General features: G+C 68.0%; 101 protein-coding genes, 2 tRNA genes, 1 pseudogene and 1 riboswitch (1 of these 105 running past the window's edge). Of the genes and pseudogenes, 57 read left to right on the top strand and 47 right to left on the bottom strand.

Annotated features, from left to right (window positions below; translation table 11 throughout):
- The 3 genes and pseudogenes from ACSQ9A_RS11830 to ACSQ9A_RS11820 form a co-directional block, all read right to left on the bottom strand.
- A pseudogene (locus tag ACSQ9A_RS11830) lies at positions 1-248 on the bottom strand (ABC transporter permease); its annotated part reaches 271 nt to the left of the window's first position; the annotation flags it as partial.
- 55 nt (positions 249-303) lie between these two features.
- The gene (locus tag ACSQ9A_RS11825) at positions 304-912 is read right to left on the bottom strand and encodes an ABC transporter ATP-binding protein (RefSeq protein ID WP_436303787.1); all 609 of its coding nucleotides are present in this window, start codon (positions 910-912) and stop codon (positions 304-306) included.
- Between the two features lie 87 nt (positions 913-999).
- Positions 1,000-1,596, bottom strand: a complete 597-nt coding sequence (locus tag ACSQ9A_RS11820) for a phosphatase PAP2 family protein (RefSeq protein WP_436303786.1) — start codon at positions 1,594-1,596, stop codon at positions 1,000-1,002.
- 267 nt (positions 1,597-1,863) lie between these two features.
- On the opposite strand from ACSQ9A_RS11820, the gene ACSQ9A_RS11815 reads away from it, so the two are divergent.
- Complete coding sequence (locus tag ACSQ9A_RS11815; RefSeq protein ID WP_436303785.1) at positions 1,864-2,067, top strand: hypothetical protein; 204 nt, start codon at positions 1,864-1,866, stop codon at positions 2,065-2,067.
- A gap of 902 nt (positions 2,068-2,969) precedes the next feature.
- On the opposite strand, the gene ACSQ9A_RS11810 is transcribed toward ACSQ9A_RS11815, so the two are convergent.
- From ACSQ9A_RS11810 to cysS, 6 genes are all read right to left on the bottom strand, one after another.
- Positions 2,970-3,062, bottom strand: a tRNA-Ser gene (locus ACSQ9A_RS11810).
- Positions 3,063-3,084: 22 nt separating this feature from the next.
- A complete protein-coding gene (locus ACSQ9A_RS11805) occupies positions 3,085-4,353 on the bottom strand; it encodes an aspartate kinase (protein WP_093109140.1) in 1,269 nt (422 codons plus the stop codon).
- An 85-nt stretch (positions 4,354-4,438) separates the two neighbouring features.
- Positions 4,439-5,389 (bottom strand): tRNA lysidine(34) synthetase TilS, encoded by a 951-nt coding sequence (tilS, locus tag ACSQ9A_RS11800; protein ID WP_436303784.1) that lies wholly within the window; start codon positions 5,387-5,389, stop codon positions 4,439-4,441.
- Positions 5,390-5,424: 35 nt separating this feature from the next.
- Positions 5,425-6,405 (bottom strand): acetyl-CoA carboxylase carboxyltransferase subunit alpha, encoded by a 981-nt coding sequence (locus tag ACSQ9A_RS11795; RefSeq protein ID WP_093109138.1) that lies wholly within the window; start codon positions 6,403-6,405, stop codon positions 5,425-5,427.
- Between the two features lie 15 nt (positions 6,406-6,420).
- On the bottom strand, positions 6,421-7,071 hold the full coding sequence (locus tag ACSQ9A_RS11790; protein ID WP_093109137.1) for a DNA-3-methyladenine glycosylase family protein: 651 nt from the start codon (positions 7,069-7,071) through the stop codon (positions 6,421-6,423).
- A gap of 17 nt (positions 7,072-7,088) precedes the next feature.
- Complete coding sequence (gene cysS / locus ACSQ9A_RS11785) at positions 7,089-8,465, bottom strand: cysteine--tRNA ligase (RefSeq protein ID WP_436303783.1); 1,377 nt, start codon at positions 8,463-8,465, stop codon at positions 7,089-7,091.
- Positions 8,466-8,682: 217 nt separating this feature from the next.
- On the opposite strand from cysS, the gene ACSQ9A_RS11780 reads away from it, so the two are divergent.
- The 5 genes from ACSQ9A_RS11780 to ACSQ9A_RS11760 all read left to right on the top strand — a co-directional run bounded on the left by ACSQ9A_RS11780 (position 8,683) and on the right by ACSQ9A_RS11760 (position 11,961).
- Complete coding sequence (locus tag ACSQ9A_RS11780; RefSeq protein WP_436303782.1) at positions 8,683-9,237, top strand: tetratricopeptide repeat protein; 555 nt, start codon at positions 8,683-8,685, stop codon at positions 9,235-9,237.
- Positions 9,238-9,308: 71 nt separating this feature from the next.
- Positions 9,309-9,881 (top strand): peptidylprolyl isomerase, encoded by a 573-nt coding sequence (locus ACSQ9A_RS11775; protein ID WP_093109135.1) that lies wholly within the window; start codon positions 9,309-9,311, stop codon positions 9,879-9,881.
- 16 nt (positions 9,882-9,897) lie between these two features.
- Positions 9,898-10,407 carry a peptidylprolyl isomerase gene (locus ACSQ9A_RS11770; RefSeq protein ID WP_436303781.1) on the top strand — a complete coding sequence of 170 codons (510 nt, stop codon included), beginning with the start codon at positions 9,898-9,900 and terminating at the stop codon, positions 10,405-10,407.
- A 7-nt stretch (positions 10,408-10,414) separates the two neighbouring features.
- Positions 10,415-11,176, top strand: coding sequence for a UDP-2,3-diacylglucosamine diphosphatase (locus ACSQ9A_RS11765; protein ID WP_436303780.1), 762 nt, complete (start codon positions 10,415-10,417; stop codon positions 11,174-11,176).
- The gene (locus tag ACSQ9A_RS11760; protein WP_436303779.1) at positions 11,176-11,961 is read left to right on the top strand and encodes a zinc-dependent peptidase; all 786 of its coding nucleotides are present in this window, start codon (positions 11,176-11,178) and stop codon (positions 11,959-11,961) included. The genes ACSQ9A_RS11765 and ACSQ9A_RS11760 overlap by 1 nt, the downstream gene beginning before the upstream one ends.
- A gap of 12 nt (positions 11,962-11,973) precedes the next feature.
- On the opposite strand, the gene ACSQ9A_RS11755 is transcribed toward ACSQ9A_RS11760, so the two are convergent.
- Positions 11,974-14,781 carry a DUF349 domain-containing protein gene (locus ACSQ9A_RS11755; protein WP_436303778.1) on the bottom strand — a complete coding sequence of 936 codons (2,808 nt, stop codon included), beginning with the start codon at positions 14,779-14,781 and terminating at the stop codon, positions 11,974-11,976.
- Between the two features lie 89 nt (positions 14,782-14,870).
- Complete coding sequence (locus tag ACSQ9A_RS11750; RefSeq protein ID WP_436303777.1) at positions 14,871-18,677, bottom strand: DUF748 domain-containing protein; 3,807 nt, start codon at positions 18,675-18,677, stop codon at positions 14,871-14,873.
- Positions 18,678-19,270: 593 nt separating this feature from the next.
- On the opposite strand from ACSQ9A_RS11750, the gene ACSQ9A_RS11745 reads away from it, so the two are divergent.
- The 13 genes from ACSQ9A_RS11745 to tolA all read left to right on the top strand — a co-directional run bounded on the left by ACSQ9A_RS11745 (position 19,271) and on the right by tolA (position 30,235).
- Positions 19,271-20,104 (top strand): transglycosylase SLT domain-containing protein, encoded by an 834-nt coding sequence (locus ACSQ9A_RS11745; protein WP_436292487.1) that lies wholly within the window; start codon positions 19,271-19,273, stop codon positions 20,102-20,104.
- Between the two features lie 39 nt (positions 20,105-20,143).
- A riboswitch (ZMP/ZTP riboswitch) is annotated at positions 20,144-20,270 on the top strand.
- Positions 20,271-20,311: 41 nt separating this feature from the next.
- Entirely contained in the window at positions 20,312-21,556 is a 1,245-nt protein-coding gene (gene glyA / locus ACSQ9A_RS11740) for a serine hydroxymethyltransferase (protein ID WP_436292486.1), read from the top strand.
- Positions 21,557-21,571: 15 nt separating this feature from the next.
- Positions 21,572-22,015: a transcriptional regulator NrdR gene (gene nrdR, locus ACSQ9A_RS11735; protein ID WP_093109128.1), complete on the top strand. Its 444-nt coding sequence runs from the start codon at positions 21,572-21,574 to the stop codon at positions 22,013-22,015.
- Positions 22,016-22,445: 430 nt separating this feature from the next.
- Positions 22,446-23,564: a bifunctional diaminohydroxyphosphoribosylaminopyrimidine deaminase/5-amino-6-(5-phosphoribosylamino)uracil reductase RibD gene (gene ribD, locus ACSQ9A_RS11730; protein WP_436303776.1), complete on the top strand. Its 1,119-nt coding sequence runs from the start codon at positions 22,446-22,448 to the stop codon at positions 23,562-23,564.
- A 42-nt stretch (positions 23,565-23,606) separates the two neighbouring features.
- Positions 23,607-24,260, top strand: a complete 654-nt coding sequence (locus tag ACSQ9A_RS11725; protein ID WP_436303775.1) for a riboflavin synthase — start codon at positions 23,607-23,609, stop codon at positions 24,258-24,260.
- Entirely contained in the window at positions 24,257-25,417 is a 1,161-nt protein-coding gene (ribBA, locus tag ACSQ9A_RS11720; protein WP_436303774.1) for a bifunctional 3,4-dihydroxy-2-butanone-4-phosphate synthase/GTP cyclohydrolase II, read from the top strand. The genes ACSQ9A_RS11725 and ribBA overlap by 4 nt, the downstream gene beginning before the upstream one ends.
- A gap of 31 nt (positions 25,418-25,448) precedes the next feature.
- Positions 25,449-25,913: a 6,7-dimethyl-8-ribityllumazine synthase gene (ribH, locus tag ACSQ9A_RS11715; protein ID WP_436303773.1), complete on the top strand. Its 465-nt coding sequence runs from the start codon at positions 25,449-25,451 to the stop codon at positions 25,911-25,913.
- On the top strand, positions 25,910-26,443 hold the full coding sequence (gene nusB / locus ACSQ9A_RS11710; protein ID WP_436303772.1) for a transcription antitermination factor NusB: 534 nt from the start codon (positions 25,910-25,912) through the stop codon (positions 26,441-26,443). The genes ribH and nusB overlap by 4 nt, the downstream gene beginning before the upstream one ends.
- Positions 26,440-27,639, top strand: a complete 1,200-nt coding sequence (locus tag ACSQ9A_RS11705) for a pyridoxal phosphate-dependent aminotransferase (protein ID WP_436303771.1) — start codon at positions 26,440-26,442, stop codon at positions 27,637-27,639. The genes nusB and ACSQ9A_RS11705 overlap by 4 nt, the downstream gene beginning before the upstream one ends.
- Entirely contained in the window at positions 27,636-28,100 is a 465-nt protein-coding gene (gene ybgC, locus ACSQ9A_RS11700; protein ID WP_093109122.1) for a tol-pal system-associated acyl-CoA thioesterase, read from the top strand. Before ACSQ9A_RS11705 ends, ybgC begins: the two co-directional genes overlap by 4 nt.
- Entirely contained in the window at positions 28,097-28,810 is a 714-nt protein-coding gene (gene tolQ, locus ACSQ9A_RS11695; RefSeq protein WP_093109121.1) for a protein TolQ, read from the top strand. Before ybgC ends, tolQ begins: the two co-directional genes overlap by 4 nt.
- A gap of 16 nt (positions 28,811-28,826) precedes the next feature.
- Positions 28,827-29,264 carry an ExbD/TolR family protein gene (locus ACSQ9A_RS11690; RefSeq protein ID WP_093109120.1) on the top strand — a complete coding sequence of 146 codons (438 nt, stop codon included), beginning with the start codon at positions 28,827-28,829 and terminating at the stop codon, positions 29,262-29,264.
- Positions 29,265-29,284: 20 nt separating this feature from the next.
- Positions 29,285-30,235, top strand: coding sequence for a cell envelope integrity protein TolA (gene tolA, locus ACSQ9A_RS11685; protein ID WP_093109256.1), 951 nt, complete (start codon positions 29,285-29,287; stop codon positions 30,233-30,235).
- A 9-nt stretch (positions 30,236-30,244) separates the two neighbouring features.
- Here tolA and dnaE read toward each other — a convergent pair whose 3' ends face one another.
- The gene (gene dnaE / locus ACSQ9A_RS11680) at positions 30,245-33,745 is read right to left on the bottom strand and encodes a DNA polymerase III subunit alpha (protein ID WP_436303770.1); all 3,501 of its coding nucleotides are present in this window, start codon (positions 33,743-33,745) and stop codon (positions 30,245-30,247) included.
- Positions 33,746-33,808: 63 nt separating this feature from the next.
- On the opposite strand from dnaE, the gene ACSQ9A_RS11675 reads away from it, so the two are divergent.
- On the top strand, positions 33,809-34,594 hold the full coding sequence (locus ACSQ9A_RS11675; RefSeq protein ID WP_436303769.1) for a sulfurtransferase: 786 nt from the start codon (positions 33,809-33,811) through the stop codon (positions 34,592-34,594).
- Here ACSQ9A_RS11675 and ACSQ9A_RS11670 read toward each other — a convergent pair.
- The 4 genes from ACSQ9A_RS11670 to ACSQ9A_RS11655 are packed head-to-tail and all read right to left on the bottom strand — an operon-like array spanning position 34,591 to position 37,276.
- A complete protein-coding gene (locus ACSQ9A_RS11670; protein WP_436303768.1) occupies positions 34,591-35,508 on the bottom strand; it encodes a pirin family protein in 918 nt (305 codons plus the stop codon). The genes ACSQ9A_RS11675 and ACSQ9A_RS11670 overlap by 4 nt on opposite strands.
- Positions 35,505-36,074 carry a flavodoxin family protein gene (locus ACSQ9A_RS11665; RefSeq protein ID WP_436292479.1) on the bottom strand — a complete coding sequence of 190 codons (570 nt, stop codon included), beginning with the start codon at positions 36,072-36,074 and terminating at the stop codon, positions 35,505-35,507. Before ACSQ9A_RS11665 ends, ACSQ9A_RS11670 begins: the two co-directional genes overlap by 4 nt.
- A gap of 17 nt (positions 36,075-36,091) precedes the next feature.
- Complete coding sequence (locus ACSQ9A_RS11660; RefSeq protein ID WP_093109115.1) at positions 36,092-36,535, bottom strand: DoxX family protein; 444 nt, start codon at positions 36,533-36,535, stop codon at positions 36,092-36,094.
- 39 nt (positions 36,536-36,574) lie between these two features.
- Positions 36,575-37,276, bottom strand: a complete 702-nt coding sequence (locus tag ACSQ9A_RS11655) for a pirin family protein (RefSeq protein WP_436303767.1) — start codon at positions 37,274-37,276, stop codon at positions 36,575-36,577.
- Between the two features lie 143 nt (positions 37,277-37,419).
- Here ACSQ9A_RS11655 and ACSQ9A_RS11650 point away from each other — a divergent pair, with 143 nt between their 5' ends.
- The 4 genes from ACSQ9A_RS11650 to trmB are packed head-to-tail and all read left to right on the top strand — an operon-like array spanning position 37,420 to position 41,156.
- A complete protein-coding gene (locus ACSQ9A_RS11650) occupies positions 37,420-38,373 on the top strand; it encodes a LysR family transcriptional regulator (RefSeq protein ID WP_093109113.1) in 954 nt (317 codons plus the stop codon).
- A 58-nt stretch (positions 38,374-38,431) separates the two neighbouring features.
- On the top strand, positions 38,432-39,505 hold the full coding sequence (locus ACSQ9A_RS11645; RefSeq protein ID WP_139191722.1) for an NAD(P)/FAD-dependent oxidoreductase: 1,074 nt from the start codon (positions 38,432-38,434) through the stop codon (positions 39,503-39,505).
- Positions 39,502-40,416, top strand: a complete 915-nt coding sequence (gene gluQRS, locus ACSQ9A_RS11640) for a tRNA glutamyl-Q(34) synthetase GluQRS (protein WP_436303766.1) — start codon at positions 39,502-39,504, stop codon at positions 40,414-40,416. Before ACSQ9A_RS11645 ends, gluQRS begins: the two co-directional genes overlap by 4 nt.
- Complete coding sequence (gene trmB, locus ACSQ9A_RS11635) at positions 40,416-41,156, top strand: tRNA (guanosine(46)-N7)-methyltransferase TrmB (protein ID WP_436292477.1); 741 nt, start codon at positions 40,416-40,418, stop codon at positions 41,154-41,156. The genes gluQRS and trmB overlap by 1 nt, the downstream gene beginning before the upstream one ends.
- A gap of 3 nt (positions 41,157-41,159) precedes the next feature.
- Here the strand turns inward: trmB and ACSQ9A_RS11630 are convergent, their stop codons facing one another.
- From ACSQ9A_RS11630 to ACSQ9A_RS11610, 5 genes are all read right to left on the bottom strand, one after another.
- Positions 41,160-41,591 carry a hypothetical protein gene (locus ACSQ9A_RS11630; protein ID WP_093109110.1) on the bottom strand — a complete coding sequence of 144 codons (432 nt, stop codon included), beginning with the start codon at positions 41,589-41,591 and terminating at the stop codon, positions 41,160-41,162.
- A 122-nt stretch (positions 41,592-41,713) separates the two neighbouring features.
- On the bottom strand, positions 41,714-42,859 hold the full coding sequence (locus ACSQ9A_RS11625) for a HupE/UreJ family protein (protein ID WP_436303765.1): 1,146 nt from the start codon (positions 42,857-42,859) through the stop codon (positions 41,714-41,716).
- Complete coding sequence (locus tag ACSQ9A_RS11620) at positions 42,846-44,027, bottom strand: hypothetical protein (protein ID WP_436303764.1); 1,182 nt, start codon at positions 44,025-44,027, stop codon at positions 42,846-42,848. Before ACSQ9A_RS11620 ends, ACSQ9A_RS11625 begins: the two co-directional genes overlap by 14 nt.
- On the bottom strand, positions 44,027-44,305 hold the full coding sequence (locus ACSQ9A_RS11615; protein ID WP_093109107.1) for a hypothetical protein: 279 nt from the start codon (positions 44,303-44,305) through the stop codon (positions 44,027-44,029). The genes ACSQ9A_RS11620 and ACSQ9A_RS11615 overlap by 1 nt, the downstream gene beginning before the upstream one ends.
- Before the next feature lie 10 nt (positions 44,306-44,315).
- Complete coding sequence (locus ACSQ9A_RS11610) at positions 44,316-45,797, bottom strand: DUF4331 domain-containing protein (protein ID WP_436303763.1); 1,482 nt, start codon at positions 45,795-45,797, stop codon at positions 44,316-44,318.
- Between the two features lie 234 nt (positions 45,798-46,031).
- Between ACSQ9A_RS11610 and ACSQ9A_RS11605 the strand changes: the two genes are divergently transcribed.
- On the top strand, positions 46,032-47,210 hold the full coding sequence (locus tag ACSQ9A_RS11605) for an ABC transporter substrate-binding protein (RefSeq protein WP_093109105.1): 1,179 nt from the start codon (positions 46,032-46,034) through the stop codon (positions 47,208-47,210).
- Here the strand turns inward: ACSQ9A_RS11605 and ACSQ9A_RS11600 are convergent.
- The gene (locus ACSQ9A_RS11600; RefSeq protein WP_436303762.1) at positions 47,207-47,929 is read right to left on the bottom strand and encodes a Crp/Fnr family transcriptional regulator; all 723 of its coding nucleotides are present in this window, start codon (positions 47,927-47,929) and stop codon (positions 47,207-47,209) included. The genes ACSQ9A_RS11605 and ACSQ9A_RS11600 overlap by 4 nt on opposite strands.
- A 97-nt stretch (positions 47,930-48,026) precedes the next feature.
- Between ACSQ9A_RS11600 and ACSQ9A_RS11595 the strand changes: the two genes are divergently transcribed.
- From ACSQ9A_RS11595 to ACSQ9A_RS11575, 5 genes are all read left to right on the top strand, one after another.
- A complete protein-coding gene (locus ACSQ9A_RS11595; protein WP_436303761.1) occupies positions 48,027-48,617 on the top strand; it encodes an HD domain-containing protein in 591 nt (196 codons plus the stop codon).
- Positions 48,618-48,640: 23 nt separating this feature from the next.
- On the top strand, positions 48,641-49,408 hold the full coding sequence (locus tag ACSQ9A_RS11590) for a class II aldolase/adducin family protein (RefSeq protein ID WP_093109102.1): 768 nt from the start codon (positions 48,641-48,643) through the stop codon (positions 49,406-49,408).
- A gap of 124 nt (positions 49,409-49,532) precedes the next feature.
- Positions 49,533-50,828 carry an ATP citrate lyase citrate-binding domain-containing protein gene (locus ACSQ9A_RS11585; protein WP_436303760.1) on the top strand — a complete coding sequence of 432 codons (1,296 nt, stop codon included), beginning with the start codon at positions 49,533-49,535 and terminating at the stop codon, positions 50,826-50,828.
- A 16-nt stretch (positions 50,829-50,844) separates the two neighbouring features.
- Positions 50,845-53,568, top strand: a complete 2,724-nt coding sequence (locus tag ACSQ9A_RS11580) for a CoA-binding protein (RefSeq protein WP_436303759.1) — start codon at positions 50,845-50,847, stop codon at positions 53,566-53,568.
- Positions 53,569-53,617: 49 nt separating this feature from the next.
- Positions 53,618-54,928, top strand: coding sequence for an MFS transporter (locus ACSQ9A_RS11575; protein ID WP_436303758.1), 1,311 nt, complete (start codon positions 53,618-53,620; stop codon positions 54,926-54,928).
- Here ACSQ9A_RS11575 and ACSQ9A_RS11570 read toward each other — a convergent pair.
- Together ACSQ9A_RS11570 and ACSQ9A_RS11565 are read right to left on the bottom strand one after the other, a co-directional pair.
- Positions 54,925-55,239 (bottom strand): hypothetical protein, encoded by a 315-nt coding sequence (locus tag ACSQ9A_RS11570; protein WP_436303757.1) that lies wholly within the window; start codon positions 55,237-55,239, stop codon positions 54,925-54,927. The two genes, ACSQ9A_RS11575 and ACSQ9A_RS11570, sit on opposite strands and share 4 nt — an antisense overlap.
- Positions 55,240-56,297: 1,058 nt before the next feature.
- A complete protein-coding gene (locus ACSQ9A_RS11565) occupies positions 56,298-56,633 on the bottom strand; it encodes a hypothetical protein (protein WP_436303756.1) in 336 nt (111 codons plus the stop codon).
- A gap of 526 nt (positions 56,634-57,159) precedes the next feature.
- On the opposite strand from ACSQ9A_RS11565, the gene ACSQ9A_RS11560 reads away from it, so the two are divergent.
- From ACSQ9A_RS11560 to ACSQ9A_RS11540, 5 genes are read left to right on the top strand one after another with little or no spacing between them, the layout of a single operon-like run.
- A complete protein-coding gene (locus tag ACSQ9A_RS11560) occupies positions 57,160-58,035 on the top strand; it encodes a DUF6502 family protein (RefSeq protein WP_436303755.1) in 876 nt (291 codons plus the stop codon).
- Entirely contained in the window at positions 58,032-59,372 is a 1,341-nt protein-coding gene (locus ACSQ9A_RS11555; RefSeq protein ID WP_436303754.1) for a DUF5666 domain-containing protein, read from the top strand. Before ACSQ9A_RS11560 ends, ACSQ9A_RS11555 begins: the two co-directional genes overlap by 4 nt.
- A gap of 4 nt (positions 59,373-59,376) precedes the next feature.
- Complete coding sequence (locus ACSQ9A_RS11550) at positions 59,377-59,562, top strand: hypothetical protein (RefSeq protein ID WP_436303753.1); 186 nt, start codon at positions 59,377-59,379, stop codon at positions 59,560-59,562.
- 46 nt (positions 59,563-59,608) lie between these two features.
- The gene (locus tag ACSQ9A_RS11545) at positions 59,609-60,421 is read left to right on the top strand and encodes a substrate-binding domain-containing protein (RefSeq protein WP_436303752.1); all 813 of its coding nucleotides are present in this window, start codon (positions 59,609-59,611) and stop codon (positions 60,419-60,421) included.
- Between the two features lie 41 nt (positions 60,422-60,462).
- On the top strand, positions 60,463-61,212 hold the full coding sequence (locus ACSQ9A_RS11540; RefSeq protein WP_436303751.1) for a transporter substrate-binding domain-containing protein: 750 nt from the start codon (positions 60,463-60,465) through the stop codon (positions 61,210-61,212).
- On the opposite strand, the gene ACSQ9A_RS11535 is transcribed toward ACSQ9A_RS11540, so the two are convergent.
- The 3 genes from ACSQ9A_RS11535 to alaS are packed head-to-tail and all read right to left on the bottom strand — an operon-like array spanning position 61,203 to position 66,133.
- Positions 61,203-62,456, bottom strand: coding sequence for a D-amino acid dehydrogenase (locus ACSQ9A_RS11535; RefSeq protein ID WP_093109270.1), 1,254 nt, complete (start codon positions 62,454-62,456; stop codon positions 61,203-61,205). The genes ACSQ9A_RS11540 and ACSQ9A_RS11535 overlap by 10 nt on opposite strands.
- Before the next feature lie 15 nt (positions 62,457-62,471).
- Positions 62,472-63,503, bottom strand: a complete 1,032-nt coding sequence (locus ACSQ9A_RS11530; protein WP_436303750.1) for a 2-dehydropantoate 2-reductase — start codon at positions 63,501-63,503, stop codon at positions 62,472-62,474.
- 5 nt (positions 63,504-63,508) lie between these two features.
- Entirely contained in the window at positions 63,509-66,133 is a 2,625-nt protein-coding gene (gene alaS, locus ACSQ9A_RS11525) for an alanine--tRNA ligase (RefSeq protein ID WP_436303749.1), read from the bottom strand.
- 150 nt (positions 66,134-66,283) lie between these two features.
- Here alaS and ACSQ9A_RS11520 point away from each other — a divergent pair, with 150 nt between their 5' ends.
- Positions 66,284-66,655: a DUF2784 domain-containing protein gene (locus tag ACSQ9A_RS11520; protein ID WP_436303748.1), complete on the top strand. Its 372-nt coding sequence runs from the start codon at positions 66,284-66,286 to the stop codon at positions 66,653-66,655.
- Positions 66,656-66,762: 107 nt separating this feature from the next.
- Positions 66,763-67,719: a cupin-like domain-containing protein gene (locus tag ACSQ9A_RS11515; protein ID WP_093109272.1), complete on the top strand. Its 957-nt coding sequence runs from the start codon at positions 66,763-66,765 to the stop codon at positions 67,717-67,719.
- Between the two features lie 16 nt (positions 67,720-67,735).
- On the opposite strand, the gene ACSQ9A_RS11510 is transcribed toward ACSQ9A_RS11515, so the two are convergent.
- The gene (locus tag ACSQ9A_RS11510; RefSeq protein ID WP_436303747.1) at positions 67,736-69,160 is read right to left on the bottom strand and encodes an FAD-binding oxidoreductase; all 1,425 of its coding nucleotides are present in this window, start codon (positions 69,158-69,160) and stop codon (positions 67,736-67,738) included.
- A gap of 210 nt (positions 69,161-69,370) precedes the next feature.
- On the opposite strand from ACSQ9A_RS11510, the gene ACSQ9A_RS11505 reads away from it, so the two are divergent.
- From ACSQ9A_RS11505 to ACSQ9A_RS11480, 6 genes are all read left to right on the top strand, one after another.
- A complete protein-coding gene (locus ACSQ9A_RS11505) occupies positions 69,371-69,796 on the top strand; it encodes an ester cyclase (protein WP_093109274.1) in 426 nt (141 codons plus the stop codon).
- Positions 69,797-69,798: 2 nt separating this feature from the next.
- Positions 69,799-70,482 (top strand): TetR/AcrR family transcriptional regulator, encoded by a 684-nt coding sequence (locus ACSQ9A_RS11500; protein WP_436303746.1) that lies wholly within the window; start codon positions 69,799-69,801, stop codon positions 70,480-70,482.
- Positions 70,479-70,955, top strand: coding sequence for a c-type cytochrome (locus ACSQ9A_RS11495; protein WP_436303745.1), 477 nt, complete (start codon positions 70,479-70,481; stop codon positions 70,953-70,955). The genes ACSQ9A_RS11500 and ACSQ9A_RS11495 overlap by 4 nt, the downstream gene beginning before the upstream one ends.
- A gap of 61 nt (positions 70,956-71,016) precedes the next feature.
- Positions 71,017-71,090, top strand: a tRNA-Gly gene (locus ACSQ9A_RS11490).
- A 311-nt stretch (positions 71,091-71,401) separates the two neighbouring features.
- Positions 71,402-71,791: an FHA domain-containing protein gene (locus ACSQ9A_RS11485; protein ID WP_436303744.1), complete on the top strand. Its 390-nt coding sequence runs from the start codon at positions 71,402-71,404 to the stop codon at positions 71,789-71,791.
- A gap of 322 nt (positions 71,792-72,113) precedes the next feature.
- The gene (locus ACSQ9A_RS11480; protein ID WP_093109278.1) at positions 72,114-72,521 is read left to right on the top strand and encodes a GreA/GreB family elongation factor; all 408 of its coding nucleotides are present in this window, start codon (positions 72,114-72,116) and stop codon (positions 72,519-72,521) included.
- Between the two features lie 18 nt (positions 72,522-72,539).
- Here ACSQ9A_RS11480 and ACSQ9A_RS11475 read toward each other — a convergent pair whose 3' ends face one another.
- Together ACSQ9A_RS11475 and ACSQ9A_RS11470 are read right to left on the bottom strand one after the other, a co-directional pair.
- The gene (locus tag ACSQ9A_RS11475) at positions 72,540-73,463 is read right to left on the bottom strand and encodes a hypothetical protein (RefSeq protein WP_436303743.1); all 924 of its coding nucleotides are present in this window, start codon (positions 73,461-73,463) and stop codon (positions 72,540-72,542) included.
- 47 nt (positions 73,464-73,510) lie between these two features.
- The gene (locus ACSQ9A_RS11470) at positions 73,511-74,077 is read right to left on the bottom strand and encodes a helix-turn-helix domain-containing protein (protein ID WP_436303742.1); all 567 of its coding nucleotides are present in this window, start codon (positions 74,075-74,077) and stop codon (positions 73,511-73,513) included.
- 186 nt (positions 74,078-74,263) lie between these two features.
- Here ACSQ9A_RS11470 and ACSQ9A_RS11465 point away from each other — a divergent pair, with 186 nt between their 5' ends.
- The 3 genes from ACSQ9A_RS11465 to ACSQ9A_RS11455 all read left to right on the top strand — a co-directional run bounded on the left by ACSQ9A_RS11465 (position 74,264) and on the right by ACSQ9A_RS11455 (position 78,057).
- On the top strand, positions 74,264-75,400 hold the full coding sequence (locus ACSQ9A_RS11465; RefSeq protein ID WP_436303741.1) for an NAD(P)/FAD-dependent oxidoreductase: 1,137 nt from the start codon (positions 74,264-74,266) through the stop codon (positions 75,398-75,400).
- Positions 75,401-75,512: 112 nt separating this feature from the next.
- Positions 75,513-76,496 (top strand): Bug family tripartite tricarboxylate transporter substrate binding protein, encoded by a 984-nt coding sequence (locus tag ACSQ9A_RS11460; RefSeq protein ID WP_436303740.1) that lies wholly within the window; start codon positions 75,513-75,515, stop codon positions 76,494-76,496.
- Positions 76,497-76,524: 28 nt separating this feature from the next.
- The gene (locus tag ACSQ9A_RS11455) at positions 76,525-78,057 is read left to right on the top strand and encodes an amidase (RefSeq protein ID WP_436303739.1); all 1,533 of its coding nucleotides are present in this window, start codon (positions 76,525-76,527) and stop codon (positions 78,055-78,057) included.
- A gap of 32 nt (positions 78,058-78,089) precedes the next feature.
- Here ACSQ9A_RS11455 and fusA read toward each other — a convergent pair whose 3' ends face one another.
- Positions 78,090-80,150 (bottom strand): elongation factor G, encoded by a 2,061-nt coding sequence (gene fusA / locus ACSQ9A_RS11450; RefSeq protein WP_436303738.1) that lies wholly within the window; start codon positions 80,148-80,150, stop codon positions 78,090-78,092.
- 108 nt (positions 80,151-80,258) lie between these two features.
- The gene (locus ACSQ9A_RS11445) at positions 80,259-81,092 is read right to left on the bottom strand and encodes a hypothetical protein (RefSeq protein WP_436303737.1); all 834 of its coding nucleotides are present in this window, start codon (positions 81,090-81,092) and stop codon (positions 80,259-80,261) included.
- Between the two features lie 108 nt (positions 81,093-81,200).
- Here ACSQ9A_RS11445 and ACSQ9A_RS11440 point away from each other — a divergent pair, with 108 nt between their 5' ends.
- Positions 81,201-81,686 carry a SixA phosphatase family protein gene (locus tag ACSQ9A_RS11440; RefSeq protein ID WP_436303736.1) on the top strand — a complete coding sequence of 162 codons (486 nt, stop codon included), beginning with the start codon at positions 81,201-81,203 and terminating at the stop codon, positions 81,684-81,686.
- On the opposite strand, the gene ACSQ9A_RS11435 is transcribed toward ACSQ9A_RS11440, so the two are convergent.
- The 5 genes from ACSQ9A_RS11435 to ACSQ9A_RS11415 form a co-directional block, all read right to left on the bottom strand.
- Entirely contained in the window at positions 81,687-82,262 is a 576-nt protein-coding gene (locus tag ACSQ9A_RS11435) for an NnrU family protein (RefSeq protein WP_436303735.1), read from the bottom strand.
- Positions 82,263-82,313: 51 nt separating this feature from the next.
- On the bottom strand, positions 82,314-85,634 hold the full coding sequence (locus ACSQ9A_RS11430) for an error-prone DNA polymerase (RefSeq protein ID WP_436303734.1): 3,321 nt from the start codon (positions 85,632-85,634) through the stop codon (positions 82,314-82,316).
- Positions 85,627-86,940, bottom strand: coding sequence for a Y-family DNA polymerase (locus tag ACSQ9A_RS11425; RefSeq protein WP_436303733.1), 1,314 nt, complete (start codon positions 86,938-86,940; stop codon positions 85,627-85,629). Before ACSQ9A_RS11425 ends, ACSQ9A_RS11430 begins: the two co-directional genes overlap by 8 nt.
- On the bottom strand, positions 86,909-87,709 hold the full coding sequence (gene imuA, locus ACSQ9A_RS11420; protein WP_436303732.1) for a translesion DNA synthesis-associated protein ImuA: 801 nt from the start codon (positions 87,707-87,709) through the stop codon (positions 86,909-86,911). Before imuA ends, ACSQ9A_RS11425 begins: the two co-directional genes overlap by 32 nt.
- Positions 87,710-87,791: 82 nt before the next feature.
- On the bottom strand, positions 87,792-88,790 hold the full coding sequence (locus tag ACSQ9A_RS11415; protein ID WP_436303730.1) for an IS1595 family transposase: 999 nt from the start codon (positions 88,788-88,790) through the stop codon (positions 87,792-87,794).
- A gap of 133 nt (positions 88,791-88,923) precedes the next feature.
- Here ACSQ9A_RS11415 and ACSQ9A_RS11410 point away from each other — a divergent pair, with 133 nt between their 5' ends.
- From ACSQ9A_RS11410 to ACSQ9A_RS11400, 3 genes are read left to right on the top strand one after another with little or no spacing between them, the layout of a single operon-like run.
- Entirely contained in the window at positions 88,924-89,262 is a 339-nt protein-coding gene (locus tag ACSQ9A_RS11410) for a type II toxin-antitoxin system RelE/ParE family toxin (protein ID WP_436303729.1), read from the top strand.
- Positions 89,259-89,597 carry a helix-turn-helix domain-containing protein gene (locus tag ACSQ9A_RS11405; RefSeq protein WP_436303728.1) on the top strand — a complete coding sequence of 113 codons (339 nt, stop codon included), beginning with the start codon at positions 89,259-89,261 and terminating at the stop codon, positions 89,595-89,597. The genes ACSQ9A_RS11410 and ACSQ9A_RS11405 overlap by 4 nt, the downstream gene beginning before the upstream one ends.
- Before the next feature lie 3 nt (positions 89,598-89,600).
- The gene (locus tag ACSQ9A_RS11400) at positions 89,601-90,422 is read left to right on the top strand and encodes an aldo/keto reductase (RefSeq protein ID WP_436303727.1); all 822 of its coding nucleotides are present in this window, start codon (positions 89,601-89,603) and stop codon (positions 90,420-90,422) included.
- Positions 90,423-90,426: 4 nt separating this feature from the next.
- On the opposite strand, the gene ACSQ9A_RS11395 is transcribed toward ACSQ9A_RS11400, so the two are convergent.
- From ACSQ9A_RS11395 to ACSQ9A_RS11365, 7 genes are all read right to left on the bottom strand, one after another.
- Positions 90,427-91,386, bottom strand: coding sequence for a Bug family tripartite tricarboxylate transporter substrate binding protein (locus ACSQ9A_RS11395; protein WP_093109293.1), 960 nt, complete (start codon positions 91,384-91,386; stop codon positions 90,427-90,429).
- A 284-nt stretch (positions 91,387-91,670) separates the two neighbouring features.
- Positions 91,671-92,795 carry a porin gene (locus ACSQ9A_RS11390; RefSeq protein WP_436303726.1) on the bottom strand — a complete coding sequence of 375 codons (1,125 nt, stop codon included), beginning with the start codon at positions 92,793-92,795 and terminating at the stop codon, positions 91,671-91,673.
- Between the two features lie 116 nt (positions 92,796-92,911).
- Positions 92,912-94,612, bottom strand: coding sequence for a dihydroxy-acid dehydratase (locus tag ACSQ9A_RS11385; protein WP_436303725.1), 1,701 nt, complete (start codon positions 94,610-94,612; stop codon positions 92,912-92,914).
- Positions 94,609-95,064: an aconitase X swivel domain-containing protein gene (locus tag ACSQ9A_RS11380; protein ID WP_093109296.1), complete on the bottom strand. Its 456-nt coding sequence runs from the start codon at positions 95,062-95,064 to the stop codon at positions 94,609-94,611. The genes ACSQ9A_RS11385 and ACSQ9A_RS11380 overlap by 4 nt, the downstream gene beginning before the upstream one ends.
- The gene (locus ACSQ9A_RS11375) at positions 95,061-96,356 is read right to left on the bottom strand and encodes an aconitase X (RefSeq protein WP_436303724.1); all 1,296 of its coding nucleotides are present in this window, start codon (positions 96,354-96,356) and stop codon (positions 95,061-95,063) included. Before ACSQ9A_RS11375 ends, ACSQ9A_RS11380 begins: the two co-directional genes overlap by 4 nt.
- A 12-nt stretch (positions 96,357-96,368) precedes the next feature.
- Positions 96,369-97,199, bottom strand: a complete 831-nt coding sequence (locus ACSQ9A_RS11370) for an IclR family transcriptional regulator (RefSeq protein WP_093109298.1) — start codon at positions 97,197-97,199, stop codon at positions 96,369-96,371.
- A 59-nt stretch (positions 97,200-97,258) separates the two neighbouring features.
- Complete coding sequence (locus ACSQ9A_RS11365; RefSeq protein ID WP_436303723.1) at positions 97,259-98,710, bottom strand: FAD-dependent oxidoreductase; 1,452 nt, start codon at positions 98,708-98,710, stop codon at positions 97,259-97,261.
- Between the two features lie 151 nt (positions 98,711-98,861).
- Here ACSQ9A_RS11365 and ACSQ9A_RS11360 point away from each other — a divergent pair, with 151 nt between their 5' ends.
- Positions 98,862-99,854, top strand: coding sequence for a Bug family tripartite tricarboxylate transporter substrate binding protein (locus tag ACSQ9A_RS11360; RefSeq protein WP_436303722.1), 993 nt, complete (start codon positions 98,862-98,864; stop codon positions 99,852-99,854).
- Positions 99,855-99,892: 38 nt separating this feature from the next.
- Positions 99,893-100,912, top strand: a complete 1,020-nt coding sequence (locus tag ACSQ9A_RS11355; RefSeq protein WP_436303721.1) for a Bug family tripartite tricarboxylate transporter substrate binding protein — start codon at positions 99,893-99,895, stop codon at positions 100,910-100,912.
- A gap of 1 nt (position 100,913) precedes the next feature.
- Here ACSQ9A_RS11355 and ACSQ9A_RS11350 read toward each other — a convergent pair whose 3' ends face one another.
- The 3 genes from ACSQ9A_RS11350 to ltrA form a co-directional block, all read right to left on the bottom strand.
- Positions 100,914-101,789 (bottom strand): alpha/beta fold hydrolase, encoded by an 876-nt coding sequence (locus ACSQ9A_RS11350; protein ID WP_436303720.1) that lies wholly within the window; start codon positions 101,787-101,789, stop codon positions 100,914-100,916.
- A 16-nt stretch (positions 101,790-101,805) separates the two neighbouring features.
- Positions 101,806-102,630 (bottom strand): DODA-type extradiol aromatic ring-opening family dioxygenase, encoded by an 825-nt coding sequence (locus tag ACSQ9A_RS11345; protein ID WP_093109302.1) that lies wholly within the window; start codon positions 102,628-102,630, stop codon positions 101,806-101,808.
- Between the two features lie 111 nt (positions 102,631-102,741).
- Positions 102,742-104,112 (bottom strand): group II intron reverse transcriptase/maturase, encoded by a 1,371-nt coding sequence (gene ltrA / locus ACSQ9A_RS11340; protein WP_436302363.1) that lies wholly within the window; start codon positions 104,110-104,112, stop codon positions 102,742-102,744.
- Between the two features lie 667 nt (positions 104,113-104,779).
- Here ltrA and ACSQ9A_RS11335 point away from each other — a divergent pair.
- The 5 genes from ACSQ9A_RS11335 to ACSQ9A_RS11315 all read left to right on the top strand — a co-directional run bounded on the left by ACSQ9A_RS11335 (position 104,780) and on the right by ACSQ9A_RS11315 (position 111,616).
- Positions 104,780-105,667, top strand: a complete 888-nt coding sequence (locus tag ACSQ9A_RS11335; protein WP_436303718.1) for a LysR family transcriptional regulator — start codon at positions 104,780-104,782, stop codon at positions 105,665-105,667.
- A 170-nt stretch (positions 105,668-105,837) separates the two neighbouring features.
- A complete protein-coding gene (locus tag ACSQ9A_RS11330) occupies positions 105,838-107,676 on the top strand; it encodes an ABC transporter ATP-binding protein (protein ID WP_436303717.1) in 1,839 nt (612 codons plus the stop codon).
- Between the two features lie 315 nt (positions 107,677-107,991).
- The gene (locus tag ACSQ9A_RS11325) at positions 107,992-109,371 is read left to right on the top strand and encodes a DUF2868 domain-containing protein (protein ID WP_436303716.1); all 1,380 of its coding nucleotides are present in this window, start codon (positions 107,992-107,994) and stop codon (positions 109,369-109,371) included.
- Positions 109,368-110,792, top strand: coding sequence for a GTPase/DUF3482 domain-containing protein (locus ACSQ9A_RS11320; RefSeq protein WP_436303715.1), 1,425 nt, complete (start codon positions 109,368-109,370; stop codon positions 110,790-110,792). The genes ACSQ9A_RS11325 and ACSQ9A_RS11320 overlap by 4 nt, the downstream gene beginning before the upstream one ends.
- An 8-nt stretch (positions 110,793-110,800) precedes the next feature.
- Positions 110,801-111,616, top strand: coding sequence for a glutamine amidotransferase (locus tag ACSQ9A_RS11315; protein ID WP_436303713.1), 816 nt, complete (start codon positions 110,801-110,803; stop codon positions 111,614-111,616).
- Positions 111,617-111,634 lie beyond the last annotated feature (18 nt).

The raw sequence follows: 111,634 nt of genomic DNA, 5'->3' as shown, positions 1-111,634 counted from the left end.
ACGGCCACCTCGCGCGCCGCGGCCAGGATCATCAGCACGACGATCGCCAGCGTGGCGGCGGCCGATGCCGCGCCGAACACGAGCCGCAGCACCAGGCCCACGAGCAGCAGCTGAACCATCATCCGCAGCGCCGCCCACAGCATGGGCCAGTGCAGCCGCAAGCGCAGCACGAGCGATGCGCCTGCATTGACGAGTACGAGCAGCGCGGCCAGCGCGACGTCCACGATATCGAGGTGGACGACGCTCATTGGATAACCTCCGCGCTGCGCGCTACGGTATTCGCCTTGGGAACGGCCCGGCGGCTCATAGTGGATGCAGCTTCCCCTCGATCATCTCGAAGGCACGCCGGCTCATTCGCCCGGCCTGCTCGCGCGAATGCGTGACCAGGAGAATGGCCAGGCCGGCATCGAGGCGGTTGCGAAGCAGGGCCTCCATGGCCGAGGCCGAGGCGGGATCGAGCGAGGCGGTGGGCTCGTCGAGCAGCAGCACCCGGGGCGCGCGGGCCAGCGAACGCACGAGCGCCAGCCGCTGGCGCTCGCCGGTCGACAGCCTTGCGATGTCGACGCGAAGCACGTCGAGCGCGAGATCCAGCGTTGGCAGCAGCGCATGGATCAGCGCCGCATCGCCCGAACGGAAATGCGCCGCGGCGTCCGGCGCCCACCAGGCCGGCTCGGCCGCCTGGTAGACCACGCGCCGCCGCCATTCGGGCGCGGGCCAGCTGTCGCGGCTGCGCCCTTCGAGCTCGACCTCGCCGGTGCCCGGGTCCATGTCGGCAATCAGGCGCAGCAGCACGCTCTTCCCGGAGCCCGACTTGCCGAGGACGGCCACGCATTCGCCATGGCCGATCTCCATATCGAAGGGGCCGCCGAAGGCGGAGTGCAGCCCGCGGATGGAGAGCAAGGGGGAACTCATGTCTCCTCGATCATCCATCCACAGACGTCGTTGCGCAGCATGTGGGTCCCTCCGCCGATACCCAGCCAGGCCATGGCTGGTCAAGCATCATGCGCGTCGTTGAGGGTCGGCGTCGAAGGCTGGCGCCCGCGCGTGCAGGTCGTCGCGGGTAATCCTCGGTGCGACATGGCGCCGATACCAACGCCGCACCCCGAGAAAGATGCCCGCCATCACGACGGCCAGCAAGAGCCCGGCCACGATGTCGGCCGGGAAATGAACCCCGACGTAGACACGTGCCCAGCCGGTGATCGCGGCCACGGCCGCCACGCCGATGCCCAGATCCCAAAGCCGGGGACGCAGCAGAAACACCAGCGCAACCGTGAACATCACCGCAGCGTGCGCACTCGGCAGCGATCCGCGCGCGCCATGGGCAATGTAGGCCGGGCTCAATCCCAGCATGAAAGGACGCGGTAGATTCAGCGCCGTGGCGATGGCATGCGCGATCACCGCGGTGGCCACCGCAAAGGCCAGCGTCGCCATCACGTAGCCGCGTTCCGACGGCCGCCGCCAGGCGGCCCATCCCATGAGGGCCATGCCGGCCCAGGCCCCGCCCAGCGCGATGGCCGACGCCACGGGCAGAAGCCACGGGCTGGGCTCGTAGCCCGCCGCAATCCATTGAAGCAGGGCAAGATTCAGCGCCTTCATACGAGCATGAAGCCGCGAAGGCGCGTGGTCGGCATGGCGCCACTCTAGGTGGCGCTTGTGAAGGCAAGCTGAATACCGGATTCAGCTTTGGCATGTCTGCTAGTGCCAATGGAGTGGGCCGCCCAAGTCCTCGCGGGAGGACCGCCTGCAATCCACCAGCGGCGTGCACCCCTGCATCGTCGCGGGATGCGGTAGCGGAGCACCCGGGAAGGCCACCTGTACGAAGCATGCACGGGCGTGCGACAGTTGACCAAAAGCGAGGCTCCGATGAAAGAGATCCGACTACGCTGTTCCGATGGGATCGCTAAAGACGATGAGCAGCTCACCGTTGAAGGCGTGCCGGTTCACCCGGGCGGAGGGCTGTGGCACCCCGATACGCCCGGCAACCGATGGACCCTTGAACAGGTCATGGCGGCCGGCAACGAGACCTACGGCGCCGGCACTCACTGGATCGAGGAACGCGAGGCCTGACGCCCTCTTACCCTCTTATCATCTCGCCCGTTCTCTTTCCCTCGCCCTGACATGGGCCGCTTTTCCCAGTGCTCCGCGCTCTCCTCTGCCTGCTTCTTGCCCTTCCCTTTGCCGGTCAAGCCCAGCCCCGAACCTGCCCAGTCGTCGGCACAAGTGACGGCGACACCCTCACGGCCCGCTGTGGATCGCTTGGCTCGTATGAGCAGGTGAAGGTCCGCCTCGCCGCGATCGACGCGCCTGTCACACCAGCCCTACGGCCAGCGCATCTCGCCGCGCGACGCCAATCGGTACGGCCGCCATGACGCCAAGATCAGCGCTTGAACTCGCGTCTCGGCAGAACGTCGCCGCTGCCCAATGCGCCCACTGACCCGATGGCCATTTCCCGAGAGTCAGGTCTGATATCGCCGAACCATCAGCCGCCTCCTCAACTGGATGGAGAAACGAGGCGCAACCAAAAACAGCAAAGCCCGCAGTCAGCGGGCTTTGAAGACACCTTCCCCATCGCGGTCGGCTCGTCAGGCTTTCACCTGGCCGGTGCCGACTTACGCGTATATGCGGTGACCGCATGCTCGGCACTCAACGCTATCGAGGCTAGAGACGGGCGCCGTCCCATGTCTTCACCATCCATCGATCGTGTGCATGGTCAAGTACATGGGATCGCAACAGACGCCGGCCGTTCTTCGGTGGCTTGAGGGTTTGGGGGTGAGGAACGAGGCGGCGTCGGATAACACTACCCGAACAGAAACGGTGCGCGCGCCCGAGCGGCTTCCGCCCCAGCTTCCAAAGATGTCGCCGAAGAAGTAGTGCCCTATTCTTCGGGGGATCCCCCGCCAGCGGAGAGGCGGGTATGAAGGGCGTACAAAAGCAAAACGGCCCGCGAAGGGCCGTCTTTACTAGCTATCTGGCGGAACCGGAGGGATTCGAACCCTCGATGAGGCTCTACACCCCATACTCCCTTAGCAGGGGAGCACCTTCGGCCACTCGGTCACAGTTCCTGGAAGCCGCAATTATGCCAGCTTAGGCGGCCGGTTGATCGAGATCGAAGGCCTTGTGGAGCGCGCGCACTGCGAGCTCCATGTACTTTTCGTCGATCACCACCGAGGTCTTGATCTCGCTGGTCGAGATCATCTGGATGTTGATGCCCTCCTCGCTCAGCACGCGGAACATCTTGCTCGCCACGCCGACGTGGCTGCGCATGCCGATGCCGACGATGCTGACCTTGCAGATCTTGGTGTCGCCGACGATGTCGGCGGCGCCCAGGGTCGGCAGCACCTTGGCCCTGAGCAGATCGACCGCCTTCGCATAGTCGTTGCGGTGCACGGTGAAGCTGAAGTCGGTGCGTCCGTCCTTGCTCAGGTTCTGGATGATGACGTCGACCTCGATGTTCGCATCGGCGATGGCGCCGAGGATGTGGTACGCGATGCCCGGCTTGTCGGGCACGCCGAGCACGGAGATCTTGGCTTCGTCGCGGTTGAAAGCGATGCCGGATACGACGGCTTGTTCCATGTTTTCGTCTTCCTCGAATGTGATCAGGGTGCCGGAGCGAGCTTCTTCCTTGATGTCGATGTCCCACGGCGTGAAGCTCGACAGCACGCGCAGCGGCACCTGGTACTTGCCGGCAAACTCGACCGAGCGGATCTGCAGCACCTTGGAGCCCAGGCTCGCCATCTCGAGCATTTCTTCGAAGCTCACGGTGGTCAGCCGGCGCGCGTCGGGTTCGACGCGCGGGTCGGTGGTGTAGACGCCGTCGACATCGGTGTAGATCAGGCACTCGTGCGCCTTCATCGCCGCCGCGATCGCGACCGCCGAGGTGTCGCTGCCGCCGCGCCCCAGCGTGGTGATGTTGCCCGCCTCGTCGACGCCCTGGAAGCCGGTGACGACAACCACCTTGCCGGCGTCGAGGTCGGCGCGCACGCGCTCGTCGTCGATGCTTTCGATGCGGGCCTTGGTGAAGGCGCTGTCGGTCTTGACCTGAACCTGCCAGCCGGCGTAGCTGACCGCCTGCATGCCCTCGGCCTGCAGCGCGATCGCCAGCAGCGCCGACGAAGCCTGCTCGCCGGTGGAAGCCAGCATGTCGAGCTCGCGGTTGTGGTCGTCGCCGGGTTTGGGCGGGGCCAGCTCTTTGGCGAGGCCGAGCAGGCGGTTGGTTTCGCCGCTCATCGCGCTCGGCACCACCACCATCTGGTGGCCGGCGCGTGCCCACTTGGCGACGCGCTTGGCGACATTCCGGATGCGCTCGGTCGAGCCCATCGACGTGCCGCCGTATTTGTGAACGATCAATGCCATGGGTGAAGTCAGGACAGAAGGATTCGGATACCGCGATGACGGCATCCGTGTCCCGCCGCGGGCCATTCAGCGCGAGGGCTGCGGGCTACGGCAGGGGACGGGCATTGTACCAACGCAGAGACTCGCCTTCGCGCAGGACGTAACCGTCGGCAACCTTGAGGCGGATGCGGTGGCCGCGCGTGCTGCAGGCCTCGATCTGGTCGAGCAGCTGCTCGAGCTGGGCCTCGCTGGGCACCGCGCCGTGATCGCGCTTGAGCCAGTGGCGCAGGGCGTTGGCGAGACGTTCGCGCGGCAATGCACGCAAGGCGGCCAGCGCAGGCGGCGAGCCCGCGGCCGCGATGTCCCCGGCGGCGACCTCGGTCAGCAGGCCCGACGCCTTGGCCGCGTTGCGTGCCGAGCGCGCGAATGTTTCGTGAAATTGCGGCAGCGCCGCGGCAAGCGCCGGCAGCACCTGCAGCCGGATGCGGTTGCGCGTGTAGCGCAGGTCGGCGTTGCTCGGGTCGTCGATGTGCGCGACGCCGCTGGCGGCGATCCACTCGCGCAGCGCGCTCGCATGCACATCGAGCAGCGGTCGGTGGAAGTCGACGCCATGCCGCTCGATCTGCCGCGGCATGCCGGCCAACCCGTCGAGGCCGGCACCTCGGCTGAGCGCGATGAGCATCGTCTCGACCTGGTCGTCGGCATGCTGGGCCAGCGCGACATGCCGCAGGCCATGGGCCTGGGCCAGCGCCGCCAGCGTCGCGTAGCGCGCCCGGCGCGCCGCGTCTTCAGGGCTCTCGCCGGGCGCATGCCGGGCATCGACACGGCCCACGTGCAGCGGCACGCCCAGCGCGCTGCACGTGGCGGCACAATGGTCCTCGAAGTCGTCGGCCGCCTGCTGCAGGCCGTGATGCACGTGCAGCGCCTGGATCTGTCCGGGCCAGCGCTGCGCCGCGGCATGCAGCAGCGCCGTGGAATCGGCGCCGCCGCTGTAAGCGATGCCCAGCGGCAAGGGCGCCACCCAGGACGCGAGCGCTGGGGCGGCAGGATTCTCCATGGGGTGCGGCAGGCGGGCAATTGCCCGCGCGATGCCTACTTGGCGCTTTCGGCCTTGGTGTCGGCGAAGCGGCCGTAGCTCTGCAAGCGCTCGTAGCGGCGGTCGAGCAGTTCCTTCGGCTTCAGGTCGCTGACCTGGCGGAAGGCGTCGTTGAGGGCACGCTTGAGGAAGGCCGCCATCTGCCGATGGTCGCGATGCGCGCCGCCGACCGGCTCGTTGACGATCTTGTCGACCAGGCCCAGGGCCTTGAGCCGGTGCGCGGTGATGCCGAGCGCATCGGCCGCTTCCTGTGCCTTGTCGCTGGTCTTCCAGAGGATCGAGGCGCAGCCTTCGGGGCTGATCACCGAGTAGATGGAGTACTGCAGCATCAGGAGCTGATCGCCGACCGAGATGGCGAGCGCACCGCCGGAACCGCCCTCGCCGATGATGGTCACGATGACCGGCACCTCGAGCTGCGCCATCTCGAAGATGTTGCGGCCGATGGCTTCGGACTGGCCGCGCTCCTCGGCATCGATGCCCGGGTAAGCGCCCGGCGTGTCGACGAAGGTGAACACCGGCAGCTTGAATTTTTCGGCGGTCTTCATGAGCCTGAGCGCCTTGCGGTAGCCCTCGGGCTTGCTCATGCCGAAGTTGCGCGCGGTCCGCTCCTTGGTGTCGCGGCCCTTCTGGTGGCCCAACACCATGCAGGGCGTGCCGTTGAAGCGCGCCAGGCCGCCGACGATCGAAAGATCGTCCGCAAAGTGGCGGTCGCCGTGCAGTTCGACGAAGTCGGTGAAGATCTCGCCCACGTAGTCGAGCGTGTAGGGCCGTTCCGGATGCCGCGCGATCTTGGTGATCTGCCAGGGCGTCAGGTCGCTGTAGATTTCCTTGGTGAGCTGCAGGCTCTTCTTGCCGAGCTGATCGATCTCTTCCGAAATGTCGACCGCCGATTCGGTCTGTACATAGCGCAGTTCTTCGATCTTGGATTCGAGCTCCGCAACGGGTTGCTCGAAGTCGAGGAAGGTTCGTTTCGCCAACGTCTTCTCCTGTTGTCAGTATGCGACCGGTAGCGGGTCGAGCGATCGCCAAATATACCAAGTCGCGACGCTGCAATACGGTGCCCAGGCCACAGCGACCTCGCGGGCATCGCTGCGGCTCACCGGGTCGCCCGAGAAATAGCTCTGGCTGATGCCGTTGATCAGCCCGATGTCGTCCAGCGGCAGCACGTTGGGTCGCATCAGGTGGAAGATGAGGAACATCTCGGCGGTCCAGCGTCCGATCCCGCGGATCGCGACCAGCTCGGCGACGATCATCTCGTCGGACATGTCTTCCCAGGCGTCGACGTGCACCACGCCCGCATCGAAGTGCAAGGCCAGGTCGACCAGGTACTCGATCTTGCGCGCCGACAAGCCGGCGGCACGCATGTCGTCGACCTTGAGTTTCAGCACGTTGGCCGGCGTCATCCTGCGCGGCAGCTCGGCGAAGCGGTCCCAGACGGACTGCGCCGCCTTCACCGAGATCTGCTGGCCGACGATGCTGCGCGCCAGCGTGGTGAAGGCGTCGCCGCGCGACTCCAGGCAGGCGTCGCCGAACTGCGGGATCAGCCGCTTCATGACGCGGTCTTTCTTGGCCAGGTGCTTGCAGGCTTCTTCCCAGTAGTCGGGGGTGAAGACCTCGATGGTCGGTTTCTTGGCGGCAGGCATTTTTTCTTCTCGACCCCTTACTTGGACACGGTCCACGTCGTACCGGTCGGCGAGTCCTTCAGCACGATGCCCTGGGCGAGCAGATCGTTGCGGATGCGGTCGGCCTGCGCGAAGTTCTTTGCCGCCTTGGCTTCGGCGCGCTGTGCGATCAGGACCTGGATCGAGGCATCGTCGAGCGTGCTGCCGGCCTGCAGGAATTGCTGCGGATCGGCCTGCAGCAGGCCGATGCAGCCGCCCAGCGCCTTCAGCAGCCCGGCAGCCTCGGCCGAGCGCGTGCGGTTCACCTCGCCGGCCAGGTCGAAAAGAACGGCCACCGCTTCGGGCGTGCCGAAGTCCTCGTCCATCGCTGCCTTGAAGCGCGCGGCGTAGGACTCCAGCCAGTCGATCGCGACCGCTGCCGGCGCCACCAGGTGCAGCGCCGTGTAGAGCCGCTTGAGCGAGGCGCGCGCATCGTCGAGGTGCACGTCGCTGTAGTTGAGCGGGCTGCGGTAGTGCGCGCGCACGACGAAGAAGCGCACGGTCTCGGCGTCGTACTGCTTGAGCACGTCGCGGATCAGGAAGAAGTTGCCCAGGCTCTTGGACATCTTCTCGTCGTCGATGTTGATGAAGCCGTTGTGCATCCAGACGCGGGCCAATGGCTTGCCGCTTGCGCCCTCGCTCTGCGCGATTTCATTTTCGTGATGGGGGAACTGCAGGTCCATGCCGCCGCCGTGGATGTCGACCGTCTCGCCGAGCAATTGGCAGGCCATGGCCGAGCACTCGATGTGCCAGCCGGGACGGCCCGCGCCGTAGTCGCTGGACCACTTGACCTCGTCGGGCTCGGCGGGCTTGGCGCTCTTCCACAGGACGGGGTCGAGCGGGTCTTCCTTGCCGTCCAGCACGGCCACGCGCTCGCCGGCATGGAGCTCGTCCAGCGTCTTCCCGCTCAGCTTGCCGTAGCCGGGGAACTTGCGCACCGCATAGTTGACGTCGCCGTTGGTCGAGCGATAGGCCAGGCCTTTCTTCTCGAGCGTGGCGATCATCGACAGCATCTGCGGAATGAATTCCGTGGCGCGCGGTTCGTGCGTGGGCCGCTCGATGCCCAGGGCGTCGGCATCCTCGTGCAGCGCATCGATCATGCGGTCAGTGAGCGCCCGGATGCTCTCGCCGTTCTCCACCGCGCGACGAATGATCTTGTCGTCGATGTCGGTGATGTTGCGCACGTAGTCGACCTCGAACCCCGACTGCTTCAGCCAGCGCTGCACCACGTCGAAGGCGATCATCGAGCGCGCATGGCCCAGGTGGCAGTAGTCGTAGACCGTCATTCCGCACACGTACATGCGCACCCGGCCGGGTTGCAAAGGAGAAAATTCCTCCAGCTCACGCGAGAGCGTGTTGTAGATGCGAAGACTCATGAGGCTCGGAACGCGTCGCTTCGCACCCATGCGATACAGGCGGGCGACAGGGGTTTTTCAGGGGTGTGGATGCTGTGGCAGCGAGGGGTTGAACGCGGCCCCTCGGCTACAATCCACCCCAGTATAAACGGCCGCCGCCGGATATTTTCCGGATGTTTTCGAGGCCCGCGCCCCCATCTCTCGAGGCTTCATGAAGCACGCCGCTCTCCCCTTCCCCATGGTTCTACGCATTCTTTCGGCCCTCCTGTTCGTGCTCGCCGCCGGTGCGGCGCAAGCCGACGACTATGCCGACGTCAACGCATTGCTGCGTCAGGGCAAGTCCCAAGAAGCGCTGGCAAAAGCCGATGCCTACATCGCAGGCAAGCCGCGCGATCCGCAAATGCGCTTCCTGCGCGGCGTGATCCTGACCGAGCAGGGCAAGCAGGCCGACGCGACCGCGGTCTTCACCCAGCTCACGCAGGATTTCCCCGAGCTGCCCGAGCCCTACAACAACCTCGCGGCCCTGTACGCAGCCCAGAGCCAGTTCGACAAGGCCCGTGCCGCGCTCGAAATGGCGATCAAGCTCAACCCGAGCTATGCCACCGCGCACGAAAACCTGGGCGACGTCTACGCCCGCCTCGCCGGCCAGTCCTATGGCCGCGCGCAACAGCTCGAAGCCGGCAACACCACCGTGGCGCCGAAGCTCGCGCTGATCCGCCAGCTCTTCACGACGCCGACCTCCGGCGCGCTGCCGCCCGCGACCAGCGTCATCCGCAAGCCCGTTCGTCAATAAATAGGCCCTCGCTGCCTCCCGTGCAGCGGCACGGCGCAGCGCTCTTCATTCGAAAGCGAGTCCTCTTGAACATGCACGTCCTTTCACGCCGCACGGCACTCGTCCTGGCCGCGAGCCTGGCCATCGCGAGCCCCAGCTGGGCGCAGAGCGCGCCGCGCGTCAAGCTCAGCACCTCGGCCGGCGACATCGTGGTCGAACTCGCGGCGGACAAAGCGCCGAAGACGGTCGAGAACTTTCTGCAGTACGTCAAGGACAAGCACTACGACGGCACGGTGTTCCATCGCGTGATCGACGGCTTCATGATCCAGGGCGGCGGCTTCACGGCCGACCTGCAGCAGAAAGCCACGCGCGCGCCGATCCCGCTCGAGGCCGGCAACGGCCTCAAGAACGACAAGTACACGATCGCGATGGCGCGCACCGGCAACCCCAACTCCGCCACCTCGCAGTTCTTCATCAACGTGAAGGACAACGCGATGCTCAACGCACCCAACCCCGACGGCTACGGCTACACCGTGTTCGGCAAGGTGGTGGCGGGCACCGAGGTGGTCGACAAAATCCGCGCCGCGCGCACGGGCAACAAGAACGGCATGCAGGACGTGCCGGTCGAAACCATCACCATCCAGTCCGCCACCGTGGCGAAGTAACCCAAGGAGCAACCCAATGAGCAATCCCCAAGTCGAACTGCACATCAAGGACCAGGGCGTGATCACGCTCGAACTCGACCAGGACAAGGCGCCGAAGACGGTCGAGAACTTCCTCGCCTACGTGACCAAGGGCCACTACGACAACACCGTGTTCCACCGCGTCATCCCCGGCTTCATGGTGCAGGGCGGCGGCTTCGAGCCGGGCATGACGCAGAAGCCGACCGGCGCCGAGGTCCAGAACGAGGCCAACAACGGCCTCAAGAACGACAACTACACCGTCGCCATGGCCCGCACCAGTGCACCGCATTCGGCGACCGCCCAGTTCTTCATCAACGTGGCCGACAACGGCTTCCTGAACCACACGGCGCCGTCGGCGCAGGGCTGGGGCTACGCGGTGTTCGGCAAGGTCGTCGGCGGCAAGGAAGTGGTCGACAAGATCAAGGCCGTGAAGACCGGCCGCAAGGGCTTCCACGACGATGTGCCGCTCGAAGACGTGGTGATCGAGAAGGCCGTCGTCAAAGACTGATCCATCGATGACGGCTTTCGCCGAGCTCGTGGCCCCTGCGGCGTGGCACACGGTCGACCTCCTCTCCGACCTCCACCTGCAGGCCTCGGATGCGGCCACTTTCGACGCCTGGCGCGGCTATCTGCAAACCACGCCGGCCGATGCGATCTTCATCCTCGGCGACCTGTTCGAGGTCTGGGTCGGCGACGATGCCGCGGCCGAACCCGGCTTCGAAGCGCAATGCGCCGAGTTGCTGCGCACGGCGGCCGAGCGCCGGCCGGTTTTCTTCATGCACGGCAACCGCGACTTCCTGGTCGGCGCAGCATTCGCGGCGCAGTGCAAGCTGACGCTGCTCGACGATCCGACCGTGCTGGTCCTGCATGAGCGGCGCTGGCTGCTGAGCCACGGCGACCTCCTCTGCCTGGAAGACACCGAGTACTTGCAATTCCGCGCCCAGGTGCGAACGCCTGCCTGGCGGAGCGCCTTTCTGGCACGGCCGCTGGCCGAGCGTCGCGCATTGGCCCGCTCGATGCGCACGCAGAGCGAAGACCGCAAGCGCAGTCCCGGCATGGTCTGGGCCGATGTCGATGCGGATGCCGCGCGCGCATGGCTCGCGCAGGCCGGCGCGGCGACGCTGGTCCACGGCCACACGCACCGGCCCGCGACACATGCACTCGGCGATGGGCTCGAGCGCATCGTACTGAGCGACTGGGACCTGACAGCCCACCCGGCGCGCGCCCAATTGCTCTGTCTTTCGAGCGCCGGCGCGCAACGCGTCGATCTGCGCTGATGTTCGGCTGGCTGCGCAACCTGCGCGCCCCGCCCCCGATTCCCGAGCCTGCCTGGCAGGCCACGCTGGCACGCTACCCCTTCCTCGCCGAGCGGCCGGCGGCCGACCTGGAGCGCCTGCGCCGCCTCGCGGCGGAATTCCTGCGCGACAAGGAATTCCACGGCGCGCACGGCTTCGTCATCACCGACGAAGTCGCGCTCGCGGTGGCGGCGCAGGCGGTGCTGCCGGTGCTGCACCTGAGAGGCGGCCTCACCTGGTACGACGATTTCGTCGGCATCGTGGTGCATCCCTCCGAAGCCGTGGCGCGCCGCAAGACGACCGACGAGACCGGCGTGGTGCATGAATACGAAGAGGTGCTGGCCGGCGAGGCCATGGACCGCGGCCCGGTGATGCTGAGCTGGCAGGACGTGCTCGCGAGCAGCGTCACGCGCGACGCGGGCTACAACGTCGTGATCCACGAGTTCGCCCACAAGATCGACATGCGCGGCGGCGCCGCCGATGGCTGCCCGCCGCTGCAGGCCGGCTTCGCAGGCACTTCGTCGGCGCGCGATGCACGCGCCGCCTGGTTCGCTGTGCTGCAGCCGGCCTACGACGCCTTCCGCGAGAAAACCATCGTGGCCGAGCGCTTCGGCGGCGAGCCGCCGTGGCTCGATGCCTACGCCGCCGAATCGCCCGGCGAGTTCTTTGCCGTGGCCTGCGAGGCCTACTTCGTGAACCGCACGCAGCTGGCCGCGGAATTCGCCGAACTGGTGGCCCTGTTCGACGAATTCTTCATCAAGCGCTAGGCGCCCTGCCCCTTATTTGCGCAGCAAGGCCTTGAGCGCGTTCTGCAGCCGGCGCGCCGATGCCGCGTCGTGCGCAGCGGCCAGCACCTTGCCGGCATCCTGCCCCCAGGTCTGGACCGGCGCCGGATCGCCGCGCTTGGTCAGCAGCTTCAGCTGCAGCGCACGGCGTGCATCGAGCTGCTCGGCCGGCGTTGGCACTTCGGCCGCCATCTCGAGGCGCAGCAAGGCCTCGGCCGCATCGTCGGCCGCGGCCGTCGGGCCTGCGGCCAGGGCCTGCGACCACTGGCCGCGCACCGCCGGCGTGACGGCGCGGCCCAGTTCCTGAGCGCTGGGCAGCTTCGACGCGTCGCGCTGCTCCCAGGCGCCGAGCACCTGCGTGAGCGCCTCGCCGTGCGCCTGAGCCGCGAGCTTGCGCAGCGCCAACTCGGCGCGTTCAAGCGCCTCGCGCTGCGCGCGGAAGGCGGCGTCGCCGAGGCGCGGACCGCGGTCCTCGAAGCGCGGCGGGCGGTCGCCGAAGCGGCCTCCGCCGGCGGGCGCGCCGCGATCGTTGGCGCGGGGCGCCCGGTCATTGGGACGGCCGCCCGGCGCGCCGCGGCTGTCGCGGCGATCGCCGAACTTGCCGCCACGTCCAGCCGGCAAGGCCTCGGCCTTCTTGTTGCCGGGACGGTCATCCCCGCGCACGGCGATCACCGGCTTCGGCGCGGGCTTGGGCGGCGCAGCGGGTGCCGGGCTGGCTTCGGCCTCCGCGGCATCGGTGCGCGCGGAGGGGTCGGCACCGTCGGCCGGCGCCACCAGATCGGGCGCCGATGCAGCGGATTCGGCGGGCGCCACGGGCGACGCCTCGGCGTCGCCGGGCGCGGGGGCCTGCTCGGCGCTCTCGCCGAACTCGGCCGCGGCCTGGCCCGGTGCCACCACTTCGGTGGCACCCACCGCGGGACCGTTGGACGTTGCCGTGGACGCAGGCGCAGGCGCTTCGCCGCGCAGCGCGGCTTCGAGCTGCGCGACGGCGGCGCGGATCTTCTGCGCATCGCCGGTGCTGTTGGCGGCATCCAGCGCCTTCGAGGCATTGAGCACGTTGCGGTCGTGCTCGCTCACGGCGGCAGCCGCCTTTTCGCGCTCGGCGCTCTTGCGATTGAAGGCCTCGTCGATCGGCGCGCGGAAGGCGTCCCACAGTTTCTGTTCCTGGCGGCGATCCAGCGGCACGCTCTGGGCCTCGGCCTGCCAGCGCTGCTGCAGCGCCTTGACCGCATCGATGCGCAGCATCGGCGCGGCGCCGAGTTCGGCGGCCTCGGCAATCATCGCCTGGCGCCGTTCGATGCTGGCCTTCTGCTGCGCTTCGAAGGGCGCGCGTGCAGAGCCAAAGGCCTCGTTCCATTGCGGCTGGAGTTCGGCGAACACCTTCTCGCCCACATGGCCGGCATCGCGCCAGCGATCAGCGAACTGGTGCAGCGCGCGGTTGTGCGCCTTGAGATCGGACGCATCCGCGTGCTCCGCGGCCCAGGCCTTCACTTCCTCGATCAGCGCCAGGCGCTGGGCGCGATGCTCGGCCGCGTCGGCGCGCACCTTCTCGAGCCAGGCCTCGACCACCTTGTGGGCTTCGTTGCAGGCTTCGTCGAAGCGCTTCCAGAGCGCGTGATTCGGCACGCCGCCCTGGTCGGCCTGCTTCCATTGCTCGCGCAGGGTGCGCAAGGTTTCCTGCATCTTGCGACCGCCCAGGGCCTGGCCTTCGGGGCGCTTGAGCAGGGCTTCGGCCTTGGCCACCAGTTCTTCACGCACCTTGTCGGCGCTCCAGCGCTGCCAGCCTTCGAGTTCGCCGGCGGCGACCAGGGCCGCATGCACGCGGGCTTCGAGCGGCGGCTCGACCAGCTTGCCGTGCTCCTTGAGCACGGCGCGCAGTGCGGCGGCTGCACCGGCACTGGCCTTGCCATGGCCTTCGGCGGTTTCCTTTTCGAGCTTGGCGAGCGCGGCCTCCACGGCAGCCTGCGCGGCGGCCCGCTTCTCGGGATCGACCTTCGGCACGGGAGGCTTCTGCGCCGCGGGCGCAGCCGCCTCGGCCACGCCGCCACGCGCAACGCGCAGCTCGTCGGCCCAGACCGGCACGGGCGGCAGCGGCGCGGCCGCATCCTCGGCCGCCGCGATGGTCTGCGCCAGCGCCTGGTGGAAAGCATCGGACACCACCAGCAACTGCGCCTTGGAGGACTCCAGCTGCGGCGCGAACTTGGCGTCGAGGCTGTTCCAGTTGCCGTCGGCCGTGATCTCCGCGGCCTGCTGCTGCCAGTGCGCGACGTCGGCGCGCAAGGCTTCTTCGGCGGCCTGCGCATCGCGCCAGCTCTTGGTCGACAGCACTTCGAAGCGCTGCGCCAGCAGCACGGCGGCCTCGCGATGGACCTGAGCGCGATGCTGCAGGTCCTCGATGCCCTTCACGCGTTCGGCCAACCGGGCCTTGAAGCCGGCCAGCGGCTCGCGCGACAGGGGCGCACCCGCCTTGGCCGCGTCGCGCTGCCAGGCCAGCGCGTCGGCGATGTTGAGCTTGGGCTGGGCCAGCAGCGCCTCGGCCTTGTGCGCCCATTCGGCGGCAATGGCTTCCTGGCCCTTGGCGCGCTTGAGCTCGTCGAGCTTCTCGCGCAGCAGGCGCGCGGCGCCCTTGTCGCGGCCGCTCAATTCCTTGAAGACCTCCTGCATCTGCTCGGGCGCCGGATTGCCCGCGAGCCAATCGCGGATGCGCTGGGCACGCTCACCCGAGGTCGGTGCAGTGAAGGCGCCGCCGGTCATCGTGTCGAGGGACTGGAGGTCGTTGGGCTTGGTGGAAGTTGAAGTCACTGCGCGAATGTCGTTATCTGAAGAAGAAAAGCGAAGGCGCCGGCATTTGCCGGCGCACTCCGCCATTTTCACCGACTTGTGCCCTGCTTTCAGCGGGTCGCCAGATTCAGTTCGGCACCTGGTTTCCAATCGTTGCCGGCAGCCTTCGTACGCACGGCACCGAGGAACAGCCGCTCGCTGGGAAGCTTCTGGGCCAGCAGGTAGTCGCGCACCACGGCGCCGCGCTCCACGGCGAGTTGCCGCATCGAATCCTCGTCGACCGGGATGCTGGCCATGAGCAGGTCTTCCATCTCCTTGGTCGGAAGATCCTTCGCCAGCCCGATCATGTTGCGCGGCTTGGTGATCTCGGAGCGCTTGTACACCGCGGCCAGCAACTCCGGGTATTCGGCATCGGTGAGGGGCGTGACTTCGGCTGCATTCTGGCTGCCGCTGCGCGCCGCGGCGCGGCGTTTCTCGGTCTGGGCGAGTGCGCGCAGGCGCTGGCGCTGGTAGGACTCGCGCTCCTGCTCGAGGCTGGCGGTGCCGACCACGGTCATCTGCAGCCCGGGTCGGTCCGTGAGCGCCTTCACCACCTTGTCGAGGCTTTCCTTGGCGGCCGGCGAAAGATCCGAACTGCCGGGCGCGAAAGTGATCGCGCTCGACTCGCCGCTGCCGCCGCCCAGTCCGCCCGTGAGCAGGCTGAACGGCGAGGTGGCGGCCTTGACGATCAGGTTCACGATCGCTTTGAAGATCAGCGGGCCGAGGCTGAACTGCGGATCGTTGAGTGAGCCGCTGACGGGAAAGTCGATGTCGATCACGCCATTGCGGTCGGCCAGCAGGGCGACGGCCAGGCGCACCGGCAGGCTGTTCGGCGCGCCCTGCACTTCGTCGCCGAACTGCAGCTGGTTGAGCACCAGCTTGTTGGTGGCGGTGAGCTGGCCGTCGGGCGTGATCTTGTAGGTGACGTTCATGCTGAGCTTGCCGCGCTCGATGCCGTGCCCGGCGTAGCGCACCGAGTACGGCGACAGCGGCGGCAGATCGAGCTCGCGCATCTTGGCCGTGATGTCGAGTTCGAGCGGCTTGGCCAGCGGATTGAGCTTGCCGGTGATCTCGAGCTGGGCGGTTTGCTGCGCCTTGCCGCGCAATTCGAGATCGGCCAGCGCTGGCTTGTCGCCTTGCGGCTTCGACGAGAAGGCGCTGAGCTTGCCGGTCAGCTCGCTGAGGTCGGCGGAATAATTGGGCTTGACGAACAGATCGGTGAAATCGATGCGTCCGTTGACCATGCTCATCGGACCGAAATTGATGACCGGCGCCGGGCCGCCGCTGTCGGGCGCAGGCGCTTTGGCCACAGCCGCCGGGGCCGGTGCGGCGGTCTCGGTTGCGCCGCCGACCATGGCTTCCGCCGAGACGGGGGCGCCTCCCGAGCGTGCGGCGGGCTTGGCGGTGGTCGTGGTGGTCGTGCCGCCGAGGCTGCGGCGCGTGGTGGGTTCGCCTGCCGGCGCTACGGCGGCGGTCGTCTGGCCGGGCTTCTTGGTGAGGTCCTGCAGGTTGAGGCGACCGGCCGGATCGACGATCACGCGGGCGAAGAAGTCGGTCAGGGTGGTTTCGCGCACGTCCACGGCCAGCGGCGCGCTGGGCGCCATGTTGACTTGCAGGCCACGCAGGCTCAGTGTCTTCCAGCTCAGGATCTGGTTGCTGCGGGTCGCCAAGCCCGGCGACTGGGTCAGCGCTGCGCTGTTGGCGCGGAAGTCGTCCAGCGCCGTATCGCCGGCCAGCTTGAGACTCATGCCCGCGGGTGCCGTCGCGAACTTGACCGTGCCGCGGTAGTTGGCGAACGCGCGCCGGATGTCGATGTTCAGTGCATCGGCGTAGTAGGCCTTGAAGGCATGGGCCGGAATGGCGGCCACCTCCAGCCGACCCTCGGCCGCCACCGGCTTGAGCACGACCGAACCCTTGTAATCGAAGCGCCCGGCTTCCGCGCGGCCGGCACCGATGCGCCCCGAAAGCTGCAAGGGCGAAGCGGTGGCGCTGTTGGGAGCGATCTTCTGCGCGTTGAGTTTCAGCGCGCTGATCTCGAAGGCCACCGGTGTGGCGCCGGCCTTGTCCGAATAAGAGAGCGCGCCATTGTCGACCGCCACCGTGCCGATGGAAAGCTCCCACGGCTTGGTGTTGGCGCCCGGCGCAGCGGCCGCCCCGGCGGGCTTGGGAGCCGCGACCTTGGCAGCCGCGCCGTTGCTCTGGCTGCCGCCCGCCGGGGTTTTCAGCCAGCGTTCGAACATCCAGCGCTTTTCGTTGTCGCGCTCGACGACGACCTTGGGACTGGTGGCCGTGAACGAAGCGATCGCGAGCGTGTGCTTCGTCATGTCGACTTCGGCATCCACGAGCTCGAAGCGCCCGACGCTCGCCAGCGCGGTCTTGGCCTGCGTCAGCGCGAGCCCGTCGGCCGCGACGCGGCGCGCCTTGAGCTTCAGATCGGGCTGGGCCCAGGCCACGTCGATCTGGCCGCTGAGCTTGCCGTCGAGCGTGGGCTCCAGGCTCTGCGCGAGGTACGGGGCCGCCAGCGACAACGGCAAGCCCTCAACCTCGGTCTGGACCTTGGCCACCTTGTCGGTCGCCTCGCCGCTGAACTTGAGGGGGGCCCCGCCGACCGAGGTGGAACCGCTGAAAGGCGCCGGCTTGTCCATCGGCCAGGTCAGGGCGCTGGCTTCGATGTTGAGCTGCTTCACGTCGATGGCCGCGGCCGGCTGGGTGGTCTGGTCGCGCCAGCCGATCTCGCCGCCGGAAAGCGCCAGCTTGTCGACCCGAACCCGCCAGGCCGGCTGCTCGGCCGGCTTCGGTACAGGTTCGCCGTTCGTGTTGGGTGCCGCGGCGGGTGTCACTTTTTCGGTTGCGCCGGTGGCCCGGTCGGTGGCCAGCAGGTTGAGCTGCCCGGCTGCATCGCGCGCCACGACCAGCTGCGGCGCGGCCAGCGCCACCTCGCCCAGATGCACCACGCGCTCCAGCGGCCGGACGTCGGCCAGCGCAACCTTGAGCGAATCGAAGCCGAGCAGATCGCGCCCCTTCGAATCCGCCAGCTTGATGCTGTGCGCCGCGACCGTGCCGGAGAGCTTGAGGCCCGCGGTGGCGGTGCGTTCGAAGTCGATCTTGAGGTCCGCGTCGAGCTTGCCGGCGCGCAGGGCGACCGGCAGGCCGCCGGGGATGTAGCCCAGGTAAGGCACCAGGTCCAGATCCTTGAAGTGCACCTGCGCGTCGGTCTTGCGGCTTTCCGCGAAGGGCGTGGCGAAAGCGGCCGAATCGAATCCGCTGCCGTTCAGGACGAAGGCCAGCTTGGGCTCGGTCTTGATTTCGCGCTGCGAAGGCAGATTGCTGAGAAAGGGTACCTTGAGCACGAGGTCGCGCAGCTCGTGCCTGCGCTTGACGGTCTGGTCGTCGAAATCGACCGCGCCGCCGGTGATGGCGATGTTGTAGATCGCGAAGCGCGGCGGCTCGCTCTTGGGCGCGTCGGGCGCGCTGGCGAGCTTGGCCAGGATGTCGTCGATGTCGTACTTGCCGTCCGCCAGGTGCGTCAGCAGGATGGCCGGCGCGTCGATGGCAATGGCATCGATCACCGGCGCCAGACGCAGGATCGATTGCAGCTCCGCATCGGCATAGATGCGCGCCACCGCCACCTGGGGCTGGCTGCCGTCGGCCGTGGCGATGCGCAGGTCCTTCAGCGTCAGCTCGAGCGTCCAGGGCTTGAAGTCGATCTTGCCGACCGTAACCTGGCGACCCAGCTTTTCGCTCGCGACCTTCTGGATCTGGCTCTTGGCGATCGGCGGCACCGCCAACCAGGCAAGCAGCCAGAGACCGAGCAGTACCAGCAACGCCAGCACTCCCCGTCGCACCCATTTGTTCTGTTTCAGCGAAGCAGCATTCATCATCGGGGGCGAGTGTGCCGCAAAAGTGCGAGCACCTTCCCAGAAAGAAGAAAGCCCGGTGGCTCGACGCGAAGTCTGGCCTCCGGGCTCGATGGCGGGCGCAACGCCCATGCCATCTTTTCGCTCGACCGGAAGTGAATTTGTTCCGACCGTGCTGGCAGCAAGAGATTGCCACCGTTGGGCCTCGGCCGCTGAACCGTTCGATTGCTCTTCCGGTTGCTGGACCTTGGTTTAACGCCTGAAAGCTCAGGCCTCCTCAGGGTAGGCGCGCGCTCCAAGGATTGCAAATGAGCTTTTCAATGGATCGGCGGCCGGCGATTCGCCCCCCTTTTCAAGCCTTGTTAGCATAAAAACTCAAATCCTTATTCTTGACCGTGTATTTAGCCCCTCCTAGAATCCGCGTAGCCCCCGCCGCCACTTGGCAGCCGGGACTCCACCAATATCCGCTGCTGAATTCTTTCGGCTTAGTCAGGTGGCCGCGCTCCACTCCCCCTCCTTGCGCGGAACCTGATTCGTACCAATCCAAGCGCCGCTGCCTTCGACCATCGCCCTTCTGGCGCTGCGACTCAGGTGCCGCACAGAAAGGAAGAGCGATGAAACAGGCGTTTGAAGCCACGGCCCGCGGGCTGCGGACCGTCGTGTCCGATGTGGCCGACGGTTTTTTCGAGATCACCCACAACGGCTTTGCCCTGGTCGGCTTGGCCATCGTGTTCGCTGCGCTGGCGCTGGCCGCGCGCCCGGACCTGCGCCAGTCCGGCGAAGAACAGCTCATGGGCTGGCTCCAGTCGCGCAAGCCGCCGCCGGAGGCAACCGATCTCGAGCCGACGGCCATCGACCGCACCACGGCGGCGAGCCCGCACGAGCTGCCCAAGCAGCAGGCCGCCGTCGCCTACTGGCTGAGCAAGAAGTACCGCGTGGCCGTCGAGCCGTTGAGCGTGCTGGTGGCCGAAGCCTTCGAACTCGGCAAGCGCACCAAGCTCGACCCGACCCTGATCCTGGCCATCATGGCGGTCGAATCCAGCTTCAACCCCTTTGCCCAGAGCCAGGTCGGCGCCCAGGGCCTGATGCAGGTGATGACCCGCGTGCACGGCGAGAAGTACGAACGCGCGGGCGGCACCCTGACCGCCTTCGATCCGGTGACCAACATGCGCGTGGGCGTCAAGGTGCTGCAGGAATGCATCGCGCGCGCAGGTTCGCTCGAGGGCGGCCTCAAGTTCTATGTCGGCGCCGCCAATCTGCCCGACGACGGCGGCTATGCCGGCAAGGTGCTGGCCGAACATGCGCGCCTGCAGCAGGTGGTCGGCGGACGCACGCCGCCCACCACCACGCCGACACCGCCCGGCATGCGGGCGCAGCCGCTGCCCGTGGTGGCACCCGCCAAGCCGGAAGCGAACACGCAGAGCGTGGCGTTGCTGTCCGATCTGTAGGCCCTTTCGAAGACGGCGGCCATCGCCGTCAGCTACACTCGACCGGCACGCGACTGGCGATAGGCGCAACCCTTTTCAGGTGCATTGCGCTGACGTGGAACACCACTGGGAAGCGTGCCGCCCGCGGTCTTGAGCAGGCGTTCAGCCGTTCGCCTGGGCAGCCCTTGTTTGGTTGAAGAACAAGGACCATCGTCTTAAAGGACTGCCATGTACAACCGCAATATCCTGGTCGAACAGACCGATCCCGAAATCTGGGCCGCCATCCAGGCCGAGCATGCCCGGCAGGAACAGCACATCGAGCTGATCGCGAGCGAGAACTACGCGTCGCCTGCCGTGATGGCCGCGCAAGGCACGCAGCTCACCAACAAGTACGCCGAAGGCTATCCCGGCAAGCGCTATTACGGCGGCTGCGAACATGTCGACGTGGCCGAGCAGCTGGCGATCGACCGCGTCAAGCAGCTCTTCGGCGCCGACGCGGCCAACGTGCAGGCGCATTGCGGCGCCTCAGCCAACGAGGCCGTCATGCTGGCCTTCCTGAAGCCTGGCGACACCATCATGGGCATGAGCCTGGCCGAAGGCGGCCACCTGACCCACGGCATGCCGCTCAACATGAGTGGCAAGTGGTTCAACGTCGTGAGCTACGGCCTGAACGACAAGGAAGAGATCGACTACGACGCGATGGAGCGCAAGGCGCACGAATCGATGCCCAAGTTGATCATCGCGGGCGCCTCGGCCTACTCGCTGCGCATCGATTTCGAGCGCTTCGCCAAGGTGGCCAAGGACGTCGGCGCCATCTTCATGGTCGACATCGCCCACTACGCGGGTCTGGTCGCCGCCGGCGTCTACCCGAACCCCGTGCCGCACGCGGACGTGGTGACCTCCACCACCCACAAGAGCCTGCGCGGACCGCGCGGCGGCATCATCCTGATGAAGTCGCAGCACGAGAAGGCGATCAACAGCGCCATCTTCCCGGGCCTGCAGGGCGGACCGCTGATGCACGTGATCGCGGCCAAGGCGGTGGCCTTCAAGGAGGCGCTCTCGCCCGAGTTCAAGGCCTACCAGCAGCAGGTGGTCAAGAACGCGCAGATCGTTGCCGAAACGCTCACCGGGCGCGGCCTGCGCATCGTGAGCGGCCGCACCGAGAGCCATGTGATGCTGGTCGACCTGCGCGCCAAGGGCATCACCGGCAAGGAAGCCGAGGCCGTGCTGGGCAGCGCCCACATGACGATCAACAAGAACGCGATCCCGAACGATCCGGAAAAGCCGATGGTCACGAGCGGCGTGCGCATCGGCACCCCGGCGCTGACCACGCGCGGTTTCAAGGACGAGGAGGCGCGCGCCACCGCGAACCTGATCGCCGACGTGCTGGACAACCCGCGCGATGCCGCCACCATCGAAGCGGTGCGTGCGAAGGTGCATGCACTGACCAGCCGCTTTCCCGTCTACGGTTGAACCGAAAGTGACCGCATGAAGTGCCCCTTTTGCGGTCACCTCGAAACGCAGGTCGTCGAGACCCGCGTTTCGGAAGACGGCGACTTCGTGCGGCGCCGCCGGCAGTGCGGCGCCTGCGACAAGCGCTTCACCACCTACGAACGGCCGGACGTCAATTTCCCGGTCGTGGTCAAGAAGGACGGCAGCCGCGCCGACTTCGATCCCAAGAAGGTCCGCGCCTCGATGATGCTGGCGCTGCGCAAGCGGCCGGTGAGCATCGAGCAGATCGACCATGCGCTGCTGCGCATCGAGCAGAAGCTCCTGTCCAGCGGCTTGCGGGAAATCGAATCGACCAAGGTGGGCGAACTGGTGATGCGGGAGCTCAAGCGCATGGACAAGGTGGCGTACGTGCGCTTTGCTTCGGTTTACAGAAGCTTTGAGGATGTGGACGAGTTCCGGCAGTTGCTGCGGGATATCTGAGACGCACCGGAAGCGGCACCTCTGACGCCGGTATTCGTGATCGTCAGAGCACCGCAGGCGTCGGAGGCCATCTGCCGTGGCGTCTACGGCACGCCGTGCGAGGAATGAGTTGAAGCTCGGCACAGCCAACGACGCCAGGGTCGCCAAGAGCGCAACCACGACCAACAGTTCGAGTAAAACCGCAAATCCCTGCAGGTCGCCGGCGAGACCCGTCCCGGCCCGAGCAAAATGGTCGCTTCATACATTCAATCCGCGCCGACAGGCCGGCGCGAACTTCCTCCCCTGGCTCAATCAATTCGGCGCGAAGTCTAAATTCCGGAAGCGATGCATGAACAAATCTTTCGACAAACGGACTGAATTGAAGGATCAGCGGAAATCTCGCTAAATCTGAATCAAATCTGAATTTGAAGAATTGCGAATTGACGCCCCCATGAATAGAGATATCCAGGCCATGGCGCAGGCGCTCGATCTCGCCCGTCAGGCGAGCGTCGAGGCGGAGCCGAATCCCCGTGTCGGTTGCGTTTTGCTCGACGAAGAAGGCGCGGTGATCGGTCAAGGCTCCACGCAAACGGTGGGCGGCCCTCATGCGGAAATCATGGCCTTGCGCGACGCCGCCGCCCGCAATTGCCCGATCAAAGGCGCCACGGCCTATGTGACGCTCGAGCCCTGCTCGCACCATGGCCGCACCGGCCCCTGCTGCGACGCATTGATCGCGGCCGGCATCAAGAAAGTCGTGGCGTCCATCGCCGATCCCAATCCGCTGGTCGCCGGCCAGGGTTTCGAGCGCCTGCGCGCCGCCGGCGTCGAATTGGAGGTCGGCGCGGGCGCTGATGAATCGCGTGAACTCAACCTCGGCTTTTTCAGCCGCATGGTCCGCAAGACGCCCTGGGTGCGGCTCAAGGTCGCCGCTTCGCTCGACGGCAAGACGGCGCTGGCCAACGGCACCAGCCAATGGATCACTTCGGAAGCAGCGCGCACAGACGGCCACGCCTGGCGCGCGCGCGCAAGTGCGGTACTGACGGGTGTCGGCACCGTACTCGAAGACGATCCGCGCCTCGATGTGCGGCTGGTCCCAACGCCGCGGCAGCCCCATCTCGTGGTGGTCGACAGCCATTTGCAGACGCCGCCGGAGGCAAAGATCTTCGGCGCGGCCCGGCCCGTCTGGATCTATGCCGCCAACCGGAACGACGCCAGGCAGGCCGCGCTGGAGGCCAAGGGCGCGACGGTCAGCTACCTCGCCAACCCCCAGGGCAAGGTCGACCTCGCGGCCATGCTGCGCGATCTCGCCGTGCGCGAGGTCAATGAACTCCATGTCGAGGCTGGCCACAAGCTCAACGGCTCGCTGATCCGCGAAGGGCTGGTCGACGAACTGCTGGTTTACTTGGCGCCAAAGTTCATCGGAGACGGGCTCGGCATGGCCAGCCAGCCGCATGCATCGGGCCCCCTGACCGTGCTTGGCGATGCATTGGCGCTCGAATTCAAGTCCTTCGAGCCGGTCGGCCCGGACCTGCGAATCGTCGCCCGGGTCGCTGGTCGAGACCGCTTTTAGGGTTTGGCCGAGCGGCCTTCGCATCTCTGCGAAAATGCCGCGATGTTCACCGGAATCATTACCGGCGTGGGGCGCATCGCCGCCGTCCGCGACCTCGGCAGCTCTTCATCCCACGGCAAGCGGCTCAGCATCGCGGTGCCCGACGGCTATCTGGCCGACGTGGGTCTCGGTGACAGCATCGCGCTCAACGGCGCCTGCATGACCGTCACCTCCCTCGACCCGGCGAAGCAGCTCTTCACCATCGACATCTCGGCCGAATCGCTGGACAAGACGGCCGGCCTCGCCGAAGAAGCGGGCCGCGTCAACCTCGAGAAGGCACTGCGCGCCAGCGACCGGCTCGGCGGCCACATCGTGTCGGGCCACGTGGATGGCATCGGCACGGTCAGCCACTTCGCGCCGGTGGGCGAAAGCTGGGAGCTGCGTGTGCTGGCGCCGCCCGCGCTCGCCCGCTTCCTGGCCTACAAGGGCTCGATCACCGTCAACGGCGTGAGCCTCACGGTCAACAGCGTGAGCGACGGCGCTGACGGCAGCGAGATCAGCATCAACCTGATTCCGCACACGGTCGAAAACACCGCGCTCGGCAGCCTGAAGCAAGGCAGCCGCGTCAACCTCGAGATCGACACCGTCGCCCGCTACGTGGAGCGCATGCTCCAGGCCGGCGCCCTGCCCGTCCCACAGAAAGACAAGACCCCATGAACGCCTCCGTCACGCCGATCACCGCCCCGCGCAGCGGCCGGGCGCCCGCGCCGATTTCGTCGGTCGAAGAGATCGTGGCCGAGCTCGCCGCGGGCCGCATGGTGATCCTGGTCGACGAGGAAGACCGCGAGAACGAGGGCGACATCGTGCTCGCGGCCGACCACGTGACGCCCGAGGCCATCAACTTCATGGCACGCCATGCGCGCGGCCTGATCTGCCTCACGCTCTCCCGCGAGATGTGCGAGCGGCTGCAGCTGCCGCCGATGGTGGCGCGCAACGGCGCCAAGCACTCGACCGCCTTCACCGTGTCAATCGAGGCGGCCGAGGGCGTGACCACCGGCATTTCCGCCGCCGACCGCGCGCGCACCGTGCAGGCCGCCGTCGCACCGAATGCCGTCGCGGCCGACCTGGTGCAGCCCGGCCATATCTTTCCGCTGCAGGCTGTCGACGGCGGCGTGCTGATGCGCGCAGGCCACACCGAGGCCGGCTGCGACCTCGCCGCCATGGCCGGTTGCTCACCCGCGTCCGTGATCTGCGAGGTGATGAACGAGGACGGCACCATGGCGCGGCTGCCCGACCTGCAGCTCTTCGCCGCCGAGCACGGCATCAAGATCGGCACCATCGCCGCACTGATCGAGCACCGCAGCCGCACCGAGTCGCTGGTCGAAAAGGTCGGCTGCCGCGAAATCCACACCGCCTGGGGCTGGTTCACCGCCCATGCCTTCCGCGACAAGCCCAGCCACGGCGTGCACCTGGCGCTGGTGCGCGGCAACTGGAATCCGGGCGACACGGTGGACGTGCGCGTGCACGAGCCGCTCTCGGTGCTCGACGCGCTGGAAGTCAACCGTTCGCTGCACTCGTGGAGCCTCGATGCCAGCCTGGCCCACATCGCGGCCGAAGGCAAGGGCGTGGCCGTGCTGCTCAACTGCGGCGAGACCGGCGCCGAGCTGCTGTCGCAGTTCGACGGCACTGCACGGCCCGCGCAGGCGCCGGAACGTGGGCGCATGGACCTGCGCAGCTACGGCATCGGCGCGCAGATCCTGCGCGAGTGCGGCGTGCACAGGATGAACCTGTTGGGCACGCCGCGCCGCATGCCCAGCATGGCAGCAGGTTACGGCCTGGAGATCGCGGGCTACATCACGAAAGAAGAGCAATGAAGAAGAACACACACGCGAGGCGGGAAGCCTAATGCAGCACGCGAACAAGGGCAGCGATGTCACGCTCGACGGCAAGGGCCTGCGCATCGGCATCGTGCAGGCGCGCTTCAACGAAGACATCACCAACGCCCTGGCCGAGGCCTGCCTGGGCGAGCTCCGAGTGCTCGGCGTCGCCGACGCCGACATCGACCATGTCAGCGTGCCGGGCGCGCTCGAGGTGCCGGTCGCGCTGCAGGCCCTGGCCGAGCGCAACCGCTACCAGGCGCTGATCGCGCTGGGCTGCATCATCCGCGGCGAGACCTACCACTTCGAGCTGGTGGCCAACGAATCGGGCGCGAGCGTGAGCCGCATCGCGCTCGACTACCGCATTCCGGTCGCCAACGCGATCCTCACCACCGAAAACCTCGAACAGGCCATCGCGCGGCAGACCGACAAGGGCCGCGATGCGGCGCGCGTGGCCGTCGAGATGGCGCAGCTGCTCGCCACCCTTTCATGACCGAAGACAACAAGACCGCCAGCGACAAGCCGCGCCAATCCCGCACGGGGCTGACCAGCACGGGCGCACGCAAGGCCTCCGCCAAGTCGACCCGCAGCCGCGCGCGCGAGTTCGCGCTGCAGGCGCTCTACCAGCACCTGGTGGGACGCAACGACGCCGCGTCCATCGACCAGTTCACGCGCGACCTGGCCGGCTTCCACAAGGCCGACGCGGCGCACTACGACGCGCTGCTGCACGGCTCGATCGCGGCCGCGGGCGAGCTCGATGCGCTGATCGTGCCGCTGCTCGACCGCAAGCTCGAAGAGATCTCGCCGGTCGAGCACGCCGTGATGTGGATCGGCGTCTACGAATTCCAGCACTGCCTCGACGTGCCCTGGCGTGTGGTGCTGAACGAATGCATCGAGCTCGCCAAGGAGTTCGGCGGCACCGACGGCCACAAGTACGTGAACGCGGTGCTCAACGGCCTCGCGCCGCAACTGCGCCCGGCCGAGGTCGAAGCCGATCGAGCGACGGGCAAGGCACGGCCATGAGAATTTCGAAGCGCGCCGAGCGCATCGAGCCCTTCTACGTGATGGAAGTCGCCAAGGCGGCCTCCGCGCTGGCGCGCGAAGTCGCGCACACCGATCGGCCGATGATCTTCCTCAACATCGGCGAGCCCGACTTCACCGCGCCGCCGCTGGTGCAAGAAGCCGCCGCACGCGCCGTGCGCGCGGGCGCGACGCGGTACACGCATGCGATCGGCCTCGACCACCTGCGCGAGCGCATCAGCGGCTGGTACCGCGAACGCTTCGGCGCCGACGTGCCGGCGCGCCGCATCGTCGTCACGGCCGGTGCATCGGCCGCGCTGCAGCTGGCCTGCCTGGCGCTGATTGAGGCCGGCGACGAGATGCTGCTGCCCGACCCCAGCTATCCCTGCAACCGCCACTTCGTGAGCGCGGCCGACGGCCGTGCCGTGCTGGTGCCGACCACGGCCGCCGAGCGCTTCCAGCTCAGCGCCGCCAAGGTCGAAGACGCCTGGACCGAACGCACGCGCGGCGTGCTGCTCGCATCGCCCTCCAACCCGACCGGCACCTCGATCGCGCCCGACGAGCTGCGCCGCATCCACGAGGTGGTGTCGAAGCGCGGCGGCATCACGCTGATCGACGAGATCTACCTTGGCCTGTCCTACGACGACGCCTTCGGCCACACCGCGCTCGCGATCGACGACCAGGTCATCAGCATCAACAGCTTCAGCAAGTACTTCAACATGACCGGCTGGCGCCTCGGCTGGCTGGTGGTGCCCGATGCGCTGGTGCCGGTGGTCGAGCGGCTGGCGCAGAACCTTTTCATCTGCGCGAGCACCGTCTCGCAGTATGCGGCGCTCGCCTGCTTCGAGCCCGAGAGCATCGCCGAGTACGAGCGCCGCCGCGCCGAGTTCAGGGCCCGGCGCGACTGGTTCATTCCGCAGCTCGACGCGCTGGGCCTCAAGGTGCCGGTGGTGCCCGACGGCGCCTTCTATGCCTGGGCCGACTGTTCTGCCTTCGGCGAGAAGCTCGGCATCTCGAACAGCTGGGACTTCGCCTTCGAAGCGATGAAGAAAGCCCATCTCGCGATCACGCCGGGCCGCGACTTCGGCTCGGCCGAAACCGCCCGCTTCGTGCGCTTCTCGACGGCCAGCTCGATGGCGCATCTCGAGGAATCGGTGGAGCGCCTGCGCGCCTGGGCCGGCGCCACCGTCGCTGCATGAGCTTCGCATTTCCGATCCGCGTCTACTGGGAAGACACCGATGCCGGCGGCATCGTCTTCTATGCTAACTACCTCAAGTACATGGAGCGTGCCCGCACCGAGTGGCTGCGCTCGCTCGGCATCGCGCAAGGCCGGCTGCGCGAAGAGACCGGCGGCATCTTCGTAGTCAGCGAGACGCAGCTCAAGTACCACCGCCCGGCGCGGCTCGACGACGAACTGCTGGTTACAGCCGAGCTGCGTCAGATGGGCTCCGCGTCCCTGATAATCGGCCAGCGCGTGCTATCAAATTCAGAGCACGGTCCGGCCACCGGCCCGGCGCCCGATACTGCGGTCCTTTGCGAAGGCACGATCCGCATCGGCTGGGTCGACGCGGCCACGCTGCGGCCCGCGCGCATCCCACCCCAAGTTTCGGGAACCCTCGGGCGCCATGCCGGCTCCATGTCTCAACCTCAGAAGCCATGAATCAAGACCTGTCGATCCTTTCCCTCCTGCTCCATGCCAGCCTTCCGGTGCAGTTTGTCGTGGCCTTGCTGCTCGTGGTATCCGTCGCCAGCTGGGCGGCCATCTTCCGCAAGTTCTTCTCTCTCAAGCGCACGCGCGCGCTCAACGACGACTTCGAACGCGAGTTCTGGTCCGGCACTAGCTTGAACGAACTGTTCTCCTCGGCTGCGCAGAACGCCAAGTTCGCCGGCCCGATGGAACGTATCTTCGCTTCCGGCATGCGCGAGTACCAGAAGCTGCGCGAGCGCCATGTCTCCGACGCCGGCACGCTGCTCGACGGCGCACGCCGCGCGATGCGCGCGAGCTTCCAGCGCGAGCTCGATGCGGTGGAGCAGAACCTGTCCTTCCTCGCCACCGTCGGTTCGGTCTCGCCCTATGTCGGCCTGTTCGGCACGGTGTGGGGGATCATGCATGCCTTCACCGGCCTCGCAGCGCTGGCGCAGGTGACGCTCTCCACCGTCGCTCCCGGCATCGCAGAAGCGCTGGTCGCCACCGCCATCGGCCTCTTCGCCGCCATTCCGGCCGTGGTGGCCTACAACCGCTTCGCCCGCGAGATCGACAAGATCGCGATCGCGCTCGAGACCTTCATCGAAGAGTTCTCGAACATCCTGCAGCGCAACCTGACGGCCCACGTCAACCCGGCATCGGTGACGCCGGCGACCGGCCGCTGAAGCGGAGCACCACGCCATGCCAGCAATGTCCTCCCGCGGCCGCGGCCGCCGAACGATCAACGAGATCAACATGGTCCCGTTCATCGACGTGATGCTGGTGCTCCTGATCATCTTCATGGTCACGGCGCCGCTGATCACGCCGAGCGTGATCAACCTGCCCACGGTGGATCGCGCCAACAAGCAGCCCGACAAGCCGATCGAGATCGTCATCAAGAGCGACGACGAGGTCCAGATCAAGAAGGACCCGTCCACCGGCAGCGGCGCCACCTCGATCCCCATGACGCAGATCGGCACGGCGGCCAAGACCGCGCAGGGCGGCGACGACCAGCGGCCGGTGGTCATCAGCGCCGACAAGTCGGTCAAGTACGAGACGGTGGTCAAGGCGATGAACGCGCTCAAGAGGAGCGGCGTCGAGCGCGTCGGCCTTTCGGTCACGACCACGGGCGCCAAGTGATGGCCTTGGCCTCTTCGCTGATGTCGCTCGGCGCCGATCGCCCGGAGTTCGCGCCGCCGCCGCAACGCGGCACGCCGCGTGCCGTGCTGCTGGCGCTGCTGGCGCATGGGCTGCTCATCATCGCGCTGACCTGGGGCGTGAGCTGGCGCCGCGAAGCGGAGGACGCCGCGATCGAGGCCGAGCTCTGGTCGTCGACCGTGCAGCAGGCCGCGCCGCGCCTCACTGCGCCGCCGGTTCCGACGCCACCCACTCCGGCGCCTGCACCGACGCCGGCACCACCCCCTCCGCCGCCACCTCCCCCGCAGGCGCGAGCACCCGAACCCGCGCCGGCGCCGCGTGCGCCCGACATCGCGCTCGAACGCGAGAAGAAGCTGAAGGAGCAGAAGGAGCGCGAGCTGGAGCAGCAGCAACAGAAGAAGCTCGAAGCCGCGAAGAAAGCGGCGCAGGAGAAGAAGGAACAGGAAGCCCGGGAGCGCGCCGAGGACGAAGCCGAGCGCAAGAAGGAACAGCAGCAGAAGTTGGCCGAGGCGAAGAAGAAGCAGGAAGCCGAAGCCGCGAAGAAGAAGGAAGCCGATGCGAAGGCGGCTGCGCAGGCCGCGGCCGACCGTGCAGCCACGCTCAAGCGCATGCAGGGTCTGGCGGGCGCCAGCGGTGACGACAACTCGAAAGGGGCTGCGCTGAAGGCCTCCGGCCCTTCGGGCGGCTACGGAGCTCGGATCGCGGCAGCTGTGCGCCCCAACATCGTCTACCCCGATGCCGATCTCGTGAGCGGCAATCCGACCGCGGAATTCGACGTCAACTTGGCGCCCGATGGCACGATCGTGGGTGTCAAGCTACGCAAATCGAGCGGTTTGGCGAGTTGGGACGATGCCGCAGAGCGCGGGCTGCGTAGAACGGAAAAGGTACCGCGCGACGTAGATGGCCGCATCTTCCCTTCGCTGACAGTGGTGCTTCAACCAAAGCAGCGCTGAAAGCGCCCGCTACTCGTAGACCACCGCCGCGCGGCCCGCATCGGCCTGCGCCGTCCAGCTCGCGAGCGCGGCGTCGGTCGGGAAGAACTTCGCGCGCTCGCCCAGCTGCAGCTCGACCTGCGCGCCGCCGCGCGCCATCGACAGCCGCACCGCCAAGCCCTGCAGCAGCTCGCCGTGCTCGCTCTGTTCGGTGCGCGGCGGAAAGTCGCGCACCAGCCGCGCGATGTCCGGCGCCTTCCCGTTGACCGCGACGCGCAGGAACTTGCCGAAGCGGCAGCGCGCTGCGGCCAGGTCCCACACCTGCTGCACCTGGAAGCGCGCCTCGAAGCCGCCGCGGCCCGGCTGCAGGCGGCCGCTCACGATCACCAGTTCGTCGTCCTTCAGCACGTTGCGGTTGGCGTTGAAGAGCGCCTCGTCGGCGGTCGCGTCGATGGCGCCCGACTTGTCGTCCAGCTTGAAGATCGCCAGCCGGCCGCGCTGGCCGTTGATGACGCGGAAGTCGCTCACGATGCCGGCGATCACCTGTTGCTCGCGGCTGTCGATCAGGTCGTCGATCTCGCGCTTGCAGAAGCGCCGCACCTCGTGCGCCACTTCGTCGAACAGGTGGCCCGACAGGTAGAAGCCGATGGCCGTCTTCTCGTAGGTCAGGCGTTCCTTCACGCCCCAGGGCGTGGCGTCGATGAGCTCGGGCTCCTGCGTCGCAGAGCCGTGCTCGCAGTCGCCGAAGATATCGACCTGCGAGGCGTTGGCCTCGGTCGCGCTCGCGAATTCGAAGGCGCGGTCGACCGAGGCGATCAGCGAGGCCCGGTTCTGCTGCAGCGAATCGAAGGCACCTGCCTTGATCAGCGCCTCGACGGTGCGCTTGTTGATGCGCTGGCGGTCCACGCGCACGCAGAAGTCGAACAGGCTCTTGAAGGGGCCGCCCTCTTCCCGCGCCTTGACCACCGCCTCGACCGCCAATTGCCCCGTGCCCTTGACCGCGCCGAGCCCGTAGCGAATGACCTTGTCGGTGACCGGCTCGAAGCGGTAGTTGCCGCGGTTCACGTCCGGCGGCTCGAAGGTCATGCCGAAGTGCTTCTGCGCATCTTCGAACAACACCTTGAGCTTGTCGGTGTCGTCCATTTCCACCGTCATGTTGGCGCAGAAGAACTCGGCCGTGTAGTGGACCTTGAGCCAGCCGGTGTGATAGGCCAGGAGCGAATAGGCGGCCGCGTGCGACTTGTTGAAGCCGTAGCCCGCGAACTTCTCCATCAGGTCGAAGATCTCGTCAGCCTTCTGCTGGTCGATGCCGTTCACCGCCGCGCCCTTGCGGAAGATCTCGCGGTGCTCGGCCATCTCCTCGGCCTTCTTCTTGCCCATCGCGCGGCGCAGCAGGTCGGCGCCGCCGAGCGAGTAGCCGCCCAGGATCTGCGCGGTCTGCATCACCTGTTCCTGGTAGACCATGATCCCGTAGGTCTCCGAGAGCATCTCTTCGACCAGCGGATGCGGATACTCCACCGTCTCGCGGCCGTGCTTGCGTGCGACGAAGCTGGGGATCAGGTCCATCGGGCCCGGACGGTACAGCGCGTTGAGCGCGATCAGGTCTTCGAGCCGCGTCGGCCGCGCGTCCTTCAGCATGCCCTGCATGCCGCGCGATTCGAACTGGAACACGGCCTCGGTCTTGCCCTCGGCGAAGAGCCGGTAGGTCGGCGCGTCGTCGAGCCGGATGTTCTCGTAGGCGAAGTTCTCCTGACCCTTGTGGCGCTGGACGATGAACTCCTTCGCGATCTCGAGGATGGTGAGCGTGGCCAAGCCCAAGAAGTCGAACTTCACCAGGCCGATGGCTTCGACGTCGTCCTTGTCGTACTGGCTCACGGCCGAGTCGCTGCCCGGCTGCTGGTAGAGCGGGCAGAAGTCGGTGAGCTTGCCCGGCGCGATCAGCACGCCGCCCGCATGCATGCCGATGTTGCGCGTCATGCCTTCGAGCTTCTGCGCCAGCTCGACCAGCATGCGGACTTCTTCTTCCTTCTCGATGCGGGCCGCGAGCTGCGGCTCCATCTCGATCGCGTAGTTGTTCTTGTCGCCCTCGGGCTTGGGCGAAGGCGGGTACTGGATCGTGACCGGCTGCCCCGGCTTGTTCGGGATCAGCTTGCTGATGCCGTCGCAGAACATGTAGCTCATGTCGAGCACGCGGCCCACGTCGCGGATCGCGGCGCGTGCGGCCATGGTGCCGAAGGTCGCGATCTGGCTCACCGCGTCGCGGCCGTACTTGTCCTTCACGTAGTCGATCACGCGGTCGCGGTTGCCCTGGCAGAAGTCGATGTCGAAGTCGGGCATCGAGACGCGCTCGGGGTTCAGGAAGCGTTCGAACAGCAGCTTGTATTCGAGCGGATCGAGGTCGGTGATCTTCAGCGCATAGGCCACCAGCGAGCCCGCGCCCGAGCCCCGGCCGGGTCCGACCGGGCAACCGTTCTTCTTGGCCCAGTTGATGAAGTCGCCCACGATCAGGAAGTAGCCCGGGAAACCCATCTTCAGGATGGTGTTGATCTCGAACTCGAGGCGTTCGACGTAGCGCGGGCGCTCGGCATCGCGCTTGGCGGCGTCGGGGTAGAGGTGCGCGAGACGCCCCTCCAGACCTTCGAAGGAGGCGACGCGGAAGTACTCCTCGATCGGCATGCCGTTGGGCGTCGGGAAGTTCGGCAGCTGCGGCTTGCCGAGCACGAGCGTGAGGTTGCAGCGCTTGGCGATCTCGACCGTGTTGGCGATCGCGCTCGGCACGTCGGCGAAGAGCGCTTCCATCTCGGCGGCGGACTTGAAATACTGCTCCTGCGTGAACTTGCGCACGCGGCGCGGGTTGCCGAGGATCTCGCCTTCCGAGATGCAGACGCGCGCCTCGTGCGCTTCGAAGTCCTCGGCGGTGGCGAACTGCACCGGGTGCGTTGCCACCACCGGCAGCCCGAGCCTTGCGGCCAGCTGCACCGCGGCCAACACATGCGGCTCGTCCTCGGGGCGGCCGGCGCGCTGCAGTTCGATGTAGAAGCGATGCGGAAAAAGCCCCGCCAACTGCAGCGCGATCTCGGCCGCGCGCTCGGCCTGGCCCTGCAGCAGCGGCGCGCCGAGCGGGCCGGCCTGCGCGCCCGAGAGCGCGATCAACCCGCCCTGCAACTCCTCGATCCAGGCCAGCTTGCAGACCGCCTGGGCCTGGCCGCGGCCCACGTTCTGCGTCCAGGCGCGCGCCAGCAGTTCGGACAGGTGCAGATAGCCTTCCATGTTCTGCACCAGCAGCACGATGCGCGTGAGCGCGCCGATCTCCGCGCCCAGGCCTTCGAGGAACACCTCGGCGCCCAGCACCGGCTTGACACCCTTGCCGCGCGCTTCCTTGTAGAACTTGACCGCGCCGAAGAGGTTGTTGAGATCGGTGATCGCCAACGCCGGCTGCCGGTCGGCCGCGGCGGCCTTGACGACTTCGTCGATTCGGTTGGTGCCGTCGACGACGGAAAACTCGGTGTGCAGGCGCAGGTGAACGAACATGGTGCGCATTGTAGAAAGCAGCACCCCCACCATGTGGTTTGGCTCTCCCTACAATCGCGCTCCGTGCAAGAGATTTTGAATATCGCGGCCTACAAGTTCGTGGCCATCGACGACGGCGAGCTGCTGCGCGACGCGCTGCGCGCCACCACCCACGCGCTGGCGCTCAAGGGCACCATCCTGCTCGCGCCCGAGGGCATCAACCTGTTCATCGCGGGCGAGAAAGATGCCGCGCATGACTTCCTCCGGGGCCTGCGTGCCGACCCGCGTTTCGCCGATCTGGAAGCGAAGGAAAGCTGGTCCGAAGCCCAGCCCTTCCGCCGCATGCTGGTCAAGCTGAAGCGCGAGATCATCCGCATGGACCATCCGGCCATCCAGCCCGCCGCGGGCCGCGCGCCGGGCGTCGATGCGCCCACCCTCAAGCGCTGGCTCGACCAGGGGCACGACGACGCGGGCAAGCCGATCGCGCTGCTCGACACGCGCAACGCCTTCGAGGTCGACCACGGCAGCTTCGACGGCGCCATCGACTGGCGCATCGGCAAGTTCACCGATTTCCCGAAGGCGCTGAAGAAGTACCGCGAAGACCTGGCCGGCAAGACGGTGGTGAGCTTCTGCACCGGCGGCATCCGCTGCGAGAAGGCCGCGATCCTGATGCGCGAGGAAGGCGTGGCCGACGTGCTTCAGCTCGAAGGCGGCATCCTCAAGTACTTCGAGCAGGTCGGCGGCGCGCACTACCACGGCGAGTGCTTCGTGTTCGATGGCCGAGAGACTTTGGCGCCGGACCTGAGTGCGCGCGCGAGCGGCGCCAGCGCCCGGGCCGCCGAGGACCCGGACATCGCGATCAAGCGCTAGACCGGCGCCGTACCGGTATCGGCCGGCGTCTGCACCTGGAACGGATGTCCCGGCAGTGGAATGAATTCGGTCTCGCCGGGCACATGGCCCATGCGCTGCGCGGACCAGTCGGCGCCGGCTTCGAGGACGCGCTCGCGCCGGCTGGAGACGAAGTTCCAGGTAATGAAGCGCGGGCCGTCGAGCGGCTCGCCGCCGATGACCACGATGCGAACGGCATCGCGTGTCTCGAAGATGCCGCCCTCGCCCTCCGGCAGCATGGCCATCGTGTGCCGCGCCACGGGCTCGCCATCGAGCTGAATCTCGCCATCAACCGCGTAGACAGCCATCTCCTGCGCCAAGGCCGGCAGTTCGAAACGCGCGCCGGCCGGCAATGGCAGGTCGAGATAGAGCGTCTTGGAAAAGGTCTTCACCGGCGAACGCACGCCGAAGGCTTCACCCACCAGAACCCGCACGGCCACGCCCTGCACTTCGAGTGCCGGGATCTGCTCAGCCGCCGTGTGGGAAAAGCTGGGCTCGACTTCCTCATGGGCCTGCGGCAGCGCGGCCCAGAGCTGCAAACCATGGTTGACATAACTCGCATCGAGCAGATGCTCGGGCTTGCGCTCCGAGTGCACGATGCCGCGCCCCGCCGTCATCCAGTTGATCGCGCCGGGGCGGATCTCCTGCACCACGCCGAGGCTGTCGCGATGCGTCATCGCGCCCTCGAAAAGATAGGTCACGGTGGCCAGGCCGATATGCGGATGCGGCCGCACGTCGTGCTCGTTGCCCGGCTCCTCGATCGCCGGGCCGAAGTGATCGAAGAATACGAAGGGCCCGACCGATCGCCGCTTCGCCGCCGGCAGCAGCCGCCGGACCTTGAAGCCTCCGCCCAGGTCCTTTTCATGCGGTCGAAGCTGCAGCAGCGGTTCGGTCATCGTGGTTCTCCGTGGGGCGATCGAGATCTTGCCACTTCGGCCACGCGTTCGCCGAATGCATAGGCCGTCTCGAGGTCGCCCTTCGCCATCTCGGCCGGACTGGCATCGGTCGGCGAAGTGGTCAGCAGGCCGTTGTAGCCGCCGACGTAATTGATCGAATCGCGCTTCGCGGCACGGTCGTTGCTCGGCATGAGGCCGAGGCTGACCCACAGGCCGCCGTGCTGGCTGGCGAGGTGCCACAGGTAGGTCAGCGTCGCGTCCTTGTCGCCGTTCATGGCGGCGCTGTTGGTGAAGCCCGCGAAAAGCTTGTTGCGCCAACCCTGGACGTACCAGACCTTCGAGGAGGCATCGGCGAACTTCTTGAACTGCCAGCTCACGCTGCCCATGTAGGTGGGCGAACCCATGATGATCGCGTCCGCGGCCGCCAGCATCTCCCAGCCGCCGGCCGGGAGCTTGCCGTCGGCGTCGATCGCGAGCAGGTGGGCGCCTGCGCCATCGGCCACCGCCTGCGCAATGCGCTGCGTGTGGCCGTAACCCGAATGAAAAACAACGACGATGTTGGTCATGCGGGAAGTATGGCTGCTCAGCGCTTGTCGATGCTGAAGCGGCCGGCGCCGAAGGCTGCGATGGCCAACAGGCCGCCTGCGATCGCGATGTTCTTGAAGAACATCAGCTGATTCACATAGGCCTTGTCGGCGGGCATGCCCCAGTAGTTGTGGAAGAGCACCGCGGTGGCGACGGTGAACACGGCCAGCACGATGGACACGATGCGCGTCTTGTAGCCGACCAGGAGCAGCAGGCCGAGGCCGAGCTCCACGATGATCGCGATCGCCGCGCCGAGCTGCGGCAGCGGCAGGCCGACCGCGCTGATGTAGCCGACGACGCCGGCGAAGCCGCCGATCTTGCCGAAACCGGCAGGTATGAAGAGCGCCGCGATCAGGATGCGCCCGATGAGCGCGAGCGTGTCTTGCGAAGCGCTCGCGCCGGCGGGGGCGGCGTAGCCGGATGCGGTGGTGGTGGATGCCATTGGAAAGTACTCCTGGGTTGATGAAAAAATAACGCAGCTTCAGGCCGCGAGGTCGAACACCAGCACTTCGGCATTCTTGCCGGCGCCGAGCGTGAGGTGCGATTCGTCCTTGATCAGGGCCGCATCGCCAGTAGCCAGTTTCGTGCCGTTGACCTCGAGCTCCCCGCGCACCAGGTGCACGTAGCTCTTGCGCTTCGGGTCGAGCGCGAGGCTGGCTTGCTCGTTGCCGTCGAGCAGGCCGGCATACATGCGCGCATCGGCATGCACCAGCACCGAGCCCTCGGCCCCGTCGGGCGAAGCCACCAGGCGCAGCTGTCCGCGCTTCTCGGCATCCGAGAAACTCTTCTGCTCGTAGCCGGGCGCGATGCCGCGCACGTTGGGCTCGATCCAGATCTGCAGGAAGTGCGTGGTCTCGTCGGCCTTGTGGTTGAACTCGCTGTGCATCACGCCGCGGCCGGCGCTCATGCGCTGCACGTCGCCCGGCGGGATCGATTCGACGTTGCCCATGCTGTCCTTGTGCGCGAGCTCGCCCGACAGAACGTAGCTGATGATTTCCATGTCCTTGTGGCCGTGGGTGCCGAAGCCGGCGCCCGCGGCGACGCGGTCTTCGTTGATCACGCGCAGATTGCCATAACCCATGTGGGCCGGATCGTAGTAGCCGGCAAAGGAGAAGCTGTGGAACGAGCGCAGCCAGCCGTGATCGGCATAACCGCGTTCCTGGGACTTGCGAACTTGAAGCATCTTTGAACTCCTGCCCCGCCAGATGGCTTGGGGCCTTCGAATGCCGCGCCGCATGCGCAGCGGATGCCCAGAACTTTAGGTCGCGGCCCCGCCCTCGAAAGCGCCGGCTTTTGATGGCATCATTCAATTTTTTTGAACGATCTATGCCCAGCGCCCGTGATGTCCTGACGCCCGATGCGCTCGCGATGCTGCAGACGGTGGTGAGCACCGGCAGCTTTGCCGCGGCCGCGCGCACGCTGGACCTCGTGCCCAGCGCCCTCAGCTACCGCGTGCGCCAGATCGAGGACGCCCTCGACGTGCTGCTGTTCGACCGCAGCGCGCGCCAGGCACGGCTGACCGAAGCCGGCACCGAATTGCTGCGTGAGGCCTCGTGGCTGCTCGGCGAAATCGACGCGGTGGCCAACCGCGTCAAGCGCGTCGCGACCGGCTGGGAGCCGATGCTCACGATCGCGGTCGACAGCGTGATCGCGCGCGATCCGATGCTGGACCTGGCCACCGCCTTCTTCGCGCTCGACCCGCCGACCCGGCTCAAGCTGCGCGACGAAACGCTGCTGGGCACCATCGAGGCACTGTCCAGCGGCGAGGCCGATCTCGCCGTCGGCGCCGTGCTCGATGCCTCGAGCCTCGCCTTCGGCGCCACCGGCATCCGCAGCCGGCCGCTGGGCCAGTTGCATTTCGTTTATGCGGTGGCACCGCACCATCCGCTGGCGCGGATCGACGCCCCCCTCTCCGACAACGTGCTGCGCCAGCACCGCGCCGTGGCCGCGGCCGACTCCTCGCGCGCCGGCCCGAGCATGACGGTCAATCTCGTCGGCGGCCAGGATGTGCTCACCGTGCCCACCATGCAGGCCAAGCTGGCCGCGCAGCTCCACGGCCTGGGCGGCGGCTTCCTGCCCGAGCCGATGGCGCGGCCCTACATCGAGGCCGGCCACCTGGTCGAGCGCAAGACCGAACGCGTGGCGCCGATCGGCACCATGCATTGCGCATGGCGCGAGCGCACCGCCGGCAAGCCGGGACGCGCGCTCAAATGGTGGCTCGAACAGTTCGAGCACGAAGGGACGCGCCGGGCGCTCCTTGAAAGGCATCGCGGCCGGTGAGTGTGTCGAGGCGGTTAGAGTCTCCCTTGATCGCCAACAGAAAACGAGACCGCTCAACATGACCACCTCCCGTCCTCCCGCCGATCGCCACCGATCCACCTCCCCGCGCCACTACGCCGTCGTCGGCGCCGGCATGGCGGGCATCGCCTGTGCCCGCACCCTCGCGCAGGCCGGCCACCGCGTCAGCGTGTTCGAACGCGAAGCCGCCGCCGGCGGCCGGATGGCGAGCGAATCCACGCCCTTCGGCAAGTTCGACAGCGGCGCGCAGTACTTCACCGTGCGCGACCCGCGCTTTGCGCGCGTGCTCCAAACCGTGCCGCAAATCTGCAAGCCCTGGAGTGCCAACCTCGTGCGCGTACTCGACCCGCACGGCCGCGTCGCCGAGGCCGCCCTGCCCGCGCGCGAGCCGCACTGGGTTGCCCAGCCCGGCATGGATGCCCTGGTTGCGCATTGGGCCGCGCCGCTGGGCGATGCGCTCGTGACGCGCACCCAGGTCACGACCATCGAGCGCGACGCGCTCGACGGAAAGCGCTGGCAACTGCGCACCGCGGGCGCCGACGATTCGCAACACGTGTACTCCGGTTTCGACGGCGTGCTGCTGGCGGTCCCGCCGGCTCGCACGCGCGCCCTGCTCGACAACGGCAAGCTCTCCTCCGGCATCAGCGAGAAGATCGAAGCAGTGCGCATCGCGCCCTGCTGGACGCTGATGATCGCCTTCCCTCAGGCCAACCAGGCGAACCTCTCCCATCTCGGCCCGCAATGGAACGCCGCGCGCAGCACCCACCACCGCGTGGCCTGGCTGGCGCGCGAATCCTCCAAGCCCGGCCGTGATCGCATCGAGCGCTGGACCCTGCAAGCCAGCGCGGCCTGGTCGCACGAACACCTGCGCGACGACGCCTCGCGCGTCCAGGCCAAGCTGTTGCGCGCCTTCGCCGAGATCACCGGCATCCGCGCCGAACCTTCGCACGCGCAGGCGCGCTGCTGGCCCGAAGCCCAGACCCAGGTACCGGTCGGCAAGCCGCACCTGTGGGACGCCAAGGCGCGCATCGGCGTGGCCGGCGACTGGTGCACCGGGCACCGGGTCGAAGATGCGTTTCTTTCGGGTCTGACGTTGGCGCTCAAAGTGGCGTGATTTTTACCGGTCGATTTGCGCCCTCGCCCACGGGACCGCTGCACGCGGGCTCGTTGGTCGCCGCGCTCGCGAGCTGGCTCGATGTGCGCGCCCGCGGCCCGCAGGCACGCTGGCTGGTGCGCATCGAGGATGCCGACACCGAGCGCTGCCTGCCCGGGCTGGGCGAATACATCCTCTCGCAGCTCGCAGCCTGCGGGCTCGTGCCCGACGCGACGCCCGTGTGGCAGACGCAGCGCACCGCGCTCTACGCGCACGCACTCGATCACCTGAAAGCCCTGGGCCTCAGCTACCCCTGCGGCTGCTCGCGCAAGGACATCGACGAGGCGCTGGCCTTTCGCGGCGTGCCGCACGCCCGGCACGGCGAACGCGTCTATCCCGGCACCTGTCGCGACGGACTGCACGGCAAGCCGGCGCGCGCCTGGCGCTTCGCCACGGTGCAGTTCGAAGCCGCCCGCGCATCGAAGGCCGTGTACTGGGTCGATCGCCGCAAGGGCCAGCAATGCCAGGACGTGGCGCACGAGGTCGGCGACTTCGTGCTCAGGCGCGCCGACGGGCCCTGGGCCTACCAGCTCGCGGTGGTGGTCGACGATGCCGACCAGGGCGTGACGGACGTGGTGCGCGGCGAAGACCTGGCCGACAACACGGCGCGCCAGATCCTGCTGCAGCGTGCGCTCGGCCTGCCGACGCCGAGCTACCTGCATACGCCGCTGGTGCTCGGCGCCGACGGCGAGAAGCTCTCGAAGCAGAACGGCGCCGCGCCGCTCGACACCGGCACGCCAGCCGCGGCGCTCGCTGCGCTCGACGCCGCGGCGCGCGTGCTCGGGCTGGCGGCCACCACGGCTGCAACGCCCGCAGAGGCACTGGTTGACTGGGTGGCCGGCTGGCGGGCTCTCTACAATCCCTCCCCCTGATGACCCTGCCTGCCACCGACCCCGCGCGCGATCCCGCCGCACCCGCTTCCGACGAAGAAACTCCGCCGCATCCCCTGCATCGCCGCCTGAAGAGCTTCGTCAAGCGCGCCGGTCGAACCACCGAGGGCCAGGCACGCGCCTTCGCCGAACTGGGCCCGCTGTTCCTCCTGCCCTATCGCCCCGAGCCGCTGGACATTGCCGCCGCCTTCGGCCGCGTTGCGCCGACCGTGCTCGAGATCGGCTTCGGCATGGGCGAGGCCACCGCGCACATCGCGGCGCTCCAGCCCGAGAAGAATTTCCTGTGCTGCGAGGTGCACGAACCCGGCGTCGGGGCGCTGCTCAAGCGCATCGGCGAACAGCAACTCTCCAACATCCGCATCTGCGCCCACGATGCGGTCGATGTCATCGACCACATGCTGATGCCCGGCATGCTGGCCGGCGTGCATGTCTTCTTTCCGGACCCCTGGCACAAGACGCGGCACAACAAGCGCCGGCTGATCCAGCCGCCTTTCGTGCGCAAGCTGGCCGACCGGCTCGCGCCCGGCGGCTACCTGCATTGCGCGACCGACTGGCAGCCCTATGCCGAGCAGATGCTCGAGGTGCTGTCGCAGGAGCCGCTGTTGCGCAACACGGCAGCGGGCTATGCGCCCAAGCCGGACTACCGCCCGCTCACCAAGTTCGAGAATCGCGGCCTCAAGCTGGGCCACGGCGTGTGGGACGTGGTGTTCGAGCGCATCTAGCGCTCAGTGGGCGACGCCGTACACGTCGTCGGTCTGCAACTCGCCTTGCGCGGCCAGCACGTGCTTCTGCGCAGCCATGATGAGCGCCGCACGATAGGCCGAGCGGCTGGCGATCTTGGTGTGCGCGATCAGCGTCTGCCACTCGCGCTCCAGCGTCTGCGGCGAGCGGTCGACCGAGCGGTTCATCAGCGCCTGGCTCACGTCGATCAACGCGGCCGCCGAGCCGAGGCAGATGTTGATGGCCGACTGCGCGGCACTGGTGCGAAAACGGCCGTCTTCCGACGGCTTGTTCGAGTGCAGGACGTCCAACGGCATATTGGCGGTGGGGCCGAAGTACGGCGCTCCCTGCATGTCGCTGTCGGCACGGGCCAGCACCTGTTCGATGGTGGCGAGGGCGCTTTCCAGCAAGGCGATATCGGATGGCTTTTTCTTCATGTCAATTGCCGGGGACAAGAGCCCGGGATCAGCGGGGATGTTGCCATCGGAGCGCGCTTTCGCCGTGTGCAAAAAGCACGTTTCAAAAACAAAAGTTAACACCTCATCCGAGCACTCCGACGCTACACGGCCACCAACTGGACATCGAACACCCGCTCGAACAGCCAGAGCGCCGCGATGGCGACGGCCAGCACAGAGCCGCTTCGCAGGACCACAGGGCGATAGCCGCGCCAGCCGCGCAAGGCCACCAGCACGAGAAGCGCTGCGCTCACGATCACCAGCTGTCCGGCCTCCACGCCCAGGTTGAACTGAAGCAGCGCGGTGATGAAGCCGCGGGCCGGCAGCTCGAGTTCGCCGAGCACGCCCGCAAAGCCGAAACCGTGGATCAGGCCGAACAGGAAGCTGAAGAGCTTGCGCCGGCCCCGCAGCAGCGGATGGAGATTGTCGAGCGCCGCCACCATGATGGTGAGCGCGATGGCCGGCTCGATGATGCGCGGCGAGATCGTCAGCAGTTCGAGGCCCGCCAGCGCGAGGGTGACGGAGTGCGCGACGGTGAACATGGTGACCATGCCGACCATCGGCCACAGGGCCTCGCGCCAGTTTGCGACCGGCACCCACCCGTCCGCCCCGCGCCGCAGCACGGCGGGCAGCAGCAGGCAGATCAGGAAGAGCACGTGGTCGTAGCCGATCAGGATGTGGTGCACGCCATCGTGAAAGAAGCTCGTGCCCGATGCCGACCCGGTCGGGCCCTCCGGCCAGGCCACGGCCACCGGCCCGCCTGCCGGATCCAGCGAGCGCGCCGTCGGCGCCGCGTCGCCTTGCGCTCCGATGCGCAACAGCCCGCGGTGCGTGGGGTCCACTTCCTTGAAAAGCCGGTAGTCGAGTTCCATGGCGGGGCCGGTGTCGCAGCGTGCCTGCAACTGCAGCACAAGGTAGGCCCCGTCGATGCGGCTTTCGACGGCAGGCGGCTGTGCGTGCGCGAGCCTGCAGCGCCCCTGCTGGATGCGCAGGCGCGCCAACGCGTAGGCGCCGATGTCGTCCATGCGCGCGCGAACCTCGCCCCAGCTCAGCTGCCGGTCGCCATTGCGATCCAGGTCGAGCGCCGCATCGAGGTCGCGCAGCGCGATGTCCCAGCGGAGGTCCAGCGTGTCGCCGCTGCGCTGCAGCTGCAGGTAGGCATCGCTCGCCTTGTGGGCCCGCGCGGCCGGTGAGGCGGCTGCCAGCGCGATGAACAGCAGCACCGCACCAAGGCGCTCAAAGAATCGCATCGATGCGCGCATCTCGCAGCCCCGTCTGTTGCAGCAGCGCTTTCACTTCGCCGCATGCGGCCTCGTCGCGCGCCGCAACGGCCGCGCGCGCGAACAGCAGCAGGTCGATCGGTTCGCGCTGCAGCTGGACGTTGACGCGCGCGAGCGCGAGGGCGCGTCGCGCATCGCCCTGCACATCGAGTGCGAACAGCGCCTGTTCCCGCGCATGCACCGACGTCGCATGGGGCCGCAGCGCGGCGGCCGCAAAGCGCGCCTGCAGCTCCTGCACTTCCCGCTGCGCGCTGTCGCGCCGTCCGGCCACGGCCAGCCGCAGCAGCACGGCATCGTTGCGCGGCTCCTTGCCGAGCAGAGGCGCAATCTCGGCCGCTCGCCCGTGCCGCTGGAGAAAGTCGCTGTAGGCCAGCAGCAGGTAGCCCGAGCGTTCGGCATCGAGCGCCTGCCGGTACGCGAGTTCGGCCGCCGCCGGGCGGCCCGCACGTTCCTCGATCTCGGCCACGCTGGTCAGCAGCCATTGGCGCGTGCCGGCCTGGCGCGGGTGCGCCAGCGCCGGGTCGGCCAAGAGCCCCTGCAGCGCGCTGCGGGCCGCCGCATGCTCGCCGCGCAGGCCTGCGTTCTCGGCCAGGCAGGCGATGGCGTACAGCGCCGGCCCGACACGGCCCAATGCGCGGCAGGCCGCATCCGATTCGCTATAGCGCCCGCGCACGCGCAGGATGGTGGCGAGCGTGATCCAGGCCTGCGCATGGGTCGGCTGCCGGCTCAACGCCATCTTCAGCGTGGCTTCAGCGCCGTCGAAGTCGTGCAGGAACTGCGCCACGGTCGCATGCATGACCAGCACCGCCGGCGGCGTTGCGCCGGCCGAGACCGGTTCCCAGGCCTGCAGCGCAGCCATCGCATAGCCCGCGTAGCGCGCATCGCCCTGCGCGCGGGCCAGGTCCAGATAGGCCTGCGCCGCCGCGATGGCCACGCCTTCGTCGCGCGGACTTTGGGCAAGCTCGCGCCGGAGCCTGCGCTCGTCGCGCGACCAGCCTGCGATGGAAGGCAGGGTCTCGACGATGGCCTCGTCGCTCGCCGGCACGCGAGGGGCCGCGCCTGCGGCCCCGGCGAGCACGACGAAGGCCGGAACCAGCCATCGCATGAGCGCCCGCACCCGCATGACCGCTCCAGACATCACTGCGTGGAAAGCGGGTCTTTGGTGTCCGAAGTCGGCGGCGGATCGAAAGCCGCGACATCGGCCGGCTCGGCGGTGTCGAGCGCCATGTCGATCAGTCCTTTCACGTAGGCGATGAAGGCGTCGTACGGATCGGTCATCACGGGCGGTGGGTTCGAAGGCGGCGGTGCGGTGCCGATGGGGAAGCCCCCAGATCCGCCCCCTCCTCCGCCGCCGCACCCGGCCAGGACGACCGCTGCCAGCAAGGATGCACTCCACAGATGGGTCTTGCGGTTCATGCCGTTCTCCTCACTGCGCACCGGGCAGCGGCGTGTTCAGGTACGGAAAGGCGTCGAGGAACTGGGCAGGACTCACGGCCGCCCCGTCGGTCAGCGCCGCGCCGCCGGCCGGAGCGTCGGCAGGCATGCAACCAACCTTGAGCGTGTCGCTCGCGCCGGTCGCGACGCAGAGCACGCCCATCGCCACGCGCAGCTCGGCATCGACGATGTCGTCACCCGGCCGGCGGCCGTTCGGGAAGCCCGCGGTATCGCCGGCCAGGACGCCGAGGTTCATCTGGCTGGCCTTCGGTGTCGGCGCGATGCCTGTGTTGAGCCGCAACATTTCCGAGGGCTTCACGTTGGCCGGCTTGTTGACGCCATCCACGCCCGTGAGAAAGGCCGCGACCAGGTCGCTGCGCGGAAAGTTGGTCGGCGCGGGGGCCGAAGGGAACAGCGTCTGGATCAGGGCCGGCAGGGTCGGGTTGGTCACGTAGTCGGCGAACTGCGCGTCGTCCCTGGGCTTGGAGCTGTTGAACTTGTCCTTGTCCTTCAGGCCGATCACCAGTTCGTTGACCAGCGGCATCCCCAGACGCGAGACCTGCGCCCAGGCGCCGCCGTTCAGCGCGGTGGTGCCGTGGCCGCTCTTGGGCGGGCTCGCGATCAGGCGGCCCTGGCGCACGCTGGCGCTGGTCCAGCCGCCGACGATGGGGTCGGCGCCCGTCACGCAGGCGATCGGCACTTCCAGCGCCATCGTGGTGATGTTCCTGCCGGCCAGTGAGTCGGGATTGGCGTTCGGCGCACCCAGCGGATTGAGGTTGATCAGGTCGAACACCTGGCCCAGCGCGACGGCGAAGGGATCCTTGCGCTGGCCCACGAATACGCGCCCGGGCGTAGCGCAGCCCGGGATGTTGACCGCATAGAGATGCTGGTTGGCGTAGGCGGCATAGCCGGTCGGGCCGCCGAAGGTCTTGTCGCCGATGTTGTCGGTGGGCTTGTCGAACTCCGTGCCGCCTCCGGCCATCGTGACCGCCTCCGCACGCCCCTTGCGGCGGTCGCCGTACACCACGCTCAGGGTGTAGGTCTCGCGCAGGTTGCTGGTCGCGCCATTGGGCGCCGAGATGCCGCCCGACTGCACCAGCGGAATCGACACCTGCTTGCCGGAGATCGGCAGTTGGATGTCGCGCAGCGTGTTCTTGAACTTGAACTGGAAAGTGACGTTCTCGACCGCGTCGCCGTCGGTGTCCAGGTGGATCTCGTACAGCGCGTTCGGATCCATCGTGAAGTAGTTCGGCCCGCCGTACGGACCCTGGTCGGGCTGGTAGTTGGCGATCAGCGTCAGGTAGTTCTGCCGGCCCGGCTCGTAGCTGCGGAACATGTAGAAGTCGGTCGCGTCGAGCTTGGGCATGCCGGCGATGGAAGGCGCTTCGCGGTGGCTGGACGCGAAGGCGCCGCCGGCCGCTGCCGCGCACAAGGCGAGGACGCAGGCTCTGCGGGAATGTGTTGGGAATTTCATCGGCGTCACCTCAAGAAGTGGAACGGTTTTCGAAACAGCGCACGGAGCGCCTTCGAAGTACGCGGCAATCGTTCACGTGGATACGGCGCAGAGCGCGCAATACAGCGTTGCGTATCCGGCAAGCGCGCCGCCGACGCGGCGCCCATCAGCAAACCGGCCCAACGTGACTTACTACCTTCGTATAAGGCACCAAAATTGCTACATTTTTCCGATTGATGTAGCGAAAGGTTTCCGATGGATCTGTCACGCAGGCTTTGGCTGGGCAAGGTGGGGGCCACGATGCTGCTGGGCGGCGGCCTCGGTGCGAGCCGGATCGGCCAGGCGCAGACCACGCGCGCCGCCGCGCCGGCAGCGGCCTCGGCGCGCACGGTGATCCTCGGGCAATCGGTTCCGCTGACCGGCGCCGCCAGCGAGATCGGGCTGGCCTTTGCCGCCGGCTGCCGCCTCTACGCGACCCACTTCAACGAAACGCAGGCCGCCAGCGGCATCCACCTGAAACTGCAGCAGCTCGACGACGGCTACGACGCCGCGCGCGCTGCCGCCAATGCGCGCACCCTGCTCACCACCGACAAGGCCGACATGCTGTTCGGCTTCGTCGGCACCGCCAGCAGCGAAGCCGGTGCCGCCGCGGCCGCGCAGCAGGGCACGCTGCTCTTCGCACCCTTCGCCGCCTCGGACAGCCTGCGCGGCGCCGCGCATCCGAACGTGTTCCACGTGCGTCCCAGCATGGCCGACGAAGCCTTCAAGATCGTGCGCCAATGTGCCACCGTGGGGCAGACGCGCATCGCGCTGGTCGGCGACGACGACGCCATGGGCCGCGCCGGTCTCGCCGCCGTGCAGCAGGCCATGACCGATCAGAAGCTTGGGTCCCTGGCGGCGAGCGCGCTGGTGCCCGCCGCCGGCGACAAGCTCGATGCGGCACTCGCCGCGGTGCAGAAGCAGAACCCGCAGGCCATCGTGCTGGTGTCGCTTTCGAGCACCACCGCCAATGTGATCCGCAAGCTGCGCAAGAGCGGCTATTCCGGCGCCTTCATGGCCTTCTCGATCGTCGGCATCGATCCGCTCTACGCGGCGCTGGGCAAGGACATCGGCGGCATCGTGATCTCGCAGGTCGTGCCCTCGCCGCGGCCCTCGGCCATCCCGATCGTCAAGGAATACCTCGCCGCCATAGACACCTCCGACCAGACGGCCTCCTACGAAGGCATGGAAGGCTTCATCGCCGCCAAGGCCGCGGGCGAAGCCGTTCGCCGCGCCGGCCGCGGCTTCACGCCCGCGAGCCTGCAGCGCGTGATGGCCGGCATGACGGACTACGACGTCGGCGGCTTTCGCATCAACCTGCGCCCCGGCCTGCGCGATCCGCAGCGCAGCATCGACCTGATCAGCATAACGGCCGACGGGCGCGTATTGCGCTAAGCAGTGCCGCCCAGGCGCTGCAGCGCATCGAGCGACAACAGCTCGATGCGGCCGTAGCCGAGCGCGATCACGCGCTCTTCCGCCAGCGCGTTGAGCTCCTTCGAGAGCGTCTGCCGCGTCACGCCCAGCATCATCGCCAAGGCCTCCTGCGGCAGGCGCACGCGCTTGCGCAGATGCACCGACTGGGTCGCGCCGCCGCGCGCCAGCACCAGCAGCCGGCGTGCGACGCGGGCGCGCAGGTCGCGCAAGGTGGCGTCCTCCATCAATCCATAGAGTCCCCGCACCCGCGCCGCGAGCAGTGCCGCGATCGCATGGGAGAAGGCCCTGCCCTGCATCTGCTGCGCGAAGGCTTCAGGCGGCACCACCAGCAGGTCGAGCGCGCTCAGCGCGGTGGCATCGTGGGTGCGCGGCGAACCGTCGATCAGGCTGATCTCGCCGAACCAGTTGCCGGGCTCGAGCACGGCCAGGATGGCTTCGCGCCCATCGTGCCGCAAGGTCGAGATCTTGATCGTTCCGGCCGCCAGCCCGTAGAAGCCGCTGCCCGCCGCCCGCACCGGATCGCCCTGGCGGAACAGCATCGCGCCGCGCCGCAGGTGGACCAGGTCGGCAGCGCCCAGCAAGGCCTCGCGCTGCACGCGCGGCATCGAGGCGAACCACGGGTTGGCGTCCATGGCGCTGCGGTGCGCTGCAGACAGGCGCAGTCGGGGAGGCTGAGGCATGCAGGGTCGGGGGTTTACCAGGGCCCTGGATTGTCAAATTCTTGACAGTTGATGGTCAAGCGCAGGTCTACAGTGGGCCGCACCCCACGGAGACACGATGACCGCAAGAGCGAACTTCACCCGAATGCAGGACAGCACGCGGGAAGACTGGCAACTGATCGGCGGCGAGTTCATGCAGTTCGCGAGCGGCTTGCCCGAGCGCGTGATCAAGCACCTGCAGATCCTCGAAGGCGACTACGGCGGCTTCCCGATCGACCGCTACACCCACTCGCTGCAGACCGCCACGCGCGCCTTGCGCGACGGACGCGACGAAGAGTACGTGGTGTGCGCACTCCTGCACGATATCGGCGACACGCTGGGCTCCCTCAACCATCCCGACATCGCGGCCGCGATCCTGAAGCCATTCGTGCGCGAGGAGAACCACTGGATGGTGCAGAACCACGGCATCTTCCAGGGCCACTACTTCTTCCACCACATCGGGCTCGACCGCAACCTGCGCGACAACTTCAGGAACCATCCGAACTACGAACGCACGGCCGAGTTCTGCGAGCTCTACGACAACCCGGCCTTCGACCCGAAGGCCGAGACGCTGCCGATCGCCGAGTTCGAACCGATGCTGAAGCGCGTGATGGCGCAGCCGCGTCAAAGCATCTACAAGGCTGCGTTGAAGCCTGCAGAGGCCGTCTGAAATTTCACCCCAAGGACACCCACATGAACGCCACCACCCAACCCGAAATCCAGAAGCTCGTCTCCGCCGAAGAATGGCAGCTGCGCGTCGACCTCGCGGCCTGCTACCGGCTGGTCGCGCTCTACGGCTGGAGCGACCTGGTCTTCACGCACATCAGCGCGCGCGTGCCCGGGCCCGAACACCACTTCCTGATCAACCCCTACGGCCTGATGTTCGACGAGATCACGGCGTCGAGCCTGATCAAGGTCGACCAGGACTGCAACAAGATCATCGACTCGCCCTACCCGGTGAACCCGGCCGGCTTCGTGATCCACAGCGCGGTGCATGCGGCGCGCGAAGACATCCAGTGCGTGCTGCACACCCACACGCGCGCCGGCATCGCGGTGAGCGCGCAGAAGAACGGCGTGCTGCCGATCAGCCAGCAGTCGACCTTCGTGCTCGCCTCGCTGGCCTACCACGACTACGAGGGCGTGGCCTTCCGCGACGACGAGAAGCCGCGCCTGCAGGCCGACATGGGTGACGCCAACTTCCTGATGCTGCGCAACCACGGCCTGCTCACCGTGGGCAAGACCATCGCCGATGCTTTTCTCTCGATGTACGTCTTCGAGACCACCTGCCAGATCCAGATCGCCGCGCAGTCCGGCGGCAGTGAACTCACGCAGGTGAATCCGAAGATCGTCGAGGGCGTGGGCCAGGCGATGAAGGTGCAGACCGGCGGTCTCGGAGGCGCCTTCGTCTGGCCCTCGCTGATCCGCAAGCTCGACCGCATCGATCCCGGCTACAAAAACTAGGTGGCCCCGTACAAACCCTGATCGCCGTGACGGCGGATCGACAGCTTCGCTTTCTACGATTTCTCCAGGGCATCCCCACGCTGGATGCCCACAGCGCAGTTCGCGCACACCAGGAGACATCGACATGCAGATCACGGGTATGTTGCACGGCGCGCGGCTGCTGCAATTCGCAGGCTTCCCCGCCACCGAGGTGCTGGGCCCCGCGGCCAGCGAAGAAGAGATCAAGGCACTGATCGACAAGTACGGGCTCATCTTCGTCAAGCCGGTCTTCAAGGGCGGCATCGGCAAGAAGGGCAAGGCCGGCCTGCTGGGCCGCGCCACCGATCTGAAGACCGCACTGGCCGAGAAGGAGCGCCTCTACTTCGCCGAGCACACGGTCGGCCACGTGAAGGCCAAGGCCAACGGCGTGACCTTCGAGGCCGGCGTGCCGGCCAAGCACGAGGTCTACTTCTCGATCAGCGATTCCACGCGTTTCCGCGCGCCGACCATGACGCTCACGCACATGGGCGGCATGGACATCGAGGAGCTCGAGAAGAGCCAGGTCGCGATGGTGCCCTTCGATCCGCTGACCGGCCTCAAGGCCTTCGTGGTGGCCAATGCGCTGACCGAGATCGGCGCACCGAAGGAGATCATCTCGCCGCTGGTGCAGCAGTTGCCCAAGCTGTGGGAGCTGTTCCACGACTTCGGCATGACCACGCTGGAGCTCAACCCGATCCGCATGCGCGAGGACAAGAAGGGCCGGCTCACGCCGGTGGCCTGCGACTTCAAGTGCGGCTTCGACCGCGACGATCCGCGCTGGCTGCGCCTGGGCCTGCCGCCGCACCTGTTCGCGGCCGACTATTCCGACTTCGAGCAGGAGATCAACACGCTGCGCACCCACCAGGGCCAGAGCGATGTCTACGTGATCAACGAGCGCGGCACGGTGCTCGCGCCCACCTTCGGCGGCGGCGCCAACTCGCTGGTGACCGAAATGCTGGGCGACGACGCGATCATCAGCTCCGACTTCGGTGGCAACCCGCCCTACGAGAAGATGAAGGAGGTGGCGCGCATCTGCTTCAAGCACTGGCTCAGGCAGGCCAACGTGCTCTTCATCATCGGCGGCAAGAGCAACAACACCGACATCTTCGAGACCCTGCGCGCCATGGCCGATGCGCTGCGCGAGCACTTCAGCCAGCACGGGCCGACGCCGCTCTACGTGGTGCTGGGCCGCGGCGGGCCGAACCTGGTGCGCGGCATGGGCGCCTTGCGCGACACCTGCGATGCGCTGGGCCTGCCCTATCGCCTCTTCGGCTTCGACTCCGACATGAGCGAGGTGATCCAGTTCGCGAAGAAGGTCAACAACTGGATGAAGGACGGCGGACGCGAACAGATCGCGGCCCGACTCGGCATCCAGGCCCCCTCAACCGCCAACGCCGACTGACGCAGGAGAGATCACCATGCAAGCCAACTGGCAGAAAAAAGGCGTCGGCGACTTCAAGTACCACGTCGGCATCAGCTCGCTCACGCAGGTGGCGTCGCGCGACGACCGCGTCTGCGTGCTCAACATCCTGGGCGGTGAATCGAGCGAGGTGACGCCGGTGAGCCATGTGTACTCCGGCGGCAACGTGGTGTGCGGCACGGCGCCGGGCAAGGGCGGTGCGGTGCTCGAGACGAGCATCGGCAACATCCCGGTCTACAACAACGTGCGCGACGCGCTGGCCGCGGGACACCGCTTCAACTGCGGCGTGGTCTATCTGCCGCCCTCGGCCGCGCGCGACGGCGTGGCCGAGCTGATCCGCGTCAACCCCGACCTGCGCAAGATCTTCATCATCACCGAGAAGATCGCCGTGCACGACGCGCGCGAGATCCGCGCCATGGGGCAGCAGAACGGCATCGACATCTTTGGCGCCAACGGGCTCGGCGTGGCCGACTCGTGGAACCAGGTGCGCATCGGCGGCGCATTGGGCGGCGACAAGCCCGGCGACTCGCTCAGGCCGGGCTCGATCGCGATCTTCTCCAACTCGGGCGGCTTCTCGACCACCATCGCGCAGTACCTGCGCATGGCGGGCTGGGGCACCACCACCGTCATCTCCTCGGGCAAGGACGTCTACATCCACTACGCGGCGCCCGAGTTCGCATTCGCGCTGGCCAACGATGCGCGCAGCAAGGCCGCGGTGCTCTACTGCGAACCCGGCGGCTACTACGAGTTCGATGCCCAGTTCACCAAGCCAGTGGTGGCCTGCGTGGTGGGCCGCTGGAAGAGCAAGCTCACGCGCGCGGTCGGCCATGCCGGCGCGATGGCCGGCGGCTCGGACGACGCGCTGGCCAAGGAACGCTGGTTCATGGACAAGTTCGGCGTCGACGCGATCTTCACGCCCGACAACCCGGTGTTCTCTGCCAAGGGCGCGCTGGTGACCAACATCGCCCACATCCCGGCCGCGCTCACGGCCGTGATGCGCGCCAATGCGACCATGCCCGACTTCGCGGCCGAAGGAAACCTGGCGCTCAAGCCCTGGTTCGGTTCCGACGAAGGGCTGGATCTGCCCGATGAACTGCGTCCGCTGGTGGTGGAAGCGGTCGCGCCCTACAACGAACAGGTGGCGCTGCTCAACACGCAGATCGGCGGCGTGGTGCCGCGCCAGGCCATGAAGGATGCATCCGGCGCCTCGCAGATGGACGCGAAGACGCAGGTCAGCAGCCTGCACGGCACCAGCATGCTCGATGCGGCCACGCTGCCGCTGGAGTCGAACGTCGCGCTGGCGCTGGTGCACGACGCCGGCGGCGAGAACGACCGCAAGCTGATCGCACCCGCGATCGCGGCCTTCGTCAACCTGCATGGCCGGCCCGAGCTGGCGGCAGCCGAAGCCAGCCGCGAGGCCGGCAACGCACCCAACGCGGTGCTGGCCGCCGCGGCCGCCATCGTCGGGCCGAAGCGGCAGCAAGCGGCGCGCGCTGCGCTCAAGTTCATGCTCGAGCGCTTCCATGCCGCCGGGCTGGGCACCGAGTTCGGCGCCTCGCTGAGCGAGAGCTTCGACGTCGGCACGGTCGATGCCTCGGACCCGCCCGAGCTCACGACCGAGACACCCGATGCCCGCGCCCAGGCCCTGATCGCCGGCGTCCGGGCACGCGGCGCGCGTTCGGTGTTCCTGCGCTGGCTGCAGAACCAACCGGGCCATCCGACCGAAGCCGCGGTGCTGGCCGCGATCTCGGCCACGCTGGCCTGGGGCCCGCTCTCGCGCAAGCGCATCTCGCGTCTGACCGCCGAAAACTTCCCCTGGTGGCTGCAACTGTTTGGCACGCTGATCGGCGCTTCGGCCGAGGCCTCGAAGCACGAGGCCGGGCGCTTCTGCGGCATCGCGCAGGAGCAGATGCTGGGAAGCCTCAGCCTGGGCGAGATCGCCTTCGCGGCGCTCCTGGGCCACACGCCGGGCGAGAAGGATCTGTTCGCCTTCCAGACGCTGGTCGGCCTGCTCCTGACCAACGGCCCGGGCGCGATCTCGGCGCAGGGCGCCAAGGGCGCGGTCTCGGCCGACGGACCCGAGCAGCCCGAGCGCGTGCAGCTCAACAAGGCGCTGATCGGCTTTCTCACGCACACCGGCTATGCGCACGGCGGCAACGGCTATGAGGGCATCGCCTACCTCAACGAGCAGTTCAAGGCGAGCGGCCTGAAGGATCCGAGCGCCAGCGACCACGGCATCGACCTGAAGGCGCTGGCCGCGCGCGCGGTGGAGCAGTACGCGCAATACAAAAGCCAGAAGAAGACCGTGGGCAGCCTCGACATCGCCAAGCTGCCCGGCGTGAACCATCCGGTGTTCAAGGACAAGCCGGTCAACTTCGATCCGCGCGAAGTGTTCATCGCCAAGCTGCAGGAAGCGCGCGGCGACTGCAACGTGTTCCACGATTTCTACCGGGCGCTGGTGCAGCAGCTGTTCGACGCCGGCGTCTCGCGCAACGTCTACTGCGTGAACGTCGACGCGGTGATCGCGGCCCTGCTGCTCAAGATGCTGTGGCAGCCGCTGCAGTCAGGCGAGATCGGCGAACGCGAGCTCGAGACCGCAGCCTTCACCATCTTCCTCTACCCGCGCATGCTCGGCTGCGCGGCCGAGATCGACGACCACCTGAACCGCGGACGCAACATGGACACGCGCACCGCCGCCTCGCTCTGCAAGTTCGTCGCCTGAGCCAGGGCCTGTTCAGGCTCTGGTCAGCATGCCGCAAGCACGATCCATCATGACCACAGCCATCCTGGCCGACGGCGCGCCCGCGTCCGTTCAACAAGGCTCCAAGCTCGGCGCGGTGCTCCGCGTGACGAGCGGCAACTTCCTCGAGCAGTTCGACTTCTTCCTGTTCGGCTTCTATGCGACCTACATCGCGAAGGCCTTCTTTCCCGCCACCAGTGATTTCGCTTCGCTGATGCTGACCTTCGCGGTGTTCGGCGCCGGCTTCCTGATGCGGCCGCTGGGCGCCATCATCCTCGGCGCCTACATCGACGAGGTCGGGCGCCGCAAGGGCCTGATCGTCACGCTCGCGATCATGGCCAGCGGCACCGTGCTGATCGCCTTCGTCCCGGGCTATGCCTCGATCGGCCTGCTCGCGCCGGCCCTGGTGCTACTGGGCCGGCTGCTGCAGGGCTTCTCGGCGGGCGCCGAGCTGGGCGGCGTCTCGGTCTACCTCTCGGAGATGGCGACGCCCGGGCACAAGGGCTTCTACACCGCCTGGCAATCGGCGAGCCAGCAGGTCGCGATCGTGCTGGCCGCGGCGCTGGGTTTCGCACTCAACGAGCTCATGAGCCCCGAGACGCTGGCCGGCTGGGGCTGGCGCGTGCCCTTCTTCGTCGGCTGCGCGATCATCCCCTGCATCTTCGTGCTGCGCCGCTCGCTGCAGGAGACCGAGGAGTTCCAGGCCCGCAAACACCATCCGACGACGCGCGAGGTGGCCGCATCGATGCGGCAGAACTGGCGCATCGTGTTCGCCGGCATGCTGCTGGTGGCGATGACCACCGCCACCTTCTACCTGATCACGGTCTACACGCCGACCTTCGGCCGCACGGTGCTGCACCTGAGCGCCAAGGACAGCCTGATCGTCACGCTGCTGGTCGCCGTCACCAACTTCATCTGGCTGCCGGTGGGCGGCGCACTCTCCGATCGCATCGGCCGCAAGCCGCTGCTCGTCGCGATGACCGTGCTGGCCATCCTCACCGCCTATCCGGCCATGTCCTGGCTGGCGGCGGCGCCGAGCTTCGGCCGCATGCTCGACGTGCTCTTGTGGTTCTCGTTCCTGTTCGGCATGTACAACGGTGCGATGGTGGTCGCGCTCACCGAAGTGATGCCGGCGCAGGTGCGCGTGGTCGGCTTCTCGCTGGCCTACAGTCTCGCCACCGCAATCTTCGGCGGCTTCACGCCGGCCGTGTCGACCTGGTTGATCGAGGCGACTGCGGACAAGGCGGCGCCGGCCTACTGGATGAGCTTCGCGGCGGTCTGCGGGCTGCTTGCGACGCTGGCGCTGTACCGGCGCCAGGCCGGGAGGGTGGTCCGAGGCTAGATCAAGTCATCTTCCGGGTCCGCCGCCGCCACCAGGCCCACCGCCACCGCCGGGCCCGCCGCCGCCACCAGGCCCACCGCCACCGCCGGGCCCACCGCCGCCGCCAGGCCCACCGCCACCGCCAGGCCCACCGCCACCGCCGGCACCACCACCACCACCACCACCGCCGGCACCGCCACCGCCACCACCGGCACCGCCACTACCGGCACCACCACCACCGGCACCGGCACCACCACCGCCGGCACCGCCACCGCCGGCGCCACCACCGGCGGCGCCAGCGCCGGAGCCAGCACCCGAGGAGCTACCGCCACCGCTGCCGCCGGGATCGGCGCCAATACCTCCGCCCGAACCTTTGGAGATGATCACTGCGCCGGCAGTCCCGGCTTGTGATGCCTGAGGCGCCTGACCTGCCTGCCTGAAGTTCAAGCAGGGCACCTCTCCAAAGGGGTTGTATCGGTCGCAGGCGGTCGAGCTTCTTGTTGCCGGACGAGCGGCGGCTTGGAGCTGTGTGCCTGAGCGCGCCGCAGGTCGCGCCTCGCTGAGGCTGGGGCGCGCATCGGCCACAGGTGGGCTCGCCAACACCACGACCGGAGCGGCAGGCGCGTCGCCCTTGGCTTCGGGTGCGTCTGCCGTGGCAGTTCGGGGTTGGATAGGTGGCTGCGCTCTTGGCATCGGCATCGGCATCGGCGCTGGCACCGGCGTTGCTTCGACACGCGCCGTTCTGGGCTGAACCTGAACAGTCGCCACCGTGGTTCGAGCCGGCTGGGGAACGAGATCGTCTTGATCAACCGAGGCTTCAGCTGGTGAGCCCACGCTCGATAGAGCCTGCGGCACATCAGGCTGCTGTGGCGTGCCTCCTGTTGCCGCCGTCGCCGGTTGAACAGAGGCCACCGGCGCGGGGTCCACGGACGCGGCAGGCGGCGGCGAAGAAGCAACTGCTGTTTGCTCCGCAGCCGGGCTGGCCGGCTGCAACAGGGATGAGGCCGCGCTCGAAGGCGGGACAATGCGCGTCGCATCGCGGCTCAAGTACCAGAAGACGAAAGCGCCATGCAGCAGCGCCAGCACGATCAACAACAAGACGATGGACACGTCGACACCTGGCGGCACGGGTATCCATCCCACGCGTCTCAGTGCACCAGTGCTCCGCGGCTCGCGAGCAACAGCCTTCAACGCCAACGAATAGCGCGGCGCCGTTGGCACCGCGAGCGGTTCACTGGACGTGGTGGTATCGAACGTTGTCGTGCCTGAGCGGATGCCCGAGAACTCGCCCGCACAACCCCGGCAATACCTTGCGCTGTCTCTGTTGGGCGTGTGGCACGACTCGCAGAACTTGGTCATTCCGATGATCCGTCGGACAGTGCAAGCAGCGCTATGGGATGGGGATGAACTTCGTGACGATCACCAGTGAATTGATCACGAGCCAGAAGGCTGCAAAGTCCAAGGCCCATGCCCGCCGCAGGACGATGCGCGACTCCTTCGGCAGCGGCACTTTTTTGCCTGCATCTCTGCTGGCATAGAAGGCCGGCAGCTTGTGCGAACAGCATTTGCAATACCGCGCAGAGCCCATGTTGATGGTGCTGCAGGCCTCGCAGATTTCCGCTGACGCAGTGCCTGATTGCAACCTCGCCAGATCGATGAGGTTTCCAAAGGCGACGCCCGAAGACGTAACTGGAGGCTCGGCAAAAGAAACAGAAGCGGCAGTCATGGATGCTCTCCTCGACGAAAGACAGATGCAGGTTCACCGAAGGTTTGCCCGGCGCCGCAGTACCGGTCTGCCTTGGCTTGCGCAAGGCTGCGCCCCAATCGTTGCTCCGCGATCGCGCGTCTTGCGAACATCAGCAGCTCTGCGTCCGTGGGCCCGCACCCCGCACCCTCGATGTGCCTCCGGAAGGCGCGAACGATGCGGTCCTGTATCGCTTTCCTGACGTGCGTCGCTGCAGCAAAGGCCCGGTGCGCGCTCATTTCATGCGGAGCGATCGAGACTCGCGGCGCCGCCATGCTGCGTCGCCACGCAACGACCGGGCGGCCGCTCCTCCAGGGCGTGATCTTTTTCTTGCTACGTGTGACAGGCTTTGACATTTTTCTCTCCTGAGGAAGCACCTTGGATGTGAAATCTTCACATCTGTAGTTCTCTTGTCTTATAGTGATGTGCTTCTTTTTGTAAGACAGCGACGCAAGTCGCTGTCCAGTTGGTAACTGGGCGTTAAAGCCCGTCACTGTCCGAGGACCCATTGCCCAGCGACAAGGCACAGATCACAGAAGGCCAACTTGCCTGGGTCCTGGCGGCTTGCGCACGCGTCATGCGGCCGTTGGTCAGGCTCGCGCTGGCCTTCGGTGTCAAGCATCCCCATCTGGAGGAATTGCTGCGGGATCTCCTGATCGACGAAGCGCGCCGTGCGTGGCTCCAGAACAAGGGCGCCGAGCCGAACATCAGCCAGCTGTCGGTGACGACAGGCTTGAACCGCAAGGCCGTGACCACGAAGGTGCGTGAGCCGGAAGATCCGTTGCCGCACACCGAGATGTCGGCCGCGGCCAAGACCCTGACCCTGTGGCTGCAGATGATCGACGACGACCCTGCGCACCGATCCCTGCCCATCGTGGCCGAAGCCCAGGCGTCATCGTTCGAAACCGTTGCCCGGCGCGCCAGCCATGGCAACGTGCACCACCGCGCCATCCTCGATGAGCTGGTGCGTTTGAACATGGCGATCGAGCACGAGGGCCGCGCGGAGCTCAACGCCACCGCCTTCGTTCCGGCGAAGGACTTGAAGACGATGCTCGCCTTCCTGGGCGACAACACGCGCGATCACCTGCTCGCGGGCGTGGCCAACACGCTCGGCGCAGAGCCGCCCTTGCTCGAACGATCGGTATTCGCAGCCGGGATTGCGCTGGAGGACTGCGAACGCATCCACGAGTTCGTGCGCGAGCGGTGGAGCCAACTTCATCACGAATTGACCCGGGAAATGACGCGCGCCTTCGAAGAGGCCGAGAAAACGGCTTCGGGCCGCATCAGGGTCGGCATTTACACCTACTATGAAGATGGCGCAGCCGAGCGCGCTGAAGCACCGGCTGCCACGCCCTCGAAACGACTACGGGGAAGAAAAGCATGACGAACACCTCGCTGCGCAATGGCTTGCTGGCGCTGTTGACCGGCTTGCTGCTCTCTTGCGGCGGTGGCGGCAGCAGCAGCAGCAGCAGCAGCAGCGGAGCCGGAAGCGCAGCGTTCGGCAGCGCCGGCATTGCAGGATTGACCGCCGAGTCGCTCGGCGGCGGCGGCGGCACCAGCGACGGCCAGGGCGGAAGCTCGTCCGGCACGGATGGCGGCTCGACAACGGCCTCCAGCGGCGACGACGGATCGGGCGTGGGCTCCGGCGGTACCGGCGTGAGCACCGCCGATGCGGCCGGCATCGGCGGGGTCGATGGCGCGGGCAGCATCATCGTCAGCGGACTGCGCTACGACACGGACACCGCCGTCATCAACCTCGAGGATGCCGCATCCCTGCAGCTGGGAATGAGCGTGAAGGTCAGCGGGCCGGTCAACGCCGACTTCACGAGCGGCACGGCCCGCCGGGTCGATTCGGCGGCCGATATTCGCGGCCCGCTTTCATCGGTCGATCTGACGCAGGGCAGCTTCGTCATCATGGGCACCACGGTGACCACCGACAACGCCACCGTCTGGGCCGATGCGACCGGGCTTGCTGCCATCGCACCCAACACGACGCTGCAGGTCTGGGGCCTGCCGGCGGCACCCGGCGTGCTGCGTGCGACGCGCGTGGAGCAACACGGCCCCTCGGCACCGATCCTCACCGGCACGGTCCAGAACCTCGATCAGGCACGACGCACCTTCACGCTCGGCGGCTTCGTCGTCGACTACAGCGTCGCGGCCCTGAGCGGCAGCCCCGACGGGCGCCCGCCTGCCAACGGCACCCTGGTGCGCGTGCGTGCGAGCACCGCCCTGCCGGGCCGCCTGCCTGCCACCCTCGTGCAGTGGTGGTACCCGGTGCCGACGGCGAACGCCACGCCGGTCCAGCTCGCAGGCGTCGTCACTGACTACGCGGGACTGGGTTCGCTTCGGGTGCTGGGCACGCCGGTGGACGCCTCTTCCGCGCAGATCACCGGCGGGCCGGCCGGCTCGGTCGGCAATGGCGTGAAGGTGGACGTTGCCGGCACGATGTCCAACGGCATCCTCAAGGCGACCAAGCTCAAGATCAGGCATATCCCTGGCACCGGCGGGCCGGCGTCGTTCACCCTGATCGGGGCCATCGGCAACTTCAGCTCCGCATCGAGCTTCTGGGTACGAGGACAACTCGTGAATGCCGGCGGCCCGGGCGTCGTGTTCGTCAACGGCGCCGCGTCGAACCTGGGCAACGGGGTGCGCGTGAGCGTCGAGGGCGCGCAGGTCGTCGATGGCGTGCTGATCGCCACCCGTGTGAGCTTCGACAGCTAGTTCGATGACCGATCCCATGAGTCAATGGGTCGGTGCCTTCCTGGCCGAGTGGTGCCGCCTGTCCGAAGGGCTTGCCGATCCCGAGCAATCGGCGGAGTTCGCGAAGGACATCTACGCCTCGTACGGGCAGCGCGATCCTGTCGAAGTCGCCGCAGAAATGTGGGGTGGCGGAGCGGGGCGGACCGCCTGACAGCTTCCAGCCCTACGATGGCTGGCAGACAACCCAGGAGACGCCAATGACTTTTCCCACGCTCACGCGCCGCGCGGCATTGCTGCTCGCTGCCCTCGCCCTCGCCGGCTGCGGCAGCCTCGGCGGCAAGCCCGACATCACTGCCGAACCGATCCACGTCATGACCTCGGGCGGCTTCACCGCCGCCTATAACGAGCTCACGCCCGGCTACGAAAAAGCCAACGGCCGCAAGGTGCAGACCGCCTACGGCGCCTCGATGGGCGCGGCCAGCGACTCGATCCCGAGCCGCCTCGCGCGCGGCGAGCCGGCCGACATCGTGATCCTTGCGCGCCCTGCCCTCGACGCGCTGGTGGCGCAGGGCAAGGTGGTGTCCGGCAGCCAGGTCGATCTGGTGCGCTCGTCGATCGGCTTCGCGGTGCGCACCGGCACGCCCAAGCCCGACATCAGCACGGTCGATGCACTCAAGCGCACGCTGCTCGCGGCGCCGTCGATCGCCTATTCGGCCAGCGCCAGCGGCACCTACTACGAGACCGAGCTGCTCAAGAAGCTGGGCATCGAGGACCAGGTGAAGCCGAAGAGCCAGCGCATCCTCAGCGAACGCGTCGGCACCGTGGTCGCACGCGGCGATGCGGCGCTGGGCCTGCAGCAGGTCAGCGAGCTGCTGCCCATCAAGGGCATCGACTACATCGGACCGCTGCCGGCGGAAGTGCAGCGCGTCACGGTGTTCTCGGCCGGCATCGCGACCGGCGCCAAGCAGCCCGAGGCGGCGCGGCAGCTGATCCGCTACATAAACTCGCCGGCCGCCGCGCCGGTGATCGAACGCACCGGGCTCGAAGCGATCGTGGCACGCGGCCCGTAAACTGGCGCGGCCCCGATCAACCACCGACGCCCGCAACGACCATGAGCTCGCCGATCACCCCCGCCATCGTCTCGGCCCTTGCGCCCACCGGCACGCTGCGTGCCTCCATCAACCTCGGCAATCCGATCCTCGCGAACAAGGATGCAGCCAGCGGCGACCCGGCCGGCGTCTCGGTCGACCTGGCGCGTGCTCTTGCAGAACGCCTGTCCGTTCCGATCGGGCTGGTGGTGTTCGAGAAGGCGGCCGCGTCCGTCGATGCAGTACGCAACGAGCAGGCCGATATCGGCTTCTTCGCGATCGATCCGGCGCGCAGCGAGGGCCTGCGCTTCACCGCGCCCTATGTGCTGATCGAGGGCAGCTACCTGGTGCCCGCGGCCTCGCCGATCCGGCGCAACGAGCAGGTGGACCAGGGCGATGTCCGCATCGCGGTCGGCACCGGCAGCGCCTACGACCTCTTCCTCACGCGCGAGATCAAGGAGGCGCAGATCGAGCGCGTACAGGGCGCCAAGGGCGTGTTCGAGAGCCTGCACGCGGGCCAGGTCGAGGTGGCGGCCGGCATTCGGCAGGTGCTCGAGGCCGAGGCCGGACGCACGCCCGGCTTGCGCCTGCTGCCGGGGCGCTTCATGGTGATCCAGCAGGCGATGGGCACGCCGGCCTCGCGCGGCGCGGAAGCGGCCGCCGCGCTGGCCGCCTTCGTCGAGGAGATGAAGGCCAGCGGCTTCGTGGCCGAGGCGCTGGCGCGGCATCGCATCCAGGGCGCCAGCGTGGCGCCTGCGGCCGTTCAGGCGTAGCGCGCCAGGCCCAATCCTTCCATATCGATCTCGGGCGAGCGGCCGCCGATCAGGTCGGCCATCACGCGGCCCGTGCCGGCCGCCATGGTCCAGCCCAGCGTGCCGTGGCCGGTGGCCAGCAGCAGCTTCGAAATAGGCGTGGCGCCGAGGATGGGCGTGCCGTCGGGCGTCATCGGCCTGAGGCCGGTCCAGAACTCCGCGCCTTCGACGCTGCCGCCCTGCGGGAACAGATCGGTGACCACGTGCTCCAGCGTGTCGCGCCGCCGGTCGTTCAGCCGCAGGTCGTAGCCCGAGAGCTGCGCCGTGCCGCCGACGCGGATGCGGTCGCCCAGCCGCGTCACGGCGACCTTGAAGGTCTCGTCCATCACCGTCGACTCGGGCGCCATCGCCGCGTCGGCGATCGGCACCGTGATCGAGAAGCCCTTGACCGGATACACCGGCAGGCGAATGCCCAGCGGCTTCAGCAGCTTCGGCGAGTAGCTGCCCAGCGCCACCACGTAGCGGTCGGCGCGAAAGGGGCCGGCCTCGGTATGGACGGCGGTCACGCCGGCGGCGTCGCGCGCGATGTCGGTGATGCCCACGCCGAAGCGAAAGCGCACGCCCGCCGCTTCGGCCAGCCGCGCCAGCGCCTGCGTGAACTTGAAGCAGTCGCCGGTTTCATCGCCCGGCAGGCGCAGGCCGCCGACGAACTTCTCCCTCACCGCGGCCAGCGCCGGCTCGTGCCGCACGCAGCCCTCGCGGTCCAGCAACTGGTAGGGCACGCCGTAGGCCTTGAGGATCTCGATGTCCTTGCCGGTGCCGTCGAGCTGCTTCTGCGTGCGGAACAGCTGAAGCGTGCCTAGCGCGCGCTCGTCGTAGCGGATGCCGGTGTCGGCGCGCAGCTGTTGGAGGCAGTCGCGGCTGTATTCGGCCAGGCGCACCATGCGGCCCTTGTTGAGTTCGTAGCGCGCATGCGTGCAGTTGCACAGCATCGCGATCCCCCAGCGCCACATCGCGGGATCGAGCATCGGCCTGATGACCAGCGGGCTGTGCCGCATCAAAAGCCACTTGATCGCCTTGAGCGGCACGCCGGGCCCGGCCCAGGGCGCCGAGTAGCCGGGCGACACCTCGCCGGCGTTGGCATAGCTGGTCTCCAGCGCCGGCGCCCGCTGGCGGTCGAGCACGGTGACCTCGTGGCCGGCCTTGGCGAGGTAGTAGGCCACGGTGGTGCCGATCACCCCGCTGCCCAGAATCAGTACTTGCATGCGAATCCTTGCCGTCTATGTCAAACCCAGCGCCGATTGCAATCGTTGTGCCGACAAGTGCTCCGGCCGCTCGGGCCAGGCTTCCAGCAGCGCCACCATCTTCTCGTTGATCGGCGCGCGGGCACCGTTCGACTTGGCGAGCCGCACCACCTCGCCGCACAGCGCGTCGATCTCGGTGCGCCGGCCGAGCGCCAGGTCGTCGGCCATGCTGGAGCGCGCCTTGTCGTCGATGCGCAGCATGCGCGCCGCGACCAGGCGGAACAGCGGCGTCGGCAGGCGCAGCATGAACGGCAGGCGCCGCGCCGGCACCGCCGCGAGCTGCGCCGGCGCGATGTTGGCCCACGCCAGGGCATCCAGCGCTTCGTCCATCAGGGCCGCCAGACAGCGGCGGTAGCCGCGGTCCAGCAGCTGCTCGCGCAGCGGCAGGCCCGAGAGCGCGTTGATCGGGTTGTTGAGATTGAGCAGCAGCTTGCCCCATTGGACCGACAGCATGTCGTCATAGGCGTCGACCGGTACGCCGGCACGCTCGAACACGGCCAGCCAGGGCCGCAGCGCCCTGCTGCGCCGGGCGGCCAGCCGGCCGACCGTGCCGCGGTGGAAGCTGCCGGGTTCGATCTCCGCGACGTTGTACGGCACCATGCCGGGCAGCACATAGAGCGTGGGTGCGATCTTCGATGCGACGGCCGCATTCGAGATGCCGTTCTGCAGCGAAAGCACCGGCGTGCCGGCCGGCAGCGCCTCGGCCAGCGCGGCCGCGGCCTCGGCCGTCGCACTGCTCTTCACGGTCAGGAGGACCAGCGAGGGCCGTATGCCCAGAGGCACCCGCTCCTCGAGATGCAACGCGTCGGGCGGCACGTGGCGCTCCATGCCGTCGAGATCGCTGAGCGTGATCCCGCGCCGCGCGAGCGTCTGAAGCACGCGCGGGCGGCCGACGAAGACCACGCGCACGCCCTCCGCCGCCAGGCAGCCGCCGATAAAGCAGCCGATGGTGCCGGCACCCATCACGAGCACGTCGACGGGCACCGGCTCGGACTCGGGCTCGGCCATGTGCGCTAGATCCGTTCCGCGACCCAGCCCTGCACCGACTGCAGCGCGGCCGGCAGGCCTGCCGCATCGGTGCCGCCGGCCATGGCCATGTCGGGCTTGCCGCCGCCCTTGCCGCCGACCTGCTGGGCGACGAAGTTGACCAGCTCGCCCGCTTTCACCTTGCCCATGGTGTCGGCCGTGACGCCGGCGGCGATCTGCACCTTGCCGCCGTCGACGGCCGCCAGCACGATGGCCGCGGTCTTGAGCTTGTCCTTGAGCTTGTCCATGGTCTCGCGCAGCGTCTTGGCATCGGCGCCGTCGAGCTTGGCGGCGAGCACCTTGATGCCGCCCACGTCCACCGCCTGCGCGAGCAGTTCGTCGCCCTTGGACGAAGCGAGCTTGCCCTTGAGCGCGCCGACCTCGCGCTCCAGCGCGCGCACCTGATCGAGCACCTGCGTGAGGCGCGGCTGCAGCTCCGAGGCCGGCGTCTTCAGCGTGGCGGCCACGCTGTTCACCGTCGCCTCGAGCTCCTGCAGATAGGCCAGCGCATTGGCGCCGGTCAGCGCCTCGATGCGGCGCACGCCGGCGGCCACGCCGCCTTCGCTCACGATCTTGAACAGGCCGATGTCGCCGGTGCGCGCGACGTGCGTGCCGCCGCACAGCTCGCGGCTGGAACCGATGTCGAGCACGCGCACGGTGTCGCCGTACTTCTCGCCGAACAGCATCACGGCGCCGGTCTGCTGGGCCGACTCCATGTCCATCAGGCGCGCCTGGGTCGCCTGGTTGGCCAGGATCTCGGCGTTCACGCGCTTCTCGATCTCGAGGATCTGCGCTGCGCTGACGGGCGCGTTGTGCGCGAAGTCGAAGCGCGTCTTGTCGGCATCGACCAGCGAGCCCTTCTGCTGCACGTGCGTGCCCAGCACCTCACGCAGCGCCTTGTGCATCAGGTGGGTGACGCTGTGGTTGCGCATGGTGGCGGCGCGCAGCATCGTGTCGACGCGCGCGGTGACGGCATCGCCCACCTTCAACGTGCCCTGCGTCTGCGTGCCATGGTGGCCGAACACGTCGGCCTTGATCTTCTGCGTGTCGTCGACGCCGAACTGCACGCCTTCGGCCACCAGCACGCCCTGGTCGCCGACCTGGCCGCCGCTCTCGGCATAGAAGGGCGTGGTGTCGAGCACCACGATGCCGGGCTGGCCTTCTTTCAGTTCCTGCACCGGCGCGCCTTCGTAGTAGAGGGCCACGACCTTGGCCTCTTCTTCGAGGTGCTCGTAGCCGGTGAAGGTATTGGCCCCGCCGCTGTACTCGACGGCGCGGTCCATCTTGAACTTGCCGGCGGCGCGGCCGGCGGCCTTCTGCTTTTCCATCGCCGCGTTGAAGCCGGCCGCATCGACCTCGACGCCGCGCTCGCGGCACACGTCGGCCGAGAGGTCGAGCGGAAAGCCGTAGGTGTCGTGCAGCTTGAAGGCCACTTCGCCCGGCAGCACCTTGGCGCCATCGGCCAGGGCCGCGTCGAGGATTTCCATGCCGTTGGCCAGCGTCTCGAAGAAGCGTTCTTCCTCGGCCTTCAGCGTCTCCGTAATGCGCTTCTCGTCGGCCACGAGCTTCGGATAGGCGTCGCCCATCAGCGCCACGAGGTCGGGCACCAGCTTGTGGAAGAAGGGCTTCTTCTGGCCCAGCTTGTAGCCGTGGCGGATCGCGCGGCGCACGATGCGGCGCTGCACGTAGCCGCGGCCCTCGTTGCTGGGGATCACGCCGTCGGCCACCAGGAAGGCGGTGGCGCGGATGTGGTCGGCGATCACGCGCAGGCTCTTGTTGTCGAGGTCTTTCTCGCCGGTTTCGCGCGAGGCAGCCTTGATCAGCGCAGCGAAGATGTCGATCTCGTAGTTGCTGTGCACGTGCTGCAGGATCGCGGCCAGGCGCTCCAGGCCCATGCCGGTGTCGACGCAGGGCGCGGGCAGCGACTTCACGCTGCCGTCGGGCTGCATGTCGAACTGCATGAACACGTTGTTCCAGATCTCGATGTAGCGGTCGCCGTCTTCATCGGGCGAGCCGGGCGGGCCGCCGGCGATCTCGGGGCCGTGGTCGTAGAAGATTTCCGAGCACGGGCCGCAGGGGCCGGTGTCGGCCATCATCCAGAAGTTGTCGGACATGTAGCGACCGCCCTTGTTGTCGCCGATGCGCACCACGCGCTCGGGGGGCAGGCCGATTTCCTTGGTCCAGATGTCGTAGGCCTCGTCGTCCTCGATGTAGACGGTGGCCCAGAGCTTCTCGGCCGGCAGCTTGTAGACCTGGGTCAGCAGCTCGAAGGCCCAGGTGAGCGACTCGCGCTTGAAGTAGTCGCCGAAGCTCCAGTTGCCCAGCATCTCGAAGAAGGTGTGGTGGCGCGCGGTGTAGCCGACGTTCTCGAGGTCGTTGTGCTTGCCGCCGGCGCGCAGGCAGGCCTGCACCGAGGCCGCGCGCACGTAGGGGCGCTTGTCGGTGCCGAGGAACACGTCCTTGAACTGCACCATGCCCGAGTTGGTGAACATCAGCGTCGGGTCGTTGCCGGGCACCAGCGAACTCGACGGCACCACGGTATGGCCCTTGGAGGCGAAGAAATCGAGGAAGGACTTGCGGATATCCGCAACGCTGAAGGTGGGCTGGCTCATCTTGGACTGGACTTCTGAGAGAGGCGGCCGAGCGGGCAGCCCCTGCATCGAACCCACCTAACTGCTTGATTTGCTTGAACATTCGATTATAGGTTTGGCCCCGTGCCCCGACCGCCCCTGTTGGTATGGCGAAGACCTATGCTCGGGCCCATGAACGACCGCCTGCTGGCCGACGCCGTACTGGTGCTGCACGGCCTTTTCATCCTGTTCGTGGTGGCGGGCGGCCTGCTCGTGTGGCGCTGGCCGCGGCTCGCCTGGCTGCACCTGCCGGCGGTGCTGTGGGGCGCATGGGTGGCATGGACCGGAGGGTACTGCCCGCTGACGCCGCTCGAGAACGAACTGCGGCTCGCGGCCGGCCAGGCCGGCTACAGCGGCGGCTTCATCGACCATTACCTGCTCGGCGCGATCTATCCCGAAGGCCTCACCCGCGGCGCGCAGATCGCGTCGGGCACATTCGTCGCCGTGCTCAATTTTGGGGTGTATGGGCTGCTTCTTCGCAGGTGGCGCGCGAAGCGAAGCTGATGCCAAGCCGCTGGAAAATTGAAAACAAAAGGAGTACTCTTTCGCCGAACAGCTCGGCGCCGGCGCGTCACGCGCACGGCAGGATCGGTTGGCCTGAGGAGGTCATCATGCTCGGTGAATTCGTCACAAGAGAACAGGCCGCCACCCTTGCAGCACGAGCGCGGCGACAGCCGGAACACCTGCTCGAGTTCGAGCCCGACGTGGTGCGCAGTTCGTACAACCTGCGGCCGTTCCTGATCCATCACCATCTCTGCGAACACCCCAGCTTCTCGCTGGACGCATTGTTCGCGCTCTGCCGGCGATTGCCGCGCGGGCAGGTGCAGTACCGCGTCGGCGCCATTCCCGGCGATGCGAATTTCGACTCCTCCTACGAGCGCTACCGCGAGGGCCTGCGCTTCGACGACGTGCTGGAGCAATTCGAAGAACGCAAGGCCTACATCTGCATCTACAACCCGGAGCGCGATGCGGGCTACCGGCCGGTGCTGGAGGACCTGCTGGCCGAGATCGCCGCGGCCATCGAAGACATCGATCCGGTGATCACCTGGTACTCGACCTACGTCTTCATCTCGACGCGCGACGCGGTCACGCCCTACCACATGGACCGCGAGATGAACTTCCTGCTGCAGGTGCGCGGCGAGAAGGAAGTGATGCTCTGGAATCCGCGCGACGACGAGATCATGAGCGCCGCCGAGAAGGACCGCCTGCTCGCGGCTTTCGAGAGCCAGCGCCCGAGCTACAAGCCCTCCTTCGAAGCCAAGGCGATGCGCTACGAACTGCGGCCCGGCTTCGGCGTGCACCATCCCTTCATCGCGCCCCACCGCGTCCATACCGGCCCCGACCTGTCCGTCTCGCTCGCCTTCACCTTCCGCACGCAGAAGTCCGACCTGCGGACCAGCGCGCATGCCTTCAACCACGTGCTGCGCCGCTGCGGCTGGTCGCCGGCGGAGGTCGGGGCCGAGCATCCGTACGCCGATCGCGCCAAGGCGGCGGCGGCGCACGCGATGGATGTGCCGCTCGAGTTGCTGCGCAAGCACCGGCACGCGCGTTCGGCCGCCGCGCACTGACGAAGGCGCAACGCGCTCAAGGCGCCGGCTCGATGTTCAGGTTCATGCGGAACAGGTTGCCCGGATCGAATTGCCGCTTCACGGCCTGCAGGCGCGGGTAGTTCGCGCCGTAGCTGCCCGCGACGCGCTCAGCCTCGTCCTCCGTCAGGAAATTGACGTAGCCGCCGCCGGTGGCGTGTGGCACAGCATCCTGGAAAACCTGCCGCGCCCATGCGCGCACGCGCTCGTCGTCGGCCGCGTCGGACCAGCGGCCATGCACGTTCATGATGTAGCGCGCATCGCGCCCGACGAAAGCCGTGTCATCGGGTTTCACGCGCGCCATCGCGCCGCCGAGCTGGGCGATGAAGATCTCGCACGCCGGCCCCGGCAGCCGGCCGACGGAAGCGATCACGAGGTCGAGCGCCGCATCGCTCAGCGTACTGAAGTTGTTCGACTTCCAGTAGTTGCGGCTGCCCGGCGTGAGCAGCGGATCGAAGGCCGACTGGAAGCCGACATAGGGCGTCGGCCCCAGCGCAGTCCCGAGCGGATCGCCGAACTGCAGCACCGGCGCGGCGGCGCGCTCGCCGGCTTCGACATCGCCGCTGTAGACGAGCGGCAAGATCACCACCTCCGTGCCGTGGACCGATTCGGGAAGGAAGGGCAGCGGGGGCGCCTTGCGCATCACCGTCCACACGCTCAGCTCGTCGGGCGCGCCGGCCGTGAAGTCGCGCCACGCGCGCAGGACCTGCTGCGCCTGCGCAAACGGATAGACCACCAGGCCCGAGTACACCTCGGGGCCGACCTCATGCAGCTGGAACTCGAACGAGGTCGCCACGCCGAAATTGCCGCCGCCGCCGCGCAAGGCCCAGAACAGCTCGGGTTCCGAGGTGGGCGAGGCGACGCGCTCGGTGCCGTCGGCGATCACGACGGTGGCGCGCAACAGGTTGTCGATGGTCAGGCCATGGCGGCGCGTCAGCCAGCCGAAGCCGCCGCCGAGCGTGAGCCCGGCCACGCCGGTGGTGGAATTGATGCCGAGCGGCGTGGCCAGGCCGTGGGCCTGCGCCTCGCGATCGAAGTCGCCGAGCAGCGCGCCCGCGGCGACGCGCGCGGTGCGCTTCGCGGCATCGATCACGACCGTGCGCATGCCCGACAGGTCGATCATCAGCCCGCCCTCCGCGACCGCATTGCCCGCGATGTGATGGCCACCGCCGCGCACGCTGAGCAGCATCTTGTGCGCCGCGGCGAAACGCACGGCGGCCTGGACATCGCTGTCTTTCATGCACCGCGCGATCAGCGCCGGTCGGCGGTCGACCGTGCCGTTCCAAACCTTGCGCGCTTCGTCGTAGGCGGCATCGGCAGCGCCGAACACCCCGCCGCTGATCTGCGCCGCGAAAGCGGCGACGTCGGACTGCTGGAGTTGCCGGACGTCCTTGTCCAGCGTCTGGTAGGTCAGAGAGGTCATGGGGTGCTCCCGGAGTGAACGCGTTGAAGAGCCGGAGGCTCATTCTTGCGATCTGGCCGCTCCCGCACCTGACCCGGCGTCCTTGAAATCTATCCGTGCGTCCGGACGGTGGCGGGCTGGGGCGCTCTCGGATCAAATGAGATTACTTTCTTGTAATGAGACTGAAATCTCATTACGATGCTGGCGCTTCAACCCGCAAGGACACTCACCATGGCACTGACCCGCAGCGAAATGGATCGCAAGCTCGACGAGCATTTCAATTTCGAAGCCCAGGACAACGTGGAGGGTGTGCTGGCCACGCTCACCGCCGACGTCGAGCACGACGTGGTCGGCTGGCCCAGCGGCCCCAGCCGCAGCCGCGAAGGCGCGCGCCCGTTCTACGAGACGCTGTTCGCCGACCTGTCCGAAGGCAAGGTCGAATCCAGGCGCCGCCTCTACGGCGACAACTTCATGGTCGACGATTCGCTATGGAGCGGCCGGGCGCCGGGCCACCCCTTCGGCATGGACGGCCGCGACCGTCCGCTGGCCTTTCGCCTGCTGCACGTGATCGAGTTCGCCGACAACGGCGACATTCGCCGGGAGAACGTCTGGGTCGACCTGGGCGCCATCCTGCAGCAGTTGCCCCAGGTGGGCTGAGCATGGCGGGAAACGAAGGCCGCCCGCAGCAGAAGCAGCGCACCCGCAAGGCCCTGCTGCAGGCCGCATCGCAACTGACGAAACAGGGACGCCGGCCGACGCTCGAGGAGATCGCCGAAGAGGCGCTGGTTTCGCGCGCCACTGCCTACCGCTATTTTCCGAACGTCGAAGCGCTGCATCTGGAGGCATCGATCGACATCGAGACGCCGCAGGCGGAGGATGCGCTGCGCGGCGCGCCGGCGGACGACGTGGTCGCCCGTCTCGAACACGTGGACGACGCGCTGCACACGATGATCGCGGCCAACGAGGCGCCGCTGCGAATGATGCTGGCGCAGTCGCTGGAGCGAAGCGCCCGCGGCGAAACCGACGCGCAGCTGCCGGCACGCCAGAACCGCCGCACGCCGCTGCTCGAAGCCGCGCTCGCGCCGGCGAACGGCTCCATCAAGCCGGCGGCGCTGAAGAACCTCAAGCACGCGCTCGCACTGGTGATCGGTCCCGAGGCCATGGTGGTCTTCAAGGATGTGCTTCGACTCGACGACGCCGAGGCGCGCAAGGTCAGGCGCTGGGCGATCCGGGCGCTGGTCGCGGCTGCGGCGCAGCCTGGTCAGGCGCCGGCCAGGCCGGTTCAGCGCAAGCCGAAGGAAACGATTCTTCCCCGCCGATCACGCCCAAGGAGTTCTCCATGACAGCGCACCCGAAATTCGTTGCCGCCGCATTCGCCCTTCTCGCCTGCGCCGGCACCTTGGCCGGGCCGGCGGAAGCCGGCAAGGACCAACTGCGCCGCGGCCGCTACCTGATACAGGTCGCCGGTTGCAACGATTGCCACACGCCGAACTACGGACCCAGCAACGGCCAGGTCGACGAGAAGCTCTGGCTCACGGGCGATTCCTTGGGCTGGGCGGGTCCCTGGGGCACGACCTATGCCACCAACCTGCGCCTGATGATGGCCAGCATGAGCGAGCAGCAGTGGATCCACCATGCGCGCAACATGCGGCCGCGGCCACCCATGCCCTGGTTCAATGTCCGCGCCATGAGCGATGCCGACCTGAAGGCCATCTATGCATTCACCCGCTCGCTAGGCCCCGGCGGTTCGCCGGCACCCGCCTATGTGCCGCCCGGCAAGAGGGCTGCGGGGCCGGTGGTGCAGTTCCCGGAGTGACGCAGCGCGTGCCACGCTGAGCGCTCAGGCGGCAGCGACCGCAGTAGAATCCGCGCCTGCTGCGGGTGTAGTTCAATGGCAGAACGGCAGCTTCCCAAGCTTCATACGAGGGTTCGATTCCCTTCACCCGCTCCAAACCCCGACCATTGCGCATCACGGCCCCTCTCGCAGGGGCCGTTTTCATTGCGCTGGTGGTATCGATCGTCACGGCCCGGAGTCGGCCTTCATGCGTTGCTTCGAGGACGTATTCGCACCATCGATGCATCCCATTCACCCAAAGCGTTTTACTCCCGAAGCGCTCATCCCTAACCTCTGCCGACCTCCAATCCGCCCCCATTGAAGGGACGGACAGAGGTCTGCAGACGCGTGCCTGGCGCTCCAGCGTTCGTCGATCTGCCGGTACACAACGACAGAACGGAACGCGAGACATGCCCAAACTCCTCTTGTTGATCAGCGCCAACACCACCAGGCAGATCAAACTGCGCAAGCCGGAAACCAGCATCGGGCGGGCCTCGGGCAACGACATCGTCATCAGGCATGAAAGAGTCAGCCGTCTCCATGCCGCGCTGGTCCTCGACGGTCCATTCGTGACGATCAAGGATCTGGCCAGCAGCAACGGCGTCTACGTGAACGACGTCAAGGTGGAGACGCAGCATCTTGTCGATGGCGACAGTATCTCCATCGGCGGCTGCAGAATGCGCTTCCTGGCCGGCAATCAGGACTACACGGCCGTCGAGGCCTTGCGGCTGCTGACGATCCCGGGGCTTCCGCTCGAACTGGCATCTCAGCGCGTCTCTCCCACATGGGCTGACGCATTGCGCGGCGCGGCCGCCTGACCCGCTCGATCTCGGCACTCCTCGAAGGGTCATCCGCCAAGCCGCCCTCGCGCCGCCTCCTACAATGGGTCGCATGCGCTTCCCGGCCACCACCCTCCTCGTCACTGACTGCCCCGCTGCAGCCCCCGCCGCCCTCGCGGCAGGCCGGCGCACGCACGCAGCCGACGGCAAGGCGACCCGGCCCGCTGAGCGCACGCCAGCCGCACTTTCCCCCGCCCGGCGATCGCCCTTCCCTCTTCTCGTTTAGCGCAACCATCGATCGCCGGGCTTAAGCCCCGCGCGACAGCGACCCTTTGCGGCTCGCATTCGATTGGAGTGCTTCATGTCATCGACGACCACCCTTCGCGGCGAGCGCACGCTCACCGAACTCGATCACCTTCGTCTCAGCAAGCTGCTCGACGAAAAATCCCACCCGGGGCTCGAAGCTCTCCTCGATGCCGCCGAACTGCTGCGCTCGCGCGAAGTGCCGGCGGATGTCGTCACGATGTATTCGCAAGTGACCATCGCGGATGTGCCCTCGGGCCGGCGCCACAAGCTGACCCTCTGCTACCCCAAGGATGCCAACCCCGGCGCCGGCCTCGTCTCGGTGCTCTCGCCGGTCGGCATGAGCCTGATCGGCTTGCGGCTCGGCGCGGTGGCGAGCTGGACTTTGCCGAGCGGCGAGGAAGGCCGCGCCGAGGTGGTCGAGATCCTGTTCCAGCCCGAGGCCAGCGGCGACTACACGACCTGAGAGCCCGCGCAAACACCCTCAGTCGTCGACGCCGGCCAGCAGATCCTGCGACTCGTCGTCGAAGCCCGGCACCGGTTGCGCCTTGGCCAGGGCCATCCAGAGGCTGAAGGGCATGCGCGGCAGCGCGCGGTGCACGGCCGAGCGCGCCACGACCAGCCGGCCCTCTTGCGCGATCAGCACGCCGCATTCGGCCGGAATCTCGTCGGGCTCGCCGATGGGCCGGCCCTTCGCATCGCAGCCCAACACGTACCAGCACTCGCCGCCGAGGTCGAGGTAGGCAGCGCGCTTGTCAGGCTTGCGCAGGTCGCTCAGCAGGTCGGCGCGATTGACCTTGACTTCGTGGACGATCGGTTGCGCATAGGCCTCGACGCTGGTGTTGCGGATCGAGAAGACGTCCGGCCGCGCGATGCACCAGCGCGGCTTGTCGCCCTCGCTCGCGGCCGGCAGCCGCGCCCGCAGGCTTAAGGCCCGCCAGGCCACGCGGCCGGCGCGCGTCATCTCGCGCGCGACCTGCTCGACCAGCGCCTCGTGCTTGGAGAGCACCGCGCGGTTGACGACCAGCGTGCCCGCAATGTGCGCGATGCCGGCATCGGTGACGCGCAGCGTTTCGTGGCCCGGCGCCGAGCGCACGCGTTCCAGCAGGCCGGCGGCCAGCAGGTCGACCTCGATGGCGTCGCAGCAAGGCCAGCCGGCCGAGCGATAGACCTCGCGCAGGCGGCGCGCATGCAGGCGCCCCAGCGCCGCCGCGCCGGGCGGCGGATCGGCCACCGGCGGCGGCGCGCCCGGCTCGGTCATCGGCGGATCAACCGCCGGCGGGTCGCCCTCGGGCGGCGGCGGTGGCGGTTGCGCGGGCGTTGGCGGGATCGGCAGATCGGGCGCGGGCGGCGGCGGCCCGATGGGTGCGTTGACGTCGATGCCCTGCGAGGCGAGTGCTGCTGTCATCGCGCAAGGTTAGCGAAAAGCAGCGGCCGAGGCGAGTGCGGGCGCGGCTACGGGCGCTGGCCCGCAGACCCGGACATGACCACCACCACCTGCGCCTGCGTCTTCCCGACCGAGAGATAGACATGCCCCACGCTGCTGTCGAAGTAGACCGACTCGTTGCGCCGCACCAGCACCGACTCGCCGGTCTCGAAGCGGATGCGCACGGCGCCGGACAAGACCATGCAGAACTCGTGGCCGGGATGCCGGATGAAATCGGCGAACTCGTTTTCGTGGCGCGCCAGGATGCGGCCGTGCATCGGCTCCATGGTCTTCGCCGGATAGTCGGTGCACAGCATCCGGTATTCGTACTGGTCGCTGGCATAGCTCGGCGAACTGTCGAGCGCCGAATGAACGAAGGTCGGCGCCGCCTTGCCCATGCGGCGCGCGGCCGGATCGAACAGGCGCGAGATATCGACGTTCAGCGCCCGCGCGACAGCGGCGAATTTCTCGTAGCTGATGGAGATCTGCCCGAGCTCCATCTTCGAAAGCGTGGACAAGGCCACGCCCGAACGAGCGGACAACTCCTTCAGCGTGAGCTTGGCGGCCTTGCGGATCGAACGCAGCCGCTCGCCCATGACATCGCGTCCTATCGATTCGACGGGCGCGGCGGCCGATCTGGTGCGGCGCGATTTCTTCGCGGGTGGCGTGGGCGGAGGACGCAAGGGACGGACCATGGGGCGGCGCATTATGGCGCACGGGGCGCGGCTTGACCGTACCTGTGCCCCGGAACGATAATTCTCGTAAATGAGAATTCAGATTCCATGAGCACGCCGCCTTCCTTCGACTTCACAGTGATCGGCGCCGGCATCGCCGGCGCATCGCTCGCATTCCATTTGGCCGGGCGCTCCAGTGTGATCGTGCTGGAGCGCGAGTCCCAGCCCGGCTATCACTCGACCGGCCGCTCCGCCGCGATGTTCATGGAAAGCTACGGCACGCCGGCCATCCGGGCGCTGACGCGCGCGAGCCGCGCGTTCTACGAGCAACCACCCGAAGGCTTCGCCGCGCATCCGCTGCTCACGCCGCGCGGCGCGCTCTACATCGCCAGCGAGGCCCAGTTGCAGGAGCTGCAGGCGACTTTCGAGGCGCTGTCGCGCAACGCTGCGAACGTCCGCCTCGTCACCGGCGAGGAGGCCGTTTCCATGGTGCCGGTGCTGCGCGCCGATCGCGTGCATGCGGCCATCTTCGAGCAGGATGCACAGGACATCGACGTCCATGCACTCCATCAGGGCTACCTCAAGGGCATGCGGGCCCGCGGCGGCACGCTGCGCTGCAACGCGGAGCTCGCGGCGGCGGTGCGTACCGAGGGCTTCTGGCAGCTGAGCCTGGCCGACGGCCAGCAGGTGCAAGCGCGTACCCTGGTCAACGCCGCAGGTGCGTGGGCCGACCAGATCGCGGACCTGTGCAAGGCCGCGCGCGTCGGGCTCGAACCGCGGCGGCGCAGCGCCTTCACCTTCGCGGCACCCGAGGGCCTCGACTGCACGGCATGGCCGGCGGTCGTCGGCATCGACGAAAGCTTCTACTTCAAGCCGGATGCCGGCCAGCTGCTGGGTTCCCCGGCCAATGCCGACCCGGTCGTGCCGCACGACGTGGTGCCCGAGGAACTGGACGTGGCCCTGGGCATCCACCACATCGAGAGCGCCACCACCTTGTCGATCCGTCGCCCGAGCCATGCGTGGGCCGGACTGCGTTCCTTCGTGCCGGACGGCGACTTCGTGCTCGGCTGGGAAGAGAGCTGCGAAGGATTCTTCTGGCTTGCCGGCCAGGGCGGCTATGGCATCCAGACGGCGGCGGGCGCGTCGGAGCTTGCAGCAGCCTTGCTGCACCACGAGGCGCCGCCGGCGCACCTGCTCGCCCATGGCGTGGATCCCCTTGCATTCCGGCCGGGGCGACTGCGTTGACTCCGGCGCCGCAGGGGTTTCTACTGGCACGATTCATGCAGGTTTTCGGCTTTGCTCGGATATGAGAATTCTCGTTAAAGAGAATTTTCGAACCACCACCGAAAGGACTTTCATGCAACTTCGCATCAGCGCCCTTCTTCATGCCGCAGCATGGGCCTGCGCATCCCTCGCGATCACGCTGTCCGCCCATGCCGCCGGCTATCCGGAAAAGCCGGTGCAGATCATCGTTCCGTTCCCACCGGGCGGTGCGGGCGACGTGATGGGACGCCTGCTGTCGCGGCAACTCGAGGCACGGCTCGGGCAGCCGGTGATCGTCGACAACAAGCCCGGCGCGGGCACCGCCATCGGCGCACAGTTCGTGGCGAATGCCAAGCCCGACGGCTACACGCTGCTCTTGAGCTCCAATTCCACCTACACCCTCAATCCGGCCATCCAGCCCAAGTTGTCCTACGACCCGATCAAGGCCTTCGAGCCGCTGGGCATGGTGGCCAACCTGGCGCTGGTCCTGGTGGCCCATCCGACGGTGCAGGCGAGCAGCGTGCAACAGCTCGTTGCAGCCGCCAAGGCCGAGCCCGACAAGTACATGTACGGCTCCTTCGGCAACGGCACCGTGTCCCACTTCGCCGGAGAGATGTTCAAGTCGGCGGCCGGCGTCAAGCTCACGCACGTGCCCTACCGCGGCAGTGCGCCGGCGATGACCGACTTGGTCGGCGGACAGATCCCGCTGGCCTTCGACAGCGTGGTGGCCGCGGTGCCGCACATCAAGACCGGCAAGATCAAGCCCCTGGCGGTCACCACTGCCGCGCGCTCGGCACTGCTGCCCGATGTACCGACCGTGGCCGAGAGCGGCTACCCCGGCTACCAGATGAGTTCCTGGATCGTGCTGGTCGCGCCGCGCGGCTTGCCGCCGGAGGTCAAGCAGAAGCTCGAGCAGGCCCTGGCCGCCGCCATGGAGGACGCCGAGATGCGCGAAAAGCTCAAGGGCGTGGGCTTCGAGCCCGCCTATGCGCCCATCAAGGACTGGAGCGGCATGGTCGGCAAGGACATCACCCGGCTGCGCAAGATCGCGGAACAATCGCAGATCAAACCCGACTGACCTTTTTCCCTTTGGGCCTCGCACATCCATGTCATCCGGCAACACCCTTCCAGACCAGTCCGCCGTCGAACTGCGCCGCATGATCGGCAGCCGCGAGGTCTCGCCCGTCGAGGTGCTGGAGTCCAGCATCGCGCGCATCGAGGCGCTGAACCCGGCCGTCAACGCGCTCACCGCCACCTGCTTCGAGCGCGCGCGCGAAGAGGCCGTCCGCGCCGAGGCGCAGGTGCTGCGCGGCGAAGCGCTCGGCAGCCTGCACGGCCTGCCCATCGGCATCAAGGACCTGGAAGACACCGCCGGCCTGCTGACGACCTACGGCTCGCCGCGCTTCCGCGGCCAGGTGCCCGCGCGCGACCACGCACTCGTCGCGCGCTTGCGCGCCGCGGGTGCCATCGTGGTCGGCAAGACCAACGTGCCGGAAATGGGCGCCGGCGCCAACACGCGCAATCCGGTCTGGGGCGCCACCGGCAATCCCTTCGATCCGATGCGCAATGCGGGCGGTTCGTCGGGCGGCTCGGCCGCTGCGCTCGCCACCGGCATGCTGCCGCTGGCAACCGGCTCCGACACCGGCGGGTCGCTGCGCATTCCCGCGGCACTGTGCGGGGTGGTCGGCTTCCGTCCCTCGCCGGGGCTGGTGCCGGTGGAACGCAGGCAGCTCGGCTGGACGCCGATCTCGGTGATCGGGCCGATGGGGCGTACCGTGGCCGACACCTGCCTGCAGTTCGGCGCCCAGGTCGGGCAGCATGCCTGCGACCCGCTCACCTATGCGGTGGACGGCCGCACGTTCACGCAGCTCGCACCTGCGGACCTCGCTTCGCTGCGCGTCGGCTACACCGAAGACTTCGGCGTCTGCCCGGTAGACGACGGCATCCGCACGCTGTTCCGCCAGCGCATCGCAGCGATCCGCCACCTGTTCCGAAGCGTCGACGCGGTGCGGCCCGACATGGGCGAAGCCGACCGCTGTTTCGACGTGGTCCGTGCCGCGAGCTTCGTCGCGGCATTCCGCGAGTCCTACGAAACCGACCCGGACTCGCTCGGGCCCAACGTGCGCGCCAACTACGAGATGGGCGCGAACATGACGATGGCAGACGCCACCTGGGCGCACCTGGAGCAGACGCGCATCTTCCGATCGTTCCAGGCGCTCTACGAGGACTTCGATCTCATCCTGTCGCCGACCACGCCGGTGTCGCCCTTCGCCTGGACGCTGCCCTACCTCGATCAGATCAACGGCCAGCCGCTGCGCAACTACTACCACTGGCTGGGCCTGACCTACGTCGTGACGCTGGCCACCAACCCGGCGCTCGCCCTGCCCTGCGGCGTAGACGCGGCCGGCATGCCCTTCGGCCTTCAACTGGTGGGCCGCTTCCGCGGCGATGCCGAACTGCTGTCGGTGGCGCATGCGATGGAAGCCGCGTTCGCGCGCATGCCCGAAACGCAGCGGCCGCAGCCGGATCTCGCTCGCCTCGCGAAGCCCGTGCCCGAGCTCAAATCGATCGTGACGCACCCGCCGATCCTCGACGCCGCCATGCCTCCCGCGGCAACCGGGGGCCATGCGGCGGTTTAGGGCCTGTTCAGGCCGCCGCAGGCGATTCCGCCTCACTCCTCGTCGCGCACCCGGTGCTGTCCCATCAGCGTCTGCTGCAGCGCCGGCGGCACCGCCTCGTAGTGCGAGAGCTCGATGGTGTAGCGCCCCTGCCCGCTGGTCAGCGCATTGAGCCGCGACTGGTAGCCCGATAGCTCCGACAGCGGCACCTGCCCCCGGATCAGCACCGTGCCCGCCGAGCCGTTGGAGGTGCCCGTGACCAGGCCGCGCCGCCCCGACAGGTCGCCCGTGACGTCGCCGATCGCCGTGTCCGGCGCGGCGATGTCGATCTGCACCACCGGCTCCAGCACGATCGCGCGCGCCGCCTGGATGGCCGCGATGAAGGCCTTGCGGCCGGCGGTGGCGAAGGCGATGTCCTTGCTGTCGACGCTGTGGTGCTTGCCGTCGTAGACCACCACGCGCACGTCGACCACCGGGTAGCCGGCGATCGCGCCGCGTTCGAGCACCTCGCGCACGCCCTTCTCGACAGCGGGGATGAACTGGCTCGGAATGGTTCCGCCCCGCACCTCGTCGGCGAACTCGAAGCCGGAACCGCGCGGCAGCGGCTCGATGCGCAGGAACACCTCGCCGAACTGGCCGGCGCCGCCGGTCTGCTTCTTGTGGCGGTGGTGGCCCTCGGCCGGCACCGTCACGGTCTCGCGGTAGGCGATGCGCGGCGGCCGCGTGTTGACCTCGAAGCGGTAGACCTCGCGCAGCCGCTCGAGCAGCACGCGCAGGTGCAGCTCGCCCAGGCCGTAGACGATGGTCTCGTTGGTGACCACCACATGCTCCAGCCGCAGGCAGGGATCCTCGTCGACCAGCTTGCCGAGGATCTCCCACATGCGCTGCTCGTCGCCATGCCGCTTGGGCTCGATCGCCAGCCCGTGCACCGGGATCGGGAATTCCAGCGGCGCGAGATGGACCCGGTCGTCCTCGGCCGCGTCGTGCAGCACGGCGTCGAAATGGATCTCGTCGACCTTGGCCACGGCCGCGATGTCGCCCGGCAGCATGCGCGACACCTCCACATGGTCCTTGCCCTGCAGCAAGAACAGGTGGCCCACCTTGAAGGGCTTGCGCCCGTCGCCGATGTAGAGCTGGCTGTCGCGCGTGAGCGTGCCCTGGTGCACGCGGAAGATGCCCATCCTGCCGACATAGGGGTCGACCGTGACCTTGAACACGTGCGCCAGCACGTGCAGCGAAGGGTCGGGCCTGGCCTCCATGGGCTTGGCCTCGGCACCCTCGCCGACGATGAAGTTCGGCGGGTTGGCCTCGGTCGGGTCGGGCAGGAGCTTGACGATCACGTCCAGCAGCTCGGCCACGCCGGCGCCGCTGCGCGACGAGACGAAGCACACCGGGATCAGGTGGCCTTCGCGCAGCGCCTGCTCGAGCGGCGCGTGCAGCTCGGCCGGATCCACGTCGCCCTCTTCGAGATAGCGGTCGACGAAGGCCGCGTCGACCTCGACCACCTGCTCCACCAGCGCGCGGTGCGCCGCTTCGACGGGGCCGAAGTCGGACTGCCCGAAGCGGTTGAAGAAGCAGTCCACCACCTGCTTGCCGACCCCGTCGGGCAGGTTCAGCGGCAGGCATTCGCGGCCGAAGGTGGCCTGGATGTCGGCCAGCAGGCCCGCCAGCGAGATGCCCTGCGAGTCGATCTTGTTGACGATGATCATGCGGGCGAGGTGGCGCGAGGCTGCGTACTCCATCATGCGCACGGCCATCGGCTCGATGCCGGTGGCGGCATTGATGACCACCGCCGCCGTTTCAACCGCCTCCAGCGCCGGCAGGCTCTGGCCGAGGAAGTCGGGCCCGCCGGGCGTGTCGATGAAGTGGATGCGCGTGCCGGCATGCGTCAGGTGCATCACCGATGCGTTGAGCGAATGCTGCATGCGCCGCTCGATCGGATCGTGGTCGCTGACGGTGCTGCCCCGCTCGACGCTGCCCGGCGCGCCGATGGCGCCCGCCTTGTAAAGCAGGGCCTCGGCCAGGGTGGTCTTACCCGAGGCCGAGGCCCCGACGAGCGCCAGTGTGCGCACCGTCTCCATTTCGGCCGCGAGGCCGTTCGATCGGCTTGGCATGGGTGTTCTCCTCCCGCCCGGTAGGCGCGCCGGACGGCTGGTTGGGATCGCGTGTTGCCTCTGCCGACCCAGCGTACGGGATTGACCGGCCCGGCGCAAGCGGGGCAGCTACGACGTGACGATCGCTTCGCCTCCAGGGTTTCGCAGGGTCTGCCTTCCCAGGGCGTGCAGCACGGGCAGGGCCGCGAGCGCCGCCGTCAGATGCTTGAGGGTGTGGCCCGATATCAGCTGCTGCGTCGCCTCGTAGATCGCGTGGTCCGACAACTCGAACAGCTTGGCCAGGCCGTAGAAGAAGATCACCCAGCCCAGCTTGACCCCGATGGCGCCGCTCATCGGCTTGGCGAGCGCCAGCGTCAGGACCAGCGCCATGCCGCCGTACTGGACCAGTGCCCACGGCAGCACGTTCCCGGTTTCGTGATGGACGCCCACTGCCAGCAGCCCTCCGGCCAGCGCGAACCAGGCCGCCGGCCAGCCGGCACGCGCACTCACCCGGTCGCAGACCGCGAGGCCCAGGATGCCGGCGAACGCGACCGCCATGCCGGCACGGTCTGCGGCCAGCCGCAGGCCGTCGGGCTGCAGGTGATAGAAAACCGACCCCGCGGCGGTGAGGATCAGCCCCGCGAAGAACATCCAGGCGCAATCGAGCGCGTTGTCGGGGAGCTGGTTCGGGGGCTGCGGGCCCGGCACGGCGTCCTGAGCGTCTTTGTGAGCCCGGTCCAGCCGGCGCAGCCGGAGCAGGCCCCAGATGCCGATCGCCGCAAAGGGCAGATTGCTCAGCACGTCCATCGCGTTCGGGAGCCCGTGCCAGGCACGGTTGTCGGCAAAGGCCGCAGCGGCCATTTCGGGCGTCGGCAGCGCGGGCCCAATGATGGCGGTCACCCACAGCAAGGCGAACAGGATCAGCAATCCGCGTTCGCGATGTGAGAGCGACGGCACAACCATGGCGGAACTCCAGGTAGCTCGAAGAGGCGGAATCCAATTTTCCGCCACCTCAGGCAACAGCCGACAATATTCCTCACCATGCCGAGTGCATCGGCGAAAAGGCTGACCATGAAAACCTTGTTTCTGGTGCGGCATGCCAAGTCGAGTCGCGACGATCCGTCCTTGCCCGATCGGGAGCGGCCATTGAACGATCGCGGCCGCGATGATGCGCCCAGGATGGGCAAGCGCCTGACCCAGCGCGGGGTGAAACCCGATCTGCTCGTGTCGAGCCCGGCGCTGCGGGCGCTGACGACGGCGCAACTCATCGCCGACGAGATCGGCTACCCACGCAAGAACATCGTCGTCGATGAGCGGCTCTACGCCAGCAGCCCGGACGACCTGCTGGCCGTCATTTGCGCGCTCGACGACAAGCTGGACCGCGTGATGCTCTTCGGCCACAACCCCGAGTTCACCGAGCTCGCGCACCGGCTGTCGAGCGAGATCATCGACATGCCCACCTGCGCCGTCGCCGAGTTCCGCTTCGATGCCAAGGCATGGGCGGATGTCGCGGAGGCCGGCCCGGCGAAGGCGAAGCTGGACGCGCCGAAGAGGTAGCTAAGCGAGCAGCGACACCCCAGTCAGCCAACGGTGTGCCCCAAACAGGAAGCCGGCATACACCACCAAGCCACCCGCGAGCGCCACCACGTCATTCAGAGCACCCGGTGGGGCGCCAGGCACGCTGTGTGGCACAGCGCGGCGTTGGACGGAGATCCAGTCGGCCACTGCCCAGACGAGGAAAGCCCCGAACAGCAACACGTCGGCCAGCGTGCCATTGCCCAGCAGGTGCGCCGTTGCCCAGAGCGCCACGGCAAGCAGCATGGGGTGCTTGACCGTTCGCTGGATGCGCCCGGGCAGGTAGGCCGCGAACAGCAGTGGAAACACCGGCAGCATCAACAGCAGCGCGACATGACGCAGCGCGGGCGGCGGCGTGTAAAGCACCACCGGCGTCTGGCGAGCCAGGCCATAGCCATAGATGAGCAACAGCAGGCCGGCGAGCGAGGCCAGGGCGTACATGCCTTTCCAGACTCGCTCGCCGCGCCGTTCGACCTGCGCATCGCGCCAGGCGGGCGCGACGATGGACACCGAATGAATGCCAAGGAACAAGATGAGGCCAACGACAAGAAGAGACATGGGAACTACCTCCAGGCGGCGCTGCTGGCCGCAGTGGCCGTTGAACGATTGTCAGTGGAAATCGCGGCTCTTGTTGCTCTTGGCCAACCGGCCGAGCAGCGGCGTGAGGTCCTTGAAGCCGGTGGCCACCAGGTGGCGCACCTCGCCGCCGCTGTCCACGTCGCGCTGCCAGGTACCCTGCACCGCGAGCAGGTGCGACTTGAGCAGCGGCTCGCGCCAGGCCTCGACCACGTGGCTCCAGACGATCACGTTGACGTTGCCGGTCTCGTCTTCGAGCGTGACGAAGATGGTGTCCTTGGCGGTCTGCGGGCGCTGGCGTCCCATCACGATGCCGCAGGCGCGCACGGTCTGGCCGCTCGGCACCTCGCGCAGCTGTTCGGCGCTCGATAGCCGCATGCGCGCGAGCCGCGGGCGCAGCAGCGCCAGGGGATGGCGGCGCAGCGTGAAGCCCAGCGAGGCGTAGTCGCCCACGATCTCCTCGCCCTCGGGCGCGAGGGGCAGTTGCAGGGCCGCTTCGTGGATGGGCACGCCCTTGAGCAGCGCCGGCGCGCGGCGCTGTGCGGTGGCGTCCCACACCTGCTGGCGGCGGTGGCCCGAGAGCGTGATCAATGCATCGGCCGCCGCGAGCGCCGCCATGTCCTTGGCATCGAGTTCGGCGCGCAGGGCCAGGTCTTCGGTGCTGCTGAAGGCGGCCTCGGCGCGGGCTTCGAGGATGCGCTTCGCGCCGGCCTCGCTGAGGCTGGCGATGCGGCGCAGGCCGAGGCGCACGGCGGGTTGGCGGGGGTGGCCGAGGCGGGTGGCGAAGCGCGGGTTGACAGCGGGTGGCGCCTCCGCCGGCGACTCCAGGGTGCAATCCCACTCGCTCGCCGTCACATCCACCGGCCGCACCTCGACGCCATGGCGCCGCGCATCCTGCACCAGTTGCGAAGGCGAATAGAAGCCCATGGGCTGCGAGTCGAGCATCGCGGCCAGGAAGCAGGCGGGCTCGTGCAGCTTGAGCCAGCTGCTCACGATCACCAGCAGCGCGAAGCTCGCGGCATGGCTTTCGGGGAAGCCGTAGTCGCCGAAACCCAGCACCTGCTGGTAGATGGCTTCGGCAAAGGCGCGGTCGTACTCTCTGTCGACCATGCCCTCCACCAGCTTGTCGTGGAACTTGTCGATGCCGCCCTTGCGCTTCCAGGCCGCCATCGCGCGACGCAGGCGATCGGCCTCGTCGGGCGTGAAGCCGGCGGCGATGATCGCGATCTGCATCACCTGCTCCTGGAAGATCGGCACGCCCAGCGTGCGCTCGAGCGCGGGGCGCAAAGCTTCCTTCGCGTATTCGATGGGAATGCCTTTGCGCACCTTCTCGCGGTTCTTCAGGTACGGGTGCACCATGCCGCCCTGAATCGGCCCCGGCCGCACGATCGCAACTTCGATCACCAGGTCTTCATAAGTTCTCGGCTTGAGGCGCGGCAGCATCGACATCTGCGCCCGGCTCTCGATCTGGAACACGCCGATGGTGTCGGCATCGCAGATCATGTCGAACACGGCCTCGTCGTCGTTCGGTATCTGGTGCATTTGCAGCGCCGTCTTGCGCCAGCCGTTGACCATGGCCAGCGCGCGCCGGATCGCGCTCAGCATGCCGAGCGCCAGCACGTCGACCTTGAGCATGCCCATGGCCTCGAGATCGTCCTTTTCCCACTGGATGACGGAGCGGTCCTTCATCGACGCGTTCTCGACCGGCACCAGGCGCGTGAGCTTGGTCTGCGTGAGCACGAAGCCGCCCACGTGCTGGCTCAGGTGGCGCGGAAAGCCCTTGAGCTGCTGCGTGAGCTCGATCCACTGGTACAGCTTCCGCATGTCTTCCCGCAGGTTCACGCGCTGCATCGCTTCTTCGAGGCGCTGGTCGAGCACGACGTGGTCGAACCAGTAGTGGTCCTTGGCGAACTCGTCGACGAGACGCGCATCGATGCCCAGCGCCTTGCCCACGTCGCGCAACGCGCTGCGCGAGCGGTAGCAGATCACGACCGCGGCGATGGCGGCGCGGTCGCGGCCGTATTTCTGGTAGATGTACTGGATCACCTCCTCGCGCCGCTGGTGCTCGAAGTCGACGTCGATGTCGGGCGGCTCGCGGCGCTCGCGGCTCAAAAAGCGCTCGAACAGCAGGTGGCCGGTATCGGGGTCGATGGCGGTGATGCCGAGGCAGTAGCAGACGGCCGAGTTGGCGGATGAGCCGCGGCCCTGGCACAGGATGTCTTTGGAGCGTGCGAAATGCACGATGTCTTCGACGGTGAGGAAGAACATCTCGTAGTGAAGTTCGACGATCAGGTCGAGCTCGTGCTGGACCTGCGCTCGCACCTTCTGCGGAATGCCCGCGGGATATTTCACTCGCGCGCCCTCCCAGGTCTTGCGCACCAGCGTCTCGGCCGGCGTCTCGCCGCTCGCTACGCTCTCGAGCGGGTACTTGTAGTGCTCGCGGATCACGTCGAGATCGAAGCGGCAGCGCCGCGCGACTTCGAGCGTGTTGGCGAGCAGCTCGGCCGGATAGAGCTCGGCCAGGCGCAGGCGCGAACGCAGATGCCGCTCGGCATTGGACTGCAGCGCAAAGCCGCACTCGGCCACCGGCCTGCCTTCGCGCACGGCGGTGATCACGTCCTGCAGCGGCTTGCGCGAACGCACGTGCATGTGCACGTCGCCGGCCGCCACCAGCGGCACGCCGGTTTGCGCACTCGCCTGCTGCAAGGCGGCGAGCCAGAGGTCGTCGTCGAGCTCGTTCTGCAACTCGACCGCGATCCAGAGATGCCCCTCGAAAAGACGCGCGGCCTCAGCCACATCGGCGCAGAGCGCTGCAACATCGGGCATGGCGCCCGGCGTGCGCAGCGGCACGAAAAGAATTTCGCAATCGCGCAGCGAGGCCACGTCGCTTTGCGCCCAGCTCACGCGGTAGCTGCCCTTGGGCGCCGTGGTGCGCGCCGCGGTGATGAACTCGCAGAGATTGCCCCAGCCTTCGAGGTCGTGCGCGATCGTCACCAGCTTGAAGCGCTCGAACGCGAACTCGCTGCCGAACAGCAGCCGGAACGGATGTCGTTCCGTGGGGGCCAGCGTTTCGAGGTATTCCCTGAGCCCCTCGTGCGCGCGCACCACGCCGGCCACCGAGCATTCGTCGGTGATCGCGAGCGCCTCGTAGCCGAGGTCGTAGGCACGCTGCACCAGCTCTTCGGGGTGCGATGCGCCACGCTGGAAGCTGAAGTTCGTGATGCAGTGCAGTTCGGCATAAGAAGGCAGGCTCGGCGCCTGCAGCGGCTCGGGCTGCGACCGCCGCGGCAGCGCATGCACCGTGGCCGAGGCCCGTGCGCGCTTCTGGATCTGCTTGTCGCTGAGTTCAGGCATACATGCCCTGCAGGTACCAGCGCGGCGCCTCGGAAGTGAGGCAGGACGAAGGCCGCTCGCGATAGATCCACACCAGGCCGGCCTTCGGGCTTTCCGCGATGTAGTAATCGCGCACCACGGGTTGGCCCTCGCCCCACCAGCCGGCCTCCACCCGCTGCGGCCCGACCAGCTTGCGCAGGCGGCCCTGGTAGCACGGGCGCTCGCCTTCCATGTCCAGCCGCAGGGGCTCGCGCAACAGCCACGATGGATAGAGCGCATCCGGCTGCGAGACAGGCGACGCATCGGCGCGCGCCTTGTGCAATGCGGGCTTCCACACCTGCTTGCATTCCGGCCGGTGATCGGCCTGTGCGACCGCGCGCAGCACCTGCTGCGCGCCCAGCCGCGCGCTGAGCCGCTCGACCAGCTCGTGCAGCTTGTCGCCCTTGCGGTTGTCTTCCGGCAGAAAGCTCGTGCTGGCGCCGGCCCAGGGCGTGGTCTCGATCGAGCGCAGGCGCAGCCAGCTGGCGGGCGCGGCCAGCGTCGTGAGCGCGAGCCGCTCGGCCAGAAGACGCCGCAGGTGCGCCATGTCCTGCGTGGGCTCGGCCGTGCGCACCGTGACCTGCTGGTGCGGCGGCAGGTCGACGCCGTTGAAGCGCCGGAGGTCGAGCGTCCATTGCAGTTCGAGCGCCACCGCGCCGCGCTGGCGCGCGGCGAGCCAGATCTGCAGCGCGCTGAGCAGGCGGTTGGCCGACCACATGAGTTCGGGCGCGCTTTCGGCCAGCGCGGGCAGCTCCAGCTTCTGCTCGAACGCGTCGGGCAGCGTGAGCCAGGCATGGCTTTCGGGGCGCAGGCCCCAGGCGGCATCGAGCGCTTCGCGCAGTTCCTTGCCGAAGCGGCGCGTGAGCCCGCCGCGCGGCAGCGCCGCCACGTCGCCCCAGGTGCGGCAACCCAGGTGCGCCAGCACGTCGAGGTGATCGCGCGCCGCGCTCAGCGTGTCGAGCGGCAGGTCGAAAGACGAGTCGCCCGGCGGCTCTTCGCCGCGCGCGAACATGCGCAGCCGTGCGAGCGCGATCAGGCTGGTCGCGCCCTGTGCCCGCTGCACGGGCACCGGCGCGGGATTGGTTCGCGCCAGCTCGCGCATCAGCGCCAGGCGCCCGCCCCAGAGCCGCTCGCAGGCCGAGACTTCGAGCAGCAGCGCCTCGTCGTCGACCCAGACGACGCGCGGCGTGAACTGCAAGGCCCACCAGCCGAGCGCCTCGAGGGGCGGCAACGGCAGCGCGGTATCGGAGAGGAGCTCAGGCGGCCAGCGCAATGCGATCCAGTGCATGGCCTTTCTCCTGGTGGAGGCCGAGGCGGACCACGGTCGCGCCCTCCGCCATCGGCTGCAACCCGCCCTCCTGCTGCCGCCGCAACTTGCGCCTGAGCTGGCTGGCCGCGAGCAGCGCCGTCATGCGTTCGCTGCGCGCCGGCAACCGGATGGGCGAAGCCAGCGGCGGGCCGCGGCGCTTGAGGATGTGGACGTCGATTTGCGCGCTGTCGTCCTCGCAGCTCGCCAACCGCAGGCGCAGCCGCGCCGGCGAGGTCGAATGGGCCGCCGCCTCGGGCCGGAACACGAACAGCAGGCTGTCGTGCTGCGCCGCCGCGAGCTGCAGCCGCCGCAGCTCGCCCACGCGCGCCTGCGGCAGCCAGGCCAGCACGGCGGCCATGTCGGCGCAGCGCAAGGCTTGTTCGCAGGCCCACAGCCTGGCCGCCGATGCCTCGCAACGAACCCACAGCAGCGCCTCCACCGGCAAGCCGCGCGCCGCCAGCGCGGGGCCAAAGGGCTCCTGCGGTGCGCCGATCAAGACCACGGGACCGGTGCCGCCCTGCACCGCCTGCGCCAGCGCAGGCAGCAGCAGTTGCCAGGCATGCGCCTCGGGCGCGGACTGCAGCAGCTCGGTCATCGCCCCCACCGGCCAGCCGCCGCCGGGCAGCTGCGCATCGAGCGCCGCATGGCCGGTGCCGATGACCTGCCCGTCGGCCAGGCCCAGCTCGTCCCCGCGCCAGACCTTGTGGCGCGCAGAAGAGGAAAAGGAGTCGAAGGAAGGGAGGCCCATGATGGATCGAATAACTGTATTTTTATATGGGGTATCCATTTAGCTCCAGCGCCCAGAGATATATGGATGCATATCCAGTAATCTACGCCACTTCTGCCGATTTGGGGATGTTGTCCACGACACCGCGATAGGTCAGCGGATCTGTGACGACGGCCTGCTCGAGCAGCCGGTAGAACAGCAGCCCTCGCGAGCGCGAGGCCCGGCGATTGAAGCGAAAGACGAATTCGTCGAGATAGGCGTCCAGGTGCGCCGGCTGCACGGCGCCCTGGTGCGTGCCCAGCACCCAGCGCTTGACCAGTGCGGCCACGCGGTGAACGCCGACCATGGAGACGTGCGCGGGAACGTCGGAGCCCAGATGGACAGTGCGCTGGTGCACATAGCCCAGATCCGCGAGATCGCGGTAGGCGGACGAGCCGTCGGTGCGCACCTGTGAGCCAGGCTCGATGTTGGCCAGCACGAAGGGGATGACCTGCTCGGTCGAGTCGTTCTGGATGCGCTCGAGCCGCAGCCGGCCGAAGCCCTTGGGCTCGTGCAGCTCCACGGCGATCACCACAAGTGTCTGGTGCGTCTGGCTTTTTCGACCCTTGCCTCGCCCGCGGGCGACAGGCTGCTCGCGATCGCTGAGGGCCAGATACGTCTCGTCGACCTCCACGATTCCGCTGAGCCGTTCGCGCTCGGGCCGCACCATCGCCCGGCGCAGGCGGTGCAGCATCGCCCAGGCCGTCTGGTAGCTGCCCAGGCCGAGCACGCGCTGCAGTCCGAGCGCGCTGACGCCATGCTTGTGGTTGGTGACGTACCAGGCGGCGGCCAGCCACACCCGCAGCGGCGTGCGGGTCTTCTCGAAGATGGTGCCCGCGGTCACCGTGCTCTGGGTCGAGCAGCTTCGGCACATCAGCCGTGCGCGGCTGGAGCGATAGGGCTCAGCGGCCACCCCGCAGCGCGGACACACGAAACCTTGCGGCCAGCGCAGCCGCTCCAGGTAGCCAAGACAGGCCTCTTCGGTGGCGAACCAGTCCAGGAACTGGTTCCAGTTGACCGGGTAGTCTTCTCCCGCCTTGGGGACTAATATATGGATATCCATCCAGTAATCCTAGTCGGACTGGAGCTAAATGGATACCCCATGTTTTTATACAGTATTCTTGGGCCGTCTCAGGATTTTTTAATTCCCTGCCCTCCGCGCGCCTTCAAGACACGCTTGATCGATTTATATCCATTTGAATATACTCACGAAGCCGATCCGCTTTCTGGGCGACGCCCTCAAATGCTTGAAGGAATTTCCGCCGGATGCCCAACAAGATGCCGGTTATCAACTCGACAAGGTGCAGCGTGGCCAGCAGCCTGATGACTTCAAGCCCATGCCCGCGATCGGCAAGGGTGTCGAAGAACTCAGAGTTTGGGACAGCGCCGGCACCTATCGCGTCATCTACACCGCACGGATGGCTGACGCCGTGATCGTTCTGCACGCCTTCCAAAAGAAAACACGGGCCACGTCGCGACAGCACATCGAAACCGCACGACGCCGCTTTCAACAATGCATCAAGGAGCAAGCATGAACCGCCGGACCGTTCCCAAGGCGAATACCGCAGCGCGCAGCGCGGAGGTTTATCCAATGAGCACCACCACTTACGCCAGCGTCTGGGATGCGATCGCCGACACGCCCGAGCAGGCAGCCAATCTCCGCACGCGCGCAGAGCTGATGCAAAAAATCGCGTCCATCGTGCAAGCAAATGGCTGGACTCAAACACAAGCCGCCACGCACTGCGGCATCACGCAGCCGCGCATGAACGACTTGCTGCGAGGCCGCGTATCCCGTTTTTCGCTCGACGCGCTGGTCAACATCGCGACCGCCATCGGGCGCCGCGTGCACGTCGAGCTGACGCTCGCCTGAGGCATGACCACCCGCCCCATCCCCTCCACCCAGGAAGCCCTCCCCGTCATCGGCTGCGGCACCTGGATGGGCTTCGATGTCGCCGCCGGCAGTGCCGAGCACCAGCGCCTGCCCGGCGTGCTCGATGCGTTGTTCGCCGCCGGCGGCAAGCTGATCGACAGCTCGCCTATGTACGGCCGCGCCGAGGCCGTGACCGGCGAGCTGCTGGCCGCGGCCGGGCATCGCGACAACGCCTTCCTCGCCACCAAGGTCTGGACCAGTGGCCGCGAGGCCGGCATCGCGCAGATGGCGCAGTCCTTCCAGCGCCTGCGCACCGAACACATCGACCTGATGCAGGTGCATAACCTGGTCGACTGGCGCACCCACCTCGAAACGCTGCGCGGCTGGCAGGAGCAGGGCCGCGTGCGCTATCTCGGCATCACGCACTACACCTCGTCGGCTTACGCTGAGGTCGAGGCCGTGCTGCGCGAGCAGAAGCTCGACTTCCTGCAGATCAACTACTCGCTCGATGCGCGCGAGGCCGAACAACGCCTGCTGCCGCTCGCGGCCGAGCGCGGCGTCGCGGTCATCGCCAACATGCCTTTCGGCGGCGGCAGCCTCATGCGCCGGCTGCGCGGCAAGCCCCTGCCCGGCTGGGCCGCCGAGATCGGCTGCGCGAGCTGGGCGCAGCTGTCGTTGAAGTTCGTGCTGAGCCACCCGGCCGTGACCTGCACCATCCCCGGCACCAGCCGGCCCGAGCACATGGCGGACAACGCGGCAGCCGGCACGGGCGGTTTTCCGGATGCCGCCTTCTGGCAGCGCCACGCGCACAGCATCGACCGCTGAGCTGCTACTCGAACTTCAGCTTGTGCTGCCTCACCGTCGCGCCGAAGGCGTCGTACTGCGTGCGAAAGAAAGCGGCGAACTTCTCCGGGCTCATGCCGTAGCCCTCGAAGCCCTGCTGCACGAGCTGCTCGCGCACTTCGGGCCGCGCCAGCGTGTTCTGCAGCTCGGTCGAAAGCCTGTCGGTGATCGCTGCAGGCAGCCCCGGCGGCCCGAAGAAGCCGGCCCACGGCGTGATGGTGAGCTTGCCCAGGCCCAGCTCGCTCGCCGTCGGCACCTCGGGCAGCAAGGCACTGCGCTGCGGCTGCAGCGTGACGAGGGCGCGGATGCGCCCTTCCTTCACGAAGCCAGGTGCCAGGGTGCCGGTGGTGAACATCATGTGGATCTGCCCGCCCAGGAGATCGGTCATGGCCTGCATGTCGCCCTTGTAGCGCGCGTTGACCACCTTCCGCTGCTCGCCGAGCAACTGCAGCATGGCGAGTTCGGATGCGCTGTTGCTCGAGGCCGAGTTGTAGCCACCGGGCCTGGCCGCGACCGCTGCCAGCAATTCGTTGACGCTCTTCGCCGGAAAATCCGAAGGCACCACGAGGAACATCGAGAACTGGCCGGCCGAGCTGATCGGCGTGAAGGCCTTGAAGGGGTCGTAGGGCGGGTTCGGCCGCAGCGTGGGCGCGGCCACCATCGCGGTGTTGGTGCCCATGAGCAGCGTGTAGCCGTCGGGCGCAGCGCTCGCCACCGCCTGCGCCGACAGGATGCCGTCGGCACCGGGCCGGTTGTCGACGATCACCTGCTGCCCCAGCTGCTTCGACAAGCCCTGCGCGATGATGCGCGTGAGCGCGTCGGCGCCGCCGCCCGGCGCGAAGCCCACGATCAGGCGCACCGGTTTCTGCGGATAGCCGCCCGCACCCCAGGCCGCCGTCGCCGGCAGCGCCAAGGCAGCCCACTTCACGATGGTTCTGCGTTGCATATCCGTCTCCTTAGGGCCTGTTAACACATGAATCACCCCCGCGCCGGGGCGGCAAGGGGTGCAGGGCTAGGCGCGGGCCGCAGCCCGGGGTGATCCCCCGGGCAAGGACCGCAACGACGCCATGCGCCGCTTGCCGCCCCGGCCCTCCGGGTGAGGCCCCACAGAGGGCCCACTCGTCGTTGCCAATGCTCACTGGGTGTGCAACCCAGTTCCGCTTGGCGCCTAGATTGGGCCCTCTGTGGGGCCCCACGCGGAGGTGATTCATGTGTTAACAGGCCCTAGTTTCAGAAAAGATGCCGCACGCCGAACTCCAGCCCCGAAGAGCGGCGTCCCGGAATCAGCGCGGCCGGCGCGCCGCTGACCACGTAGCGCCCCAGTCCCTTGTTCGTCAGGCGCGCGTAGGTGCCATAGAGCGCCGTGCGTTTGGACAGCGTGTGCACATAGCCCAGGCCGAACTGCCGTGCATCGTTGCCGCTTTGCGCGGAGCGGTCGGCATTGCGCAAGGTGTCGTCGCTGCGGTCGTCGAGGCGGGCGTAGCTCAGACGGATGCGTCCGACGCCGCCCACCGGGATGTGGGCGCCGATCTCCGCCGTGTTCTTGTGCACCGCGCCGGCGGCCAGCTTCACCGTCACGGCGTTGTAGAGCACAAAGAGTTTCGCGAAGCCGAGGTCCCACGATCCGCCGACGTTGGCATGCGTGTACTTGCCCATGGTGGCCGTGGTGAGCGCGCTGGTGCGCGTCACCGCCGCCGCGACGTCGAAGGGCCCGGACGCGAAGCCGATGCGCGCACCGGCGAAGTTGCCGTCGTGCTCGTTCGGCGCCGGCTGCGTGTTCTCCCCCATCCCCGCCATCGCCATGCCGTAGAAGCCGCCGAGCGATCTCGGCAGCCAGTAGCTCACCGTGTTGCTGCCGGCAATGGTGGTGGGCAGCGGACCCGTGCCCGTTCCCGCGAAGGTGAGGTTGCCCGCGCGGGCCACGCCGTTGGCGTTGAAGGGATCGAAGTAGATGCTGTTGTAGTGAGTGGGAATGAAGTCGCGGCCCAGCCGCACTTCGCCCCAGTCGCTGGACGAGAGGCTGACGTAGGACATGCGGTCGAAGGTCAGCAGGCCCGCGATCCCGGCGCCGCTGGCCTGGTTGTTGGTGTTGCTTGCGCGGCCCGTTCCGGTGTCGGGGTTGAGGCTGCCTTCGAGCCAGAAGCCCGCGGCCAGCCCGCCGCCGAGATCTTCCTGGCCGCGAAAGCCCAGCCGGCTGGTAGAAAGCCCGCCGTTCGACAGCGAAGTCAGCGAAACGCCGCCCGATGTACTGCGCTGAACGCCGAGGTCCATCACGCCGAACACCGTGACGCTGGATTGCGCATGGGCCGCGGTACCGGCCAGCCCGACGGCCGACCACAGCAACAGTCTCTTCATCTTTGTGTCTCCTGCTTTTCTCTTTGTTGAAAACTCGAAGGGCGGGCATGGCTGCGCCGCCGGGTGCGGACGTGTCCGTCCGCGCCAGGCCTGTGAACCGTGGGATGGGCCGGGGTCTAGCCCGTGGGCTTCAGAGGTTCGCAGCGCACCAGCACTGCGCCTTGCGAGAGTGCGCCAACGTTGCGCCGGTATTGCTGCAGCCAGCCGGTGTCGTGCATCGGCGCCGGTGCCTGCCAGTCGGCGCGGCGCGCCTGCAGCTGCGCGTCGCTCAGGTCGACGTCGAGGCGGCGCTCGTCGAGGTCGATGGTGATCGTGTCGCCGTCGCGCAGCAGCCCCAGCGGACCGCCCAGCGCTGCCTCCGGCGATACCTCGGCCACCACCAGCCCCTTGCAGACCAGGCCCGAGAGATGGCCGTCGGTCAGCAGCGCGACCTCGTCGCCCAGCCCGGCACCATCGATCGCGAACACCACCCGCGAGGCGCCGCCGCCCATCGCGGGCCCGCCGCAGGCGCCGGCACCGCGCATCACCACCACCTGGCCGGGGCGGATGCTGCCCTGCTTCAGCGCCGCAATGGCCGCGTCCGCGCTCCAGAAGCACACGGCCGGGCCGGTGAAGCGGCGCACCTTGCGCGGGGTGATGCCGGTCTTGATGAGCCCCGATTCGGGTGCCAGGTTGCCACGCAGCAGCACGATGGCCGGAAGCGGTGCGACCGGGCGTTCGATGGGACGGATCACCTCCGCATCCGCCACCTCGGCACGCCGCAGGTTGTGCGCGACCGTGTCGCCGGTCACCGTCAACGCAGCGGCGTCGAGCAGCGGCTCGAGCTGCTTCATCAATGCGCGACAGCCACCCGCGGCTTCGAACTGTTCGATGCTGTGCTCGCCGATCGGCCGCACGCCGGCGAGCACCGGCGTCGTCGGGCCGAGCTGCTCGAACAGGCCGTAGACGTCGACACCGCACTGTCCTTCGGTCGCCACCGCCTGCAGATGCTTGGCCGTGTTGAGCGAGCCGCCGACGGCCAGCACCGCGCGCACCGCGTTGGCAAAAGCGCCGGGCCTCAGGATGTCGCGCGGCTTGAGGTCGTCCCACACCATCTGCACGATGCGCGTGCCCGCGGCGCGCACGTCGGCCATCATCTTCGGGCTCAGCGCCGCCACCGGCGCGCTGCCGGGCAAGGCCATGCCAAGCGCCTCGCAGACGATGTGCATCGAGTTCGCGGTGCCCAGGCCCGAGCACACGCCGGGTCCGCGGATCGCCTCGCGGCTCATGCCGACCAGCTCTTCCACCGGCAGCTTGCCGGTGACCGCATGCATCGCACCGATGAACACTTCCTCGATGTCCATGTGCCGGCCGCGGTACTCGCCGCTGGGCTGGTAGCCGCAGGGCACCAGCAGCGTCGGGATGTTCAGCCGCGCGGCGGCCATGAGCTGGCCTGGCACGGTCTTGTCGCAGGAGGTGAGGCAGACCATGCCGTCGAGCTGCGCGCCCTCGACCGCCACCTCGATGTCATTGGTCACCAGGTCGCGCGCGGCCAGCATGTAGGCGCCGCGCGCGCCGGCGCCGGTGATGAAGTCGCTCGGCGCCGCGGTGCGGATCTCGAAGGGCACGCCGCCGGCCGCGCGGATAGCGGTCTTGATCTCGGCCGCCACCTGGTCGAGATGGCTGAAGCAGGCCGCGAGCTCGGACGAGCTGTTGACGATCGCGATCTTCGGCTTCTCGCAGTCTTCCTCGGGAATGCCGAGCGCGCGCCAGTGCGCGTTGCGCACCGACCAGAGGTAGGAGCCGCGCGGGAAGTTGCTGCGCAGGGAGCGTGTCATGCGTGGTCTCCGGTCGTGTTCTTCTTCGTGACTTCGACGATGCCGCGTTCGGCATCGACGCGCACCCAGTCGCCGGTCGCTATGCAGTCGAGCGGGTCGCGGTCGAAATCGGTCAGTGAAGGCGCGTGCGTGACCACCGCGCCCAACGCGATCTTGGTGGTCATCTCGTTGAACAGCATCGCGGCCGGCGCCATGCCCATCAGCCGCGCGACATGGAACATCGCCGACCAGCCCGAGGACCCCTTGGCGCCCGGAAACACCAGCACCTTGCCGGCGAAGGACCGGCCGCGCAGTTCGTGCCGCGTCTCGATGACGGTGCCGGTGCGCGGATCGATGCCGCCCCAGCCCGAGATGCGCTCGCGCGTGACCAGGGCCTCGCCCTCCGCGACGCCGCCCACAACCTTGCGGCCACGCAAGGTCAACAAAGTCTCTTCGGCAACGACCGCGTTCATGCGTGGCTCCCGTTCCAGCGCCCGGTGCAGGCGGCGTCGATGCACTGCGCCGTGCTGCCGAACCAGGCCTCGACGCCGAGGATGGCGGGCAGATAGTGGGCCTGCTTGGCCGAGTCGAGCGCCACGGTCTTCGTGCCCTTGGGCACGGCGCGGCTCATGGCCGAGCAGCTGTCGGACATGAGGATGCCGCCCGCGTCCTCGATGATCTTGGTGTAGCCGTTGCGGTCGGCCAGCGACTTGATGGCGCGCGGCGTGAAGATCCAGAGTTCGCAGTTCCCGTGCACCTTGCGGCCCTCGATCAGCTGCGCGGCCTCCCAGATCTGCTCGATCGTGTAGTGCGGGCAGCCCAGCATCACGTACTGGACCTCGGCATCGCGGCCGGTGGCGTTGATCTTCTCGTAGGTGGCGCGGCGCTCGGCCTCGCCGTAGCGCAGCACCTCGACCGGCGCCTTGCCGCCGAGCGCCTGCTCCAGCGTCAGCGCCTCGGGCGTGATGCCGACGATGTGGTACATCTCGACGCCGCCCGAGGACGAGGCCGCCGCACCGAAATGCTTAAGCCGCGGCAGGTTCGGCACCCGGCCGATGCCGCGCCGGCTGTGGACCACCGGCACGCGCTCCTGCACGAGGTCACCCATGTAGTAGCCGAGCAGGCCCCAGTCCTCGACCGACTCGACCTCGATGTCGAGCTCCACCACGTGCGTGGCGCGGCGGTGCTCGTCGAGGTGGTAGCCCCAGTAGGGAATGCGGCCGGTCAGCATCGCGGCGCCGGTGCTTTCGCGGCCTTCGGTGTTGGTGCGTGCGCCCAGCACGGAGTTGCAATACACCACCGCCGACGACTCCATCCACGCGCAATGCTCGCCGCGCGTCGGGATGTTGCCGACCTGGTAGGGCGTGCAGGTGTTCATGATCTGCGCGCCGAGGCCGGCGGCGTGGCGTTCGCTCTTGGCGTAGAACTCGACGATCGCCTCGCTCACGCCCATGCGCTCGGGCTGCCCCGGATCGAAGCCGAGCTGCAGGTGGCTGGTGAAGGTCTTGAACTTCGGGATCGCCACCACCTCCTGGCTATCGAGGCTGAACTCGGAGAACACCGCGTCCATGCCGCCGCCTCGCTCCAGCGCGAAGTCGCGCTGGAAGGGCGTGGTCGAGGTGATGGTGGCGCAGACGTTGTGCGTTTCGACCAGGCGCTCGGCGCCGAGCGCTTCGCCGTAGCGCATCAAGAGGTCCATCGCCTTCTGCACGGCAGGGCCGTCGCGGCCGTCCCGCATGGCTTTCTCTTCATCGCTCAGGTGCATGGCCTGTGTCTCCTAGGGTTTGGGCACCGGCACGTGGCCGCCGATGTCGCGCGCGATGGACAGCGCAATGTCGTGCAGGCGCGGCGCGATCTCGTTGCGCAGCCGGTCTTCGCTGAAGACGAAGGCCGCGCCGCCGCCGTTGAGCGCCATGATCTCGTCGCCCGGCCCGATGAGAGGCACCGAGACCGAGTTGATCTCGCGGTGGAACTCGCCGAGCGACAGGCAGTAGCCGAGCCGCTTGGCCTCGTCGATCGCGCGCATCATGTTGGGCGCCATGCTGTCCCACTCCGGGCCGCGCAGCAGGCGCATCGAATCCAGCAGCTGCGTGCGCTGCGCCTCGGGCAGCGCCGACAGGTAGGCCCGGCCCAGCGCCGAATTGGGCAGCGGCGCGCGCGAACCGACGTCGAGCCGGGCCGAGAGCATCGACGAGCGGGGCCGGCAGGCCTCGATCAACACCATCTCCATGCCGTCGCGCACCGCCAGGTAGACCGATGCGCCCACCTCTTCGGCCAGCGCCTGCATGCTGGGCCGCGCGGCGGCGCGAACGTCGAGACTGCCGAGGAACACGCGCGCCAGCGACACCACGCCCGGCCCGAGCATGAAGCGATCGGCCGGCTGCGCCGCCTTGAGCATGCCCATCGCGAGCAGCGTCGCGACCAGGCGGTTGACGGTCGGCCGCGGGATGCCGGTGATGCGTGCGACTTCGGCATAGCCCAGCACCGGCCGCTCTTCGCTGAAGCAGCGCAGCACCGAGATGCCGCGCTCCAGTGCGCTGACGGTGTCCGAGCGGTCGGCGCGCTCGGAGGCGTTGAGGGAGTTGTCGTTGCGGTCTGCTGCTGGCATGGAAGAACCCTTGGTAAGAGTCTCCAATGTAGATGCGCTCGGGTTCATGGCCGGCGGACTCAGGCGACGGCCGCTTGCGGCGACGACGCCGCTGCGCTCTCGGCCGCGGCACCGCGCAGGTAGACGCCCTGGTTCAGCAAGGCCGCTTGCAGCGCATCGACAGGCACGGCCCGCGGCGCGATGCCGGCCCGCGATGCGAGCGCGGCCGCCACGCCCGCGGCCTGGCCCGTGATCCAGCACTGCGGAATCTCGCGCATGAAGCCGTGCGAGTTGCGGTCGCAGGAGATGTGGCGGCCACAGGCGAGCAGGCCGTCGAGCTGTTGCGGCACCAGGGCGCCGTAGGGGATCGAGATGTTGGGGAACTTGGGCGACACGGCCGGCGACACGCCCACCTCGTCGGCCAGCGCCCGGCCCTCGGGCCACAGGCTGCGCAGCACCGAACCCGCGCCGCTCAGGCGCCGCGCATGGCGCACGCCGATCTGCGGCGCGCTCAGCATCATGTAGGCACCCTCGAAGCCCGGCGCATGGGCGCGGAAGTAGTCGAGGTGCGCGGCCATCGCGCGGTGCGAGCGCACCTCCACGGCCGTCAGGTCGTCGACGTCGAGCGCCGAGTAGCCCGACTGGCGCGGCCCCATGAAGAGCGCGATGTCGTTGCGCCACGAGACGAAGGGCCGCTCGAACAGGCCGAGCTGCTCGCGCCCGCGCGCCATGAAGGCGGTGAACTGCTCGGGCTGGCCGGCCTTGAATTCGATCCAGCGGTCCATGTCGACGCCGCCGAACAGCCACGAGGTGTTCATGCAATGGTGGACATCGGCCTCCTCGATGTCGTTGACGTAGGCCGCGCCGGCGCGCGCGAACAGGTCGCCGTCGCCGGTGGCGTCGACCACCACGTCGGCCATGATGGCCATGCGCCCTTCCTTGCTCTCGAACACCACGCCCTTGACCGCGCCGTCCTGCACGATCGGCACCGCCGCCCACGAGTGGTAGATGAGCTTGACCTTGCGCTCCAGCACGATCTCCTGCGACAAGAGCTTGAGCCGCTCGGGATCGATGGTCGGCGACCAGGTGACGACGCCGTGGTAGGCGGCCGTGCGCTGCGACCAGTGCGCGGCCTTCGCGGTGTCCTGCGAGCCCCAGTCGCCGCGCGAGGGGCCGGCGACCGCGTCGGCCGGCAGGCGGTCAAACAGCTCTTCCGCGAAGCCGCGGATCACGAGTTGGCCTTCCCAGTCGGTCATGCGGTCGATCCAGATCACGAGGCCGCCGGTGGAAAGACCGCCCAGGTGGTTGTAGCGCTCGAGCAGCGCGACATCGGCGCCCTGTTTGGCCGCTGCGGCCGCCGCCGCCGTGCCCGAAGGTCCGCCGCCGACGACCAGCACGCCGCAGCGGTGGTAGATCGGAATGTTCTTGCCGGGCTCCGCCCACATGCCGTGGTCGGGCCGCTGGATGCGCTTGTCGCGATCGAAGATGTCGGAGCTCAAGATGCGCTCGTCGGTGCGGACCACAGTTTTCATGGATTCAGATGCTTGGATGGCGCGTCGTATTTTGGACATACAGATCATTTAACAAACATTAAAGATCGTGAATACGGGTATACCCCGTCGATGATTCAATATTAATGAGTCGATAGTCCGTTTAACGGATTAATTGAACAAGGAGACAAGCATGGACGCGTTCCTCAGCGCCCGCCGTGCCGGGATCGTGCTGGCCGGCATCGCGCTGCTGGGCCTGGCGCCGCTGGCCATGGCGCAGGACTTCCCGGCCAAGGGCAAGCCGATCCGCATCGTGGTCGGCTTCACCGCCGGCGGCGGCACCGATGCGCAGGCGCGCATCGTGGCGCAGAAGCTCGGCGAGCTGCTGGGCACCAGCGTGATCGTCGACAACAAGCCCGGCGCCAGCACCATGTTGGCCGCCAGCGAAGTCGCGCGCGCCCTGCCCGACGGCCACACCCTGCTCTACGCGCCCTCGTCGACCATGGCGCAGAACCCGCACACGCTGTCGCAGGTGCCCTACGACCCCTTCAAGGACTTCACGCCGATCTCGATGGGCGGCCGCGGCCCGCTGGTGCTCTCGGTGAGCAGCAGCGTGCCGGTGAACAACGTGCGCGAGCTGGTGGCCTACGTCAAGGCGCGTCCGGGCACGGTGAGCTATGCCTCCTTCGGCGCCGGCACCTCCTCGCACATCTATGGCGAGGCCTTCGTCCAGAAGACCGGGCTGGACGCGGTGCACATTCCCTACAAGGGCGGCTCGGACGCGGCGAAGGACCTGATCGGCGGCCGCGTGCAGTACATGTTCGACTCGGCCTCGTCGGCGGTCATCACTTCCGGCACCGGCAAGGTGAAGATCCTCGCCGTCGCAGCGGCAGCGCGCATCGCGGCCTTGCCGGATGTCCCGACCCTGGCCGAGCAGGGCGTGGCCGGGCTCGACCTGCCGAGCTGGCTCGGCTTCTACGGACCGGCGCAGATGCCGGCGCCGGTGGTCGCTAGGCTCAACGCGGCGCTGACGCAGGTGCTGGCCATGCCGCAGGTGCGTGACTTCTACCGCACCGGCGGCTACGAGGCCGGCGCCACCACGCCCGCCGAGTTCGCCAGCATCACGCGCGCCACCTACGAGCGCTGGGGCGACATGGTCCGGCAGGTGGGGCTCGCGAAGCAATGAGCGCCGCGCCGGGCCGCCCCAAGCAAGCTCGCTCCCGCTTGGCGGGAAGGCGCGCAGCGCCAAGGGGGCTCCAATGCGCTGGCATCGCGCGCCGCCGGGTCCTCGCATGGCTGGCGGGCGCGGGCGCCTTCGCCGCGCTGGCCCAGACACCGGCGTTCCCGGAAAAAGGAAGAACCATCCGCATCGTGCTCGGCCTGGCCGCGGGCGGCGCATCGGATGCACAGGCGCGCTTCGTCGCCAGCAAGCTCACCGAGGTGCTGCAGACGCCGGTGATCGTGGAGAACCGGCCCGGCGCCAGCTTCATCCTGGCCACCGAGGAAGTGATCCGCGCCGCGCCCGACGGCTACACGCTGATGTACGCGCCCTCCTCCGTGGTGGCGCAGAACCCGCAGACGCTGGCGCAGGTTCGCTACGACCCCTTCATGGACCTGACGCCGATCTCGCTCGGCGCGCGCGGACCGCTGGTGCTGACCGTGCATGCCAGCGTGCCGGCGAAGAACGTGCAGGAACTCGTCGCCTACATCAAGGCCAATCCCGGCAAGCTGGGCTATGCCTCCTTCGGCACCGGCACCTCCTCGCACATCTACGGCGAGGCCTTCGCGCGCCAGGCCGGACTGGACGTGGTGCACGTGCCCTACAAGGGCGGCGCCGATGCGGCGAAGGATTTCCTGGCGGGTCGCGTGCAGTACTACTTCGACGCCGCGCCCAATGCCATCCAGAACGCGGCAACGGGCAAGGTCCGGATGCTGGCCGTGGCCGCACCGCGCCGCAGCCCGATGCTGCCCGACGTACCTACCATGACGGAACAGGGCGTGCGCGGCCTGGACATGGCGAGCTGGCTCGGCTTCTACGGCCCGGCGCGCATGCCCGGGCCGGTCGTGGCCCGCCTCAACGCGGCATTGACGCAGGTGCTGGCCATGCCCGCCACGCGCGAGTTCTTCCGCCAGGGGGCCTACGAAGCCGAGGCCTCGAGCCCGCAGCAGCTGGCCGAACTCACGCGCACGACTTACGACCAGTGGGGCGACATCATTCGCAGGCTGGGGCTGACGAAGCAGTAACTCAGGCAAAGAAGCGCAGCAGCAGCGCATTCACCTCGGCCGCGCGCTCGTACTGCACCCAATGGCCCGCGCCGTCGACCACCGCGCCCTCGCGCTGAGGATGGCCGGCCGTGAGCTGCGCAACCAGCGGCCGCGAATCGGCCGTCACGTCGTGTTCGCCCCACACCAGCAATTGCGGCCCGCCGAGCGCGTCGAGCGCGGCCTGCAGCCCGCCCGCCATCGAGACTTCCTTGCTGCGAAAGCGCGTGCCGTGGCAGGACACGTCATGGATGGCGAAGGCCAGCGCATCGATGGCCGAGGGCTCGTGCAGCATCAGCGCGCCGAGGTTGTGCAACAGCGCAGCGCGCTCTTCCTCGCGGTCCTTGGCGGCGCGCCAGTTGATCATGTCGACCGTCATGCGACGCATCGTTCCGTGCCCGCCGCTGCCCATGAGGGCCAGGCGCCGGATGCCGCCGCGCCGGAGTGCGAACTTCGCCGCCACCAGGCCGCCGAAGGAGAAGCCACCGAGGTCGATCTCGGTCTGCGCGCCGATCAGGCTGTCGAGCGTGGCGACCATTGCATCGAGCGAGGGCCCCAAGGCCTCCTGGCCCGGCGCGGGCCGCGGCGGCGTGTCAGAGTCGTTGAAGCCCGGCATGTCGGGCAGCCACAGCGTGTGCGCGGCCGACAGCGCCTCGATATTGCGCAGCCAGTGCATCCAGCTGCCATGGCCGCCATGCAGCAGCACCAGCGGCGGGCCGTCGCCGAAGCGGCGCCAGCGCACGCGCAGGCCGTCGTGCAAGGCATCGTGATGAACGGACAGCGCGTCGGTGCGCGCAATCAGCCGATGCGCCTGGGCATCGACCACGGGGTCGAAAGTGTGGAGATCTGGCACCGGCACATTGTGCCGGCGTCGATCAAGCCGCGTCGCCGGCCGCCGCACCGAAGCGGTAGCTCGACACCGCGATGCCGCCCATGAAGGCGTCCTCGTGGTAGATGCGCTTGCCGGTGTCCTGCTCGGCGGCGCCGACCGCGACCATCAGCGGGATCAGGTGCTCTTCGCGCGGATGCGCAATGCGGGCCGCGGGCGCCTGCGACCAGTCGAGCAGGCGCTCGGCCCGCTGCGCCGGCGCCGCATCCACGGTCGCGGCCAGCCAGTCGTCGAAGGCCTTCGACGGCTCATGCGCCTGCGGACCGAAGTTGCGCAGGTTGTGATAGCTCAGGCCGCTGCCGACGATCAGCACGTTCTCGTTGCGCAGCGGCGCGAGCGCCCGGCCCAGCGCCAGGTGCTCGGCCGGATCGAGGCCGCGCTTGAGCGACAGCTGCACCACCGGCACGTCTGCCTTCGGATAGATCGCGGCCATCGGCGAGAACATGCCGTGGTCGAAGCCGCGTTCCGGATCCAGGCTCGCGGGCAGCCCGGCGGCCTCGATCAGCCCCTGCACGCGGCGCGCGAGCTCGGGCGAACCGGGCGCGTCGTAATGCACGTGGTAGGTGTGCTCGGGGAAGCCGCCGTAGTCGTAGATCATGGGCGGCTTGGGGTTGCCCATCACGGTGAACGCCGGCGCTTCCCAGTGCGCCGAGATCATCAGGATGGCGTCGGGCCGGCGGCCGATCTGGCGCGGCATGTCGGCCAGCGCGGCTTCGAGCTGGGCATAGGCATCGCCCATTTCCTTCTTCATCCACGGCCAGGGGCCGCCGCCGTGGGAGATGAAATAGGTGGGAAGGGTTTGCGTGGTCATTGGTAGACGTTGGCTCTTATGGATGTTGAATCGAAGAGCCAACGCCCCCGTTCAAACCGTGCATGCGGATTTCCCGCACACGGCTTACCGGTGGACTGTCGGCTCGCAGCATTACGCGGCCCCCTTGTTGGGCAAGAGGGAATGCGCCGGGTAGCGGATGGTTCCGCGCAGGCGATACAGACCGAGTGCTTCGAAGTATTCACGCGAGTAGCCGGGAGCTTCGCCAGGACGCAGGTTGCGCCCTTTGCGCGCGACGCGCAGCTTGCGTAGCCGCCGCACCACGAAGGAGTCCAGCGCGCCGAACTGCCGCGCGGCGTTGCCGCTTTGGAAGTACTGACCCCAACCGCGCAGCACCGGGTTGAGCTCAGCGATGACGCTTCGCACATCCTGATGACAGCGCCCCCGAGGCGTTATCTGCCGCACGCGTTCGCGGATGCGGTTCATGGCTCGCCCGCTGGGCCCGCGATGCAGGTAGTACCTGCGCAAGCCCTTGGTTTGCCACAGCCGCCCACTCATGCGCTTGTGCAGGTGACAGCCCAGGAAGTCGAAGCCTTCCTTGCCCTGCGTCAGCTCCACCACGCGCGTCTTGCCCGGATGCAGCTCAAGCCCCAGCCGCTGCATGATGTGGCCGATGCGCTCGCGGGCTTCTTCGCAGTCCGCGCCATTGCGGCACATGATCACGAAGTCATCCGCATAGCGCACCAGCGTGCCCAGATGGGCACACCGTTTCGTCCACACCTGGTCCAGTACGTGCAGGTAGATGTTGGCCAGCAACGGCGAGATCACCCCGCCTTGCGGCGTTCCGGCCGCCGCGCTGCGCACGGCGCCTTCTTCCAACACCCCCGCCTGCAACCACTGGCGCAGCAGCTTGAGCATGCGCCCATCCGACACGCGCCGCTCCACCAGCTTCATCAGCTTGCCGTGATCGATGCTGCCGAAGTAGTCGCGGATGTCGGCCTCCAGCACCCACTGGCCGCCTTGGGCTCCGAGTTTCCTCAGCTCCTCCAGGGCCTGTGTGGCACTGCGCCTGGGCCTGAACCCGTATGAGCAGGACAGGAAGTCCGCCTCGTACAGGGGTTCGAGCACCAGCTTGGCCGCCATTTGCACTACCCGATCTCGCACCGTGGGGATTCCCAACGGCCTCGCGCTTCCATCGGCTTTCGGTATGTATGTGCGCCGCACGGCTTGCGCACGATAGTCGCCCGCCCTCAGCGTCGCCGCAATTTCGCCCAGGAAGCGATCAACCCCGTACTGCTGGATTTGATCGATGCTCTGGCGGTCCACTCCGGCTGCGCCTCGGTTGGCCTTCACTCGCCTCCACGCCTCCTGCAGGATGTCATCCCTGCAAATCTGCCCGTACAACGCGTGGAAACGCCTACCCGGTGCCCGCTTGGCTGCGGCCCAGAGCTGTCTTTGCAGTTGTCGCACTTTGGCATCGGGCTCTCGCCCCACGGGGTCTTTAGGTCCGGTCAGGCCGGCCATTCCCTCGCGCTTACCTGCATCCCCAGCATGTCCACCGCAGGGACCCTTCCCTCCAGCCGCGTTATGCCGCGCGGCCTTCGTCGGTGCGGCTTGCGCCCCACCGTGCAGTACTACGATCCCCTCGGACTGCCGCTGCGCACGCCTCGATTTCGCCTTGGGCTTATACGAGCGCGCTTGCCCCGACCCGGGCCGCGCAGACGGCTCTCTCGTGTTCCGCTCCTGTCCTTGCACACGTGCTGCTCCCCATACCCCGCCGCAGTCTTGCGCACCGTTCGGTTCAAGCGCGCCCGATGTTGCCTTCGCCGCGACATGATCGGCTCGGCCTGCGGGTTGTAACTCTGTCGAGGCTGCAGGCTTCACTTCATGTTGCGGCCCGCGTGCTTGCTCCCCGCTGAACAGCTCAAGCTGCTTCACGGGCTTTTGACACCCCGCTCGGGCGGCCAGGTCTCCCCGCTCCGCCTGGGGTCTGCTACCCGGCGCACCGACGCTTACCGGGACGGGACTTGCACCCGTTGGACAGGCGCAGCAAGCAAAGTCGGTCCCTTCCCCTTTCGGAGTCAGTTCGTTCTTCGCGTCACGACGCACCATGAGTGCCAGTCTAGAGATTTCCCTTCGAGAAATCGATAGGCTAGGATTCATCGAATCGTTTCTCTGCAGGAAATCAACCATGGACCGGCTGACCAGCCTGCGCGTGTTTCGCGACGTCGTCGAATCGGGCAGCTTCGTCGCCGCGGCCGAGCGCCTGGGCGTCTCGGCGCCGATGGCCAGCAAGCACGTGGCGCAGCTCGAGAAGTCGCTCGGCGCGCGCCTGCTGCATCGCTCGAGCCGGCATCTGAGCCTGACCGAAGCGGGCCAGGCCTGGTACGAGCAGAGCCGGCGCGCGCTCGACCTGCTCGATGCGGCCGAGGCCGCGATCGGCCAGAAGAACGAGGCGCCGCGCGGCCAGCTCAAGGTCAGCGCGCCCGTGTGGTGCGCCACGCCGCGCATTGCCCGCGTGCTGGCCGATTACCGCGAGCGCTTTGCGGAAGTGCTGGTCGACATGCACCTGGAAAACCGCAAGGTCGATCTCGCGGCCGACGGCTACGACCTCGCGCTGCGCGCGACGCAGGAGCCCTCGCCGGCGCTCATCGCGCGACCGCTGTGCCGCCTGCAGTTCCACCTGGTCGCCGCGGCCGACTACCTCGCGCGCGCCGGCGTACCTGCCGTGCCGGCCGACCTGGCGAAGCTCGGCGCCATCGTGCCGAGCTACGTCAATATCGAAGGGCTCGCGCTCAAGGGGCCGGGCGGGCGGCAGGTGCCGCTCAGGCTGCAACCGGTGATGAAGTCCGACGACACCACGCTCACACTGCATGCGGTGCGCGCGGGGATGGGCATGTCCTTTCTGCCCGAGTGGCTCATCGATGACGACCTGGCTGCCGGACGGCTGGTGCGCCTGGTGCCCGACTACACCGCGCCGGCGGTGACGCTGTTCGCCGTCTACACCAGCCGCCAGTACATGGCGCCCAAGATGCGCAGCTTCATCGACTTTCTGGGAGAGCGCTTGTCGGGGCGATAGGCGTTCGCTCTGGCCTGGCGCGAGCAGCTCAGGGAAGCCCGAAGGGCCGGTGACGTCGGCCGGCGCAGGGCACACCGCCCGCCTCCGCACCCATGGCACACCCATAGGCCTTGCGCATGCACAAGCACCTGCCCGCCGTTACAGTGGCGCCTCACTGGAGACAGCCCGCCTTGTTCCGCTACTTCGAAAAACTGCTCCATCCCTATCCCCCCGCCGAACCCGCGCTGCCGCCACTCGGCTTCTTCGCCTTTCTCTGGGCCTGCACCGAAGGCCTGCGCGGCAAGATCCTCGCCATGGCGCTGTTCACGGCCGCGATGTCGGCCTTCGAGGCGCTGCTGTTCGCGATGCTCGGGCGCATCGTCGACTGGCTCGGCGGCCAGGTGCCGGCCCGGCTGTGGGAAGAGCGCGGCGACACGCTGATGTGGCTGGGCGCGGCCCTGGTCGCCAGCATCGCGGTGGTGGCGCTGCAGACCGTGGTCAAGCACCAGACGCTGGCGGTCAACCTGCCGATGCGGCTGCGCTGGAACTTCCACCGCCTGATGCTGGGCCAGAGCATGGCCTTCTACCAGGACGAGTTCGCGGGCCGCATCACGGCCAAGGTGATGCAGACCGCGCTGGCGGTGCGCGAGACCGTGTTCGTGCTGGCCGACGTGCTGGTGGCCATGGGCGTCTACGTCGCGACCATGATCGTGCTCGCGGCCGTGCTCGACCCGCAGCTGATGCTGCCCTTCGTGATCTGGCTCCTGCTCTACATCGCCACGCTCGTCTTCTTCGTGCCTCGGCTCGGCGAGATCGGCAAGGCGCAGGCCGATGCGCGCGCCATGATGACCGGGCGCGTGACCGATGCCTACACCAACATCGCCACCGTCAAGCTGTTCTCGCACACCCAGCGCGAGGCCGGCTTCGCGCGCGCGGCGATGAAGGAATTCATGATCACCGGCTACGGCCAGATGCGGCTGGTGAGCGCCTTCGAGATCGCCAACCACACGCTCAGCATGGGCCTGACTGCCGGCATGGCAGGCACGGGCCTCTGGCTGTGGTCGCAAGGCGCGGTCGGCGTCGGCGCGGTGGCCGCGGCGACCGCGATGGCGCTGCGGCTGCAAGGCATGTCGCACTGGATCATGTGGGAGATGACCAGCCTGTTCGAGAACATCGGCACGGTGCAGGACGGCATGAAGACGCTGTCGCGCCCGCGCACCGTGCTCGATGCGCCCGATGCCGCCGTGCTTGCCGTGCCACGTGGCGAAGTGCGCTTCGATCATGCGAGCTTCCGCTACGCCGACGGCGGCCGCCGCGTGATCGACGACCTCACGCTCACCGTCGCGCCCGGCGAGAAGATCGGCCTGGTCGGCCGTTCGGGCGCCGGCAAGTCGACGCTGGTGAACCTGCTGCTGCGCTTCCACGATCTCGAAAGCGGCCGCATCCTGATCGACGGCCAGGACATCGCGCACGTGACGCAGGATTCGCTGCGCACGCACATCGGCATGGTCACGCAGGACACCTCGCTGATGCACCGCTCGGTGGCCGACAACATTGCCTACGGCCGGCCCGACGCGAGCGCGGAGGCGATCCGCGCGGCGGCCGAACGCGCCGAGGCGCACGACTTCATCCAGACGCTGGGCGACCCGAACGGCCGCCGCGGCTACGAGGCGCACGTGGGCGAGCGCGGCGTCAAGCTGTCGGGCGGCCAGCGCCAGCGCGTCGCGATTGCGCGCGTGATGCTGAAGGACGCGCCGATCCTGCTGCTCGACGAAGCCACCAGCGCGCTCGACTCCGAGGTCGAGGCCGCGATCCAGGCCAGCCTGTACCGCCTGATGGAAGGCAAGACCGTGATCGCGATCGCGCACCGGCTCTCGACCATCGCGGCCATGGACCGGCTGATCGTGCTCGACGAGGGCCGCGTGGTCGAACAGGGCGACCACCGCACGCTGCTGGCGCAGGGCGGGCTCTATGCGCGGCTGTGGGCGCATCAGAGCGGCGGCTTCCTGGGAGATGGTGACGACGAGTAAAAGAAGGCCAAAGGCTTTCCGGCGAGTCCTACAGTGCGCGAAGACAGCCGACTACAGCTTGAAATCCTGTGCCTGTCACCCTGGAATCGTCTTCAACAAGAGGAGTCCTCGCCGTGAATTCCATCATCTACATCGTTGGGCTGGTCGTGGTCGTGGTCGCCGTGCTCTCCTTCTTCGGCCTTCGCTGAGATAAACACACCGTTGCTTTTTCCGCGTCCTTTCGGCGCGGATCCGGGGCCATCGCGGCCCCGTTTTTCATGAGCGAGCGGCCGGGGGGCGCCGGGCATAATTTCGCGCTCTCTTTGAAGGAAGCCGTTGAACCCCGCAGCGCAGCGCTTTGATTTCCAGGATGCGACGATCGCCGAGGCCTTGCAACTGGTCGAAGAGGCGGGCCCGCTCGACGACGCGCAGGCAGTGCGCGAGGCCATGGCGCTACGCTCCGACGGCTGTGGCCGGATCATCGAACGCGCACGCCTCCTCGGGCAGCGCATCGGCCTGCTGAACGAACTGGAACGCGCCCGCGCCTGGGCCCCCTGGGTGCTGCTGGCGCTGGTGGCGCTGATCGTCGCGGGCGGCCTCACGCTCGCCGGCAGCGTGGTCGGCGGCAGCGCGCGCAGCATCAACGTGGTGGTGGCGCTCGCCAGCCTGCTGGGCCTGCACCTCTTGACCCTGCTGCTGTGGCTCTTCGGATTGTTGGTGCCGCTGGGCTCTTTCAACGCCTCCTTCGGCTGGCTGTGGCTGGCGCTCACGGCCCGCGTGGCCGGCGGCAAGCGCGGCCAAACGCCGATCCTGCTGCGCGCGGCCACGCGCCTCCTGGCGCGCGCGCGCCTCCTGCCCTGGGCGCTGGGCTTCGCGAGCCACGCGATCTGGTCGCTCTCCTTCGCGGTGATGCTCGCCGTCCTGCTCTTCGCGCTGGCCTTCCGCAACTACACGCTGAGCTGGGAGACGACCATCCTCGACCCGGCCTTCTTCGTGCGCGGCGTGCAGCTGCTCGGGGCGGCGCCGGCCTGGCTGGGCTTTCCGGTGCCGGACGCGCAGACCGTGCTTTCGCCGCTCGCCGCCGCGGCCGGCCAGCGCGCCTGGGCGCTGTGGCTCACCGGCTGCATCGTGGTCTACGGGCTGCTACCGCGCCTTTTCTTCGCGCTGCTCTGCGCGCTGGTCTGGCAGGCGCGCAAGAAGGCGCTTGCGCCCGATCTTTCGCAGCCCTACTACCGCCGGCTGCTGGCGCGCTTCGAAGCGATGGCGCCGCGGCAGATCGTGGATGCCGATCCTGGCCGCCTGCCGCATGGCGCTGCTACCGGCCTGGCCGCGGGCGAGACCGCCGACACGCTGATGGCCATCGGCTTCGAACTGCCGGACGAGCTGCCCTGGCCGCCGGCCGCGCTCGCTGCGGCGGGCGCGCAAGTGTTGCGCATCGACGGCAGCGCGAGCGCGCGGCGCGAACTGCTCGACACACTGGCCCGGCTGCGGCCGCGGCGCGTGCTGGTCGGCTGCAACGCGGCTTCCAGCCCGGACCGCGGCACCGAGCGCTTCCTGCGCGAGGTGGCCTCGCTCAGCAGCGAGTGCCGGCTGTGGCTGCTCGGCGGCGATGCGCAAGCGACGCGTCAGCGCTGGCATGCCTGGCTGGCCGATGCCGGCCTGGAAGGCATCGTCGCCAGCGACGCACCGGAGGCCGCGTTGCGCGGATGGGCATGACGACGACGGAGCCCATCCGCATCGCCGTCGTCGGCCATACCAACGCAGGCAAGACCTCGCTGCTGCGCACGCTGACGCGGCGCGTGAACTTCGGCGAGGTGTCGCAGCAGCCCGGCACCACGCGCCATGTCGAAGCCGTCGAGCTTCAGGTGAGCGGCCGCGCCGCGGTGCGCTTTCTCGACACGCCGGGCCTGGAAGACGCGGTCGCGCTGCGCGAACATCTGGCCGCCTTCGACGACAAGGACCTCACGCCACCCGAGCGCGTGCGCCGCTTCCTCCACGGTCCCGAGGCGCACGGCGTCTTCGAGCAGGAGGCCAAGGTGCTGCGGGCACTGCTGGAGGTCGATGCCGCCTTTTTGGTGATCGATGCGCGCGAGCCGGTGCTGCCCAAGTTCCGCGCCGAGATCGAGCTCCTCAACGCTTGCGCGCGGCCGGTGCTGCCGGTGCTCAACTTCGTGCGCGATGCGGCGACTCGCGAGGCCGCCTGGAAAGAACTGCTCTCGGCCTACGGCCTGCACGTGGTGGTGCGCTTCGATGCAGCCGCGCCCTTCGTCGGCGCCGAGCGCGAGCTCTACCGCGACCTCGCGACGCTCTTGCGCGACCGGCGCGCACAGCTCGACGGCGTGGCCGCTTATCTCGAAGCCGAGTTCGCCCAGCGGCGTCGGGCGGCGACGACGCGCGTCGCCGAGCTGCTGGTCGATGCGGCCGCGATGCGCCGCAGCGTATCGGCCGTCGAATTCGCCGTCGAAAGCAGCCGCCAGCGCCTGATCGCCGCGCTGCAGAAAGACGTGTTCGACAAGGCGCAGCGATGTGCGGACGACCTGCTCGCGCTCTACGGTTTCCGCGAGGGCGATGCCGACGAGGCGCCGCTGCCGATGGTCGAAGGCCGCTGGACCATGGACTTCTTCCACCCCGAGGCGCTGAAGGACGCCAGCGTCCTGCTCGGCAAAGGCGTGGCCGTTGGTGCCGCCGTCGGCGTGGTGGCCGACCTGGCGCTCCATGGCCTCTCGCTGGGTGCGGGCGCAGCGCTCGGCGGCGCCATCGGCGGCGCGGTCTCGCAAGGCCTGGGGCCGCTGGGCCGCAAGCTCGCCAACAAGCTGCGCGACGTGCACGAGCTCACGGTGGAAGACCGCGTGCTGTTCGTGATCGCAAGCTGGCAGCTCAAGCTTTTGCGCGCGTTGGAGCAGCGCGGCCATGCGGCCGTCGACCGCATCGCCGCCGGCGCGGCCGCGAGCAGTACCGAAGCCGCCCAGCGCCCCCTGGCCGAGCTCGTGCGCGCCGCGCAGCCGGCACGCAGCCACCCCGACTGGGAAAGCAGCGCCCGCCTGCGCTGGCGCGAGGCGCCGCAGCGCCAGGACGTGGTGGCGCGGGTGGCCGAGCGCGCCGCGGCCGCCATCGAAGCGCTCGAGACTGCGGCATGATCCGGGAGATGGAAGACACCTGCCCCCGACCCCTCGCGATCATCAAGCTCGGCGAGACCTTCGACGCGCTGCGCGAAGCCCGTGGCGACTTCGAGCACTGGGTGGCGGCCGGCCTCGGCGCCACCCGGCTGCCGATCATGGTGCTCGATCCGCGCCGCGGCGACACGCTGCCGCCGCCCGAACAGATCTCGGGCGCGATCGTGACCGGCTCGCATGCGATGGTCTCGCACCGCGAGCCCTGGAGCGAAGCCACCGGCGCCTGGATGGCGCAACTGGTCGCCCACGGCACGCCGGTCCTGGGCATCTGTTTCGGCCACCAGTTGCTGGCGCATGCGCTGGGCGGCGAGGCCGGCAATCACCCGGGCGGCCTGGAAATCGGCACCGTCGAGATCGCGCTGGCCGACGCGGCAAAGGACGACCCGTTGCTGCAGGGGCTGCCCGCGCGCTTCGACGCGCAGGAGGTGCATTGGCAACGCGCGCTGCGGCTGCCCGAAGGCGCCGTGCTGCTCGCAGGCAACGCCTTCGAACCTCACCAGGCCTTCCGCGTCAGGCTGCGCGCCTGGGGCGTGCAGTTCCATCCCGAATTCGATGCCGAGGTCATGCGCGGCTACATCGACTGCATGGCCGGCGAGCTGCAGGCAAATGGCATCGACCCGGCCGCGCTGCGCGAGCGCGTCGCCGGCACCGCGACGGCGTCGCAACTGCTCGGCCGCTTCGCCCACATCGCGGAAGAACATGACGCCGGAGTGCGCACGCCCGGCCCGGCTGAACGCGGGGCCCGGCATCGGATTGCGACTACAGAAAGCCCCCCGCAGTTGCGCTAAGGTGCAGCGCAGCTTTCC

The organism is Variovorax sp. LjRoot290 (assembly GCF_964253985.1).
GTDB lineage: Bacteria > Pseudomonadota > Gammaproteobacteria > Burkholderiales > Burkholderiaceae_C > Variovorax.
This window is presented reverse-complemented; position numbering and strand designations above follow the sequence as displayed.

Coding starts and splice junctions, on each gene's coding strand:
- trmB (WP_436292477.1), top strand. CDS start 40,416: ATGACCCTGCCTGCCACCGACCCCGCGCGCGATCCCGCCGCACCCGCT.
- ACSQ9A_RS11545 (WP_436303752.1), top strand. CDS start 59,609: ATGACTTTTCCCACGCTCACGCGCCGCGCGGCATTGCTGCTCGCTGCC.
- ACSQ9A_RS11600 (WP_436303762.1), bottom strand. CDS start 47,929: ATGCCTCAGCCTCCCCGACTGCGCCTGTCTGCAGCGCACCGCAGCGCC.
- ACSQ9A_RS11520 (WP_436303748.1), top strand. CDS start 66,284: ATGAACGACCGCCTGCTGGCCGACGCCGTACTGGTGCTGCACGGCCTT.
- ACSQ9A_RS11645 (WP_139191722.1), top strand. CDS start 38,432: ATGACCACCTCCCGTCCTCCCGCCGATCGCCACCGATCCACCTCCCCG.
- ACSQ9A_RS11770 (WP_436303781.1), top strand. CDS start 9,898: ATGAGCAATCCCCAAGTCGAACTGCACATCAAGGACCAGGGCGTGATC.
- ribBA (WP_436303774.1), top strand. CDS start 24,257: ATGAACGCCTCCGTCACGCCGATCACCGCCCCGCGCAGCGGCCGGGCG.
- nusB (WP_436303772.1), top strand. CDS start 25,910: ATGACCGAAGACAACAAGACCGCCAGCGACAAGCCGCGCCAATCCCGC.
- ACSQ9A_RS11415 (WP_436303730.1), bottom strand. CDS start 88,790: ATGGATATCCATATATTAGTCCCCAAGGCGGGAGAAGACTACCCGGTC.
- ACSQ9A_RS11505 (WP_093109274.1), top strand. CDS start 69,371: ATGGCACTGACCCGCAGCGAAATGGATCGCAAGCTCGACGAGCATTTC.
- ACSQ9A_RS11670 (WP_436303768.1), bottom strand. CDS start 35,508: ATGACCGAACCGCTGCTGCAGCTTCGACCGCATGAAAAGGACCTGGGC.
- ACSQ9A_RS11620 (WP_436303764.1), bottom strand. CDS start 44,027: ATGTCTGGAGCGGTCATGCGGGTGCGGGCGCTCATGCGATGGCTGGTT.
- ACSQ9A_RS11760 (WP_436303779.1), top strand. CDS start 11,176: ATGTTCGGCTGGCTGCGCAACCTGCGCGCCCCGCCCCCGATTCCCGAG.
- ribH (WP_436303773.1), top strand. CDS start 25,449: ATGCAGCACGCGAACAAGGGCAGCGATGTCACGCTCGACGGCAAGGGC.
- ACSQ9A_RS11380 (WP_093109296.1), bottom strand. CDS start 95,064: ATGAACGCGGTCGTTGCCGAAGAGACTTTGTTGACCTTGCGTGGCCGC.
- ACSQ9A_RS11535 (WP_093109270.1), bottom strand. CDS start 62,456: ATGCAAGTACTGATTCTGGGCAGCGGGGTGATCGGCACCACCGTGGCC.
- glyA (WP_436292486.1), top strand. CDS start 20,312: ATGTACAACCGCAATATCCTGGTCGAACAGACCGATCCCGAAATCTGG.
- ACSQ9A_RS11750 (WP_436303777.1), bottom strand. CDS start 18,677: ATGAATGCTGCTTCGCTGAAACAGAACAAATGGGTGCGACGGGGAGTG.
- ACSQ9A_RS11630 (WP_093109110.1), bottom strand. CDS start 41,591: ATGAAGAAAAAGCCATCCGATATCGCCTTGCTGGAAAGCGCCCTCGCC.
- ACSQ9A_RS11585 (WP_436303760.1), top strand. CDS start 49,533: ATGCAGATCACGGGTATGTTGCACGGCGCGCGGCTGCTGCAATTCGCA.
- ACSQ9A_RS11455 (WP_436303739.1), top strand. CDS start 76,525: ATGTCATCCGGCAACACCCTTCCAGACCAGTCCGCCGTCGAACTGCGC.
- ACSQ9A_RS11465 (WP_436303741.1), top strand. CDS start 74,264: ATGAGCACGCCGCCTTCCTTCGACTTCACAGTGATCGGCGCCGGCATC.
- ACSQ9A_RS11825 (WP_436303787.1), bottom strand. CDS start 912: ATGAGTTCCCCCTTGCTCTCCATCCGCGGGCTGCACTCCGCCTTCGGC.
- ACSQ9A_RS11395 (WP_093109293.1), bottom strand. CDS start 91,386: ATGCAACGCAGAACCATCGTGAAGTGGGCTGCCTTGGCGCTGCCGGCG.
- ACSQ9A_RS11515 (WP_093109272.1), top strand. CDS start 66,763: ATGCTCGGTGAATTCGTCACAAGAGAACAGGCCGCCACCCTTGCAGCA.
- ACSQ9A_RS11315 (WP_436303713.1), top strand. CDS start 110,801: ATGGAAGACACCTGCCCCCGACCCCTCGCGATCATCAAGCTCGGCGAG.
- cysS (WP_436303783.1), bottom strand. CDS start 8,465: ATGAGTCTTCGCATCTACAACACGCTCTCGCGTGAGCTGGAGGAATTT.
- ACSQ9A_RS11820 (WP_436303786.1), bottom strand. CDS start 1,596: ATGAAGGCGCTGAATCTTGCCCTGCTTCAATGGATTGCGGCGGGCTAC.
- ACSQ9A_RS11335 (WP_436303718.1), top strand. CDS start 104,780: ATGGACCGGCTGACCAGCCTGCGCGTGTTTCGCGACGTCGTCGAATCG.
- imuA (WP_436303732.1), bottom strand. CDS start 87,709: ATGGGCCTCCCTTCCTTCGACTCCTTTTCCTCTTCTGCGCGCCACAAG.
- tolQ (WP_093109121.1), top strand. CDS start 28,097: ATGAATCAAGACCTGTCGATCCTTTCCCTCCTGCTCCATGCCAGCCTT.
- ACSQ9A_RS11605 (WP_093109105.1), top strand. CDS start 46,032: ATGGATCTGTCACGCAGGCTTTGGCTGGGCAAGGTGGGGGCCACGATG.
- ACSQ9A_RS11775 (WP_093109135.1), top strand. CDS start 9,309: ATGCACGTCCTTTCACGCCGCACGGCACTCGTCCTGGCCGCGAGCCTG.
- ACSQ9A_RS11590 (WP_093109102.1), top strand. CDS start 48,641: ATGAACGCCACCACCCAACCCGAAATCCAGAAGCTCGTCTCCGCCGAA.
- ACSQ9A_RS11495 (WP_436303745.1), top strand. CDS start 70,479: ATGACAGCGCACCCGAAATTCGTTGCCGCCGCATTCGCCCTTCTCGCC.
- ACSQ9A_RS11805 (WP_093109140.1), bottom strand. CDS start 4,353: ATGGCATTGATCGTTCACAAATACGGCGGCACGTCGATGGGCTCGACC.
- ACSQ9A_RS11625 (WP_436303765.1), bottom strand. CDS start 42,859: ATGCGATTCTTTGAGCGCCTTGGTGCGGTGCTGCTGTTCATCGCGCTG.
- ACSQ9A_RS11655 (WP_436303767.1), bottom strand. CDS start 37,276: ATGCTTCAAGTTCGCAAGTCCCAGGAACGCGGTTATGCCGATCACGGC.
- ACSQ9A_RS11790 (WP_093109137.1), bottom strand. CDS start 7,071: ATGCCTGCCGCCAAGAAACCGACCATCGAGGTCTTCACCCCCGACTAC.
- dnaE (WP_436303770.1), bottom strand. CDS start 33,745: ATGTTCGTTCACCTGCGCCTGCACACCGAGTTTTCCGTCGTCGACGGC.
- ACSQ9A_RS11470 (WP_436303742.1), bottom strand. CDS start 74,077: ATGGGCGAGCGGCTGCGTTCGATCCGCAAGGCCGCCAAGCTCACGCTG.
- ACSQ9A_RS11360 (WP_436303722.1), top strand. CDS start 98,862: ATGGACGCGTTCCTCAGCGCCCGCCGTGCCGGGATCGTGCTGGCCGGC.
- ACSQ9A_RS11445 (WP_436303737.1), bottom strand. CDS start 81,092: ATGGTTGTGCCGTCGCTCTCACATCGCGAACGCGGATTGCTGATCCTG.
- fusA (WP_436303738.1), bottom strand. CDS start 80,150: ATGCCAAGCCGATCGAACGGCCTCGCGGCCGAAATGGAGACGGTGCGC.
- ribD (WP_436303776.1), top strand. CDS start 22,446: ATGAATAGAGATATCCAGGCCATGGCGCAGGCGCTCGATCTCGCCCGT.
- ACSQ9A_RS11390 (WP_436303726.1), bottom strand. CDS start 92,795: ATGAAGAGACTGTTGCTGTGGTCGGCCGTCGGGCTGGCCGGTACCGCG.
- ACSQ9A_RS11365 (WP_436303723.1), bottom strand. CDS start 98,710: ATGAAAACTGTGGTCCGCACCGACGAGCGCATCTTGAGCTCCGACATC.
- ACSQ9A_RS11385 (WP_436303725.1), bottom strand. CDS start 94,612: ATGACACGCTCCCTGCGCAGCAACTTCCCGCGCGGCTCCTACCTCTGG.
- ACSQ9A_RS11665 (WP_436292479.1), bottom strand. CDS start 36,074: ATGACCAACATCGTCGTTGTTTTTCATTCGGGTTACGGCCACACGCAG.
- ybgC (WP_093109122.1), top strand. CDS start 27,636: ATGAGCTTCGCATTTCCGATCCGCGTCTACTGGGAAGACACCGATGCC.
- ACSQ9A_RS11555 (WP_436303754.1), top strand. CDS start 58,032: ATGACGAACACCTCGCTGCGCAATGGCTTGCTGGCGCTGTTGACCGGC.
- ACSQ9A_RS11595 (WP_436303761.1), top strand. CDS start 48,027: ATGACCGCAAGAGCGAACTTCACCCGAATGCAGGACAGCACGCGGGAA.
- alaS (WP_436303749.1), bottom strand. CDS start 66,133: ATGAGCCAGCCCACCTTCAGCGTTGCGGATATCCGCAAGTCCTTCCTC.
- ACSQ9A_RS11425 (WP_436303733.1), bottom strand. CDS start 86,940: ATGCACTGGATCGCATTGCGCTGGCCGCCTGAGCTCCTCTCCGATACC.
- ACSQ9A_RS11430 (WP_436303734.1), bottom strand. CDS start 85,634: ATGCCTGAACTCAGCGACAAGCAGATCCAGAAGCGCGCACGGGCCTCG.
- ACSQ9A_RS11370 (WP_093109298.1), bottom strand. CDS start 97,199: ATGCCAGCAGCAGACCGCAACGACAACTCCCTCAACGCCTCCGAGCGC.
- ACSQ9A_RS11660 (WP_093109115.1), bottom strand. CDS start 36,535: ATGGCATCCACCACCACCGCATCCGGCTACGCCGCCCCCGCCGGCGCG.
- tolA (WP_093109256.1), top strand. CDS start 29,285: ATGTCGCTCGGCGCCGATCGCCCGGAGTTCGCGCCGCCGCCGCAACGC.
- ACSQ9A_RS11345 (WP_093109302.1), bottom strand. CDS start 102,630: ATGACCACGCAAACCCTTCCCACCTATTTCATCTCCCACGGCGGCGGC.
- ACSQ9A_RS11540 (WP_436303751.1), top strand. CDS start 60,463: ATGAGCTCGCCGATCACCCCCGCCATCGTCTCGGCCCTTGCGCCCACC.
- ACSQ9A_RS11650 (WP_093109113.1), top strand. CDS start 37,420: ATGCCCAGCGCCCGTGATGTCCTGACGCCCGATGCGCTCGCGATGCTG.
- ACSQ9A_RS11690 (WP_093109120.1), top strand. CDS start 28,827: ATGCCAGCAATGTCCTCCCGCGGCCGCGGCCGCCGAACGATCAACGAG.
- ACSQ9A_RS11780 (WP_436303782.1), top strand. CDS start 8,683: ATGGTTCTACGCATTCTTTCGGCCCTCCTGTTCGTGCTCGCCGCCGGT.
- ACSQ9A_RS11375 (WP_436303724.1), bottom strand. CDS start 96,356: ATGCACCTGAGCGATGAAGAGAAAGCCATGCGGGACGGCCGCGACGGC.
- ACSQ9A_RS11815 (WP_436303785.1), top strand. CDS start 1,864: ATGAAAGAGATCCGACTACGCTGTTCCGATGGGATCGCTAAAGACGAT.
- ACSQ9A_RS11575 (WP_436303758.1), top strand. CDS start 53,618: ATGACCACAGCCATCCTGGCCGACGGCGCGCCCGCGTCCGTTCAACAA.
- ACSQ9A_RS11400 (WP_436303727.1), top strand. CDS start 89,601: ATGACCACCCGCCCCATCCCCTCCACCCAGGAAGCCCTCCCCGTCATC.
- ACSQ9A_RS11480 (WP_093109278.1), top strand. CDS start 72,114: ATGTCATCGACGACCACCCTTCGCGGCGAGCGCACGCTCACCGAACTC.
- ACSQ9A_RS11510 (WP_436303747.1), bottom strand. CDS start 69,160: ATGACCTCTCTGACCTACCAGACGCTGGACAAGGACGTCCGGCAACTC.
- ACSQ9A_RS11565 (WP_436303756.1), bottom strand. CDS start 56,633: ATGACTGCCGCTTCTGTTTCTTTTGCCGAGCCTCCAGTTACGTCTTCG.
- ACSQ9A_RS11435 (WP_436303735.1), bottom strand. CDS start 82,262: ATGTCTCTTCTTGTCGTTGGCCTCATCTTGTTCCTTGGCATTCATTCG.
- nrdR (WP_093109128.1), top strand. CDS start 21,572: ATGAAGTGCCCCTTTTGCGGTCACCTCGAAACGCAGGTCGTCGAGACC.
- ACSQ9A_RS11610 (WP_436303763.1), bottom strand. CDS start 45,797: ATGAAATTCCCAACACATTCCCGCAGAGCCTGCGTCCTCGCCTTGTGC.
- ACSQ9A_RS11500 (WP_436303746.1), top strand. CDS start 69,799: ATGGCGGGAAACGAAGGCCGCCCGCAGCAGAAGCAGCGCACCCGCAAG.
- ACSQ9A_RS11550 (WP_436303753.1), top strand. CDS start 59,377: ATGACCGATCCCATGAGTCAATGGGTCGGTGCCTTCCTGGCCGAGTGG.
- ACSQ9A_RS11615 (WP_093109107.1), bottom strand. CDS start 44,305: ATGAACCGCAAGACCCATCTGTGGAGTGCATCCTTGCTGGCAGCGGTC.
- ACSQ9A_RS11745 (WP_436292487.1), top strand. CDS start 19,271: ATGAAACAGGCGTTTGAAGCCACGGCCCGCGGGCTGCGGACCGTCGTG.
- ltrA (WP_436302363.1), bottom strand. CDS start 104,112: ATGGCCGGCCTGACCGGACCTAAAGACCCCGTGGGGCGAGAGCCCGAT.
- ACSQ9A_RS11705 (WP_436303771.1), top strand. CDS start 26,440: ATGAGAATTTCGAAGCGCGCCGAGCGCATCGAGCCCTTCTACGTGATG.
- ACSQ9A_RS11460 (WP_436303740.1), top strand. CDS start 75,513: ATGCAACTTCGCATCAGCGCCCTTCTTCATGCCGCAGCATGGGCCTGC.
- ACSQ9A_RS11405 (WP_436303728.1), top strand. CDS start 89,259: ATGAACCGCCGGACCGTTCCCAAGGCGAATACCGCAGCGCGCAGCGCG.
- ACSQ9A_RS11475 (WP_436303743.1), bottom strand. CDS start 73,463: ATGACAGCAGCACTCGCCTCGCAGGGCATCGACGTCAACGCACCCATC.
- ACSQ9A_RS11765 (WP_436303780.1), top strand. CDS start 10,415: ATGACGGCTTTCGCCGAGCTCGTGGCCCCTGCGGCGTGGCACACGGTC.
- ACSQ9A_RS11530 (WP_436303750.1), bottom strand. CDS start 63,503: ATGGCCGAGCCCGAGTCCGAGCCGGTGCCCGTCGACGTGCTCGTGATG.
- ACSQ9A_RS11580 (WP_436303759.1), top strand. CDS start 50,845: ATGCAAGCCAACTGGCAGAAAAAAGGCGTCGGCGACTTCAAGTACCAC.
- ACSQ9A_RS11725 (WP_436303775.1), top strand. CDS start 23,607: ATGTTCACCGGAATCATTACCGGCGTGGGGCGCATCGCCGCCGTCCGC.
- tilS (WP_436303784.1), bottom strand. CDS start 5,389: ATGGAGAATCCTGCCGCCCCAGCGCTCGCGTCCTGGGTGGCGCCCTTG.
- ACSQ9A_RS11440 (WP_436303736.1), top strand. CDS start 81,201: ATGAAAACCTTGTTTCTGGTGCGGCATGCCAAGTCGAGTCGCGACGAT.
- ACSQ9A_RS11320 (WP_436303715.1), top strand. CDS start 109,368: ATGACGACGACGGAGCCCATCCGCATCGCCGTCGTCGGCCATACCAAC.